The organism is Alteribacillus sp. YIM 98480 (assembly GCF_009765375.1).
Classification (GTDB): domain Bacteria; phylum Bacillota; class Bacilli; order Bacillales; family Marinococcaceae; genus Alteribacillus.
Map to the genome: position 1 here is coordinate 1 of NZ_VTOK01000012.1, position 115,343 is coordinate 115,343.

Below are 115,343 nucleotides of genomic sequence, written 5' to 3' on the forward strand. Positions count from 1 at the left end.
CGATTATCAAAAAACGATAATCGGAATCTTTTTTACTATTTCGGGCTAGTTATGTCCCAGCCCCTTTTCAATTTATTCACACGATACTTCTAATGGATGGCTGAGTGCTTGTTCTATCTCTAGAAGGCGGTCGTTTTGTAAAGTCACTCGGATAGCACCTTGTGTATCCGTACGAAACGTTTCTATTCCAAATTTACCCAATGTTTCCAGTGTTTCTTTATGAGGATGACCAAATTGATTACACCTGCCAGCAGAAATAAATGCCATTTTGCTTTGTAATTGGTTAATAAAAGGTTCAGTTGTCGACGTATTACTGCCGTGATGTCCAATTTTAAGTATATCTGCTTGAAGGCGTGGATATTTTTTTAACAATACCTGCTCTCCATTCTCTTCTAAATCACCCGTAAACAACCAATTAACTCCTCCAATAACCGCCCTTAATACGATGGAACGTTCATTTCCTGTCTCTTCATTTCCTTCGGGCAACAGCACTTGAAACTGAGCTTTTCCCTCTTTCCAATAGTTTCCGTTTTTCACAAAATTTATAGGAATTCGCTTATGTTGCATAAATGTTAAAAAGTCTAATTCCTCTTGTTTAAAATCATTGCCTTTTCCATACAAAATCTGTCGTATTTTTAATTCTTCAGCTGCTGTAAAAGCTCCTCCATAATGATCGACGTGCCCGTGAGTTATAATCATTTTATCGATAGTACTAATACCTTTCGACTTTAAATAAGGAACAACTATACTTTCTCCAGGATCAAATGGTTTATTACTTTTTTCCCAATCATTTTTAGGAAATTGAAGCACACCGCCTGCATCAATTAAATAAACACCTTTTCTATAAGGCAGTTCAATTAAAATGCTATCACCTTGTCCAACATCCAAAATGGTCACATATCCATTTTTATTAACGTATGGGTAAAAGCATTGCATGCATAATACGATAATAACTACCGAAACCTGCCATAATACTTTCTTATGAAACCCTAACGTATCTAGCTTATAAAACATCCAGAATAAAGAAAGAGAAAGGCAGCTCAATATAAAGATTGAAGGTTTCCCAAAAATAATTTGTAATCCATTCCAAGAATTCACTGCTAATAGTAATTGGTGAGCCAAATGGACTGTAAATTCTAAAGGAAAAGATATAAAAGAGGTGTACGTTGGGAAAAAAATAGAGCTTGCAAAAATAAGGAAATTAGAAGGTAAAACAAAAAACGAAATGAAGGGGATAAAAAAGAAGTTTAACACAAAACTCAATAAAGAAAATTCATGAAAATGAAATAATATTACTGGTAATGCAGCCATTTGTGCCACAAAAGTTACAATCAAGCTCATAAAAAAAGTACTTGTTTTTTTAATAATAGATGCGGATAGAAGCAGAGCTCCACTTACTACAAAAGATAACTGAAATCCAATATGTAATAAATAGTACGGATTCAAAAAAATATAACCTAATACTAAATAAACAAGCAAATCGAGTGCTTTACCCTGCTGGTTGATTTTTTTTAATAGAATAAAGAGCACTACCATAGATGCTGCTCTTATTACAGAAGGAGAAGCGCCTGCTGCAATCATATAAACAGGGAGGAAAAAAAGTAAAAGAAATTCTGTCATTTGTTTAGATACGCCCATCCGAAGCAATCCATAATACAAAACACCTGAAATCAAACCGACGTGTAAACCTGACACTGCGAGCAAATGAATAAGGCCAAGCTTCTGATATGCTTGTTCTATGTTGGGGTCTAACATATGACGATCCCCAAAAATTAAGGCCCCTGCAATTCCTTTTAAATCCGAAGGAAAATAATCATTGATCCATTGAATCCCAGCATGACGCCACTTTTTCATTAAATAAATAGGATTGAAAACAGGTTTTCCACATGTTATATCGGATATAGTTGTTTCAAATAACCAGTGAATTCGCTTGGTTTTTAGATACTTAGAATAGTCAAAAGCTTGAAAATTAACAGAGGAGGTGGGAGAGACAAGTTTTCCTTTTACTGAGCAGTTTATTCCAGGAGAAATTGTACGAAGCAAACGAACTTCTGCATGCTGCTGAAGGGTTACACGGACAAGAAGTTTCTCTTTATTATTTACTTTCAATTGAAATTGAGCTCGATTTCCGTTGCGATGCGGCCCTTCTGTTACCATTCCATTTAAAACTATTTCATCACCTGTCAGCGTAGAGACATTTGAAAAAACAACGCTTTCCGTCCTTAGAAAAATAAATATACTTAACATCGCTAACATTGTTATCCATTTCATGCTTAACAGTCTTATGTATAATATCAATACAAAAACCGTAAAAACAAAAGCTCCTGCTGAGAATTCGGTTAAGGAGAGGCTTGCTGCAGCAAGTGGGCCTGCTAAAATCATTATTTTATTTTTTACCAAGGCATCACTTCCAACTAGATTCATTACAAAAGAGGACGGGAGAAGACAAAAATTTTCATCCCGTCATTTGAATGATTGTTGCTCATTATTTTTGACTGTTTTGAAGAGCCTGCTCAATGTCAGCAATTATATCATCTGCATGTTCAATACCAACAGAAAGCCGGATTAATTCAGGATAAACTCCTGCCGACGCTTGAGCCTCTTCTGTTAACTGCTGATGAGTTGTGCTTGCAGGATGTATCACTAAAGACTTTGCGTCTCCAACGTTTGCTACATGAGAATGTAAACGGCATGAATTAATAAAGGCTTTCCCTTCTTTTGTACCGCCTTTAATACCAAACGTCAATATAGCTCCTTTTCCATGAGGAAGATACTTTTGTGCTTTGTTATATGTTCGATGTGATGGAAGTCCCGGATAGTTGACCCAATCTACAAGTGGATGACTTTCTAAATACTCAGCTACCTTTACAGCATTTTCACAATGCCTTTCCATACGAAGATGAAGAGTTTCTAATCCTTGAAGTAACAAAAATGAATTCATCGGAGCGATCGCTGGCCCCAGATCTCTTAATAACTGAACTCTTGCTTTGATAATATAAGCAAGTTCACCGACAGCTTCGGTATAAACAACTCCATGGTAACTAGGATCAGGTTCTGTAAGCGAATGGAACTTTCCGTTATTCCAATTAAATTTACCGGCATCTACGATTACTCCGCCAATGGAAGTACCATGGCCGCCGATAAATTTAGTAGCTGAGTGTACAACAATATCTGCTCCATATTCAATAGGCCGGCACAATGCAGGGGTAACCAAGGTAGCGTCAACCATAAGTGGGAGATCATTTGTATGAGCTATGTTTGCGATTTCTTCAATATCGAAAACATCGCCATTTGGGTTTCCTATCATTTCTCCAAATATAAGTTTTGTTTTATTATTTATTTTTTCCTTAAAAGCTTCTGGATTTCTCCCATCCACTAAGTGCACCTTTATTCCTAATTTAGGAAACGTATGTACAAACAAATTGTAGGTGCCTCCGTATAAACCGCTTGAAGCTATAATTTCATCACCTGTTTCACAAATGTTTAATATTGCAAGATGAATAGCAGAGCTTCCGCTAGCCGTTGCTAAAGCACCGACCCCTCCATCTAGATCAGCCATTCGTTTTTCAAACACATCTTGCGTAGGGTTCATAATTCTTGTGTAAATATTTCCAAATTCGGACAATGAAAACAAATTCGCAGCGTGATCTGTATCTTTAAAACCATAAGAAGTTGTTTGATAAATCGGAACAGCTCTAGCTTGTGTTGCAGGATCTATCTCTTGGCCGCCGTGAACGGCTAATGTTTCTAATTTCCATTGATTTTCTGACATCTTTCTCTCCTCCTTCATTTACACTCTCCTCTTTACATTATCAAAAAATTCATATATTTAAAACTATTTTATATGTTAATTTATTTTATTCAATAGTTGCTACTTCCATTAATTGTTCCACTGATTTGTCTCCTATTCCAGATACTTTCGTTAAATCTTCTATCTCCTTAAATTCTCCATATTCTTCCCGGTAAGAAATAATCGCTTCTGCTTTGGCCGGGCCAATTCCTGGCAGGTACTCTAATTCACTAGCATCAGCATAGTTTATTCGAACCATATCATTTTTTTCCGCAGACTGTATATTTGTTGTGCTTGCTTCACCTTGCACCGGCACGTATATAACCATTTCGTCATATATACGTTCTGCAAAATTAACATTAGTCGAATCACCTTCTTCCGTTAACCCTCCGGCAGCATCAATAGCATCAATCACACGGCTATTTTCTCTCAATTCATAAACGCCTGGGTGATGAACCTGCCCTTTTACATCAACGAGAACAATTATTTCATCTAGAGTGCTTTTTTGATTGGCTTCTTTAGGATCAGTCTCCACGTCTTCTGCAAACTCTTGAAAAAAATCCTCATTCTCTGCACTGCTGTTCTCTATCCCTGTTTCTTGTTTTGGCACAGAGATATAAATGATAAACATTAATGATGATAAAACAATAAAACCTGTAAAAATAAGTGCTGGATTTTTCCAACTCATGATTCTTTCTCCTTTCATGATTTGTTAAATTGACATGATTTATTGGATTTTTGCATAAAGTGAATGGGGAGATCATTTTTTGAACGGAGAACCCAGGGAGGGAGCCAAATTTGAAAAACATAGGAATAGTTGGTATCGGAAATATGGGCGGGATGCTGACAGAGGTAATGATTGAACGTGGAGGTATATCAGAAAAAAATTTGTTTATTTTTAACCGATCGTTAGAAAAAAGCCTTCATTTTGAAAAAAGCTTTCCTGATCTAAATATAGCAAACGATTTACCAGAATTATTACAACACACAGATATTGTTTTCGTATGTGTAAGACCAGCTCAGTACAAAGACGTCCTTAGTGATTTAAAAAAACATTTAACGTATGACCACATCTTAGCTACTATTACAAGCCCCGTTCTGCTTGAAGACCTTGAATATCTTCCGGCTAGAAGAGTTGTGAGAACTGTACCAAGCATAGTAAATAAAACGGGTAAAGGACCGTTATTGTTAACTTTTGGAGAAAATTGGACGACAGCTGAGAAAAATTCTTTTCAAGAGTGGTTAAGTACATTTTCTCAGCCAATTTCAATCTCTGATGACATTTTACGGGTTTCAAGTGACATTGTAAGCTGCGGGCCTGCATTTATCAGCTTCTTAATCGAACGATTTATTTATTCTGCTGTTGCTGAAACAGAGATTACTCTAGACGACGCAGAAAAGCTCGCAGAAAAGATGATGATATCTTATGGATACTTGCTGCAGCAAGGGCATTACGATCTCAGAAGCCTAAGAGAAAAAGTAAACGTTCCAGGCGGGATTACAGGGGAAGGGTTAAAAGTTTTGGATAAGTACAGCGAAGGAATGTTCGAGGAAGTATTTCAACGAACACATCAAAAATTTAGAGAAGATAAACAAGAGATGCAGAAAACATTTAAAAATCTAAAATAAACCTTAGTTAAGAAAAGCGCAAACGCCCTGATCAGCCGCGACAGGTCTGGAGTTTTCGCGCAGGGTCGCCTGCGGCCCGGAGTCGAAAGGGAAGACATAAGACGTTTAGCTCATTTTAATGAACTTCTGCTAAGATCGCACACGTCGACGCATAGGATGTGCTATTGTCGCCAATGCCACAGGACGTGGCGTTTTTGGCGACGAGTGTGCGCCTGAGCGGCTGGGCGCCGAAGCTAGACATCAAAAACGCCAAATGTTTATAATTTCATAACTTTTATAAAAGACGGAATCACCGTCTTTTTCATTTTACTCTTTTATCTCGTTATTGTAAAACCTTTTTTGCTATAAAAAAAATTCTGTCGCTATTGTCTTGAGGTAGATCAAACGAAAAGTCTGGATGTATTCCTATTATTTCAAATTGCGCGTTTCTTAATAAATACTCATATTTTTTAATAGAAAATGTTCGCTGCAGGTGAAATTCATCATACCGTTCATATAACGAATCATTCCGCTCGATAAAAAAAGTAAGTTCATGCTCCACTTCTCCAATTTTATCGGTAGGAAAAGTATTCCATATAAAAGATACATCTTCAGAAGCATCGGCAAACGATACACCTTGTAGTACTTTTTCTATATAGTATAAAGAGTGAACATCAAAAATAAGAAGGCCATTATTATTTAAATGACGATAAAAAGATTGAAAAGCCGATTGGACGTCCGTTTCTTTCGTGAGGTAATTTAACGAATCACAAAGAACTAAAATAACATCAAAGCTCTCTGGTATATTTAAGTTTCTCATATCTTGACAAAACAGCATTGGATGAAATCCTTTACTATTTAATTTATATTTTGCTGCCGCGAGCATTTCTTCAGAAAGGTCAGTGCCGGATGCTAAATAGCCTTTTTTTAACAATCTGTTCAATATTGTGCCGGTACCGCAGCCAACATCCAATATTGCTGGTGAAGATGATGTTTCTTTATCTAATACTGTCTGGAGCCAATGTTCCCATTTTTCATAAGGTGTTTCTTCCATTAAGCAATCATAAACACTTGCAAAACTGCTGTAAGCTTTCATATTACGACAAAACTGTATCCAGTTCGACGTGAGAGGCATCGCCCCATAATTTTTCAAGATTATAGTAATGCCGTTCATCCTTATGGAAAATATGAACAATAACATCACCTAAGTCTATCAAAATCCATTTTGCTTCATCAAAACCTTCTAGCCGTTTTACTTCCTGTTCCTCTTCTTGAGCTTTCTTTTTTATTTCCCGGGCAATGGCCTGTACTTGTTTATAAGAATTCCCATGAGCTATTAAGAAATAATCAGCAATAAGTGAAATACCCCTCATGTCAAGAGCTGCTATGTGCTCCGCTTTTTTTTCATCTGCAGCTCTTGCTGCAAGCTCTAATAAAGCTTCTCCTTGCATTATTTTCATCATCCTCCTAAATTGGACTGATTTTTTATTTGTTCAACCATGTCATTATAAGCATAAAGAGTTTGAGGAAATACACGCTGGTTTTTTTTCATAAGAAATACTATCGTATTGCGAAGAGCCATAACAATAGCATGATCAATGTTTTTTTCCGCAGCTTCTCTTACTTCATCTACTCCAGGAAAAATTCGATTAGGTTCTATATAATCTGCCAAAAAAAGAATTTTTTCGAGTGTATTCATCTTTGCTTTCCCTGTAGTATGCCAAAAAATAGCGGATAATATCTCTTCATCTTCGATTCCAATTTCTTTATTTACTAAGTAAGCGCCTGCAGGAGCATGCAATAATTCGTCGCCATAGTTAATAAAATTCTCATCCCATTTTTGTTTGCGTATGATACTTCTCATTTCCTCTTTAGAACGAAATTTTGCATAGTCGTGGAAGATCGCAGCAAACTCCGCTTGTCCCCTCTCAATACCGGTTTTATCAGCAAGCTCTACTGCTTTTTCTGTTACACCTAATGTATGAATATAACGATGTTCTGTTAAATGTGGTTTTACCTTATCTAATGCTTTTTTTTTATCCATAGAGATTTCTCTCCTCAATATATTCCCAAACTTCCTCTGGTACATAATAGCGAATGCTTTTACCTTGGTAACGTCTTTCTCTAATTAACGTTGAAGAAATTTCCATTTGAGGTACTTTTATATGCATTATACTAGCATTTTCATTTTGCGGAGTCTCATAACCAGGGCGTTGTGCAACTACAAAGGTGACCATCCTCTTTAGTTCTTCGATTCTCTTCCAATTTTCTAGTTGTTCTGCCATATCACCGCCGATAATAAAATAAAACTCCGTATCTTCTGTCATTTCTTTTAAAGTTTTTACCGTTTCGACTGTATATGAAGGTCCTTTTCTTTCTAATTCAATGGCCGAAGCTTGAAAGCATTTATTGCCTTTAATTGCTTTATTCGTCATATCAAACCTTTCATAAGGATCAGCCATTTTTTCTCTTGTTTTATGCGGCGGAGTGTGTACTGGTATAAACCACACTTCATCCAGCCGCAATGCGGTAAGAGCTTCTTGAGCAATAATGAGATGAGCAGTATGAGGAGGATCAAATGTGCCGCCTAAGAGGCCTATTTTAGTCTTCATTTTACTACTCCTTCTATTATGGCAATTCTATTTTTTTATTTTCCACAGATTCTTTATATAAAACTATAGTGTTCCCAATAATTTGCACCACTTCAGCGTCAGCACCGCCAGAAAGTTCATTGGCTATAGAATCTTTGTCTTCTGCGCAATTTTGAAGGATATTTATTTTAATTAACTCTCTAGCCTCTAATACGTCCTCTGTTTGTTTAATTAAATTTTCATTTACTCCTGCTTTTCCTACTTGAAAAACCGGTTTCAATGAGTGTGCTTTGCTTCGTAAATAACGTTTCTGTTTTCCAGTTAACATTTTATTTCCTCCCAAGCTGTTCATATACAACCTCAGACATACGTTCTATATCGGGCCAAATACCAGTCCATAATTCAAATGCAACAGCTCCTTGACCAACAAACATGCCAACTCCGTTCAACGTATCAGCACCTTGTCCTTCCGCTTCTTTTAACCATGTTGTTTTTAATGGATTGTATATTAAGTCACTGCATAAACATCCCTGCTTTAAAGCATCTGTTTTCCAAGGAATGGTGGCTACATGTGGAGACATTCCCATTGAAGTTGTGTTGATAATTAGGTCATACTCTCCCGTTTTACTTTCTGCTTTTTCTTTATCTAGAATTTCGATTTCCTCACCTAGATTTTTGCGTATATTTTCTGCTTTTGAATTGGTTCTATTGGTTATAGCTAAACTTTTTACTCCATACTTGTAAAGAGAAGTTACAACTGCTCTGCTAGCTCCTCCTGCCCCAATAACGAGTATATTATAATCATGTAATGCTTTGCCTGTTTTAGCAAGAAGGGACTGAACGTAGCCTTTACCATCCGTATTATATCCTATCCATTTGCCGTTTTCATTGACAACAGTATTAACTGCTCCTATGATTCGGGCTTCTTCATCAATTTCATCTAAATAGGTCATTACTTCTACTTTATGAGGCACTGTTACATTAAAACCTGAGATACCAAGAGCTCTCATACCCTCTACCGCTTTCTTGAGATCTCCGCGTGCAACATCAAATGCATGATAAAAATAAGGAAGCCCCTGTTTTTCAAATTGATCGTTGTGCATTACCGGGGACATAGAATGTCCAACAGGGTGTCCTAACAATCCAAAAAGTTTTTCTGCTTTTAACTCGTTCCCCATTAAATAACCGCCTCTCTTAACGATACTCCAACTCCTTTAGGAGCATATACTTCTATTTCTGCTTTAGGTTCTGTGACAGTAATCCAGCCTAATCCTGATATAACTATATCTGTTTTCCCTTTTTTTACAGTAAATGAGTGTTTTACAAACGCAGGCATATCCTTTAATGATTCTTTTCCAGGAGGATTTAAAAATTCACCGGCATGCTCTCTATAAATTTGCTCCGCTTTTTCCTGTTTTGTCCGGTGAATAAGCAGATCATTTGCAAAATAAGCGACAAATGAATTTGGGCTTCCTTGTGAAAAATCTATTCTTGCTAAACCTGCAATAAATAAAGTCTGTTTTTCATTTAATTGATAAATCCGCGGTTTTATTTCTTTTGCAGGCATTAATTGCTTCAATTCTTTATTCGTTACATAATGAGCCATCTGTTTATTGTTTATGATTCCTGGTGTATCATATAGTCTGCTTCCATCATCTAATGGTAAATCGATCATATCTAAAGTCGTTCCTGGAAAATAGGAAGTGGTGATTAATTGTTCATCATCTCCGCCAAATTCTTTAATCAAGCTATTTATAAAGGTTGATTTTCCAACATTTGTAGAGCCTGTTATATAAACATCTTTGCCGTTACGCAATTCATCCATCAGCGAAGCTGCTTCTTTTATACCGCTGTTTTTTTCTGCACTAATAAATAGAGCCTCTTTTGCTCTTAGGCCATGTTCTTTCGCCGTTCTTTTGATCCAATCTTTTAACTTGTTTTTATTTATCGATTTTGGAAGTAAATCCGTTTTGTTAACGAGCAGCAATACATCATTTTTTCCGATATAACGTTGAAAACCTGGAATCCAACTGCCTTCAAAATCAAACACATCCACAATTTTCACAATAAGGGCATCTCTTTTCCCCAGTTCATGCAACTTGTTTGTAAAGTCCTTATTTTCAAGAGGAACATCTTCCACTTCATTGTAATGTTTTAACCGAAAACAACGTTGACATATAATGGTGTTTCGTTCAAGTGCAGATAATGGTACATAACCGGTCTTTGCAGGGTCTTCTGTTTGAATATCTGCTCCACAGCCTGCACATATTAGCGTATCTTCTTCGTTCAATTTGATTCCTCCCATTGTATAAGCCCTTTTTCTTTTAATCTTTTCAGCACTCTTCTTTCTACTTTTCGATTTATTTTAGTAAAAGCACCATCAGATTCAGCTACAGGTACAACGAGAATAGTATAAAATCCTGCGCGATTGCCTCCAAATACATCCGTCATCACTTGGTCTCCTATAACGACCACTTCGCTCTTTTTTAATCCCATTTGTTTACAGGCTTTTCTAAATGCCTTACCCATAGGTTTTTTGGCAGAATGGATAAATTTAATACCAGTTGGTTCTGAAAAAGTGCTCACTCTTGCCTTATTATTATTAGATACGATAGTTACTTGAAATCCTTGCTGCTTCACAAAGTACATCCAGTCGAGCAGTTCGGGAGTCGCTTCTGGTCGATCCCATTCAACTAAAGTATTATCTAAATCAGTAATAATTCCTTTTATTTTCCGTTTATGGAGATCTTCAAGGTTTAAGTCAAAAACAGAAGGTATATATTCATTCGGCATAAAATACTTCAGCACAATCGACACCCTTTATTTCTTTATTCCGTACAGATACTGCTAAACTGAAAGTATATCGTTAAAATCATATTTTTTCAAATGATGGAAGATTCTCTTTTTTATACAAGTGAATGGAATATAACTAAAACTTTTCGACATTTTCTTCCTTCTCAAAACCTGTGGATAACTTTCTCAACATTCGAAACCCTTAAGCGACTGCCTATAAAGATTAAAGCTTGAATCTTATAAACAGTTTATCCACCATCGATTGTGGACAAACGAACGGTTGTTCTCTCTCCTTTGAAATGATAAACTGAATTTACATTCAATTGGAAATGTTTGTTTATGGAATAAGAGATTTGGAAACGAAATACAAAGTTAACGTTATGTTCGGAAGCAGCAAATTGGTTAAGGAGGTGCTCAGTCTTTTTATGAGACAACTATCGGATGAGTTGTTAATTGAAGCTTATGAAAAAGCCATTGGTTTAGATTTAAATAAAGATTTTATTTCTCTAATAGAGGAAGAAATGAAAAGACGTTCCTTATTAGAACAAATAAAGCACCAAATATCTATTTCACAATAGATCGTTCATCCTTTTAGGTTAACTGACGTTTCCACTTATTATAGATACAAACCTTTAATATCACTTGTTTTCCTGTATTATGAAAACAAGCCTTTCCGACTTTTAACCGGAAAGGCTTTTTATTTTCACGTATTCTCTCGGTTCAAACACGTCTCTTTCAATTTCTTCATCATTAGATAATGGAAGAAGATCAGGTCTTGAATAGAATTTTTCAAGCCGTTTTTGTTCAACATAATCATTAGCAAGAGCACCTCCTGCTATAAACAAAATGAAAATAAATAAAAAAATGAATGTATTTCTTATTGTCATAACCTACGCTTCCTTTTTCGTTTTTGATGCTTAGTGTTGGTTTTCGACAAAATATTTATTCAACAAATTTTCTAAATTCGTTTTTCTTCCTATATATAATATCTTTGTATTGCCTGAAAAATCAGGTTTTTAAAGATGCATACCCTTTTAATATGAGTTATAATGTGAAAAGAATTTGTGCGAGAATACGACAAGGAGGTTCTATATGTTAACTGCATTACATTTTGCAATTATTGCTCCATTCATTGCGGCTGTATTCGTTCCATTTCTTTATAAAAAATTCTCTTATATACATACTGGTTGGTTTGTGTTAGCAGTACCTACACTGTTATTCCTTTATTTTCTTCAATATTTACCGATCACGGCAAACAAGCAAACAGTTACTGCCGTTCTAGATTGGGTTCCGTCACTAGGTATCCATTTTTCTGCTCACGTTGACGGCCTGGGACTGTTATTTGCTCTTTTAATTACGGGAATTGGAATGCTCGTTGTTTTATATTCCATCTATTACCTTTCTAAAGAAAAAGAAGCATTGTACAACTTCTATACTTTTTTATTAATGTTTATGGGGGCGATGTTAGGAGTTGTACTATCAGACAATTTGATTGTTCTTTACACCTTTTGGGAAATCACAAGCTTATCGTCCTTTTTACTTATCTCTTATTGGTATGAAAGAGAAAAATCACGGTATGGCGCTTTAAAATCTATGCTCATAACGGTAATGGGCGGTTTTGCTATGCTTGTTGGATTTGTTATGTTGTATAGTATGACAGGTACGTTCAGTATTCAGGAAATCATTGCTTCTGCTGACGATATCACCTCTCATAACTTATTTATTCCAGCAATGCTTGTAATATTGTTAGGAGCATTCACTAAATCGGCCCAGTTTCCTTTTCATATATGGCTTCCCGATGCAATGGAAGCACCTACACCTGTTAGTGCTTATTTGCACTCCGCTACGATGGTAAAAGCAGGGATTTATTTAGTTGCACGTCTAAGTCCAGTTTTTGCAATTAGTGGAGAATGGCTGTGGCTGGTAGCAGGATTTGGGTTGACGACCCTGTTTTGGGGCTCCTTTTCTGCTGTCAGACAAACCGATTTAAAAGGAATTCTCGCTTTTTCTACTGTTAGTCAGCTAGGAATGATTCTGTCTATGTTAGGGGTTGGTGCAGCAGCTATTCATTTCGACAGTATGGAAGATAACTTGTATGTCGGAGCGACGACTGCAGCTCTTTTTCATTTAATTAACCACGCCACTTTTAAAGGCAGTCTTTTTATGATGGTTGGTATTGTCGATCATGAAACTGGGACAAGAGACATACGACGCTTAGGCGGGCTTATGACAGTCATGCCGATTACATTTACTATTGCAGTAATCGGAAGCTTTTCCATGGCCGGACTCCCTCCGTTTAATGGCTTTTTGAGTAAAGAAATGTTTTTCACAGCTATGGTAGATATTACGTCTTTTCATTTATTCAACATTGATAATATAGGCATTGTATTTCCAGTTGTTGCCTGGATAGCAAGCATATTTACATTTATTTATAGTATGATGCTCGTTTTCAAAACATTCACTGGCAAGATGCAGCCGGAAAAACTTGATGTCAAGCCACATGAAGCACCTTTTGGGATGTTGTTATCCCCCATTGTGTTAATTTCTTTGGTGATTGTTTTCGGCTTTTTTCCAAACATTTTATCCTATTCCGTCATTGAACCTGCAATGGCGTCTATCCTTCCGTCCCTATTAGGAGAAGGAGAGCAGTTCTATGTAGACATATATTTCTGGCACGGCTGGACCATTGAATTGTTCATGACTATGGGGGTAATAGGCATTGGTACACTCCTTTATTTAAGCTTAAGAAAATGGGTAGCAATGTACCAAGTTTTTCCTGATACTCTTACATTAAATCATGTTTACGATCAAACAATTGTCGGTGTGGAAAGAATGTCCAGCCGTTTAACAGGTTCTTATATGACCGGTTTTATACGAGACTACTTACTGTACATTTTTTCATTCTTTGCTGCCGCGCTCATTTTCGTTTTGTTTAACAAAAACGCATTTTCAATAGAAGCAGATTTAGCTCCAATCAGCTTATATGAAGTAATATTAGCCATCGTGCTTGTAAGTACAGCTTTTGTTGTTATGTTTACGAAATCCCGTTTAAAAGCAATTATCGGTTTAGGGGTTTTAGGATATACAATTGCGCTGTTTTTCGTTATTTTCCGTGCGCCGGACCTTGCTTTAACTCAGCTGATCATCGAAACAGTATCAGTAGCATTGTTCTTGCTTTGTTTTTATCATCTGCCTCATATTTCAAAAGAATTGGAAAAAGTTCGATTTCGTCTAGGAAACCTGATCATCTCAATAGCTGTAGGGGTGACAGTCACACTAATCGGTATAACGGCCAATAGCAGCCGGTTGTTTGAATCGATTTCCGGCTTTTTTCCGGAAGCAAGTTATGATGAAGCAGGCGGGAAGAATATGGTTAATGTCATTCTTGTAGATTTTCGAGGGTTTGATACGCTGCTTGAAATTTTAGTACTTGGCATAGCAGCTTTCGGTATTTATACGATGATTAAATTACGATTAGCGGGGAGGAATGAGCTGTGAAATCTAACGACGTTATCTTACAAACAGCAACAAAAGTAGTGTTATTTATCATCCTCGCTTTTTCAGTGTTTATATTTTTTAATGGACACCATGAACCAGGCGGCGGCTTTATAGGCGGGTTGATGACTGCCTCTGCGATCGTTTTATTGATGCTGGCTTATGATTTGGAGATGGTTAAAAGAATACTTCCATTTGACTTCAAAGTCGTCACAGCAGCTGGCCTTCTTGTAGCTATTGGGACAGGTTTAGGATCGTTTTTATTCGGTGTTCCTTTTTTGTCCCAAACGTTTGACTATTTTACTTTCCCAGTGCTGGGGGAGCTTGAACTTGCTACCGCTCTATTATTTGATATTGGTGTCTACCTTGTAGTAGTTGGCGTAACCCTCACTATTATTCAAACAATAGGAGAGGATCAATAATGGAAATCTTAATGTCAATTCTAGCCGGCATTTTGTTTATGGCCGGTACATATATGGTATTGTCGAAAAACATGATCCGCATTATTATCGGAACAGCCATTATCAGTCATGGAGCGCATGTTCTCCTTTTAACAATGGCCGGTCTAAAAACAGGGGCGCCTCCTCTTCTAGGCCTCAAAGCTTCAACTTATACGGACCCGCTCCCTCAAGCATTGATTTTAACGGCCATTGTAATAAGCTTTGGTGTAACATCTTTTTTTATTGTTCTTGGTTACAGAGCTTATAAGGAAACAGGAACAGATGACACCAAAAAATTGAGAGGAACTGATTCGTATGACTAATTTAGTTATTTTGCCAATATTAATCCCTTTATTAACGGGAGTAATTCTTTTATTTATTCCAAAAAAAATACCATTTCAAAAAATATTGAGTCTTATCTCTGGATTTTTATTAATTGGCGTCAATATTTTCCTTATATTAAATATTTTAAATAACGGTATACAATCTCTTGAATTAGGCGGCTGGCAGCCTCCATTTGGCATTGTTTTAGTTGGAGACATGCTGGCTGTATTATTGGTTACTACCACCTCCATTGTAAGCTTGGCAGTGCTGCTTTTTTCTTTTTACTCTATTGGTGCCGAAAGGGAAAAGTTTTACTATTATCCCTTTTATCAATTTCTAATCACTGGTGTAATCGGCGCCTTCTTAACAGGCGACATATTTAACTTGTTTGTATTTTTTGAAGTTATGCTGATTGCATCTTATATTCTGATTGTACATGGTGGTACAAAAGTACAACTAAGAGAATCATTTAAATATGTACTTGTCAATATCATTTCATCGGCGCTATTTGTTATTGGAGTAGCTTATCTTTATGCAGTTACCGGCACCTTAAACATGGCTCATTTATCAGAAAGAATAGGGAGCCTTGAAACAGGAGCACCTATTCTCACTGTTATTGCCATATTATTTTTAATTGTGTTCGGTTTAAAAGGGGCCTTGTTCCCTTTATATTTTTGGCTTCCTGCTTCATATGCTGCACCCCCTTCAGCAATCGCTGCAATATTTGGTGCACTGCTGACAAAAGTAGGGATATACTCTATTTTTAGAACATATTCCATTGTTTTTATACATGACACAGGTTATACACACCAAATCCTTGCCGTATTAGCAGCTATAACTATGCTCGGTGGAGTAATAGGTGCCATTGCTCATCAAGATGTTAAAAAAATTCTTGTCTACAACGTCATTGTGGCGGTTGGATTTGTTTTATTTGGGGTAGCTACCCTAACCGAAGCAGGGTTCATGGGGGCGATTTATTATCTTATCCATGATATGGTTATTAAAGGGGCCTTATTTCTAATGATAGGTGCCATGGTCGTCGTTGCAGGGACAAGTCACCTCAAAGAAATGAGCGGGTTAATTAAACACCATCCAAAACTAGGTTGGATGTTTTTTACAGCTACGATGGCGCTAGTAGGTGTACCTCCGTTGAGCGGATTTATTGGAAAGCTGTTATTGGTGCAAGGCGGGATTGATTCAGGTCAGTATTGGATTGTAGCAGTAATGATGTTAACAAGCTTACTGGTTATGTACTCGATGATCCGTATATTTTTAAATGGATTTTATGGAAAGATTATATTAAAAGAAGCAGACCAATATGGTACTACAAAAGGTTTACTGTTTCCTTGTGCTATTCTAGTGGCTGTATCCGTCTTTCTTGGATTAGGGGCTCAGGCTTTATATCCTTTGGTTGCCACAGCAGCAGAGACTTTATTGCAGCCTGAAATTTATATTGATGCCGTGTTAAAGGAGTAATGAAAAATGTCATTTCAATTAATTATCAACCTTATTATAGCGGTTATCTGGATGTTCTTGAATAATGCGTGGACAGTGTCAGGATTGGTTAGCGGCTATGTGATCGGATTAGGTATACTATTTTTATTACGAAATTTCTTCCCGTCCAGATTTTATTTTATTGGAGTTATGGCGATCTTGAAATTGATAGTCATCTTTTTAAAAGAACTTATTCTTTCAAGTTTTGAAGTGATGGGACAAATTATGCAGCCGAAATTAAATATACAACCTGGGATTTTTGCAATGGATATTGAGCTTAAGCAAGAATGGGAAGTTACCGTGTTGTCATGTCTTATTACTTTAACGCCAGGAACACTCGTAGTCAATGTTTCTCCTGACAACAAAACTTTATATATTCACGCTATGCACTTACCCGATGTAGAAAAAGCCAAAAGGGATATTAAAAATACGTTTGAAAAAGCAATTCAGGGGGTGAGCCGGTAATGATGAATATATTGCTGCATATTTCTGCTGTTATTATCGCTGTTTCGATATTAATAGCATTGTACCGGGTCGCTAAAGGCCCTTCTATGCCTGATCGTGTTATTGCTCTGGATATGATAGGTATTAATTTAATAAGCTTAGTAGCCGTTGTCTCCCTTATTTTAGAAACGACAGCATTTTTCGAAGTTATGCTTCTGCTTGGTATTTTAGCATTTATTGGTACGGTTGCATTCTCAAAATTTATAGAAAAGGGTGTTGTCATTGAGCGTAAACGAGATTAGCGGCTTAATTGTTGGCGTTATCGTATTTTTGGGTTCAGTATTAAGCTTGATTAGTGCGATTGGCTTGGTGCGCCTCCCTGACATTTATACTAGGTCCCATGCTGCTACAAAATCTGCAACATTAAGTGTGTTATGTATCCTATTCGGTTTATTCCTTTTTTTCACAGTAATAAAAGGTTACGTTAGCGCTCGTATTTTACTTGGTATCGTATTTGTCTTTATTACTGCCCCTGTGGGAGGTCATTTAATATCACGGGCTGCTTATCATTCGGGAGTTTCATTATGGGAATCAAGTATACAAGATGAGTTAAATGGAAAGAAAGACAAGCACCACACTTCTTCCTGATTTCCACAGTCATTAGTGCTGATCGAGAAGGCTCATTTCATTGATTTAACCTACTTCTAGTTGTCGATTCAAGGCATCAAAATGGAGGATTTTGTAAAACACTTTCATATCAAGGGGTTTGAAATGTTTCATTTTTGGATAAAATAATGCCAAATCACCATCGATTTTGCCTAAATTCCCCGTCAATACTTGACATATCAAGGATTTCATGAGTAAATTTGTATTGTACAGGCTCTATATTATTAGGAATGAAAGGGAGTTTTTTTCATGAACAAAACAGATTTAATTAACGCTGTAGCAGAACAAGCAGACATTTCAAAAAAAGATGCTTCAAAAGCAGTTGATGCTGTATTCGACAGCATTACAGACACTTTGAAAAAAGGTGACAAAATTCAACTTGTCGGCTTTGGAAGCTTTGAAGTTCGTGAGCGTGCAGCTCGCAAAGGACGCAATCCGCAAACTGGAGAAGAAATTAAAATTCCTGCAACAAAAAATCCTGCCTTCCGTCCAGGAAAACAGCTTAAGGATGCTGTAAACTAATAAAACATTGAGCTTTTTGCTTTCCATTGTTAAAAAAGTAGAAAGTATTAACGAAGAAGCTTTTCCTCAATGATGGAAAAGCTTCTTTTTCATTTTATACTTTAGGAATGTTAACGTTGTTAAAGGATCAAAGCATAAGCAAATCTATTACTTCCGCCATATAGAATTGGCGGAAAGCCAAGTTTTTCTAATCTAATTATTAAAATTTCTAAAAGAAAGATGGTTTCCATCGGTTAAACCTTGTTTCTGCTGTTTATAAAACTCTTGAAATAATTTAAGGAGTGCTCTTTTCTCAATTCTAGAAACATAGCTTCGTGAGATACCTAGCTCTTTTGCTATTTCCCGCTGTGTTTTTTCTTTTTCTTTCTCTAGCCCAAATCGGTATATAATAACTTCTTTTTCGCGTTCATCTAATACATTCATAAAACCATAAACTTGCTTTTTCTCCATTTTCAGTTGAATAAGGTCAGCTATATCCGGACCATCCTCTTGAAGAACATCCAACAAAGAGATTTCATTTCCTTCTTTATCACTTCCAATCGGATCATACAGTGATATATCCTTCTTCACTTTCTTTAACGCTCTTAGATGCATAAGTATCTCATTTTCGACACACCTTGCAGCATATGTTGCAAGTTTGGTTCCTTTTTCAGGAGAGTAGCTCTCAATTCCTTTAATTAACCCTATGGTTCCTATAGAGATTAAATCTTCCGTATCCTCACGAGTGTTTTCAAATTTTTTAACAATGTGTGCGACTAATCTCAAATTATGTTCAATTAATAAATTTCTTGAGACTTGATCTCCTTGCTGCATTCGCTCAAGATGTTTTTTTTCTTCTTCTTTAGACAAAGGCTGCGGAAAAGCATTATTTTTTACATAGGAGACAAAAAGAGCAAGCTCTTTAATCAAATAAATGGCGGCAGTCAATATACCTGACACAACCAACCCGCCTCCTTCCACTGCACATTCTCTACTCATTATATGCGGAAGGTTAATTTATTTGTTTGTCCATTTTGAATTCTTAAAAAATTATCACTTGTTTTTCATATTTTCTTTCCATTGTTTCCTGACCATATCATCAACCAACTCTTTTTCTTTTGGTTTTAAAGGTCTTCCTAATTCTTTTTCAAATTTTTTTTTAAGGGATAAAAAATATGTAGTATTTTGTCCCAAATGGACCCCCTCCACTATTTCCTTTTATTTCTTTATTATATATATATTATCTTATCATATTTAATTTTACTTAAAAATGTTTCCATAAGCTTAACTATTATTTAATTTTTTGTGCTTTTATGTTGTTTCCTATATACTTTAACTATAGTGGAGTTATTTAATTTTTATTTAGGAGTGTAAACCATGAAAATTACTCTAACTCAACCAGCAGTAAAGTGGTTTCAAGAAGAAATGGAAGCCAAAAGCGGGGATTATATTCGATTTTTTGCAAGATATGGAGGATACTCTTCTATTCAGCCAGGTTTCTCATTAGGCGTTTCTAAATCTAATTTTGACCAAAAAGCAGCTGCTTTAGCTGAATATGATGGTATCGTGTTTTTTATTGACGAAAAAGATAATTGGTATTTTAAAGATCATCACTTACATGTAAAATACAGCAGAAAATATAACGAAATTGAATATGAGTATGTTAAAAATTAAAAAACTTTGCTTGCTTCCATGTCAAAACGGATAAAAGCTTCAGCAAAGTTAAACTTTCTTAACTTATAAAAAAGATTCGTCATTTGGCATACCTGAAGGTAAAGACAGAGCGCTTTATACTTTCTACAGAATGAACGTTTACATAAGAAAAGCGCAAGCGCCTTAAAAGAAGGAAGTTCGGCTACGAGCGTCACGTCCTGTGACAACGCCGAACTGACTCCCATCCTGGGAGCCCGCGACAGGTTCTGGAGCTTTCGCGCAGGGTCGCCTGCGGCCCGGAGTCGAAAGGGAAAACATAAGACGTTCAGCTCATTTTAATGAACTTCTACTAAGATCGCACACGTCGACGCATAGGATGTGCTAATGTCGCCAATGCCACAGGACGTGGTGTTTTTGGCGACGAGTTTGCAACGTAGAAGTCACCACATCGTGTGGAAGTACGTCCTGTGACAACGCTGAACTGGCTTGCACAGGAGGTGTTGAGTTTTGCGTTGCGACAGGACGTCGCGGTTTTAGCAAAAGTTCCTCTCTATCGTGTGCGCCTGAGCGGCTGGGCGCTGTAGCTAGACATGTAAAACCCAAAATATTTATAATTTCTTACCTTTTAAAAAAAGAGCTGCCTGCTTTATTTCGTTTACAGGCAGCTTCAAGTGGAGAGAGAGATGCCAACAAAGAAAATGTACAGTCGGCAAAGACTTCCTACAACATTAGTATATGTAATTCTAGTTATTATATCATTGATTTTGTTAGGTTATCTGACTTTAAAGTTTCAAGGGAATGAAACCGTTTGAGTTTTTTTCTTATTTTTACTATACTGATTTCACATATTCACCATCTATATTTCTACTAATTTTTATTTTATTCGCTATGGTAGCATGTATGAATAATTAAATAGAGCAATAATAAGGGTGCTAATTTTACTTAAAAGGGGGAATTGTTTTTGACCGTCAATAAACGACCAATTACAGCTGAGGATCTTAAAAAAATTAATATTGTCAAAGAACCGCAAATTGCCGCAGATGGGGAAAAATATGTTTTTGTTCAAACAATAGTCGGTGATGATTTGGAATACTATTCACATTTGTTTGTTCATAACCTTGCCGATGACCTGCCAGTTCAGTGGACTTTTGGAAAAGTGAGAGATCACTCTCCCCGTTGGTCTCCCGATGGTTCGGAACTAGCTTTTGTTTCAAACCGTTCAGGTGGAAACCAATTATGGATGATGTCTACAGCAGGAGGAGAACCTCGTCAAATTACTGAATTAAAAAACGGAGCTGCGGAACCTATTTGGTCGCCTGATGGACGATTTTTACTTTTCTCCACACCATTAGCAGCAAATGAAATGCTGTCTTCAGAAAGTGACGAAGAACATAACAATAACGAACAAAACAAACCAGTAAAAGTTGAAAAACTTAAATACAAATCAGATGAAAAAGGAATTCATAAAGAAAAGCGAACGCAGCTAGTGTTATATGATATAAAAAAAGAACATATGGAAGTACTGACAGATGGTGATTTTGACCACCACTCGGCTGACTGGTCACCAGACAGCCGTCAAATTGTATTCAGCGCTAACCGAGATGAAGACGAAGATCGTTCCAATACGTTGGATCTTTTTATTATTGACACGGAAACAAAAGACATCGTAAAACTTACTAATTCTACAGGCGTCTTTTCCATGGCAAAATGGTCCAAAAATGGCAAAAAAATTGCCTGTTTCGGTCATGAATTAGAGTACAAAGGTGCTACTCTAAATCAAGTGTGGATTATAGATCCTTTATCAAAAGAACGAACGTGTATGACGTTGAAATGGGATGTCCAAATTGGCGATGCCACTGTAGGAGATATTCGTTCAAGTAACTCTAATCCAGGACCAATGTGGTCGAGTGATGAAAGGCACATATTTTTCACAGCAAGTGACCATGGGAATACTGGCCTCTATCAAATGGATATGCAAGGGGAAATCACGTCAATACACGAAGAAGAGAACCATTTATTCGGATGTTCTTACCATGCTGACCTCGACTTGTTTGTTGCTGGAATTAGCGACCCCTCTAATCCTGGGGATTTATTCAAAATAACGCGTAAAGAAAAAGGCAAAGTTCGATTAACTGATGTCAACGCATCGTTTTTAAAAGAGGTTCATCTTTCCATACCTGAGCCTATTGTAGCAAAGGCCGAGGATGGCTGGGAAATACATGGCTGGATAATGAGACCTGCAAATTTTGAAGAAGGACAGCGTTATCCAATGATACTTGAAATTCATGGCGGACCGCATGCCATGTATGCAAATACATTTTTTCATGAGTTTCAGCTACTAGCAGCTAATGGATATGTTGTACTTTATACCAATCCCCGGGGAAGCCACGGTTATGGTCAAACTTTTGTAAACGCTTGCCGCCATGATTACGGCGGGAAAGATTACCATGATTTGATAAGCGCTGTAGATCATGTCCTCGAACACTATGACTTTATTGATGAAGATCGTCTAGGTGTTACAGGAGGCAGTTACGGCGGATTTATGACTAACTGGATTATCGGTCATACGAACCGTTTTAAAGCTGCTGTAACCCAAAGATCTATTTCTAATTGGACCAGTTTCTATGGTGTAAGTGATATTGGCTACTTTTTTACTGAATGGGAACTTGGCGCACATGTTTTTGACGATCCTGAAAAGCTATGGCATCATTCTCCGATTAAATATGCCCAAGATATAAACACGCCTTTACTTATCATGCACGGGGAAAAAGATTATCGTTGTCCAATAGAACAAGGTGAACAACTTTTTACAACGTTAAAATATCTTCAAAAACCTGTTGCGTTTTTATGGTTCCCTGAAGCTAATCATGAGTTAAGTCGCAGTGGTCCCCCATCTCTTCGTCTAGAACGTCTAAACCACATGGTTGAATGGTTCCAAGAACATCTTCATTCTTAAATACAGTTGTTGGGCTTACAACGGGCGATTATCATTTCTAGCAAAATAAGAAGCCAGAAGTCTACATGTCTGGCTTCTTATTTTGTCTCTTTTCTCTCGGTTGAGGATGAATCTTTCGTTTTTTCTTTTTTCTTCATTTCCTTTTCTTCTATTTTTAAGTCTTCTAATGGGACTGGGTCTTCATGGACGGTGGGCGGCATGTCCTTTGTCGTCTTAATTGATTTATTCTTATTTTGCCTTTTAGACTCAGGCATTAAAAATCCTCCTTCATTAGCTTCTTATTACTGTATATACCACAATGATAAAATGAACAAACGTAAGGCCATAATGATGAGTTAAACTGCATTCTCTGCTATCATAATAAGAAAAGAAGGAAAAGGGGAAATAATATAAGTGAATGTAAATAAAAAAACAATTCTAAAAAGATTTGCAAATAGGAAACAAGGAATTATTGATGAGTATGAAATGCGCCGCTATGCCGTATTAATACCTTTAATAGAGATAGAAGAAGAAATGCACTTATTATTTGAAGTGAGAGCTAAACATATGAACCGCCAACCTGGTGAAATATGCTTTCCAGGAGGGATGGTAGATTCTTCTGATCATACTCCTGGTGATGCTGCAGTTCGTGAGTTGTGCGAAGAAGTAGGCGTTAGGGAAGAATACGTTTCCTTAACGGGAAGCCTAGATAGGATGGTATCCCCTTTCAACCAAATCATCTATCCTTATGTAGGCTTTTTAAACCGTTCTGCTCCAATGTCACCCAATCAAGAAGAAGTAGATGAGCTTTTTACTGTACCTTTATCTTTTTTTCTCGATATGGAACCTGAACGCCATGATGTATATCTAAACGTAGAAGCAGGCTCTTCATTTCCTTATGAATACCTTCCAGGAGGCAAGAATTATCAGTGGAAAAAAGGAGTAATACCAGAATATTTTTATTTTTATAAGGATTATGTTATATGGGGGTTGACCGCTAGAATTATTAAACACTTTATTGAAGAATTGGACTTGAATGTTAAGTAAATAGCAGCATGCTTTAAAAACTTGGCTTAAATAAAGGAAACCACCAACAAAGGTACTTTTACTCATAAAGCACCCGTCAACTCACAGGATGTACTAATGTCGTCATTGTCACTGGACGTGACTTTTGACGACGGACGCACACGACGTGCTAGCTGCCGATAAAAGGCAATTTGCTAGCTGCCTTCAGTCATTTTAAGAGACTCAGCATCTATATTCATTTTTCATTCCTCTGTTTATACAGCTTGGCATGCATGTTGCCCTAACGTGTAAAAAACCACATTCTCAAAAAAGAGAATATGGTTCAAAACCGTATTACCTTATCTTTTATGATGAACCGATAAACCTGGCTTGCCGCCATGCAAGGAAAACACCTAACAGCAGGTTAATGACTTCTGTTAAGACGAAAACATCCTGTGCCTGTGTAGAACTCAACTCATCCTTTGTACGTAACGAAGTGTGTGGAAATACGTCTTGTTTGCAACGGGGTCTTTAATACGTCTTGTACGTTAAATGGCGTTGTTATTCTTGTACATTTACCAATAAATTTTCTAGTTTCCTAACAATGAAAAACACTCAATCAATCTATTCATCAACTTTTTCCTCTGCTCTTTTTCCTATAATATGGAGAAAAATGGAAACCATTAAAAGAACATTAATGATAATGAGAGCAGTCGTTTCCTGTTGTTTAGAAAAAGTATCTGGTAAAAAATACCCCAAACTGAGAAACGCAGCCAGCGTTAACAATATTCTGCTGAAAGCAGAGAAATCCCGAGCCAATTTTTGCTGTTCTTCTGTCTCCTTTTCCATCTTCTCTCCCCTCCCTATGCCTACTATTATAATTGATTATATCACAGGGGATGAGAGGGATAATTAGGAGACTTTAACCAAAAATAGAAGATGTTTAGTTGTTGTGTATATTTATATTTGCTTTTTTTTTAACTCGTCAATCATAGAAAGAACTAAATTTGCAGAATGAACGGATGCCTTTTTTAGAAATTGATCATATGATTGTTTAGCATCCTGTCCCGCTATATCACTTAGTGAACGAATAATTACAAATGGAACGTTAAATCGATAACAAACTTGAGCTATAGCCCCTGCTTCCATTTCAGCACACTGTGGTTCTACAAATGTATTTTTTAAAAAGGCCACTCTCGAATCATCACTCATAAAAGAATCACCGGAGACAACCAAACCTTCCAACGTCGTTAATTTTTCGTTTATAGCACATTTTTTTGCTATTTGAACTAGCGTATCATCTGCTTCATATTTTGCTGGCATTTGAGGTACCTGACCAAATTCATATCCAAATACAGTGGCGTCCACATCATTATAGCGAACCTCTTTAGAAATCACCAAATCTCCTACGTTCAAAGCTGGGTTAAACCCGCCAGCCGAACCTGTATTTATAACTGCATCAGGCTGGAATTTTTCCAGCAGGATCGATGTACTAATTGCTGCATTTACTTTACCTATCCCGGATTTAACTAGTATAATTTCGTGTCCTTGTATGTACCCACTATAAAAAAAACTTCCGCCAATTTCTTCCTCGATCCTATTTCCCAGATGATCTATTAACAATTCCACCTCTTCATCCATTGCTCCGATTACTGCTATTTTCATCCTAACAATCCCTTTCTTATTATCATTTCTTCACATGCTCATTTCCCTATATTATAATACTATCACGGTTAGTTAAAGGTTACATAAAGGAGGTGCCATTTTTGAGTATACAATTACAGCCAATAGGAGATAAAATAGAATTTTTTGAAGCGCCCTCTCTTCATCATTTAGAAGAAAAAATTAATAAACAAGTAGAACATAACGAAGCTATTCTATTGTATGTACATCATGTTCAGCATCACGTTCATTATGATCCGGCTACCTCTAGGCCTATTTATACTGCTGTCGTTCATTTTAAGGGAAAACAAAATTGATGAATTTTAGCAATTTCCCGGGTCTTGTAAAAATTGTAATTTACCTTTAAATGCAATCCTTTTTTTGGCCCGGGTATTTCTCTTATTATGTTTACGGCCCTTTAACATGAATGTATTAGCAAAACTCTGCTTGTTCGGCATGTAAAGGAAGCAGAGAGTTTCCAGAACATCGTGTGGAAGTACGTCTTCGGCAAAGGGGCATCTTAGTTCATCCTTGAATCAGTCATTTTGCTTATATTGTTTTCCTATAAACTTATACTTTCAGAACAGTAGGCCCTGCCTTCTTATTTTGTGTAATATAGTTAAATTGGAGGATGAGCCTCCTTTAAACGAGATTTATTTAGAAAAAGAGCCGTCCCTGGGTTTGAACTTGCTTTGGGACAGCTCTGCTCTTACCATACATTTAGTTATGAGGATTTGAATCTAATACTTTCACTTCAATCGGTTTCCAGCCTTCGTTTTCAATAAACTCCATCGTCACATGATAAGGATTGTTTTCATTATTTTTGTCACTAATTACTCCTACAACAGTGTGGCTGTCACCGCCGTTTTCAATTCTCCAATATCTTAAATCATCTTCATCGGTCTCATCGAGATTCGTTGCATACCTCAAAGCCATTTTCATTTCTTTCCAGTTTTGACTGCCTTTATTAAAATCATGGCTAAATGATCCAGACTGTTCTGTACCAATCGGTTCCCAATCCCCGTTTTCACCATCTCCCTCAGGAATTTGGGGGCCATCGAGCTCTTCTTCTGATTCTTCGGAGTTCTCTACTGTTTCATCCGGATTATCATTTTCTTTACTTTCTTCTGCTTCCGTTTCAGGAGCCTCTTCAGGAACGTTTTCCGATTCTTCTTCTGTTTCTTCTACAGGTTCCGTTTCCGCTTCTTTCGCTATATTATCTGTTTCGTTCTCTTCGACTGCTTGGTCATTCCCTGAAAAAAATAGTTGCACTGCAAAGAATATAATAAGAGCACCTACCGCAACAATCGAAGCGTTAAGGATACGATTCATTCGTTTTCTTTTCCGCATTTCATACCGAGTATCTTCTCCGAAACCACGGTTGTTATCATTATTCACCTTTCAACACCTGCCATTCCTTTCAGCACATAATAATAACTATCCTCTTCTTCATAATATAAGATTTTATAAGTTTAATCGAGAGGGTTTTACGTTTTTTTCAGTATTTTACACAAATCCATAGATTTTTTTATGCTTTATGTTTTGACAATAGAAATATTTAACTAGCGCCAGCCCTTTAGGTGAAGGTGGCTGCTAGTTGCACTTATACTGATTTCCTCAATATTTTGACGACGTCCATGATTCATTCTTGCTAAAATTTATATTCCCTCATGAAAGCAAACTTATCTAGCGTCCGAGAGTCCTTATAGTGAGTATCCAAGCAATGAAAAAGAAAAGCAGCGATAGTAACTCGCTGCTAATAAAATCAATTAATTTACTTCAATAATTTCTACTTCAATGTCTCCTCCTGGTGTACTCACTGTTACTTCTTCTCCTACTTTTCTTCCAAGTAAGCTTTTTGCCATAGGAGAATCATTTGAAATCTTGCCTTCTAACGGATCTGATTCTGCACTCCCTACGATTGTATATACTTCTTCTTCACCATTTGGGAGTTCTTTAAACTTCACTGATTTCCCAAGTGCCACTTCTGTATTATTGGAAGCATCTTCTTCAATAATCACAGCATTTTTCAGCATCTTTTCAATTTGGTTGATTCTGCCCTCAACAAATGCTTGTTCATCTTTAGCTGCATCATATTCGGAGTTTTCAGAGAGGTCTCCAAAACTTCTAGCTATTTTAATACGTTCAACAACTTCTTGTCGACGCTCTGTTTTGAGATAATTTAATTCTTCCTCTAATTTGTGCTTTCCTTCTTCTGTCATATAATGCTGTTTTTCTTCTGCCATTTTAATTAGTCACTCCTCTAACTGATAATTACCATATATTTAAATTGTTATACACACGAAATAAATATGAGAAAGGCTGTTCCACAGATTTTAAGGAACAGGCCTTCCTTTGGTTAAATATAACAAACAATTCTTTCTGCCATTATCATACGCATCGTTTAGAAAAAATACAAATAATTTTACTCTTTATTTTTCCTCATCATATCCCAAGGCTTTACTGGCTGATCAAGTTGAAAACAAACGACTTGGAGAGGGTGTCTGGCAGCATCCATTTTATTTCCTTTATCATCAAAAAGAATAGGAACGGTTTGTTTAAAACTATTACTGTTTGGTCCAAAAAATTCCACTTCATCCCCAGGTTTAAAATAATTTCTTTGTTGAAGGGTGACCATTTTTGTCTTCTTGTCATAATAAAGGACCATGCCAGCAAATTCATATGGGGCATTCTTTTTACTTTCTCCCCACAATTGTTCCTTATAAGTTGGTACATTTTCAAAAAAAGCCGGTGCAGTATCACGGTTGGCACATTTTCCTAACTCCTCTAACCATTCTCTTTTTATTTGAAAATGTTCAGGGTTGGTGTAATACTCATCAATTACTTTTCGGTATACAGATGCAACTGTTGCTACATAATGAATAGACTTCATTCTGCCTTCGACCTTTAAACTGTCAATCCCTGCATCCATTAATTTAGGTATAGATTGAATTAAATTCAAATCTTTTGGGCTCATCGTAAAAGGTTCATCATTTATAGAATGGAGAGGTTTTACTTCTTTTCCGTCTGATTCTAATAAATCATAGTTCCAGCGGCAAGATTGGCAGCAGCCGCCTCTGTTAGAATCTCTTGCTGTCATATGGTTGCTCAATACACATCTGCCTGAGTACGATATGCACATCGCTCCGTGTATAAATGTTTCGATTTCTATGTCAACGTGTTTCTTTATTTCAAGCATTTCCTCAAGGCTGACTTCTCTAGCCAGCACGACTCTTTCTAATCCTTGTTCCTTCCAAAATTTCACAGCCAGCCAATTAGTCAAAGATTGTTGAGTAGATAAATGAATTTCTAAAGAAGGTGCAGCTTTTTTGGCCGTTTCTATAATAAGCGGATCTGCAGCAATAATTCCCGCAACACCAGCTGCCTCAATTGATTCTAAATATTCAGCAAGCCCATCCATGTTTTCATTATGAGCAAATATATTCGTTGTCACATACACTTTTGCACTATATTTTTGTGCAAACGTTACACCTTCTTTCATTTGCTCAATTGAAAAATTTGCAGCATTCGATCGAAGTCCATACTCTTGCCCGCCTATATACACTGCGTCTGCCCCATAATGAACAGCGATTTTCAATTTTTCGAGGTTCCCAGCAGGTAACAGCAGTTCGGGCTTTTTTAATTCTTTGGTTGTTCTGTTGTCTTTCTTTTTTTGTACAGCTGCCTTCACATCTACCCCCCCTAATACACTGTTTCTTTAAAGAAAAAGCCTGTATCTATATCTCGTGTGCGAGGTTGAAGACTTTTTGCTTTATCTAACATGATTTCTCTTTTATTGTTATATAGTGATTGGTCTTGATAATACAAGTCTATCGCTTGTTTATAAAGAGCAGTCACTTCTGTAAGGTATGCTTTATCCTTTAAAATACCTTCTATTTTAAAGGCGTCTACTCCTACATCAAGCAGTTCGTCTAACTCATCAATAATGCACATATCTCTAGGGCTCATGATGTGGGTACCGTTTCTATCTTCAAAAACGGGGTATTTCACATCACGTTCTGAATCATATAAATGCAGACTGCGTTCTTTATCTCTGCGCTCTATTTGTAAATTGCGCCCTTGGTATTCCATATAATTTCCAACTAATTTTCGTTTAGATTGAAACATACACGCCATACCGTGAACTTGAATTTCGATATCTACCGTTGCATTTTCCTTTATCTCCGTAATAGCATCCATATTTAATTCACGGGCTAGAACAGCTCGCTCGGCTCCTTGTTTCCCCCAATAATTGACGGTTTGCCAATTCGTTGCTGTCGTTTCTGTATTCCAATGAAGGGGAATAGATGGAGCAGTCTCTTTGGCTATTAAAAGAACAGCAGGATCTCCATAAACGATCGCATCTACTCCTATACGATTTAAGAACCGAATATATTCCTTAAGGTTTTTTAATTGATTATTATGAAATATAGCATTTACTGCTGCATAAACATTGGCTCCCGTTTTATGGGCTAATTCGACAGCTTTTTCCATTTCTTCTCTATCAAAATTCCCCGCAAGCCTTAAACCAAAAGCTTCTTCACCAACTAAAAATGCATCAGCTCCTGCAGAAATCAGATCAGGAATGTCATTTGCTTGATGAGGAGTGACAAGCAATTCGGGTTTGTCAGTCATGCATCTCACCTGCTTTTTTTACATTTTTTGACTTACAGCCAGCCCATCACCAACAGAAAGAAACTTTGTAGAAAAACAGGGATGATCTGCCAGCCATTTATTATACGAATGAATTTTTCTTACCATCGATCGAATACGTTTAGGAGCGTCCTCGGGCTTAGCAACTAGACCTTTGAAAAGGACGTTGTCTGTTATGACAAGGCCTTTATGCTTCAAGAAAGGGGTGTACTTTATAAAAAATTCTTCATATTTTCCTTTCGAAGCATCAATAAATAATACATCAAATGGTGAGCTTTCTTCAAGAGAAAAAGTCTCATCAAGTGCGTCCACGTGAATAAACGTAGTTTGAGACTTTAATTTACTTTTGTTTCTAAAGTTAAGAGCTGTTTCATAACGTCCTTTATCTTTTTCGAGAGAAATCACTTTTCTCTCTGGTACATCATTTGCTATTCGAAGCGCTGAGTATCCTATTGCAGTTCCAATCTCAAGGATACGTTTGCTATTATGTATTTGTAATATTTGCAGCATAACCTCTAACGCTTCTGCTTCTATGATGGGGACATTGTTATTTTGTGCGAAATTCTCCATTTCAAGAAATAATTGATTAGGCTCATTGTTTAGATCACGTATATATTTTATCATTTCTGGCTGCATACATTGTGTCTCTCCTGTACATTAATAAATGTTTTTCTTTTTTCATAGATGTATCTTTAAAAGGCGGCTTCCCATAACTTAGGAAAGCCGCTCGAGCTTTTTCTAAATGTATAGACCAAAAATTATCCTAAATTACTTTTATTTATTCCATTTCTTCCGCATCTTCCCACTCACTTCTATATGTTTCTTGTGTATTTCTATGTTCTTCGTAATTATCATTATAAATGACCTCACCATTCGGCCTTGCGTAGAAATAAAGATACTCACTGTCTTCTGGCAGCATAACTGCTCTTATGGAATTAGCTCCAGGACTGGCTATTGGTCCTGGTGGTAATCCGGCATAACGATAGGTGTTATATGGTGAGTCAGTTTCTGTATCCTCTAAAGAAGTCATATAACGATGTTCGCCTATCGCATAAGCAACTGTAGGATCTACCTCAAGTCTCATGCCTTTTTCTAATCGATTAAAAAGCACTCCGGCAATGATTGGCCGATCTTCCTCATGCTGAGCTTCCCTTTCGACAATAGAAGCTAATGTTAATAGTTCATGTATCGAATAATCACTTGCTTCTAGTTGTTCTGAAAATTCTACCACATTCTCCTCCATACGTTCAATCATCTGTTCTATTATGTAAGTAAGCTCAGGTTTTTCTTCCATAAAGTCATATCTTGCCGGGAACAAATAGCCTTCTAGCGTATAACGAATATCTGCCTCAAGTACTTCTTCGTCTAAAATAGAAAAGCGTTCTATTAAATCTTTTACATACTCTTCATCTTCAAGTTGTGCCTCAATTTCTTCTTCTTCATAAGGTACTGCATCTGCAATTTGGGATATAATATCCTCATACCAAGTACCTTCTGGTATCGTAAATGTCAATTCTGGTTCTTTTATGACTGTTCCGTCTTTTAAAGAATGAATAATTTCATCTATATCCATTGAAGGAGATAGTTCATACGTTCCAGCTTGAAAACCCTTTTCATTTTTGTACGTAACATAGTACCGGAATATCGTTCCATTTTTAATAACGTCTTTTTCTTCTAGTATTTGTCCTATGGACGAACTACTTGAGCCAATGGGTATCTCTATTTCTACTGTTTCTTCGCTTTTTTCATCTAATGGTTTTAAAGCTGATGTTATGTATATATACCCGCCTAAACTGACTCCAATAATGACAAGCAATATGACAGCAATCACAATTAACACAATCCGTCTCACAATTTTGGCTTGTCCAGCTAGTTCTGTAAATTGATCTTTTGAATGTTTCTCACTCATAAAGCCTCCCCCTTTTCCAACGCTTTCATTATACAACATTTGTCAATATTCGACTTTCACAAAATCATAATGCTGATAGTAACAAAGCGGTTACAGCTGGTTTTTAAGGAAGGCATTTATTCATTAATTATCGTAACCGTAGAGTTTTTCTTGTGGTCTACTAGATAAATCTTAAGAAAAAAAAGCAATTGCTTGTCGTCTAAACTACACTTTCCCAACCGTGTAATAAAAACTGCCTTATAAAGAGAAATTTCACTCTTTTAAGGCAGCTTATTTTATCATTCATTTAAATATTTCTTTACTCCATCTCACCAGCACTGAATGTTTCTACCATTTCCTCTACGATATCCCATTCCTCGTCTGTTTCAATTGGAAATAACGAGATATCTGAGTCTTTTTCTCCCTCATCCTCAAAACGGAACGCAAACACTTCCACTTCTTCTTCCGTTTCATTTTCTCCAGCATCCGTTAATACCATATAAGATTTTCCTGTATCATCTACATCAAATGTAAACAATACATCAAAAAGATGTTCATTACCTTCATCGTCAGGGATTACAATGCGTTCGTTTTCCTCTTGTGCCATTCGCTACACCTCCGCTGTCATTCTATTGATTTTGATCAAGATATCCTTGTAGTATCATCACGGCTGCCATTTTATCAACGACTTTTTTTCTTTTCTTTCTGCTCATATCAGCTTCAATTAATGTACGTTCTGCAGCCTGTGTTGTTAAACGTTCATCATACATATAGACTGGAACTTGTAATTCTTTCTCTAGGTGCCTGGCAAATTCTTGGCATTGTTCCCCACGTGGACCTATTGTCCCATTCATATTTTTAGGAAGACCAACCACTACTTCAGAAGCTTCATGTTCATTCATTAATTCCGATATTCTTCCAAATGCTTCTTGTGGATTATCCCCTTTAACATGAATAGTTTCAAGCCCTTGGGCTGTCCATCTCAAAGCATCAGAAACAGCAACCCCTATCCTTTTCATGCCAACATCTAAGGCTAGTACTTTCATTCCTTCTCCTTCCCGTGTTCATGTAAATAAGACCTCACTAATTCTTCGATCAGCTCATCTCTTTCAATCTTCCGGATGAGAGTACGGGCATCTTTGTACCTAGGAATGTATGCAGGATCACCGGACAACAAATAACCTACAATTTGATTAATTGGATTATATCCTTTTTCTTCAAGAGCCTGGTAAACCGTAAACAATACTTCACTGGCATCTACGTCTATGGAATCATCCTGGACATTAAATTTCATGGTGTTGTCGTTTGAACCCATCCCATACACCTCCTCAATAAGTACTGCATTTATTTAAAGGGACAATTATTATATATAACAGTCCAATGCTTTCAACATCTTGCCCTTATTGTACACCAATTATTCCCTTTTAGGAAATGGATTTCACAATTTCAGTGACTGCATCCAATGCCTCTGAAAGTTTATCTGGATTTTTTCCGCCAGCCTGGGCCATATCCGGACGGCCTCCTCCGCCGCCTCCACATATAGAAGCTGTTTCCTTAACAATATTTCCTGCTTTATATCCCTTTTCGGTTAAATCTTTTGTCACCCCAGCGACAAGATTTACTTTACCATTATTTACTGCACCTAATACTACAATACCAGACTCTATTTTTTGTTTTAATTCGTCCACTGTGTTGCGCAGGCCATCCATATCTGCAGTTGATACTTCTTGTGCGATAACATTAACACCGTTTACTTCTTTTACATTATCAAGCAGATTTCCTGCCTCCATGTTTCCAATTTTCGCATTCAGAGATTCATTTTCTCGTTGCAAATCACGAATTTGCTGTTGAAGTACCTCAGCCCGCTGCGGAACATCTTGCAGGGATCTCGCTTTAAGCTTATCACGTGCATCTTTTAAAATGTTCAATTGGTCGTTCATAAACTCGTATGCTTTTTGTCCGGTTACTGCTTCAATTCTTCGCACTCCTGCTCCGATACCTGCTTCTGAAACAATCTTAAACATTCCTACCTCAGCTGTATTATTTACATGACAGCCGCCGCATAATTCAATACTATAATCTCCTACTTGAACTACTCTTACTTCGTCACCATATTTTTCTCCGAATAAAGCCATAGCTCCCATTTCTTTAGCTTCTTCAAGTTTTTTCTGTTCGATAATGACAGGAATAGCTTTCCACACTTTTCCATTTACAATTTCTTCAATTTGATCTAACTCGTGTTGTTTCACTTGACCAAAATGGGAAAAATCAAAACGTAGGCGATCTTCAGAAACCAAAGAACCAGCTTGGTTCACATGATCGCCCAGTACATCTTTTAACGCCTGATGAAGCAAATGTGTCGCCGTATGGTTTTTCACAACCTCCACTCGTTCTCTTTCTTCTACGACAGCTTTAACGTCAGCGCCTGTTCTAAGCGAACCGCTTACTATTTCAACCGTGTGTAAATGCTGGCCATTGGGTGCTTTTTGAACATCAACAACGTTTGCTTTCATTTTTTCGTTAACGATTATTCCTTTATCGGCGACCTGACCACCGCTTTCAGCATAGAAAGGTGTTTGATCAAGAATGAGCTGAGCTGTCTTATTAGCAGAAACGGTATCAACTTTCTCTTTTTCGTGAACGATTACTTGTACCACTGCCTCGGCTTGAAGAACGTCGTAACCAATAAATTGGCTGTTTTCTTTTATATCAGCTAATACCGCATCTTGTGATCGCATAGAAGCGTCTTCTTTGCGAGCTGCTCTTGCCCTCTCGCGCTGCGCTCGCATCTCTTTTTCAAACCCTTCTAAGTCAATAGCAAAACCTTTTTCTGTAACATACTCCTCTGTGAGATCGACAGGAAAACCATACGTATCGTATAAACGAAAGACATCTTCTCCAGATATAACAGAAGTATCAGCTTGTTCTGCTTTTTTCATTATATCTGATAAAATAGCAAGCCCTTCACTTAACGTTTCATGGAAACGTTCCTCTTCATTTTTTATCACTTTTTGAATGAACGCTTCTTTCTTCTTTACTTCAGGATAGTAATCTTCCATAATTTCACCGACTACAGGTACTAGTTCATACATAAAAGGCCGTTCAATGCCAATAAGCTTAGCATAACGCACCGCTCTTCTTAACAATCGTCTTAAAACATATCCTCTTCCTTCATTAGAAGGCAAAGCTCCATCACCAACAGCAAAGCTTACTGTACGAATATGGTCAGCAATTACTTTAAAGGCTACATCATTTTCATCAGAAGAACCATAGATAAGGTCAGTAATGCTTTCTACTGTCCTCATAATCGGTAGAAACAAATCGGTGTCATAATTCGTTTTAGCATCTTGTATAACAGATACGATTCTTTCCAACCCCATACCTGTATCAATATTTTTCTTTGGCAGCGGGGTGTACGTATCATCTGGGTTGTGATTGAATTGTGAAAATACCAAATTCCAGATTTCTAAGTACCGTTCGTTTTCGCCTCCTGGGTAAAGTTCTGGGTCAGTTGGATCATTCCCGTACTCAGGCCCGCGGTCGTAAAATATTTCTGTATTTGGTCCGCTCGGTCCCTCTCCGATGTCCCAGAAATTTTCTTCTAAACGAATAATCCGTTCTTCAGGCAGACCTATATCTTTTTTCCAATAATTATAAGCTTCATCATCTTCTGGATGAACCGTCACTGATAGTCTTTCTTTTTCAAACCCTATCCACTTTTCACTCGTTAAAAATTCCCACGCCCATTCAATAGCTTCTTTTTTAAAATAGTCTCCAATGGAAAAGTTCCCAAGCATTTCAAAAAATGTATGGTGTCTGGCTGTTTTTCCGACATTTTCAATATCATTTGTACGTATTGATTTTTGGGCGTTGACAATACGTGGATTTTCCGGGACAACTCTGCCGTCAAAGTACTTTTTTAAAGTTGCAACACCGCTGTTAATCCATAAAAGAGTTGGATCTTCATGCGGGACTAATGAAGCACTAGGCTCTATGGAATGTCCTTTTTCTTTAAAAAAATCTAAAAATCTCTGTCTTACTTCCGCAGCAGTATAAGCTTTCATTTTTTACTCCTCCTAGTTGTAATGATATTTTCATTATGCTCTCATTGCCATTACATTTGTTTTTATCAAAACATCCCCTCTTAACAAGGGGCATTTTTTATGAAGACGCAGATCCAATAATATGGAAATAGTTAACCACAATAGAAAATATAATTCTCTTGACAGTAAAAAAACTCCGCCCCCATGGTCAGGGACGAAGTTTGTTTCGCGGTACCACCCTGTTTACAGACTAAAGTCTGTCAACTTATACCATTAACGCAGGTTCACGTCAGCAATTAACTGCACTCCGGGACAGCTTTCTGCTACTCTTCTCTGCCGTTTTATTCCAGCCAAGTAAAACGGTCTCTGTGCAGAGGGCTTTAGCATACTTTCCCCATCTTCATGTTATCACTATGTTTTCTGAATTTTTATTGAGAAAAAATTCGCTTTTCGCCAAGTCTTAAATGAAAAATTTTATGCTTTCTTAACAGTATAAAAAATGAAGTAATCTGTCAAATCCCATATTTTTCAGCTAAGGAAGAAAAAGATGAATAATTTAAATACAGACCGAACAGAAATTGATTTTTTAATCCATTTTCAAATTCATAGATATAATTATAATACACTTGCAGTAAACAAATAAACAAAAAAGCTGTTATAAACCTCCTCAAAATAGTTTTATGATCGAATGAAATTTCTCCCTAAAAGAAAACCTTTCTGATTTTCTAAAATGTGCATATGCTTTTATAAATTTACGCTTCTTTTATGTTTTTGCGAAAAAATTTAATAGGAAAGGAAGATATGTATTGAAAAATATTTACCGGAATTTCTTCCTGTTTCTTTCACAAAATCAAACATTAAATAAAAGTGCTAAACGGTGGGGGTTGAAATTAGGAGCTTCAAGAGTAGTTGCTGGAGAAGATATTGATAGTGCAATGCAGGCTGTACACCAATTAAACGAGGATGGGATTATGTGTACGGTCGATCACCTTGGTGAATTTGTCACCGATGAAAAGGAAGCATTGAAGTCAGCAGAGTACTGTATAAAAACGTTGGATGCTATAGTTAGTGAAAACGTAGATTGCAATCTTTCTTTAAAACTTACTCAGTTAGGTCTTGATATTGACCAAAACATCTGCATGTATAACATGGAAAAGATTCTTTCTGCCGCCAAAAAAAACGGAATATTTGTAAGAATTGATATGGAAGATTTCAGCCGCTATCCTATGACCATTGACATTTTAAAAAAACTGCGAATGAAGTATGACAATACAGGCACCGTCATTCAAGCATATTTGCACCGGGCTTCTGCAGATGTAGAAGCATTAAAAGGCATCCCTTTGCGGCTTGTTAAAGGAGCTTATAAGGAACCGTCTGAAGTCGCTTTACAGAAGAAGTCCGACATTGATAACAATTTCATCAATATAATTAAACAGCACCTTAGCAATGGCAGTTACACAGCGATAGCGACTCATGATCATCATATCATTGAAAAAGTAAAAAGGTTCGTGCAAGAAAATAACATTCCAAGAGACTTGTTTGAATTTCAAATGCTTTATGGATTTCGTGTGGAAATGCAAAAAGCCTTAGTAGACGAAGGATACCGTTTCCGAACCTACGTACCCTTTGGAAAAGATTGGTATGGGTATTTTATGAGACGGTTAGCAGAAAGGCCGCAAAATGTAGCTTTTGCTTTTAAAGGGTTTTTCTCAAAGTGACCTTTTGCTTTTTAAACGTATGAAAAATATTATTTACGACTACAAATATCGGCACAGCGATCAAAAGACCAAGAAAACCAGCTACTTCAAACCCTAATAAAAGAGCAAACACAATGACTAAAGGATGCAGATGAACATTTCGTCCAACGACGTAAGGAGACAAAAAGTTCCCCTCAATTTGCTGAATAAGAAATAACAGAATAATTGTTATAATTAGTTTACTCGTAGAAATCGAAGCCGCTGCCATTAACGCAGGAGCAGCTCCTAAAATTGGGCCAAAATATGGTATTATATCAGTGATGGCGATAAAGAGCCCAAGTATTATAGCGTTTGGTATGTTTATTAGCCATAATCCAAAAACTGCCAGAAGCCCGACTGCACCTGCCACCATGAACTGCCCTCTAATATAGTCGCCAAGCGCTTCATCTACAGCACCTGCAAGCAGTTCTCCTTCATCTCGCCATTTATTGGGAACAAAACGTTTTATCGTTCTTTCTATCGCCTTTAGATCTTTTAAAAGGTAAAAAACTAAAAATGGCAGCAATAGAAGAAGGATAATAATATCTACTATATTTCTCCATTGATGAATTAGCCCGTTCAAGCTCTCTTTTACCTTTAATTCTGTTTGTTCAAAAGCTGATTCAATACTATCATGAATTGCTGGCGGCAGTGTATCAATGCGATGATGTAGATTAGAAAAAATGGTATATAATTGCTCAAAATATTCCGGAAGATAGCGTGTGAACTTTTCAACCTGGATGTACATTACTGGACTAAAATACCATATCGTCCATGCTCCTCCTCCAAAAAAAACAACATACACAATTAAGATAGAAATAGATCTAGGTAAATGGCGTTTTTGTAAGAAATCAATAATAGGATGAAGTAAATAAGCAATAAATGCAGCAATAATAAAAGGAAGCAGTACTTTCCCAGCAGTATTAAATAAGAAAGACCATATCGGTTTCAGCAAACTTAATAAAAAGATAATCAATAGAGATACAGCTAATAGTAAAAGACGCTGAAGCCAGATCCATTCCTTTTCCTTAAACATAATGATACCCCTCCTCCTCATTATAGGATGGGGTTTATAATAATTATTTATGAAAAGAAAACATGCAAATTTACATTGCGCCTACAACAAAATGTATGATTTCTTTCCTATTAATAAAAAGCTGCACTTATAAGATCACTTATAAATGCAGCTTTTTATTATTTTCTTCCCCAGGTTTTCGCCCAGTGCTGGGTTTGATCCCAGATGTTTTCAGCTGAAAAATTAGCACGGCCACGGCGTCTTGTCATTCCTACTGCTGCTGATGTAATACCAGCTACAGCAAGAGAAGTCCAAATATTTCTTCTCTTTGTCATTTTGCCATCATCCTCCGTGTTCAGTGTACCAATTTTTCCCAAACAAATCATCCAAACAACAAAGCGTTCCGTCTTCTTCGACTTGATATAGAGTATATTCTCCGTTTTCAATTGTCCATTCTACAAAACATTCCCAGCAATAATAATGTTCTGTACCTATTTTACCTGTATTTTTTGCTTTGCAATAGGGACATTCCATATAGATAACCTTCCCTTTTTTCGTAAATTGTTTCGTATACACGAAAATTTGTTATCCATTATGTCCCAACTTTCTGAAGAATATACCTTTTTACGGATCTGCTTTTTTGTCTGGATAATAATAATATTGCCTTTTTAAGCTTTATTCATGAAATGAAACATTATCCTTACCAAGTAGTTTTTCTTTCAACGTTGTATATCTTTTCTCTCTATGTTTATTGTCAACTGCAAATTCAACAGCACTGTTTTCTCCACATAAAATCAAATAATCTCTAGCTCTTGTAATTGCTGTATACAGCAAATTCCGCTGCAACATTCTTTTATAAGCCATAAGCATGGGAACTACTACAATTGGAAATTCACTTCCTTGGGCTTTATGAATGGTAGTACAGTATGCAAGAGTTATTTGGTTAAGGTCTTGTCTTGTATACGTGACCTCTTTTCCTTCAAAAGACAGAACGATCTGCATCTGCTTTTCAGCCGTTTCATTTGCCTCAAAAATAGCTTCTACTACGCCGCGGTCACCATTAAATACTCCTTCCTCAGGATTGTTAATGAGTTGAAGGATAACATCGCCCTTGGAATACGTCGTTTCTCCAAATAAGACTTTCCGTTTCTTATCTTCATGAGGGTTATAAAGCCGTTGAAGTGTTTTATTTAACACATCTACTCCTGCCGGACCTTTATACATAGGGGCGAGCACTTGTATGTCTAAAGGTGAATAGCCTTTTTTAATAGCTCCTTCACAGACTTTTTCAATAACATCGGCTGTTTGAATTTTATTACATGAAAAAAAGCGGCGGTCTTTACAAGGACTCATTAAATCATGGGGGAGCACGCCTTTTTTTATCGAGTGAGCAAGATTAATAATAGATGAGCCTTCTGCTTGTCTATACACAACAGACAAGGAAACAATGGGAACAATGTTTGTTTCAATTAGATCCCCTAACACTTGTCCTGGACCAACGGAAGGAAGCTGATCTTCGTCACCTACTAAAATTACTTGCATGTCTTCAGGTACAGATCGAAATAATTGGTTGGCAAGCCACATGTCTACCATGGATACTTCATCAATAATTAGAAGTTTTCCTTCTAGAGGTTCTTCTTCATCTTTTTCAAAAGCTTCATCACCATCCACTCCATTATATCCTAATAATTTATGGATAGTGCTTGCTTTTAGACCTGTAGACTCCTTCATACGCTTTGCAGCACGTCCGGTTGGAGCTGCCAGCAGCACTGGAAATGGTTCTTCTTTTTTATAAGCTGAACGGTCGAGCGAAAACCCATGCAGCTTGGAGAATATTTCTACAATGGCCCGTATGACAGTGGTTTTCCCAGTTCCAGGGCCCCCTGTCAGTATCATTAAAGGGGAGTGAACCGCTTTTTGAATGGCTTCTTTTTGATGGTCGGCGTACTCAATACCAAATTGCTCCTCTGTTTCACCAAGCGCTTTTAAAAATTCCGCTTCAGAAAAAGCCGCATCTTCTTCTCGCTCAAGCAATTTTTTAACTTTAGTAACAAACCCTTTTTCTGCAAAATAAAGAGACGCCATATAAACCCTATCGTCTTCTTGAATTAATTTATCTTCTTCGGCAAGTTCAATCAGTGCTAATTCTAATAATTCATTACTTATTTTATTTTGAGAATCGTTTAATAAGTACTTTGATTCTTGGGTGAGAAGAGACCACGGTACATACACATGTCCGTCCTGCATTGTTTTTTCATACAAAATATATAACATTCCAGCTTTAACACGTTCGGGATCATTGCGTTTAATGCCAAGACTTTTTCCTAATTTGTCTGCTTTGTAAAATCCCACTCCTTCTATATCCCAAACTAACTGATATGGTGTATCCTGTATGACATCAAAGGTACGCTCTCGGTACGCATTATATATTTTTACAGCCAGCTCCATTCCAAATCCATATTGGGTCAGCATTGTCATCGCTTGTTCCATTCCCTGGTTCTCAAGCATGGCCTGGTAAATATTCTGCCTTCTTTTTTGATTTAATCCAGATAATTTTTTGAGTTTATCCGGATCATCAAGAATTTTTCCGATCACGTTTTCCCCGAATTTTTCAACTAGTAGAGAGGCCGTTTTTTCACCTATCCCTGGAAAGCGCTCACTTGAAAGATATGCAACAAGTGCTTCTTTTTCAGTCGGTATTTCTTTTTTATATGATTGAACGTGATATTGTTTTCCAAAACGCGGATGCTCTTTAAAGACTCCTTCAAAATAATACCGTTCATCCGTTTCCACTGATGGGAAGTAACCAACAACAGTTACTTTTTTCTCGTCTGCCTTGGGATAAGATTTTCTCACTTTTACAATGAGAACGGTATACCCATTTTCTTCATTTCTAAAAATGACATGGACGACTGTGCCGCTTATAAACGATTCGGAAGGTGAATCGTTTTCGTAAGGAACACTTGACATAAGAAACCTCCGGATTATTTATCCAGCAGCTTTTTTGCTTGTTCTTTCCCATTCTGGGCTAACAAATGGTCAGGCTGCTGTTCAATTGCTTGATCAAAATAAAAAATAGCTTCTTTTAATTCGTCTTGATACATGCTGGCAACACCTAAATTATAATAAGCATCCGCGTGTGTTTGATCTTCTTTGATTACTCTTTTAAAATGGGGAACAGCTTCATCAATTTGGTGAGATTGAGCTAAACATAGTCCATAGTAAAATCGTGCATCCGTGTCACTTGGGTTACACTCCAATGCTCTTTGTAACGAGGCTAGTGCATGAGGAAGTCTTCCAGATTGCATATAAGACATTCCCATCATGTAATGTAAACTGTCGTCGTCTAACCCTGCCTTGTGGGCTTGCTGGTACATCGTAACAGCTTCTGCGTATTTTTCTGCGTTGTATAAAACATTCCCTGCCCCGTAGTAAGCAGCAGCTGCCTCATTATTTAATTCTAATGCTTTTTGAAAAAAGTTAAGTGCTTTGTCGCTCTCTCCCATTTCAGCGAGAAGGTTTCCAAAATTGATATAGGCCAACGGATCTTCGGGTTCTTCTTCAATAGCCTTATTTAATAACTCCAGTGCTTTTTCCAACTCGCCATTTTGTATAGCTTTCATCGCTTGTTCGTTGGAACTCATATCTTCATCACTCTCCACTTGAATCCTGATGTTTGAAGAATTTTCCATATGTATGAAAGGGAAGACGTCTTACGCCCCTACGCCTTCCCTTATTTTTATTGCTTGTTCAATTGTTCCGCCTCCAAGACAGATGTCTCCATCATATAACACGACAGACTGACCAGGAGTGATTGCCCGTTGTGAAGTTTTAAACATGATTTTTCTTGTACCTTTTTCACTTGGATAAACAACGACCTCTTGATCGGATTGACGATAGCGGAATTTTGCAGTACAAGAAAAAGGTTCGTTTCTTTCTTTACCATTTATCCAGTTCATATCAGACGCATAAAGTCCTTCTGAATAAAGACCAGGATGATGAAAACCTTGTCCTACAATGAGTGTATTATCTTCTAAATTTTTATCTATAACAAACCACGGTTCCCCGGAGCCGCCAATGCCTAACCCTTGTCTTTGACCTAGTGTGTAATACATAAGGCCCTCATGTGTTCCCTTTTCTTCTCCATCCGGTGTAACCATGCTGCCTGGCTGTGCTGGCAAATATGATTTCAAAAAATCTTTAAAATTACGTTCACCAATAAAACAAATACCAGTGCTGTCCTTTTTGCCAGCTGTAGCAAGCCCTTTTTCTTCAGCGATCGCCCTGACTTCTTTTTTTGTTAAGTGTCCGAGCGGAAACATTACTTTTTGAAGCTGATCTTGATTTAATTGGTTCAAAAAGTACGTTTGATCTTTGTTGTTATCTATTCCGCGCAGCATAGAAACCGTGCCGTTTTCTTCTCTTTGCACTCTTGCATAGTGACCAGTAGCAAGATAATCAGCCCCCAGAGACATAGCATGGTCAAGAAAGGCTTTAAACTTAATTTCTTTGTTGCACATCACATCGGGGTTTGGCGTTCTTCCCGCTTTATATTCGTCTAGAAAATAGGTGAACACATGGTCCCAATACTTCTGCTCAAAGTTCACTGCATAATAAGGGATTTCAAGCTGATTGCATACTTTTATAACGTCATCATAATCTTCAGTAGCCGTGCAGACACCGTTTTCGTCCGTATCATCCCAATTCTTCATAAAAATACCGATTACTTCATATCCTTCATCTTTTAAAAGAGCGGCTGTTACCGAAGAATCCACACCGCCTGACATTCCTACAATTACTCTTGTATCTTCTGGTTTTTTTTGTGAATTAGACATATCAGTTTCCTCCTTTCTTAAATAGATTTGATTCGATCTAATATTTTTCGTATCTCAGCAGCTATATATTCCATGTCGTCGGCTGTATTTCCCTTTCCAAAGCTGAACCTTACAGAGGAAGACGCCCTATTTTTATCATCAAACATTGCGCTTAATACGTGAGATGGTTCTACGGAACCAGCCGTGCAAGCAGAACCGCTTGATGCTGCAACTCCTGCAAGATCTAACTGCACGAGAAAAGACTCCAATTGTATATTTGGAAAATAAATATTTGTAATATGAGGGAGCTTACCTTTATCCGGCCCGTTCATTTCAAATGGTATTTTTTCAGCCTGCAATGCTTTTAAAAACTGATCGCTTAATGTTTTGTAAGTGTCAAATCTCTTTTGTCGTTCTTGCATTGCAATCTCTGCTGCTTTTGCAAACCCTGCAGCTGCAGCTAAATTTTCCGTACCTGCTCTACGTTTTTTCTCCTGTTCTCCACCAGTTAAAAAAGGGGTCAGCTTTGTACCTTTTTTAACATACAAAAATCCGGCTCCTTTTGGGCCGTTGATTTTATGTGAAGAAACAGTCATCATCGTTAGAGGTATATCATTTATATCGATATCTGCCAGTCCATAAGATTGTACGGCATCACTATGAAAAGCAATATTACATGTAGATGCTAATTCTGCAATTTGTGAAATGGGCTGCAGCGTACCTACTTCATTATTGCCATGCATTATAGTTATTAAAATTGTACGATCTGTTATTGCCTCATTTAGCTTGTCTAGTTGGACAAAACCTTCATTGTCTACAGGAAGATAAGTGATCTCAAACCCATACTTTTCAAGTTTCTCACAAGTATGAAGCACTGCATGATGTTCTATTTTTGTCGTAATAATGTGATTGCCCCGGTCTTTATTTGCTTGTGCATAACCAATAATAGCAATATTATCAGCTTCTGTTCCTCCGCTCGTTAAAACAATTTCATCAGGGGAAGCTCCAACTGTTTGAGCTAACTGATCTCGGGCTTTATCTAACTCTTGTCTAGCCTTTCGTCCATAGCTATGGATACTAGAAGGATTTCCAAAACTCTCTTGCATTACTTCCATCATTACTTTTGCTGCCTTTGAATCAATTGGAGTAGTTGCAGCGTGGTCTGCATAAATATTTTTCACGTTTTCACCGTCCTACAGTGCTTACAATCAAATATAAAACATATAATATTCGTGATCATCTTTTCCTTCATAGGAAGCAAGATCTTCTAATGTTGTGCTGTCAAGAACATCTTTAACCGCATCCCTTATTTTTATCCACAAATCCCGCTTGGCGGGTTCTTCATCATCTAAAACTTCTACAGGGCTGATTGGTCCTTCAAGTACACGAATAATATCTCCGGCAGTTATCTCTGACGGGGCTTTTGAAAGCATATAACCTCCATATGCGCCGCGGACACTTTTTACTAAAATCGCGTTTCTTAAAGGAGCAATCAATTGCTCAAGGTAATGTTCGGATAAAGAATGTTCTTTTGCAATTGATTTTAAAGATACAGGACCTTCACCGTATTTTTTTGCTAAAGCCATCATTATAGTTAGTCCGTATCGTCCCTTGGTTGATATTTTCACATTTCACACCTCTTTCAATAAGTCGATGAACAAGTATTCTGCATTGCGGTAAGGCAAAACCAACGACATGGCCTATACCGACACAAAATAAAATAGTCCCTATAAATACAGGGCCTCCTAAAAACCATCCTGCCGATAAAACGGTTATTTCCATTATCCCCCGAACTCTGGATACTTTCCAGCCTGTTTTTTCTTGAAGTGCAATCATAAGGCTGTCTCTTGGACCAGCACCGCATTCTGGGGCAATATAAATTCCTATTCCATATCCAATAATCAAGATTCCTAATAAAAGCATCAAAAGCTTAAACAAAAATGCATCAGGTGTCGTTAATAAAAACAAAAAAATATCTATAAAAACGCCAACTAAAACCATGTTGACTATGCCGCCAGCCTGCGGCCATTCTTTTTGCAAAAGGGAGGTAAACCCAATAATAAAAATACCCATTATAATGCTCCATGTACCAACCGTCAATCCCAGCTGTTTTTGAAGCCCAATGTGCAGGACATCCCACGGGGCGCTTCCTAAATCTGCTGTAATCATCATGGCAATTCCAAATGACATAATGATTAATCCTGTCATAAAAATAAGCCACCTTGATAAGAGGCGTTCCCCTTTTACGAATGTTCTCTCCATTTTTTCCCTTCTCTCTATTTTAGCAAAATCTAATGATTTATTAGAAAAACTGGCTTGTCACTTTATAAAGAAACCCCCAATTAGTGAGCCTGATAGGCGGTGACAGAAGCATAGTTACCCTTTTACTATTTTCCAAATAGTTTTATGCACATTCTATAGCATAATAATGCCAGTCTTGTGGCGATGACTGCGTTCGTACGTCTTATGCATTGAATACCCTAGCGTTTTCTTATACTGTTAACCAATAAAATGACATGTTCCTATAAGTGTAAAAATACAAATTTATTTACAATCAAGTGCCATTATAGCATGAATGTAAATGTTTTTACATGACGCATGCTTACAGGAAGCTGACATGTTTCTCAGCAGTTCATATTATCTAAAAAATAATTAATTATTTTTATTTAATTGCCGGAGCTGTTCTTCTTTTAATTTTTCATATACTTTTTTGAATTTTTCTTCTTGTCCTGCTTCGCCAGGGTTATAAAATCCAATATTTTCCATCCCGCTTGGAAGATACTGCTGTGCCACCCAGCCGCCGAATTTACCTATCGGATAGTGGTGTGGATATTTATACTCAATGCCATGCCCCAATTTTTCAGCACCCTTGTAATGAGCGTCTTTTAAATGATCTGGAATCGTTATTTTTTTTCCTTCCTGAACATAAGACATGGCCTCATTTATAGCCATATAAGCACGGTTTGATTTTGGAGAAAGGCATAGTTCAATAACAATATTGGCAAGTGGTATTCTTGCTTCTGGAAAACCTAATCGTTCAGCAGCTTGAATTGCCGCTAATGCCCGTTCTCCCATTTCAGGTTTTGCTAATCCTACATCTTCATAAGCAGCACATAATATTCTTCTAGAAATGCCTACCAAATCTCCTGCCTCTATTAAGAGAGCAAGCATTAAACATGCTGCGTCCGCATCTCCTCCTCTAATAGATTTATGAAAGCCACTTAAAACATCATAATGTCCATCCCCTGATTTATCTATATTAAGATCGTTTTTTTGCACAGAATTTTTCACTGTTTCCACAGTAATAGAGATACGGTTTTTACTATCAACTTCACTGCTCAAAAAGGAAATTTCAAGTTTATTAAATGCAGCCCTCAAGTCACCGCCGCTGATGTCTGCTATCACTTGCAGCGTATTTTCTTCCACATCTACCCCGTATTGTCCAAGCCCTTTTTCTTCATCCTCAACCGCTCTTTTTAAACCTTCAACAATTTCACTTCTCGTTAACGGTTGCAGCTCAAAAATTAAACACCTAGATCTTATGGCTAGATTTATATTATGGTATGGATTTTCACTTGTTAATCCTATTAATATTAGTATTCCCTTCTCTATATGTGGGAGCAAGAACTCAATTTGTGTCTTAGAAAAACGATGAATTTCATCCACACAAAGTACGATTGTCTCGTTATACATTTTCGCTTCATTTACCACAATCTCCAAGTCTTTTTTGTTACTTGATGTGGCGTTAAGTTTTCGAAATCGAAGGCCGGTAGAACCAGCAAAAGCATTGGCAATAGATGTCTTGCCTACTCCGGGTCTGCCGTAAAGGATCATAGAGGATAATTGTTCTTTTTTAATCATTTGAAACAAAGGTTTTTCTTCAGAAAGCAAATGTTTTTGTCCAATAACTTCTTCTATTACATTCGGTCTCATTTTATATGCTAGAGGTTCATGTTTCATACTTTTCACTCCAAGTTATAGACATTAAAGGCACTAAAAGATATCTTCTCTTTGCTTCTTTCATTATAAAAGTAACAATACATACTACACATTACCAAATGTTAATCGATCTTTTCTATCTTTTTGCTTCACATATAGTAGAGTTGGTAAATGCTGTTCCTAATCGTTTCACTACCCAGAATTTGATAAATTTTCATTAAATCTATGTAATAGATGATGCTTAAACTATAAGCCACACCAGTATTTTCATAAATTCTTATTCCTCACATTACCACGTATAAAAAATTATTTTAGCGTCTAGACTGATTAACGGTAAATCTAGTTTTTGCTTTAAAGACAGGATTCCCTTATGACCTTATGACTTGAAGTAAAGATACGCAAATGAATTAAAGGAGAGAATAATTATGAATTTGAGACAGGATGCATGGTCAGAAAAAGACGACCGCCTTTTGGCCAATACTGTTTTAAAACATATTCGTGAAGGTAGCACACAACTAAAAGCGTTTGATGAAACAGGGGATATGTTGGAAAGAACCTCAGCTGCCTGCGGATTCCGCTGGAATGCAATTGTTCGCCAAAAATTTGAGCACAAAGTGAAAGAAGCAAAACGAGAACGCAAAATGAGAATGCGTGCTACTGCAAATCAAGCTGCAAACCAAATTAACCCTTCACGTCATAGCAGTTCACTTACAATAGACCATATTATCACTCATCTAGATGGAGTAGCAAATGAATTAGATCAACATGGTCCTGCTCCACTAGAAGATATTGAAAAAGAGATTACATCTCTAGAACACGCAAAAAAGACATTACAGCAAGAAATTAATGAAATGAAAAATGAGTATAATACAATGAAACGTGATTATGATACTATTGTTCATATGATGAATCGAGCAAGAGAAATGGCTATGACAGAAGAAAGTCTTCCTGCCTCTAATGTTTTTCGAATGGACCGTAACGGCAATTTAGAAAAGCTTTCCATCTAATTGCATTCAAAAAAGTGTTAATTTAAACTGTCTCCGTGTAATCAGAGACAGTTTTTTTGTTACTGATGCATTCGTTGAATGTCGATTCCTTGTAGCAGATTATTAATCACATGACCTGCTGCTATTAGTCCAGCAACTGAGGGTACGAATGCATTAGAAGAAGGCGGCATTTTTGACTTACGTATGTTACTCTTTTCAGCTGTATCTGGAACAATTCGATTTCGTACATCCTCTTTTATTTTGATTGGTGTTTCATCTGAAAACACTACGTCTATCCCTTCATATATACCGCTTTTTCTTAGTTCTCTTCGCATCACTCTGGCCATTGGGTCATTTTCTGTTTCAAACAAATCTACAATGGATAATCGGGAAGGGTCCATTTTATTTGCTGCTCCCATACTTGAAATTACTGGAATCCCCCGCTCGTGGCACTCTTTAATTAAGTGGATCTTGTAAGAAATTGTATCTGAGGCGTCTATGATGTAATCGGGTTTGTATGCAAAAAATTCTTCACATGTTTCTTCTGTATAAAACATTTTTACATCTTCAATCTCACACTCAGGATTAATATCCAAAAGTCTTTCTTTCATCACATCTACTTTAGGTTTTCCAACTGTAGACATGAGAGCATGCAACTGTCTGTTAACATTTGTAATGTCAATATCATCTTTGTCAACAAGGATAACACGTCCAACTCCAGATCGAACAAGCGCTTCAGCAGAAAAAGAACCAACTCCTCCAACACCGAGAACAGCCACTGATTTACTTTTCAGCTGCTCCAATCCTGCTTGCCCTATGGCTAATTCATTTCGAGAAAACTGATGAAGCAAGATAATCTCTCCTTTATATTGTCGTTTCACATAAAAAACCCCGGGGATAATTCCCCAGGGGGTTGTTTTTTCAAAGTTGGAAGAGTCCCGATGTGCCGTCAAACGAACTTAGTTTTGAAGCCTGCTCTTGGCAGGTGGGTGCCCTGTTCAATCCTTCAAACGTCCACATCATTAGAGGCTTGTTATCCAGATTGAAACTGCAGGCTCCCAATGTGAAAATGTTGGCTCAAAACGATGAGTGTCCCACGTACACCTCAGGACTCTTCAAATTGATTTGATTATATAATAGCACGGAGAGGCAATCAGGTCAAGGTGTTTCCAAGTGCTTGTTGCCTTTGTTATAACAAAATAGGATAAATTTCCTGATTCTTGTTAAATTTCCCTTAAATGTTTGGACTTGATGTAATCTGGGTATAGTAAGTGTTCGTTAACATTGTATAACATGCATACACAATAAAACAAACTTCTGTTGATTCCCAACCCCCACGTTTTTTGCCATACAATTAGATTCTAGGAGATGATTTAACATGGCAGAAGAAGACCTTGCTGCTGATCAACCACTTGCAAGCCAAGAAATAATTGTTATCGAACAAAAAATTGAATGGCTGCAAAAAACACAATCAGAATACCGAGACTTTATTCACCTTTATTCTCATTTGATCAAAGCAGGCGAGCACACCTATTCTCTAAAGGAAGTGTTTGATATATCTTATAGGTGGTCGCCTGGACAAATTGGTTTTTTGTACCTTCATACTACGGGAGGGGTAAGAACATTTCACATTCAGTCAGACCCTTCCTATTTTGTTCAACAGTTTAGAGGAACGGAACATTTATAGATCTGTTCCCTATTCTTCTTCTTCAAACGCCACTATTTCTAAATTCAATTCATCAAGCTGACTGCTGCTTACTTCCCCAGGTGCCTTAGTTAACAGGCAGCTTGCACTGGCCGTTTTTGGAAAAGCAATCGTATCCCGAAGATTATTGCGGCCAGCAAGCAGCATTATTAATCTATCAAGTCCTAGAGCAATCCCGCCGTGAGGAGGTGTTCCATACTCAAATGCATCTAATAAAAATCCAAACTGCTCATGAGCTTCTTCCTCACTGAAACCAAGAGCGTTAAACATTTTTTCTTGAAGCTCTCTTTCATAAATACGTTGAGAACCTCCTCCCAATTCGTAGCCGTTTAACACAAGGTCATATGCTTCTGCACGAACTTCTTCTGGATTTTCCTCTAACTTAGGAATATCTTCTCGAATTGGACTTGTAAACGGATGATGCATTGCTGTATAGCGCTCAGCGTCTTCATCATATTCCATAAGCGGGAATTCTGTTACCCACAAGAAGTTAAATTTGCTGTGATCAATTAAGCCAAGATCTTTTCCAAATTTCAGACGAAGTGCTCCCATTGCATCAAAAACAATTTGCTTTTTGTCTGCGCCAAAGAACAATAAGTCACCTGCTTGTGCATCAAGTGCTTTTCGAATGTCTGCTGTTTCTTCTTCGCTGAAGAATTTTGCAATCGGTCCTTTCAGGCTTTCTTCTTCCACTTTTAACCATGCAAGTCCTTTAGCTCCGTACACCGCAACAAAATCAGCCAAGTCATCAATTTCTTTTCTTGACATCTTATCGGCTACGCCCTTAACATTCAGGCCTTTTACAATACCGCCGTTTTTAACTGCATTAGTAAATACTTTAAAATCACTGTCTTTTACAATGTCTGAAAGTTCTACTAGTTCCATGCCAAAGCGAGTATCCGGCTTATCTGAACCGTATCGGTTCATCGCCTCTTCATACGTAAGACGAGGAAACGGCGCAGGTATATCAAGACCATGAACTTCTTTCATAATCTTTTTCATCATCTCTTCCATCATAGACAGAAAATCTTCCTTATCCATAAAGGAGGCTTCGATATCTACCTGTGTAAATTCTGGCTGCCGATCGGCTCTTAAATCCTCATCACGGAAGCAGCGCACAATCTGAAAATATCTTTCAAAACCAGATACCATTAATAGTTGTTTGAATAGCTGCGGCGATTGGGGAAGCGCATAAAATTCACCACGATGCACACGGCTTGGTACTAAATAGTCTCTAGCCCCTTCTGGTGTACTCTTTGTGAGCATAGGAGTTTCTATATCCAAAAAGTCATTCTCGTCAAGAAAATCGCGAATTAATTTTGTCGTTTTATGACGAAGTTTAAATGTTTCCCTCATTTCAGGACGACGTAAATCAAGATAACGGTATCTCAAACGAACATCTTCTGATACATCTGTTTCTCCATCCACTTGAAATGGAAGCGGTTTTGAATTGTTTAATATCGTCATTTCATCAACTTGAACTTCAACGGTTCCGGTTGGAATTTTTTCATTATATGTTTCCTCATCTCTTTTAACGACCGTACCTTTCACATCAAGTACATATTCACTTCTAACGGTATCCATTTTTTCCAACGCTTCCGCTGAAATTTCGGGATTGGCTACAATTTGTACAATGCCAGTTCGGTCTCTTAAATCGACAAAAATAACTTGTCCTAAGTCCCTTCTCGTTTGAGCCCAGCCTTTTAATTCTACTCTTTTTCCGATTAGCTTTTCTGAAATCTCTCCACAATAATGAGTACGTCCAATCATTACTTTTCTTCCTCCGTTTTCTTTCTAATGTAATGTGTAAATTCTTTAAGCGGGACTTCTGTTTGTTCTCCAGTTGCCATCGATTTAACATTAATAATTTCTTTTTGCAGCTCGTCTTCTCCTAATACAGCTGTATAAGAAGCTTGCATGCGGTCTGCCGCCTTAAACTGCCCTTTAATTTTTTTATTTACATAATCTTTGTCAGCAGAAATACCAGACCTTCGCAATTCAGTTAATAAAACTGCTGCTTCTTCTGATGGCTGTTCTCCTATAGCAACAAGATAACAGTCCAATCCCTTATTGACGGGAAGCTCCACATTTTGTGCTTCTAAGGCCATTAATAACCTCTCAATACTTAATGCAAATCCAATGCCTGGAGATTCCGGTCCTCCCATTTCTTCAACAAGACCGTTATAGCGGCCGCCGCCCATTAACGTTGTAATTGCCCCAAAACCTTCACCTTCAATCATAATTTCAAAAGCGGTATTGTTGTAATAATCTAAACCACGAACAAGGCCAGGGTCTACTTCATAGGGAATATTCATGTCATCTAGTAAACGCTGTACAGCAGCAAAATACTGACGGGATTCCTCATTTAAATAATCTAAAATAGACGGAGCATTATCCATCAATGGGTGGTTTCTGTCTTTTTTGCAATCAAGAATGCGAAGCGGGTTTTTTTCAAGTCTGTCTTGACAATCACTGCAAAACTCATGAATATGAGGTTTGAAATGAGCGATTAACGCATCTCTATGAGCTTTTCTGCTGTCTTGATCACCCAGACTGTTAAGTACAAGTTTTAATCCTTTTAAACCTAATTCTTTATAAAATTCCATAGCCATAGCAATGACTTCTGCATCAATAGCCGGATCATCACTTCCAATAGCCTCTACACCAAACTGAAAAAACTGACGCATTCTGCCTGATTGCGGCCTTTCATAACGAAACATCGGACCAATATAGTACAACTTCTCAGGCTGAATCGCACTTCCATAAAGTTTATTTTCAACATAGGAACGGACAACAGATGCCGTACCCTCTGGTCTCAACGTTAAGCTTCGGCCGCCTCTATCTGTAAATGTATACATTTCCTTTTGCACAATATCTGTTGTATCTCCTACACCACGCTGAAATAATTCTGTTTGTTCAAAAATCGGAGTTCGAATTTCAGCATAGTTGAATCTTCGGCAAATATCATGAACTTTGCCTTCAATCCATTGCCATTTTTCAGAGGTTCCCGGTAAAATATCCTGCGTTCCTCTAGGTATGCGAATGTCCATATGTAATGCTCCTTTCTAGGCTCCTTTTAGCTTCAATAGAAAACGTCTTATTACCAGCATTTTATGGAAAGGTTCTAAACAAAAAAGATGTACAAAAAAACTGAAAACCCCTGCTCTCATAACTTCTACATTTTTTAATAACACACAAAAAACTCGTCTCTCGTAAACAACGAGGGACGAGTTTTCACCCGTGGTACCACCCTGGTTGAAGCAGCATTTTGTGCTTCCACTTGCTACAGTTAACGCCTGGTTTACGTCTGTTCCTACTAACTATTGCTTTCGAAACAGAGCCTAAAGAGTGTCTTTCAGCAGGAAGTATATAGAACTGTTTTCAGCCCTTGCAGTTCCTCTCTGTCTATACTTGTCTCCTGCCTACTTTCTCCTTCATCAGCATAACTTTTATCAACTGATATCTATCATACGAATGTAGGTGATTGTTGTCAACCTGCTATTTTTTTGGAGGGCTTTCTAAAATAAGAGTGACAGGACCATCATTTGTCAAGCTGATATTCATCATTGCTCCAAATTTTCCAGTTTCTACTTCAACACCTTTTTCTTTAAGAATTTCATTAAATTGATTATATAGTGCTTCTGCCTTTTCAGGCTTTGCAGCTTCCATAAAATTAGGACGTCTTCCCTTTTTGCAATCACCATATAGAGTGAATTGAGAAATCGATAGTATTTTACCATTCGTATCGATAAGTCCTTTATTCATTTTGCCCGTTTCATCTTCAAAAATTCTTAAGTGAATGAGTTTTTCTGCCATCCATTTTAGATCTTGTTCCGTATCGTTGTGAGTGAACCCAACTAATACCACAATTCCGTGATTAATAGATCCTGTGATTTCTCCTTCTACCACACACTCCCCATTCTGTGAACGCTGAACAACTACTTTCATACGTACAACTTATCCTTTCTGATGCTATCTTTATATATTTTAATGAATTACTCTTCGAACAGAATAAATATCAGGTAATTTTTTTATTTTCTCTACTACTCGGTGCAAGTGATCAATATTGTGGATCGAGATGGTAATATCGATAACAGCCATTTTATTTTTATCAGAACGGCCGCTGACAGCACTAATGTTAGTCCGTGATTCCGTAACAGACTGCAGCACTTCATTTAATAATCCGCGCCGATCATACCCTGTGATTTCAATATCAACACTGTAATTTTTTCGTTTTTCATTAGAACCTTCCCACTCTACTGGGAGTAATCGTTTTTTAGCTTCTTCATTATTTACATTTGGGCAATCTACACGGTGAATGGAAACCCCCCGGCCTTTAGTAATAAAACCTATAATCTCATCCCCGGGTACAGGGTTGCAGCACTTAGAAAGGCGTATGAGAAGGTTATCTACCCCTTTTACTTTAACTCCCGTATTCGTCTTTTTAGATATAGTTTGTGTAGAAACATCTTTTACTGCTTCTGCAACAGATTTATCTTCTTCTTCTCTTTCTTGCTGCTGACGCAGCTTCTCTGTAAGGCGGGTAACAATTTGTTTTGGGCTGACTCCGTTGTATCCTACAGCCGCAAACATATCTTCTTCCCCGTTAAAACTGAATTTATCAGCTGCTTCTTGTATATTTTCCTCTGTTAAAATGTTTTTTGCCTCGAAGTCTTGAGACTTTAACTCTTTTTCAATCATTTCTTTGCCTTTTTGAATATTCTCTTCACGGCGTTCTTTTTTGAAAAATTGTTTGATTTTATTTTTGGCATGAGAACTTTGTGTTAACTTTAACCAATCTTTACTTGGTCCATACGAATGCTTAGATGTTAACATTTCAACAATGTCCCCTGTGTGTAAGCGATGATCAAGGGGAACCATCTTACCATTTACTTTTGCTCCTATAGTCCGGTTTCCTATTTCTGTATGAATGCGGTAAGCAAAATCAAGGGGAACGGAACCCCTTGGCAGCTCGATAACATCTCCTTTTGGAGTAAATACAAAAACCATATCGGAGAAGAGATCGATTTTAAGGGATTCCATGAATTCCTGTGCATCTGATGCGTCATTTTGCCATTCGATAATCTCACGAAACCATGTTAATTTATCTTCTAACGATTTTTTTCCTGATACATTTTTGCCTTCTTTATAGGCCCAATGCGCAGCTACCCCAAATTCAGCAACACGGTGCATCTCTTCTGAACGAATTTGTACTTCAAGCGGTTCCCCTTTTGGTCCGATAACTGTTGTGTGCAGAGATTGATACATATTGGCTTTGGGCATAGCGATATAATCTTTAAAACGTCCCGGCATAGGCTTCCAGCAAGTGTGTATAATGCCGAGAACAGCATAACAGTCTTTAATGCTTTTTACTATAATGCGAACTGCCAACAGATCATAAATCTCATTAAATTGTTTTTTTTGTTTGACCATCTTTCTGTAAATGCTGTAAATGTGTTTAGGACGGCCGTAAATCTCAATTGGGTCTACATTAATATCTCCCATACTATCTTTTATATTATCAATAACTTCTTCAATGTATTGTTCCCGTTCTGCTCTTTTTTGCTTCATTAAGTTGACAATACGATAATATTGCTGAGGATCTAGATATCTTAATGCAGTATCTTCAAGCTCCCATTTTATAGTCGAGATCCCTAAACGATGAGCTAAAGGAGCAAAAATTTCTAATGTTTCGTTTGAAATACGACGCTGCTTTTCCGGCGGCAGATGTTTTAAAGTACGCATATTGTGAAGACGGTCAGCCAGCTTAATTAAAATAACTCTAATATCCTTGGCCATTGCTACTACCATTTTGCGGTGGTTTTCTGCTTGTTGCTCTTCTTTTGATTTATATTTAATTTTTTTCAGCTTCGTTACGCCGTCAACAAGCATTGCGACCTCTTCATTAAAAGCCTCTTGCAGCTCCTCAACAGTTACTTCAGTATCTTCTACGACATCATGCAAAAATGCTCCAGCTATCGTATCAGTATCCATTTCAAGTTCGATAAGTATACCTGCCACTTGAATAGGATGCAGTATATAAGGCTCACCTGACTTACGATACTGTTCTCTATGAGATTGTTCTGCATATTTATATGCACGTTCCAGAAAAGAAACGTCTTCATTCGACAAATAATTTCGAGCTTTTTCCAACACTTCATCGATGGTCATGGAATCACCCTGCATGCCTTTCTAAAATCATTTATTTCCTTATATTATCATTAAGTTTCATCATTCTGTAAAGTATTATGAAGCTTGACGCGCTTAAGAAAAGCATAGCTTTCCGTCGATTTTCTATGACGAATACCGTCGTTTTATTTTATACCATTGATCAGCCCTATTCCTTAACAGCAGAAGAACAAATCCCCGCCCGCAATATAAATAATTTCAGTTGATGGTAAGGACTGCTCCTATCTTCGAAAATAACATAAGCTGACGCCGTCGATCAGCAGAACGGAAGTTATTTTAAAAGATCATATATACCTTCTAACATTTCAAACGTTTCTATTAACAGTTAGAAAAGGCCAATATACCTGCTGCTAAAATAATAAGCGCTGTAGAAGATACCGGTCTTTTATAAGAAAAGCGCAAGCGCCTTGCTCACGAGCGACAAGTCCTGGAGGGTCGGCATATGGAAAGCTGATCTTTGCTTTCCATTGACGAACCGAAGGAATCTCGAGCGAGTAGGCGCTGGAGCTAGACATGTAAAACGCCAAATATTTATAATTTCTTACCTTTTTAGAAAAACTCGCCGAATGGCGAGCTTAATCAAACTAAGGGTGAATAACTCTTTCCATTCGAAAGAATTACTGTTTTTTTGGGGACTATTATAATTAAGCTTACTAAACAGTATAGCAAACAGCATCCCTACAGAGTACAATTCCCTTAATCAAATTCAACAAGAGAGTATATATCATACTGGGCAAGATTTTTTCGGCCGTTTAAGTATTTTAATTCTATCATAAATGCCAGGCCAGCAACTTTACCGCCTAGTTCTTCAACTAACTTTACTGTAGCATTTACCGTACCGCCTGTCGCAAGAAGGTCATCTGTAATCAAAATATTCTGCCCGGGAAGGATAGCGTCTTTGTGGATTGAAAGACTATCTTTTCCATATTCAAGTCCATAATCCACATCAACTGTTTCTCTAGGAAGTTTTCCTTTTTTACGAACAGGAACAAAGCCTTTACCAAGAGAGTATGCAATCGGGCAGCCTACTACAAATCCTCTGGCTTCCGGTCCCACAACGACATCTATATTTTGATTGGAAGCAAAAGCGGTCATATCGTTTATTGCTTTTTTATATACTTTTCCATTTTGCATTAAAGTTGTTATGTCTTTAAATCTAATACCCTCTTTAGGGTAATTTTCTACTACAGTGATATAATCTTTAAAATCCATTGCCAACCTTCTCCTTCGATTCATTTTTCAATGAGCCATCTGAAATATACGGCTCCAATTTCTCTTTCAATTCATTATAGCTAGAATATAACAATTCTTGTTCAGCTTGTTTTTTTTGAATATGTTTTTGATAATATAAAGAATTGGTAAGGTCTTTTTTAGATGGCGTTTTATTAATAGTGACAACACCATTGTTCATTGTAACAAAATCAAGTTCAAAAAACACTTCTGTCATGAAAGTAACCGATTCGGAAAGCCATCCTTTTCTTCTTGCTAATTCATCCCCGTGCTTTTGCACATCAAATGTTTCCCGTTTTTTTAAAAATGCATAATACCATTTAAAATCATCACGTGTTGGAGTAGGTTGAAAATAAAGTTCATTTTTTTCTTCAAAGAAAGCGTAAAGCCGTTTTACATTATTAACACATACTAAGTGATCAGCTAATTCAGACATACACGAAGGCATGTCAGCAATCACCACGTTAGCTGCTGAAAGTTTCTCTTCTTTTTCCTTAGTATTGTATAGTACCTGCTTATTTTGCAAAACTGGCAATAATGTGGAATATGTACTATCTTGGAAGATTAATACAGCTGTTTCATCATCTGGCAATAGGTTTATGTGCTCTTCTAGACTTTTTCTATTTTTTCTTTTATCAAATAACTGCCAACTGTCTACAGCCACATCCTTTAAAAACAATTGAGGTTTTCGAAAGCCATTCCATTCATTAATAGACAACTCTCCAACAGCAGAAGCTGTCGCTTTTTCTGTTAATTCATCTTCTAAATGTCCTAGTCGAAAACCTATACAATCCAAACGAATAGTTTCCGAGCCAAGTTCCAGTTTCAAATGGTTTTTTTCACTTCCTATTTTTCGTTTAGAAGTAATTTCAACATCTTTGATAATAAAAATTGGTTTAGGATTGCCTACCCCAAATGGTGCAAGTTTGCTCATTTCTTCTAAAGATGAAACAGATACTTCTTGTAAAGATATCGGCAGATCTATTTTGGTCATTGGAATAAAAGCACTTTCCTCTACATCCTCTTCTGCTTGCTTACATAACCTGCTTCTTAATTCTTCTATATCGTGCATGCTCATCGTAAGGCCTGCTGCCATTGGATGACCTCCAAAATGCGGCAGCAGTTCTCGGTTTTTAGATAATTGTTTAAACATATCAAAACCTTCAATACTGCGGGCAGACCCTTTTGCCTCTCCTGTTTCTTCATCGATTGCTAACACAATGACCGGGCGATAAAACCTTTCTGTTAACCTTGAAGCGGTAATGCCAATAACCCCCGGACTCCATCCTTTTTTCCCAACAACAATTACTTTATTTTCGTCAAGTGGAAAATTTGTTTCTACTTCTTCTATCGCTTCTTTTGTCATTTCATTAACTATCTGTTGGCGTTCTTTGTTTAACTCATCTATCACATGAGCCCACTCCTGGGCTTCTTCTAGGTTTTGAGCAGTAAGTAAATGAACGGCTGGATCTGCAGCTTCCATTCTTCCTGCTGCATTTATTCGCGGGCCCATTGCAAATCCAACATGGTCTTCTTGAATGTCTTCCCCGTCAATACCACAAATATTTTTTAATGCTTGTATTCCCGGCTTTTGAGAAAGAGTAAGTTCTTTTAAACCGGTTTTTACCATTGCTCTGTTTTCATCTAGTAAAGGTACTAGATCACTGATGGTGCCTAAAGTAAAGATATCAAGCATATGTTTTGGGAAATAACCCAATACAGCATGTGCTACCTTTAAAGCAATTCCTGCTCCTGCAAGTTCTTTAAATGGATATTGACATCCCGGTTTTTTAGGATTGACAATGCAATATGCTTTAGGCAGTTCTGGCGGCGGTTCGTGATGGTCCGTGACAATTACTTCAAGTCCCATTTCAGCCGCTGCTTCTATTTCTGACACAGCTGCTATTCCAGTGTCTACGGTTATAACTAGTGAAGCTCCCTCTTCACTTGCTGTTTTCAATGCTGGAATGTTCGGTCCATATCCTTCTGTAAATCTATTTGGTATGTACCAGCCAAAATCAGCTTTTAATTCTTTTAACAACATGATCATAATGGTCGTGCTTGAAACACCATCTGCATCATAGTCACCGAATACAAGGATTTTCTCTTCGTTTTGTACAGCCTGTCTTATTCTATCAACAGCTTGCTGCATTCCATCCATTAAAAACGGGTCATGCGTTTGAGATATATCTGTATTTAAAAACTGTTTTGCTTCAACTATACTTTTATATCCTCTTGTCCATAAAATTTTTGAAGTTAAAGAAGATAGATTCATTTCTTGTTGTAATTCTTCATTTCCGTTTAATTCCTCTTTTGTCCATTCCCATCTCGTTTTAGGTCTCAACATAAAACCACCCCTGACCCACCCATTATACTAAAGGGGGTCAGGGGTTACAATCAGTCACATACCTTTCACATAAACTTCTTATTTTGGTTTGGAAACAGCACCTTTTTTCATGGAGTCGGAATTTTCTTCACCTGATCCTCTAATATTTTCCTGCGCCCCTGAAGAATGTCCTGCTCTTTTCTTCCAGAGTTTTAATTCCTGCTGCAATCGATATACTCGAATCATACCTAGAGAACCAACTATAACAGCCCCCATCACTACAGAACCAAGTATCACTAATATTAAGGGCCATTCAGCGGAACCAAACAAATAATTTACTTCTACACCATCGACATTAATTACTGCAAAAACAGCGATAACCAGAGCAGCAATAAATCCCAATATCAACGCAGATTGTCCCCTCATTTTTTCTTCCCCCTTTCCGAAGACTTAGCCTTCATATGGATTTATGTGAATAAAAACATCTTTTATGTGTTCATTTTGTAATAGTTTTTCTTTCACTTTTTTTCCGATAGCGTGTCCTTCTTCCACAGTGATACCCGGATCCACCGCAATTTTTATATCTACTATGACATAGTGACCATGTTCTCTTGCAAAAAATTCATCAATTTGTATTACACCATTTATTTGTTCCGCTTGTTCTCGCATTTTAACAGTATCTTCTGGGTGTAATACATGATCAAGTGCATTGTGAATAGATTCTTTTCCTAATTTCCAGGCCATTTTCATAATTAGTACAGCTACAAATAATCCAGCTGCCAAATCTCCGTATAATAACCAAGAAATTTCTAGTTGATCCCCTATAATAGAGGCGCCAATACCTAACAGTGCAGCTAATGATGAAAACACATCTGAGCGGTGGTGCCATGCATCTGTTAAAAGAGCTTCACTTCTATATTTTTTTCCCAAGAAATGCTTGTAACGAAACATTATTTCTTTTAATAGAATAGAAAAAACTACAGCATACAATGCTGCCGGTTTTGGTATAACAATAGCATTACCTGCATCCTTTACCGCATCTAAACCAATTTCGAATCCAACAATAAAAAGTAACACAGCAACAATAATAGCTGTTACGGTTTCTGCTTTCCCATGTCCATATGGATGATCTTTATCGGGCGGGAGTTTAGCTGCACGTACTCCTATTAACACAGCAACTGAACCTACTACATCTGAAGCAGAATGAACGGCGTCTGCAATTAATGCCCGGCTTTCTGCTGCCCATCCAACGATTCCCTTTAGTAATGCTAGGAAAATGTTACCGAAAATACCGATCAGGGCTCCGACTCTTACCATTTTATAACGATGTTCCTCATAGTTTTCCATTTTCCCACCACCAGTTGAGACGTACCTGCGCGAAAGATGTCTTTTAAATTATACCAATTAAAAAGCCATGGTATGTACCATGACCTTTTAAAAGATTATACTTCAGGCTCTAAATCCTCTGGATCTTCTTTCTTTGGCTTGTTCTTCTCACGTTCCAAACTTTTCCATTTCCAAACGAGCCATAACTGGGATGCTAAAAACAACGAAGAATAGGTACCTGCTATCAATCCTATAACTAAAGCAAAAGAAAAGGATCGAATAGCTTCACCGCCAAGAAGAAATATACAAACAGCTGCAAACACAACGGTTAACACCGTGTTGATAGACCTTGTTAATGTTTGATTCAAACTCACATCTACGACTTCGGCCAAATCATCAAAGGTTCTTATTTCTTCTTTTTCGTTCATATTTTCTCTAATGCGGTCAAACGTAACAATTGTATCATTGATAGAATAACCTACAATCGTTAACACCGCTGCAATAAATGGGACGTTCACTTCAAACTGCACAATCGAAAACACGACAATGATAAAAAAGGCGTCATGCAGTAAAGCAACGATTGACGCTACGCCATATAAAAATTGGAAACGAATACTCACATAAATAATGATCCCTATTGAAGCTATAAGCACAGATATGAGAGCATTTTTAGCTAATTCTTGACCAACCTGCGGAGAAACCGTACTCACACTTGGTTCGTTGTCATATTGATCAACAAAATAATTTTGAATTTCCGCTATTTCCGCTTGATCTAACGTTCCAATAAAACTTGCATAAGCCATTTCATTATTGTCTCCTGCAAGCGTTACATCATCCGGCTCATATCCACTTCCAGCTTCAGCAAACTGTTCATATACTTCTTCCTCTGTTAATGTTTCATTTGCCAATACCTCTACTTTTGAGCCGCTCTCAAAATCAATACCGAGATTTAATCCTGCTGTTGATAATAAAATAATTCCAGCCAGCGTAAAGACGAGAGAAAACAAAAAGAACTTTTTACGGTGTTTAACAAAACGAACACGTTTATTTGTCTTAAAGTTCATTGATTTCACTCTCCTTTACTCCAAAAACACGCGGCTTCTTGTTAAATATTCTGCTTTTCACCCATAATCCCAACAGCAGCCTCGATCCATAAACAGCCGTTAGAAAACTTGTTAATATACTAACGATAAGCATAACCGCAAAACCTTGTACAGAACTGGTTCCGTAATAGAACAGGACTCCTGCGGCAAGAATCGTTGTAATGTTAGCATCTAGAATAGTTGAAAGCGACCTTCTAGAACCTGATTTAAATGCTGACATAATAGACCTTCCAGACCTGATCTCTTCTTTTATTCTTTCATATGTAATGATATTAGCATCCACTGCCATACCTACCCCTAAAATGAGAGCAGCAATACCAGGGAGCGTCAGCACGCCTTCCATCCAATTAAATATCGTCAGGACAATATAAATATAAGCACTAAGGGTGATTGCTGCAACCACTCCCATAAAACGATAGTATACCATCATATATGCCAATATAAGGCCTATACCAATAAAACCAGCAAATATTGTTTTTTCCATCGCATCTTCCCCAAGAGAAGCACCAACAGCATTAGAGTAAATTTCTTCAAGCTCTACTGGAAGAGAACCGGAATTAAGGACTTCTGCTAAAAACTCTGCTTCTTCTAATTCAAAATTACCTTCTATTTGTATATTTTTATGATAAAGAGGCTGATTCACAGTCGGGGCTGATAAGTATTTAGGTTCCTCTTGTTGGGATTCTTCTACAAAAGAGTCTCCTTTTTCATAATCCAGCCAAATGACAAGACGGTTGTTAGGCGGACTATAATCATTAATAATGTCTTCCGTTACTTCCCCAAAAGCATTGCCATCTCTTAACGTTACCGTTACCACCGGTTGATTAGATTGATCAAAGCCTACACTTGCTCCATTCTCTTCAAGATCTTCACCAGAAAGACGTTCATTGTCATCTACATCCCTAAAGCTTAAGTCAGCTTCTGTAGCCAGAAGTTCACGAGCTGTCTGCTGATCTTCTACACCGGCAAGCTGTACTCTAATCCGGTCTTCTCCCTCAATGGAAATATTCGGTTCTGAAACTCCGAGCACGTTAACTCTTTGATTTAAGGCGCTTACTGTTGACTGTAACGTTTCTTCTGTAATTTCTGCTCCATCTTCCGCTGGATTCACCTCATATAAAATCTCAAAACCACCTTGTAAATCCAGTCCTAAATTAATTCCTTTTGCGGTGTTCATGACTGTTTGTGAAATGATTCCACCCAAAAGGGCAATAATCACAAAAAAAGCCACAATTCTCGATTTTTTCACCATTAATGCTTTCATCCTCCTTCGGCCAGTTCCCTGATGCTGTTTAAAAACAGGGAAAAGGCTGACTAAAACCGGGTGTGTTACAACTAAATTAGACCACCTATAAAAAGCACAAACACCCTGGGAATAGGGAAGTTCAGTTAAAACCAAAGAACTCCTGCTGCATTTGCAAACGTCCTGTCCGCCCACAGCACCCACTTCACCTGCAGACATAAGCCTTGTGGCAACACTAAACGACCCCATCTCGTGTGGGGCCGAGCGGCTGGGCATTTCTGTTCTTTATAAACTTCTTTTTATTAAAAAAACTATGTAAAAGATTGCCTATGAAGCAGCATTTTAATTATACTGATGCCTGGTTTTTCATGTCAAATGACGTTTATTTGAAGTATGGTTTTCAATTTCATCCATTACGTTATTTAAATTTGAGGTGCGGCTCTCCTTATATGCAGAAATTGTTAATCTGTTCATGTATTCACTAAGTCTTAACGTTAATATTGCATTGATTAGTACATGAAAGCGCACGTAATCTTTTTTCTTTTTCAATTTTTCAATAACACACTTCCACACTTCCTCTTTATCTGCATGATTATATCCCATTAGTTGAAACTCCTCAACTTTACTTCTTAACGCCGGTTCAGCGTCTGACTTCCAAACTTCAAATTGCTGCTCACACATAATAGTTCCTCCCAAGTTTTTCTTCATTAAAAAAATGTCATGCCTGTCCGGACTTTTTGCATATACATTTCTAGAAGCAGAGGTTAATGACCATAGATCACAATTTCCACGATGAGCATTTTCCATAGTACAGGCCCGCAAATACGATAAGTGGATTGATAACATCCCTCTTAATTATGGTTTGAAATGTAATAGAGGTACTGGCTTCGGTGCTTCTTTACTTACAGATACAGTAGCCTTAAGAAAGGTTGCACTGTGAAAAAAGACGGGGGCGAAAGGATGAAACAAACCTTTATTCAAGGAACGATAATATTAATTATTGCTGGTTTAGTTACTCGCATTCTTGGCTTTTTAAATAGAATTATTACTGCTAAGATATTAGGCGCTGAAGGTGTAGGCCTGTATATGATGGCTTTTCCGTCTCTTTTACTTATTATTACCTTAACACAATTAGGCCTTCCTGTTGCGATATCTAAACTAATTGCCGAAGCAGAAATTCAAAATGACACCCGGAAAATGAAAAAAGTACTTGTAGTGTCGCTTTGTGTTACAGGGACGTTAAGTGTTCTCTTCACTATTGCTTTACTAACAGCAGCGCCTTTCTTTGCAAAATATTTTTTAACAGACGATCGTGCCCTTTATCCTTTAATTGCTATTACTCCTATCATCCCGATTGTAGCTGTTTCTGCAGTATTGAGAGGATACTTTCAAGGAAGACAGAATATGAAACCAACAGCCATTTCACAAGTATTAGAACAAACGGTGCGTATTTCCCTGGTAGCCGTATGTACAAAAGCATTACTCCCCTATGGACTGGAATATGCTGCAGCTGGCGCAATGCTTTCTGTTGTGGCAGGAGAACTTGTTTCGTTACTGTATATGATGAAATGTTTTAAAAGCAATAAACCATTAAAAGTAAGAAATCAATTTCTAGAGGCAGTTAAAGAAAGCAAGACTACTTTTCAAAATTTAATGGCTATTGCTTTGCCAGCTACTGGAAGCCGTATGATTGGTTCTATATCATTGTTTTTCGAACCGATTATCATTGCTCAAAGCCTTGCCCTCGCCGGGGTAGCTACAGCTGCAGCGACAGCTCAATACGGTGAACTAAGCGGGTTTGTGATACCTCTTTTGTTTTTACCTACATTTATTACCTATTCTTTTTCTGTCACATTAGTCCCTGCTGTCAGCGAAGCTGCAGCTAATAAAAATTACGCAGTTATTCAAAATAGACTCCGCCAAACGCTTAGGACTGCGTTATTAGCTGGGGTGTTTTCATCTCTCTTTTTATATGTCTTTGCAGAATTAGTAATGACAGTCATGTATGATGCCCCGCATACAGCATATTATATTAAGATCCTGGCTCCATTCAGTATTTTTCTATACTTGCAAGGCCCTCTACAAGCTGTATTACAAGGGCTTAACCTTGCAAGATCTGCGATGATAAATACGTTTGTCGGTGCTGTTATTAAAATGGCTGCTCTCTTTGTTCTTACATCACAGCCTGAACTGGGCATTAAGGGTGCTGCTTTAGCTGTTGCTATCAATATGATGCTCGTTACACTGCTTCATCTTTATGTGGTCTCTAAAACTGTAGGATTTATTTTTGAAGCTGGATATTGTTTTTTGGTTATTCTAACAGCTCTTTCATCTGTAATCGGTACACAAATAATTGTTAACCATTTTTTAGAAGAACAAACGGCTTTTATACAAACCGCAGCTGCAGGATCGCTGTCTGCAGGTCTGTATTTTATTCTTTTAATCTCAGCCGGAATAATAAAATGGAACCAGCTTAAAAAGCTCGTTCCTAAACTGTAGGCGGTTGATCTACTCTTCTTTTAAATCTATATATAATATCCCATTTTCCTGCAATACGCAGTAAGAGACAGCCTTTAAATTGTCAATTCCAGCCTTTCGTAATTCTCTGCGAAGCCATAATTCGTCTTTATTTGCCATTCCCAGCTGCTCAATTTGAATTTCACCGTCAATGACTAAGGGGATCGGATAGGAGTATTCCTGTTCATCCTCTTCGTTTGGTTTTTCAAACACAGACAAATCACCAGAAGGCTCTAGTATAGCAAATTCTACGTCTGACACATCTTTAATATCTTTTTCTCTAATTTGCATGAGCAAATCATCAAAATTGTATCGTTGCTTTTTCATTTCTTTTTCATTTATTTTTCCGTCTTTAATTAAAACGGCAGGTTTTCCATCAATAAGGTGCCGCAGTTTTGGACTTTTTAAAGATAAATACGCCAATACTATTTGAATGATAGAGAGCACAATAATTGGAGTAAACGCTTCAAAAACTGGGATAGTGACATTATCTATTGATACGACAGCTAGTTCAGCAATCATAATAGATACCACAAAATCTAAAACAGACAGCTCCCCGATTTCTCTTTTCCCCATCACTCGCAAAATGATCAATAAGAACAAATATACGAGGATGGTACGCAGCACAATAGTCAAGACCTCCACATTCTACACCTTCTTGTCTCAATTCGTCTCCGTTATTGTTACCTATCATCCTGATATACATGTATTGTTTAGTAAAGCAATAGATAACGTAAATAAACGTAAAGGGTGGAAACAATCAGTGAAACAAGAGCAGTAGGTGCGCCGATCTTAAAGAAATCAAGGTAACTGAAACCCTTTCCTTGTTTGGAAGCCAAACCTGCAACAATAACATTAGCCGTTGCCCCAATGAGAGTAGCATTCCCTCCAAGGCACGCTCCAAGCGCTAATGCCCACCACACTGGCTCAAGATCTCCCATTCCATAACCTTCTAATTCCTGTATTACAGGTATCATTGCTGCTACAAACGGAATATTATCTACAAAACCAGATACGATTCCAGAAATCCATAACAATGATAAAGATGTCTTTGTCATATTTCCTTCTGTCATAAATATTATGCCTCTAGCCAATTCTTCTAATAAACCAGTTTCTTCAAGACCTCCTACGAGCATAAACAGCCCTGCAAAAAAGAAAATGGTCGTCCATTCTATTTGTTTAAAGATAGCTTCAGGGTTTGCTTCTTTTTGTGTTAAAAACATTAAAAAGAGGGCTCCTCCCATCGCTATCGCTGTTAATTCCACTTTAAGCAAAGGCTGAAGCAAAAAAGCTGATATCGTCAAAAACAGTACCCATACTGATTTTTTTAAGAGCGATTTGCTCGTAATAAAATCGGCTGCTATAAGATCCATTAAATTCTGTCTTGCTTCCTGACTGTTTTTTCGTTTCAACACATTTTTGTAATATAGGGCAAGTCCTGTCATAGCAAGTACAAAAATGATGACCGAAGGAGGTCCTAGATGCACTAGAAAATCATTAAATGATAAATCTTTCGCTGCCTGTCCAATCATTAAATTTGGCGGGTCTCCAATTAATGTAGCCGTTCCGCCTATGTTTGATGAAATAATAATAGCCATAAGAAAAGGAAGTGTTTTTAAACGCAGCATGTTCGTTAATGTGAATACCACAGGTGTAATAAGCAGGACGGTTGTAACATTATTAAGAAATGCAGAGCCCACTGCTGTTAGGAAAGATAGTAATACAAGGAGCGGCAAAGGCCTTCCTTTTACTAGTTGAGCTGTCCTTATAGCCGCAAATTGAAACAATCCACTCTGACTGCTTATAGATACAATGATCATCATAGATAACAATAAGGCAATCGTATGCCAATCTATGTACCGAAAGAAAACATGAGCTAGATCAAGCACTCCGGAAATAACCATAAGCAAACCGCCTGCACAAGCTACTAAAGCACGGTCGCCTCTTTCGGTAATAAGAAAAAAATAACTAATCATGAATATGAAAAGAGCAAGTGCTACTTCTTCCACTTAAGCTACCACCTTTTTACGGGTTTGTACTAGCTTATGTATAGAGAGCACTCTTTTGAACTGATAATTTGTTTTTATGAAAAACTTGGTTTGACTCCTTTGTAAAGTATAAAGGAAACACTGCAATGTCTTATACGTTGAGATGCCGTCGTTTGCTTATACACTTTACCACTTTTTCTTACGATGTATGAAAAAATGGCTGCTGCCAAAACAAACTTCTTCTATTTTCGTCTCCTTGTCCATATATCTTAATTAACAGGAAATAAAGGGGGAGAATTATGGAGCGTTCTAGCCGTTTTAATGCAATAGGGGCAGGTATGGTTGTCATTATCGGACTGCTCATTGGCTGCAGCATTATCTTTTCTGTAATGCTTCGATTCACAGCTATATCTGAAGGATCCATCCAATGGTTATTATTTATATTGGCTCTCATTAGTTTTGGAATAGGGGGATTTATTTCAGGTCTAAGGGCAAAGGAAAAGGGAATGTTCACTGGTATGTTAACAGCTGCGGGAGTCCTATGTATTGTCATATTATTTCAATATCTTGGGTATGACAGTTCCTTATCAGGTATGCAAGCCGTTTTTTTCTCTAGTTTTCTCGCTTCATCCGCAATCGGAGGGGCAATTGGAGTAAACGCTGTTTCCCTTTAATAATTATGTAGTGAAGAGGCTGTCCCAAAAGTCAGTTTCTCGGCACGCGCAACTGGAATATATTCACTATCTGCGAGCCGCAAATAACTGCGAGATCTTTACACTTCCCTATTTCCCGCAGAGTAGTATCACATATTCCAGTTGCTAGATAACATACCCTAAACTAACCTTTTGAGACAGTCCTATTGAAGCTAATCTTTTCATTTCTGAGACATTGTCAAAAAGAGACTTGTTTGCACCTTACTTATGTAAATGAAGACCTATTAGTCCTCATTAACGACATCGCGTACAGAATTGCGGTCAAAAGTCAGCTTTTGATTATTCTCTACAAGAAGAACAATTTTGTTTTCATCTAACGCATCAATCGTCCCATGCAAACCGCCGATGGTGACAATGCGGTCTCCCTTTTGCAAGTTGGAATGCATTTCCCGAACCTGTTTTTGTCGTTTTTGCTGCGGACGGATCAGCAAGAAATAAAAAATAGCAAACATGAGCACCAGCATAATAATTGCTTCCATTATTTTCCCTCCCTTCATAGCCTTCCATTAGTGAAGCTGAAATACAGCGCTTCTTCCTTTAAAAATTTTTAGCATTCTGGCTGTAAAATCCGTATTGTTCAAAAAACTCCTCTTTAAAATCAAGCAGCCTGTCATTTTCAATAGCTTCACGTACCTGTTGCATTAATTTTAACAGGAAATAAAGATTATGGTAAGAAGTAAGTCTGAAACCAAATGTTTCATTGCACTTAACTAGATGTCTAATATAAGCTCGCGAATAATTTTTACATGTATAACAATCACACTGCTCATCAAGCGGACGAAAATCCCGTGTATATTTTGCATTACGTACTACAAGCCGTCCTCTGCTAGTCATGCATGTACCATTTCTAGCAATTCGAGTTGGCAAGACGCAATCAAACATGTCTATTCCTCTAATTGCCCCATCAATTAGAGAATCTGCTGAACCTACCCCCATTAAGTACCGGGGCTTGTTTACTGGTAAAAGCGGAGTAGTAAAGTCCAATACTTCATTCATGACATCTTTAGGTTCCCCTACAGATAATCCGCCTACAGCATAACCCGGAAAGTCTAAAGAAATCAAATCATTTGCAGATTGTTTCCTTAAATCTTCATATTCTCCACCTTGAACAATACCAAATAAAGCTTGATCATTTGGTCTTTGATGAGCTTCTAAACAACGTTTTGCCCACCTTGTAGTACGTTCAACAGAAGCTTTCATATAATCCCTATCAGCAGGATATGGCGGACATTCATCAAATGCCATCATAATATCAGGCCCAAGCGCATTTTGAATGTTCATTGCTTTCTCAGGAGATAGAAATAGTTTTTCGCCGCTAATATGATTTCTAAAATGTACCCCTTCTTCTTTAATATCTCGAAGTTTACTTAAGCTGAAAACCTGATAACCGCCTGAGTCTGTAAGTATTGGCTTATCCCAATTCATAAAAGAATGAAGGCCGCCGGCTTCAGCAATGATATCTTCTCCAGGACGAAGCCATAAGTGATATGTATTACTTAAAATAATCTGTGCTGCCATATCATCTAATTCTTCGGGACTTAACGTCTTAACCGTAGCCAATGTACCTACGGGCATGAAGATAGGAGTGTCAATTGCACCGTGAGGAGTGTGGATTTTCCCTAATCTTGCTCCTGATTGTTTACATGTTTTAATCAGTTCGTATGTCACTGCCGCCATGTTTTGTGACTTCCTTTCATAATAAGCATAGCATCGCCAAAACTAAAGAACCGATAACGTTCTTTAACTGCTTCTTCATATGAAGATAATAAAAACTCTCTTCCTGCCATAGCGCTAACAAGCATTACAAGTGTAGACTTTGGCAGGTGGAAATTGGTAAGAAGCGCATCTATTCCTTGAAAGCAGTAGCCAGGATAAATAAAAATATCTGTCCAGCCTGAATCTTTTTTAAATCTTCCCTGTTCCTTTTGGGCAACTGTCTCTAATGTTCGCGCAGAAGTTGTGCCGACTGCTATAATGTTATTTCCATTGTCTTTTGTTTCATTTAATAGCTTAGCTGTACCTTCACTTATTTGATAAAACTCTGCATGCATATGATGATCTTCTATAGTTTCAGCAGCCACCGGACGAAACGTACCTAATCCGACATGGAGTGTTACTGTAGTAACGTGAACGCCCATTTTTTTTATACGATGCAATAGATCTTCTGTAAAATGCAAGCCGGCCGTAGGAGCCGCAGCAGAGCCATCATGTTTTGCATAAACCGTCTGATATCTATCATTATCAGAAAGCTTTTCCTTTATGTAAGGAGGAAGCGGCATCTCCCCCAATTCATCGAGTATTTCTAAAAATACACCTTCATATTCAAACCGGAGCGTTCTTCCGCCATGTTCTAAAGCCCCTGTACACTCTGCTGTTAATTTACCATTTCCAAAGGAAAGTTTCGTACCAGGTTTCACTCGCTTAGCTGGTTTGATTAACGTTTCCCATTCATCTTCTTGCTCTTGATTTAAGAGGAGTACTTCTACTTGTCCGCCTGTTTCTTTTTCTCCGAACAAACGGGCAGGGAGGACTCTTGTATCATTAAGAACAAGACAATCCCCTTCTTTAAGATAATTTAATAAATCAGGAAACATTTCATGTTTATAATTGGCCGTTTCCGGGTCTAGTACCATTAACCGGGAGGCATCTCTTTTTTTTAGGGGGGTTTGAGCTATTAATTCTTCTGGCAGCGCGAAATTAAAATCTTCCACATTCATTTATTTTCAACCTCTTTCTCCTGTTTCCTCTCTAATACCTGAGATTAAGGAAACAAACCTGCATCTGTGTAATAGAATAACTTGGTTTGCCCGAGCCCAAACAAAAGATGACTTAGACTTTTTTACCAATATAACTTACCTTCCTAACAGTACAAAAAAAACGAAACGATGGCAAGCAGTTAACGGAAGCGGCCTATAATATAAAATACAAGAGAAAGTACGATGCTAATAACGATGGACGTAACGATCGGAAAATAAAACGTAGAGTTTTCCTTCTTTATAATGATATCACCTGGCAATTTACCAAGGGATATAAATTTTCCTCCTGCCTGCCAAATGAGGCCAAACAGGATGAGAGCAATACCAAGACCGATCAACATTTTTGGTATATCAGCCACGATCTGGCACCTCCATTTGCAAATACTCGTAGACTTGTGCTGTTACCATGCGGCCTCGAGGTGTTCTTACCAAAAAACCTATCTGCATTAAGTACGGTTCATAAACGTCTTCTAATGTGTTTGCTTCTTCCCCAATCGTTGCCGCAAGTGCTTCTACACCGACAGGGCCTCCTCTAAATTTTTCTATAATGCTGACAAGCAGTTTATGATCAACCTCATCTAACCCAAGTCGATCAACTTGTAATCTTTCAAGGGCTGTGCCAGCAAGCGTTAAAGAGACTTTGCTGCTTCCTTTTACTTGAGCAAAATCCCTGACTCTTCTTAATAAACGGTTCGCAATTCTTGGTGTACCTCTTGACCGCCTTGCCAGTTCTAGAGCTGCATCTTCTTCTATTTGAACACCCAATAATTCACCACTGCGATTAACTATTTTTGCAAGTTCTGTTTCGTTGTAATATTCGAGTCTAGAATGCACCCCAAAACGGTCTCTTAAAGGGGAAGACAGCATACCGGCCCGCGTCGTCGCTCCTACAAGCGTAAAAGGAGGAAGGTCTAAGCGAACAGATCTTGCTGTTGATTCTTTCCCAATAATTATGTCTATACAAAAATCTTCCATGGCTGGATATAATACTTCTTCAACAGAACGAGGCAAACGGTGGATTTCATCTATAAATAGGACATCGCCCGGTTCTAGTGCAGTTAACACGGCGGCTAAATCACCAGGACGTTCTACAGCAGGGCCTGAGGTTGTCCTAATGTTTACTCCCATTTCATTTGCAATAATCATTGCAAGGGTTGTTTTCCCAAGTCCCGGGGGGCCATACAAAAGGACATGATCAAGGCACTCTTCACGAATTTTTGCCGCTTCTATGAAGACTTCAAGATTTTCTTTTACTTTTTCCTGACCGATGTATTGAGAAAAATCTATCGGCCTAATGCTGCTTTCTGCGATATCTTCTTCTCCATGAGCTTCCTGTGAAACCACGCGTTCTTCCATATTAACACCACCTGCTGCTTGCTTTAACTCATCAAACTAATATGTTATGCCAAGCCTTCTTAATGAGCACTTCTTAAAAATGGCAAACATTCTCAACTAATTTTCAAAAAACAAACCGGTTTTTCCACATAAATGTGTTGAAAATTATTTTAAGCAAGCATCCATTGTAATGCTTTTCTTACATATTCATCCGCACTCAAATTTTCCTTTTTTAATTTAGGTTTTACTTTTGCAATTTCTTTTTCTCCATAGCCTAAGGCTCTTAGTGCTTCTAAAGCTTCTTCTAATTCATCATCTTCTTCGATGGAGTGTATTGGCTCATCCTTTAAATCTAAAGTGGAACCAGCAGAGTTTCCAATGATATCCTGAAGCTTTCCTTTTAAGTCGAGTATCATTTGTCTAGCTGTTTTTTTACCGACTCCGGGAAACTTGACCAGAAATTTATCATTTTCTTCTTCAATTGCCTGCATCACTTGAGCTGGTGCTCCCGCTGCAAGAATTGCAAGCGCTCCTTTAGGTCCAATTCCTGATACTTGTAATAGAAGTTCAAATAATCCTCTTTCTTTTCTAGATGCAAACCCGTACAATCGCAAAACATCTTCTCGAACATATTGATATGTATAAATGATGATCTCTTGGTCTTTTTTATCAAAAACAAACGGGTTTGCACAATAAATAAGATACCCAATGTTATTTACTTCTAATGTTAATGTTTCTCTTTCTGTGTGAACAACCGATCCTCTAAGAAATTCATACAAAACAAGTTACTTCCTTTCCTCATAAACGCGAACATGCTTTCTTTAATAATAGCAAACTGCAGTCATAATGAAAATCATATTAATGCTTTTCATATGGTTTTCTTAAAATTATTTGATCTTGTTTTTGATCGATTAATTCCCAATTTTGATACTTACTCCAGAAATCTTCCACTGCCCATACCGTCTCGTATTTTTTTTCTGTTACGACCAAACCATTTGATGTTTCTTTTTCTAATATCACTTCATAGATTGCAGGATAACGAGCGTGATAATTATCCGTTTCAGCTCCTGCTTGAGATGATAAAAGGATTGTTCCAGTCAAAAGTATCGTTATAATATATCGAGTTACTGAAATTAACATATACTATCTCCTTTTTCTTTTCTTTCTATTGAAGGATAAAAATTATTGATGGACAGTGATGTCATAAAAGTTTTCTTAAGAAAAGCGCAAGCGCCCTGGTCAGCCGCGACAGGTTCTGGAGCTTTCGCGCAGGGTCGCCTGCAGCCCGGAGTCGAAAGGGAAGACATAAGACGTTCAGCTCATTTTAATAAACTTCTCCTAAGATCGCACACGTCGACGCATAGGATGTGCTAATGTCGCCAATGCCACAGGACGTGGCGTTTTTGGCGACGAGTGTGCAACGTAGAAGTCACCACATCGTGTGGAAGTACGTCCAGTGACAACGCTGAACTGGCTTGTACAAGAGGTGTTGACTTTTGCGTTGCGACAGGACGTTCGCGGTCTAGCAAAAGTTCCTCTTTATCGTGTGCGCCTGAGCGGCTGGGCGCTGAAGCTAGACATCAAAAACGCCAAATGTTTATAATTTCTTACCTTTTTAGAAAAACCTTTTTTATGGAAAGGATCCCCCATAAAAAAGGTTTTTATGCCGCCATTATTCATAAGCCACTCTAGAAAGCTGTTCTTCATTTATTTCAAAATTATGATACACGCTTTGCACATCATCGTTATCTTCTAATGCATCAATCATTTTTAACATTTTTTCTGCATGTTCATCAGTAACTTCAGCGTAGGTCTGCGGTATCATTGTTACTTCTGCTTTTGAAAAACGAAAGTTATTTTCTTCTAATTTTTGTTTTACGTTTTCAAATTCTTCTGGAGCTGTTTGAATGAAGAAATTTTCTTTGTCTGATTCAAACTCTTCGGCTCCTGCCTCAATCGCTTCAAGCATAAGTTCATCTTCATCAATATCTTCTGTACGACTAATAAATAATTGGCCCTTTTTATCAAAAAGAAAGGAAACACAGCCATTTTCACCCAAGTTCCCTCCATGCTTTGTAAATGCATGACGAATATCTGCCGCTGAGCGGTTTTTGTTATCGGTAAGAGCTTGAACCATGACTGCAGCCCCTCCTGGACCGTAGCCTTCATATGTTATCTCTTCGTATTGCACACTGCCTGATTCGCCTGCTGCTTTTTTTATCGTTCTTTCAATATTATCATTTGGAATATTTTCCGCTTTCGCTTTTGTCAAAGCCATGCGCAGCCTTAAATTTGTATTTGGATCCGTTCCACTTTCTCTAACTGCAGCAAAAATTTCTTTTGAAAGCTTAGTAAAAATTTTGGCGCGTTTAGCATCCTGACTCTCTTTTCTTCTCTTAATATTATGCCACTTGGAATGTCCCGCCATTGTTCATTCCTCCTCCAATTATTAAATATAGCACATAAATCCAGAACAATGAAAGGTTTCCAAAATTATAAAGGATTAAATAAAAGCGTTTCACAGAGGGGTTTCCTGCTGTGAAACGCTTTTTCTTGTTAACTGTCCTCAAAAGGTCTCTGTGCTGCGTTACTTAAATCTTCAATCATAGCGTTAATGGTATCTCCTGCTTCATCTAAGCCCATACCATTTTGCAAGTTATCATCGATCTCTTGAATGTTTCCATATTGTTCTTCATCGGTAGTAACATAAACATTTTTATTTTCATCTAAATCTTCTTCAACTTCAGCTTTAATTTTTTCAGCTAATTTATCTGCTTTTTCTTCATCTTCATAGGTGTCAATACCAATAAGAACATCCTGGTCACGCACGATGACTCGGGCATCATCTACACCATTTAATTCTTCTACTTCACTAGAAATTTCTTCAGCTGTTTGTTGGTTATTGCCTTGACCTCCAGCTTGGCCTCCACCTTGACCATTGTTTATATTTCTAGTGTTTAGATTTCCGCGGTCACCAATCATTCCACCTCTATCACCTATTTGACCACGGCCATCTCCTACGCCTCGATAATTACCACCTTGCTGGCGATCATCTACTGTCATCATGTCAGTAACTGGTCCTTCACCGCGATAATTATCACGTCTGAAATTCCCGCCAGTGTTTCGACCATCCATGTTATTATCATATCCACTATAGCGTGCGGGAGATGCTCCCATTTCATTATCGTCAGCAGCTCCACAACCTGTTAATCCACTTGCAATAATTGTAAATGCTGTCATCGTTAATGCAGCTTTCTTCATTAAAAAACCTCCTTTCATCATTTAGCTTGACTCAAGGAGGCTTTTTTTAAGCTGTTAGTTGAAGGTAATAAAGGTAAATGTATTTATTTTTTATTCTTCGTCTCTGTTATAATTATTCATCCATGGAGAATACATACCACCGAAATCATTGCCATTATTATCGTTACTGTAATTATTGTTATAATTATTGTTGCTGTTATAATTATTGTCGTTATTATAGTTATTATTATAATTACTGTAACCTCCATAATTACCATTGTAATTGTGATATGGATTCATCATGTGGCTTGGTGAATATTGATTATAGCCATTCATACTCTCAGAAATGTACGGCATAGGCGCATGCTGCATCATGTTTCCATCACAAGGTCCTCCACTCATAGGAGAGTGCATCGGCTGCATCGGCGGGTGCATAGGCATCATAGGAGAAGGACCGCAAGGAGAACAACATGGCATCATTGGCGGCATTGGAGCGCAAGGACTATGTCCTGGTCCTGGCATCATATAAGGCATTGTATGATGCATAGGGGATTGATGCATTGGCATAGTTTGCATTTTTGGTGTTTTTGGCATTTTAGGCATTTTAGGCATTTTAGGCATTTTTTGTTGTTCCATTGGCTTAACCATTGGTTTTTCATCTTTTTTCTTAGGTGCATATTTTTCTTTTACAGGCTGCTGCTTGGGCTTTTCTTTTTTAGGTGCTTCGGTTGGCGGCTTTGACGGGTATGGTTTGTATAAATTAACATTCATATTAAAATGCTGTTCTTGTGACGGACTGACTACTGGTGGTTTTGGAGGCATTTTAGGTTTAGGTGCTTGAGGCTGTTTTGGTGCTGGTTTTTTCTGAATTGGTTGTTTAGGTTCAGGCTTTTTTGGTACTTGCTGCTCTTTTTTTTGTTCTTTAGGTTTATACTGTTGATTAACGTTTGGTTTTTGTTGTTCTTTTTTTACCGGCACACTTTTGGTCGGGATTTTTATCTTCATACCTGGCATTATTTTATCCGGATCTGACAGATGAGTATTCGCCTTTTTTACTGATTCAAAATCAACATTATACTGCTGGGCAAGTTTCCATAATGTATCTCCTTTTTGAACAATATGAATTTGCATTATATTTCCTCCTCCTAGAAATGATCGAAGCCGGTTTGAAGAAGTTATAAACGGCTTACTTCTTCCGTTCCGTTCCCATCGTCTATGGCAAGCATATGCTAGAGGAAATATATATATGACTTCCCTTCAAAACGCTAAGAGCCTATACTATGCGTAAAAATCAGGATCTTGTAAGATTAAACTAATCATTATTTTTGTATTGGAGGGTTTTACATTGGTAAAACAATCAGATAAAATGCCGGGAAAAAAACGAAGAGAATTGATTTTAGACTGGCTCTCAGAAAGTGATGATCCCATTACAGGAAGTGAACTTGCTATAAAAACAAATGTAAGCAGACAAGTTATTGTTCAAGACATTTCTTTACTTAAAGCAAAAAACCACCCAATTATTGCAACGTCTCAAGGTTATTTACTTATTGCTAATGAAGAAAGTACATCCGTAAGAAAGCAGATAGCGTGTTTTCATTCTTCTGATCGAGCTGTAACGGAAGAGGAATTAAATTTAATGGTAGATCATGGGGCCAAAGTGGTGGATGTTACGATCGAACACCCTTTATATGGTGATTTAACAGCTTCTCTAATGGTTTCAAGCCGAAAAGACGTGCAGCAATTTATTAAAGAGTTAGATAAGACGAATGCGCCTCTTCTCTCTGAACTGACTGATGGTACTCATTTACATACAATCGAAGCCTCTTCTGAAAAAATTATTCAGGACGTAGAAGAAGCACTAAAAAATAAAGGTTTTCTTTTGAATTCATTTACAAAAGAATAGTGTCATTTAGTATGTAAGTATTTTTCTTATTATGCGTTTTTCATTCTTATTTTATAATAAATTAAGCCTTCCCCTTATTCGAGGATAGGCTTAACTTCTAAACTGTGAGAGAGAAAACAGGGATAGCTCCCAAGAATACGTACTCCGCATCCAAGTGCTTCTAATTCTGCAATAACACCTGGAATTAGCACATCATCCATATCTTGGTCCACATCAATTATAAAGAAATAATTGCCGATACCTGTCTTCATGGGCCTTGATTCAATTTTTGTTAAATTTAATTTACGCCAGGCGAAAGCTGAAAGTACTTGATGTAATGCGCCTGAATAATCTGAAGGAAGGGTAATCATTAAAGTAGTTTTTCCGCTTTGATTTTCTTTACTTTCGAAAGAGTCCTTATTGTCTTTATTAGAAAGTAATACAAACCGAGTATGGTTGTTATCATAATCATGAATATTTTGTTTTACTATTTTTAAACCATATTTTTCTGCAGCTAAATAATTTGCAATAGCAGCTCCATTAAATCCCGGGTGCTCAGAAATATCTTTTGCTGCGGAACTCGTGGAATTGGTGTAATGAATTTTTGCATTTGGCAAGTTATTATTTATAAAGTCATCACATTGAGCAATCGCTTGCGGATGAGAATAAATATTACTTATATCCTCCCAGTCCTTTTCTCTAGCTGGATGTACCATGAGATGCTGTTCAATCGGAACGGTGATCTCTCCGATAATTGGAAGGTCATGTTTATGGATTAAGTAATCGAGGGTCATATTAACCGAACCTTCAATGGCATTTTCCAATGGTACAACAGCAATATCAATGTCACTTTTAGCTGCAGCAGCCATGCAAGAAGGTATCGTAGAATAAGGATAGCGATCATTACCTGGCAATACAGCTTTTGCAGCCGCTTCTGTAAATGATCCTTCTGGCCCTAAGTACCCGACTTTTTTTGTCATTTACTCCACTCCTTTTCATTTAAACCGTCATGGATATCAACTATTTATCTAAAGGGAACCTGAACCAACAATTTCTGCTTTATCCACTGCTTCCATTGCTTGAATCCTTTTTACCAACTCCATTACTTCAACTTTTAAAGCAGAAGTATCCACAGTCAAAGTTACATTTGCGTGTCCTTGTAAAGGAATGGATTGATTAATGGTTAAGACATTCGAGTTCGCCTTGGCTACTTCCTTTAATAATGCAGATAATGAACCTGACTTATCAGCGAGTTGTATAGATAAAGTGATAATTTGTTCTTGAATCATTTGATGAAACGGGAAAACAGCGTCCCTGTATTTATAAAAAGCGCTTCTGCTCAAATCTACTGTTTGTACAGCTTCTGCTACTTTATGAACTTTACCGCTTTCTAAAAGTGCTTTAGCATCTAATGTTTTTTGCATGGCTTCTGTTAACATATCCTGTCTCACCAAATAAAAGTTATCGATTTTTTCTGCCATATTTACACCACCGCCGGTACTGGTTGTGTCCAGTGATTGTACCGCACTGATTACTTATTATAAAGTTGCAAAAACTTTTTGACAACGTTCCTGAATGAATTTCATAATTCATTTCTATATCATTATAAACGAACGTTAAATAAAATTCCCTCATTATTGTTCGATTTTCGCTTCAGACGGACTCATTCACCCTCGGGGCACAAGTGCGACATCTACTCCAACTCCCTTTGTTCGTTCTCGTAGTGTCTTCTTTGCCGCGGGCTTGGCTTCAGCCTCCTCGGCAGCAAGCTGCCTGGGGTCGTCAGCTCAAGCTTATCCCGCAGGAATCGCCGCCTTCCGCTACAATCGATATAATGTTCGTTTTTGATAATCAAAATAGTACTTATGAAATTGATTCTCCTATAATAATTATTAAAAAACGTACTTTGACATACTCATACCGTCTATCCCGGTGAGCATTTATTTAATCAGTATATTTTCAACCGTATACTGAGCATCGCTTGAAAGTACTTGGAATGGCAACTCAGCGTCTTAGAATGGAGCATTCTCAATTAATCACGAAAACGCTGAATATTTTTAGATCCCCAAATTTTTTGTTATACCCATTATTCAATAAACTCGAATTCAAAATCAAGCAGCCTAACCGTATCACCATTTTGGGCTCCTTTTTTCCTTAATGCCTCATCAATACCCATATGACGCATTTTCCTAGAAAAGCGCCTTACAGACTCATCACGTGTCATATCAGTCATTTTAAATGCTTTTTCAATTTCTGGTCCAGAAAGGACAAATGCCCCATCACCATCACGGGAAATAGAAAATGGGTCTTCTTTTTTCTCAAATCGATAAACTACTCTTTCTTTGTTTTCCTCTTCATCATATAACGGAAATTCAGAAGTATTGTCTACGAGGTCAGCCACTTCTCGAATCATTTCTTTTAAGCCTTTTTTGGTCAAAGTAGATACAGGAAAGACTTTATAATTATCCGGCACTTTTTCTTTAAATTGCTCTAAGTTTTTTTCTGCATCAGGCATATCCATTTTATTAGCCATTATTACTTGGGGACGTTCAAGCAGCCTTAAATTATATTGTTTCAGTTCATCGTTAATTTTCTCGAAATCTTCTAAAGGATCCCGGCCTTCTAAACCTGACATATCAATAACATGTATAATCACTTTTGTACGTTCAATGTGTCTTAAAAATTGATGTCCTAAACCGACGCCTTCATGGGCCCCTTCTATTAAGCCAGGTAAATCCGCTAACACAAAACTGCGGCCGTCTTCTACTGCTACCACTCCAAGATTGGGATTTAATGTCGTAAAATGATAATCGGCAATTTTAGGTTTAGCTGCAGAAACAACGGATAACAAGGTTGATTTACCCACACTTGGAAATCCAACTAACCCAACATCCGCTAATACTTTTAATTCAAGATTAATGTATCGTTCTTCTGCCGGTTCTCCCTTTTCGCTTAATTCAGGAGCGGGGTTTGCCGGAGTCGCAAAACGTGTATTGCCTCTTCCACCTCTACCTCCTTTTGCAACAATGGCGCGTTCTCCATGTTCTGTGAGATCTGCAATGACTTCTTTCGTATCATCATCTGTAATCGTCGTGCCGGGAGGGACTTTTATAACAAGGTCTTCGGCATTTTTACCGTGCTGATTTTTAGGACGGCCATTTTCTCCGGCTTTTGCTTTAAAATGCTTTTGATATCGAAAATCCATTAAAGTGCGAAGTCCTTCATCCACTTCAAGAATTATATCCGCACCTTTCCCACCATCTCCGCCTGCCGGACCGCCTTCGGGAACAAATTTTTCACGCCTGAAAGCGACCATTCCATTACCGCCGTCACCAGCCTTTATATAAACTTTTACTTTATCCACAAACAATGTTTTCACCTCATTTATTATTCCATGCTGTAAAAAATATTTCTTTTTCATTACAAACAACATTCGTTACGAAGCAATGATTAGAAGAAGAGGAGAAAGTGTAAAACCAATTACTTATTTCTTCTAGCTTTTCAATTTCTCCTAGAAAATCAAACTCTAGAAAAGGTTTCTCCAAAGCATCAATCGTAATAAGTAACTTATTGTCAGCCCCTGGAATGAGTGATTGATCTAGAATATGAAGGAAGTTCGTTATTAAATCATACCATTCATTATCATAAACAGAGCAGCTTGTTGCATTATCTGTGACTTCTATATCTAAATTAAACATGCGGGAATACCAATTAAATGTTAGTAAATATGCCGCTGTTTTAGGTATTTCCAAACGTGTTAATCTGCTTTCGTGCTCTTTTTTCTGTATCGTTTTCTCCACTATTTCTTCTACTTTTCCATATCGTTCTAAAGTGATATTTCCCTTTATTATTTGTAAAACATTCATCCAATCATGCCTAGAATGATTTAATAATTCTAATTCCTTTTTTGCATCCACTGCTTAGCACTCCTCATTATTTTGGCGTTTGAGGATAAACCATATTGTACCATAACCAAAAAAACGGGCATAGACGTAATACATTTCTTATCCATTGCCAAGCTTTTTACGGTTTGTGCATATTATTTTGCACAACGGAAACGATAAATACCGTTAAACTCTACACCATTAAAATGGAGGGTTATTATGCCACAACAAAATCAGCAAGTCCAACAAGCTCAGCAAGCTATTCAACAAGCTCAACAAAACATGCAAAATGCAGCTAATGATCCACAAAAACTTCAACAATCACAACAACAGCTTCAGCAAGCACAACAGCAGCTTCAACAAGCTCAGCAGCAGGTACAGCAGCAAGGCAACACACAAAACCAGCAGCAAATTCAACAAGCCCAGCAAGAATTGCAACAAGCACAACAACAACTTCAGCAAGCACAGCAGCAGGGTTAATCGACGTAAACAGTCAATACAAGTGATTAGGGTTCCCCAATTAAGCGGGGGACCCTTTTTATGGTAAGCTACCAGTTTTTAAAGAAAGGAGGTTGACATCAACCCTGCTGCCACATATACTAACAACATAAAACCTACTAAGTTTATATGAATTATAGAATCGGGCGGTGAAGACCCAATGGCTGATGTCATTATAGATAATGTAGAAAAAACATTTTTCGATAAAGAAAACAAGTCATCATTTTCAGTTTTTAAGGATATTACAACTGAAATTAAATCAGGAGAATTTGTCTCCTTGTTAGGACCTTCAGGGTGCGGCAAGTCTACTCTTTTAAACATTATTGCCGGACTGGAACAACCGACAAACGGAAAAGTTAATGTAGGTACTAAAAAAGTAACAGAACCCGGACCTGATCGCGGGGTTGTTTTTCAAGAATCTGCCCTAATGCCATGGCTGACGGTTTTAGATAACGTAATGTTTGGTCTCCGAAAGAAAATGAAAAAAGAAGAAGCAAAAGAAAGAGCCAAATACTTCTTAAAATTAGTTCATTTAAGTAAATTCATTGACTCTTACCCCCACGAACTTTCAGGTGGCATGAAACAACGCGTATCCATCGCAAGAACGCTTGCCTTGGATCCTGACATTCTTCTTATGGATGAACCTTTTGGAGCTTTAGATGAACAAACCCGTTCAATGCTTCATAAAGAAGTACAATACATCTGGGAGGAAACGCAGAAAACGGTAGTGTTCGTCACTCATAACATTCGCGAATCTATCCTCCTTTCTGATCGAATTGTATTAATGGGAACCCGCCCGGGCAGGATTGTTGAAATATTTGATGTACCACTAGATAGACCAAGAAAACCGTCATCTAAACAATTTGGTGAGCTAGAAGAAAGAATTCAGCAAAAACTAGCAGGAGAAATTGAGAAAGTGATGAGAGAGGAGATGGGTGATGATTACAACAGTAAGAAGGGTGCTCTTCTTTATCATTCTGATCGCAACATGGGAAATAATATATAGGATTAATTTATCGCTTCAATTTTTTCCAGGTACAGGATTTCCATCACCCTTTAATTCAGTAAACGAACTTTACATTGGCTTTTTCGAGACAGGTATATTAACAGAAGCACTTACCACAAGCATTCAAAGATTAATAATCGGATTTATCATTGCGGTTATTATAGGCACAGCTCTTGGTCTTTTGTTAGCTCGGTCCAAAATTGCTGATGAAACGCTTGGTTCCCTTGTGATTGCTCTTCAATCCATTCCTAGTATTGTTTGGCTGCCAATCATGTTAATGTTATTTGGTACCGGTACGCTTTCTATTGTCATGATCGTCACTTTAGGAGGAACATGGGTTATGACCTCTAATATGAGGCTTGGCATTAAATCCGTTCAGCCTATTTTGATTAGAGCTGCCAGAACATTAGGATATAAAGGATCTGAACTTGTGTGGCGTGTTATGATTCCAGCAGCTGTTCCATCTTTTTTATCAGGAACGAGACTAGCTTGGGCTTTTGCTTGGAGAGCATTGATGGCAGCCGAATTGATAGGAACAGGCGGTTTAGGGCGCACCTTAATGGACGCTAGAGATTTCTATAATATGGATTTAGTTATCGCTATTATGATTATCATCGCAACAATCGGTCTCATTATGGAGTATGTTATTTTTGATCGTATAGAAAGAAAAGTATTTTCACGCTGGGGATTGTCTTCTTAAAACATAATTATTAAAAGGGAGAGGTTAACATGAAAAAATGGGTTCTTACTACCCTCATATCCATAGCCGTGTTAGGACTAACTGCTTGCGGCGGCGGGGATTCTGTTTCAGGTGACGGAGAAAACAATGGCGGGGAGATTAATATAGGTTACTTTCCTAACTTGGACCATGCTGCAGGTATCATTGGAAAACAAGAAGGTATTTTCGAAGAAGAACTAGAAGGAACAGACGTAGAATTTACTAACTTTCCAAATGGCAACGATTTTATTGAAGCTCTTGACGCTGGTGATTTAGATATTGGTTATGTTGGTCCGGGACCTGCTATTAATTATCATTTAAGCGGTGGAGATATCAAAATACTAAGCGGTGCCGCAAACGGCGCTACTCTGATTGTTTCAAGTGAGGAATCTGGAATTGAGTCCTTAGATGATTTTGATGGAAAGTCTTTTTGCACCCCCGGAAACGGCTGTACCCATAACGTCCAGTTAGAAATTATGCTTCAAGAACTTGGTATGGAATCAAATCGAGTAGGCGGAACAGTCGAACACCAATCACGTGTGGATCCAGCTTCTATGATGGTTCGCTTTGAACAAGGGGAAGTCGATGCTGCTGCTGCTCCTGAACCATGGGGAACCTATCTTGTCGAGGAATTAAATGCAAATGTTGTTACAGAGTGGAATGAAGTGTTTCTTGGAGAAACGCTACCAAGCGTTGTCCTAGTAACATCTGAAGAATTTATGGAAGAAAATCCTGAGAAAGTTAGAAGTGTTCTAGCTGCTCATGAAAAAGCGGTGGCTTTTACAGGAGATAACGAAGAAGAAACGCTCGATTCTGTTAACGATCTTGTATATGAACTTTCCCAAACTCAATTTTCAGACGATGTACTGCAAAACGCATGGGAGCGTATGAATATTACCACAGAAGTTTCTGCAGATGCTCTTCAATCTTGGGCCGATGCATCTTATGACCTTGGCTTTATTGAAGAAGAACCAGACTTAGAGGGACTTGTTGATACTTCATTATTAGAAGAAGTAGAAGAGGAAGAATAAAAGAATCGAATAAGAAAAGCGTAAGCGCCTTGCTCACGAGCGACAAGTCCTGGAGGGTCGGCATATGGAAAGCTGATCTTTGCTTTCCATTGACGAACCGAAGGAATCTCAAGCGAGTAGGCGCTTGCGCTAGACATGTAAAACGCCTAATATTTATAATTTCTTACCTTTTTAAAAAAACCACCTACCCTGCTTCAAAAGCAGGGTTGGGTGGTTTTATTTTTCATTTATGGATGTTAACAAGTGATGGATAACATCTTCTCCCTGGTTGATACAATCCGGTAAGCCAACACCTTCATAGGCTGCTCCAGCAACAAACACACCAGGGTATGAAGATTGAATTGTTTTTTTTATTTTATCCATTCGGTTTGCATGGTCTACTTCATATTGAGGCATTGAATTGCGCCAGCGTGTAATCTTGTAATATTCAGGGCGTCCGCTCACTTCCATTACTTTATTTAAATCTTTTAGTACGGCTTCAATGATACGCTCATCATCTTCTTCCACAATACTTTCTCCTCCTGGTTTCCCTACGTAACAGCGAAGAAGAGCTTTCCCATTTGGCGCAGTATGCTCCCATTTTAAATGAGTCCATGTACAAGCAGTTATCGTATAATTACTTTTTTTAGATACAACAAATCCTGTTCCATTAAAACCCTCTGGAATTTGGTTCTCGTCAAAAGCCATTGCTACAGTAGCCACTGATGTAGAAGGAATCGAAGAAAATAAATGCTGGATGTCCTTATCATTAAAGAGCTTCGCATTGACATAAGGCGGGGTTGCCAAAATTACTCTATCGTAAATTTTTGAACGACCGTCTTTAAATAACAGTTTATATCGACTCTCTTCTGGTACAATTTGCTCCAATGTTTTGTTTTTATAAACAGCATCTTCGTCTAAATGGTTTTCTAGCCCATCCACCAGCGATTGAAGACCATTCCTTAATGTTTGAAATGCTCCTGTCTTCTTTTCTTGCGGATTTTCCAGAGGCCTGGATGCCTTCATCCCGAGAATTAAGCTGCGATGTTTTTGCTCGACTTGGTGAAACTGAGGAAAGGTTGATTGCAAGCTTAAACGGTCAATATCCCCGGCATAAATACCTGAGAGAAGCGGCTCAATGAGATTATCGACAACTTCACTGCCCAGACGGCGTCGAAAAAAACTGCCCAAAGATTGATCAATATTAGTACTGCTTTTTGGCAAAAAGAGGTCTAAGGCTGCTCTTGTCTTACCAGCAGGCGAAAAAAGACTTGTTGTCAAAAATGGACCAAGCTTTGTCGGAATTCCCATTATAGCTCCACCAGGAATAGGATGGAGCGTTTGGCCTTTCAACACATACGCTTTCCCTGCATTATTATAGATGAGTTCATGCTCAAGTCCTACTTCTTTAGCTAATTTTGCAGCGCTCTCTTTTCTTGCTAAAAAAGAATCTGGTCCTTGCTCAATGATAAAACCATTATGATAATCTGTTTTTATTTTTCCGCCAAGTTTACTAGAACTTTCATATAAATGATACTCTATATTGATGTTTTGACTCATCGTTTCTTTTTGTAAATAATAAGCAGCGGTCAGCCCAGTTATCCCACCGCCAATGATTGCTACTTTCATAATATATTCCCCGTTTGCTTAAACAGTCTTTTCATTCATCTTTTTTGTAATAACATCAGCAAGAGCTTCAATAAAATCAGGATGTGCATTTGGCATGTCAGGTCGGTAATAAGAAGCCCCTACTTCATCACAAGCCTCTTTGCATTCCACGTCATTATCAAACAATACTTCCAAGTGATCTGCCACAAATCCTACAGGACAGTAGACAAAAGAAGTGTATCCATATTTACTATGAAGTTCTTTTGTTAAATCTTGTACATCAGGTCCAAGCCATGGATCTGGTGTATTCCCTTCACTTTGCCAGCCAATGGCATAATGTGGCACATGAGCTTTTTCAGCAATCCATTTAGCTGTATTTTCTAACTGTTCAGGGTAAGGGTCCCCCGCCTGAATAATTTTCTCTGGCAGGCTGTGTGCTGAAAAAATCACACATGATTTTTCCTCGTTTTCTGTTTTTTCCATTGTATCTTTCAACTGCTTTACCCAAAAGTCAATAAACTTTGGTTCATCATACCAGCTTTCTACAGAATGAATAACAGGTCCGTTTATTTTTTTCGTCTCTTCTTTAGCTCGTCCATTATAAGATTTAATGCTGAACGTAGAGAAATGCGGGGCTAGTACAATGCTGTATGCTTCTTCAATACCGTCTTCTTTCATTTTTTGGACTGCGTCCTCAATAAATGGATCAATATGCTTTAAACCTAAATACCAATGAAACTCTAGATCATCGTAACGTTCATTCAAACGGTCTTTTAAGCTTTCTCCTTGATTGTTAGTTATTTTAGCTAGAGGAGAAATTCCTCCTATAGCTTCATACCGAGAAATTAAATCCTGTAATGCTTCTTCAGACGGCTTTCTTCCTCTTCTTATATGTGTATAGTAAGGCTCCACTTCATCTAAATTTCTGGGAGTACCGTAAGCCATTACTAGTAATCCTATTTTTTTCACGTTTTTACCTCCCAATTTTATTAGTGTACTCATGAACAAATGCAGTTAGCCGCTTCAATGTATCTGGATCTACTTCTGGGAAGACGCCGTGACCGAGGTTAAAAACAAAACCCTTTTCTTGCATGCCTGCATCAAGGATAGGCTTCACTTTATTTTCTATAACATCCCAAGGTGCCAATAGAATCGATGGATCTAAATTCCCTTGTAAAGATTTTGTAACTCCGATCTGTCTAGCTTCAGAAATAGAAGTTCGCCAATCCAGGCCGATAATTTGTAATGAAAAATCGTTCCAATCCTGCAGAAGGTGACCAGCCCCAACTCCAAACATACTTAATGGAACTTCTTCTTTTTGTATTGTTTCAAAGATTCGCTTCATAACCGGCTTTACATAAAACCGATAATCTTCCGCATTTAAAGCCCCTACCCATGAGTCAAATATTTGAATAGCTTGAGCTCCTGCTTTTATTTGAGAGGAGACGTAGCGAATCGTCATATCTCCTAATTTATCCATAAGAGCAAACCAGGCATTGGGTTTTGAATACATAAAAGCTTTGGTTTTATGATAATTTTTAGAAGGCCCGCCTTCAATCATATAGCTTGCCAATGTGAATGGTGCTCCGCTAAAACTAATTAATGGTACATTCAGTTGTTCTCTCAACAGTTTAATTGTATCTAGTACGTAGGGCACTTCTTTTTCAGGATCAATATTTCCCAGCTTTTCAACATCTTTTGGTTGTGTTATTGGATTATTAATAACTGGCCCGACGCCCGGTTTTATATCTACATCTACTCCAATAGACGGAAGTGGCGTCATGATGTCTTTGTACAGAATCGCAGCATCATTATCATATTGATCCACTGGTAGTTTTGTCACATAAGCACAAAGTTCAGGATCATGGGTAATGTCAAATAAAGAATATTTCTCTTTTAGTTTTCTATATTCAGGCTGAGAACGACCTGCTTGTCTCATATACCACACAGGAATGTGATCTGTATTTTGTCCATAAGCAGCCCTCAAAAAATTATCGTTAAATGCTTCTTCACCCATAGCCAAGCACTCCTTTAATCTAATACGCTTGCAAACGTTATATAAATTATATCTTTATTATTTCCATACCCTTTTTACCATACTCTTCTCTTATTGTCATGTACAGTACTCACAGACTTTGTTCATAAAATAGAAAGAAAAAAAGGACTGTGCCTTAACACAGCCCCATTCATCTTATGAACCAGCTCCAAATAAAGAACCTACACTTACTTCTGCAACGTTTGATGGCTCACCTTCTTGTTCTGTTTGTGGATTAAAAGGCACGACCATATAATCTTGTAAATTAAAAACATTGACTCCTTCAATCGTAAACTCGCTTTCTCCTTCAACTTCTTCAATAACCTCACCTTCTCCATCGTTCACTTCATACACTCGATATATTACGCGTTCATCTGCGGCCGCAGACCATTTTAAGTGAACATTGAAAAGCCCGCCTCCTTTTAAGCTGAGTGAAGCAGACAAATCGTTCACCCGGGCCATTTCTATAGGTTCTTCTAAGTCTTTCACATCTTCTGGTTGTTGAAATGCAGTTTGCACACTATCATCAGCAGGAACGTCGTTAAGAATTTCTTTAAATAAACGTGTTGGATACGAGCTGCCTGCTTGAAGATGCTGATCTTCTGTAGTTTTGTCATATCCCATCCAAAGAGCGCCGGTCCATTGTGGAGTGAACCCGGCAAACCATGCATCCCGCGTTCCTCCTTCTATTTCTAAAAAAGATGTTGTCCCCGTTTTTCCCGCCAAAGGATAAACCGTGTCTCCGGCAGTTCCAGTGCCTTCTTGCACTACATTTTCCAGAAGTCTTGTCATATACCATGCATTTTGAGGACTCATTACTTCTTTTGTTTCGGGCTCTGCTTTTCCAATTTCCTCCCCATTTCTATCGGTTATCTCTTCGATAAAATAAGGTTTAACTTTTGTTCCTTGATTCGAAAATGCAGTATACGCAGATGCCAGTTCCATTGGAGAAAGTCCTTCAGTAAGTCCTCCAAGTGCTACAGCCAAGCCGTTATCCTCTATTTGAAGTCCTAACTCTTCCATCCATGTACTGCTTTCTTTTCCTCCTATCTGATCATACAACCAAACTGCAGCCGTATTGGTAGATTCAGTGATTGCATCAGCCATCGATATTTCACCACGATACTCGCCATTATAATTTTTAGGAGAGTAACCATCAAAGTCCATCTGTTCGTCTTTTAGTAACGAATATGGATGGTATTTTCCCGATTCTAAGGCCGGAGCATACACAGCAAGTGGTTTCATTACAGACCCTGGCTGTCGTTTCACTTTTACTCTGTTTAAACCTCTGCGAACATACTCTCTGCCGCCTTGCACAGCTGCAACTCCGCCGCTATGGTGATCCATCATGAAAAAAGCCCCTTCGGCATCCTTTGCTTGTTCAGGGAAGTAGGCTTCTTCTTGAAATAAGTCATAGGAGGCTTGCTGCATCTCTTTGTTCATTGGCACAACAATATCGTATCCGCCTCGATATATTTCTTCTGGGGTAAGGTGGTACTTGTTTTCAGCTTCTTCTAACATCATATCGATATATGTGTAAAAAGCTGTCGATTCTTTTGATCGGTTAAGTGACTCCGGTACTGTTTTTCCTTGATATGTTGTTGCTTCCTCTGCTGTAATAAATCCGTGCCGTTCCATAAGAGCTAAAACAGTGTTTCGTCTTTCTTTCGCACGTTCAGAATCTTCAACAGGCGAGTAATTCCCCGGCGCTTTAGGTATACCTGCAAGTAAAGCCGCTTCTTCTGTTGTCAAATCTTCGACTGCTTTGTCAAAATAAAGTTCTGCCGCTGACTTTATTCCATAAGCACCATGACCAAAATATACCTGATTTAAATAATAACCTAATATTTCATTTTTACTGAATTTGCGTTCAAGTCCCATGGCGATGAGTACTTCTTTTGTTTTACGAAGCAAAGTTTTATCACTCGATAGAAAAGCATTTTTTGCTAATTGCTGGGTAATCGTACTTCCGCCTTCTACTTTAGACCCTGCTAAAATATCACGATATAAGGCTCTAAGTATGGCGCGAGGATCAATTCCCTGGTGATCATAAAATCGAATATCTTCTATAGCCACAAAAGGCTGTTTAACATGGTCAGGTATGTCTTCTATATTAATCAAGTCTCTGTCCTCGATATAGAGTTCCGCCAATTTTTCTCCATTATTATCAATGATTTCAGTAGTTTCGTTCATTACTAATTTTTTCTCATCTATCGCAGCCGCACCAATCACGACAGAAGAAAGATAAATCCCGGTGCTCAATATAATAAAAGCAAAAATCGCAAGCCCCCAGATTATCCATTTATTCCTCATGCTATTACTCCTTCATTATACGTGCATATTTAAGCGCCAGACTCAATAGGTATTTGGCTCGAATCTATTATAAATCAGTTTGCACTGTTTCGATATATTTTTACATATCCTTTTATATTATCTGTTATTTTTTAATATTTATTTGAAAAATTACGGAAAGACCGATTGAAAAATTTAAACACTCTTATTTTACTAATCCATGTCGATGAGCATAAACCGCAATTTGTGTTCTGTCATCTACCTCTAACTTAGATAATATATGACTCACATGGGTTTTCACGGTTTTAATTCCAATATACAAATCATCTGCAATTTCTTGATTGGTTTTCCCTTCTCCAATTAAAGCCAGCACTTCTAGCTCTCTTGTTGTTAACGTTTCATGCAGCATTTGATCAGGGTACCGCATTTTTTTCATCATCTTCTTCGTAACTTCTGCTTCTACTTTAGATTCCCCGTTCATCGCTGCACGTATTGCTTCTGCAATCGTATGGGCTTTTGACGTTTTTAATAAATAACTGAAAGCCCCAGCTTCAATTGCAGGATAAACCTGTTCATCATCATAAAAGCTAGTAAGCACAATGACTTTTGTATTCGGAAACTCAGATGTAATCAATCGCGTTGCTTCAATACCATCCATTTCATCCATAATAAGATCCATTAAAACGACATCAGGTTTATGTTCTCGTACTAAATTTACGCCTTCTTTTCCATCGGCAGCTTCTCCCGCAATATCTATATCTTCTTCCGTTGATAAGTAAGCTGATACTCCCATACGTACCATTTCATGATCATCAATCAACACTACTTTTATCAATCGGCTTCTCCTCCTCTTTATCATTCACCATTGGAACATTTACTTCGATCTGTGTCCCTTTTTTTGGATAAGATAAAATATGAATAACTCCCCCAAGTTCGTTTACTCTTTCTTTCATCATAGAAAGCCCATAAGAAGATTGTTTTTGGTCTCTTTCTAAGTGAAACCCGACTCCGTCGTCGATAATTTTCATTCGCAGCTGACCAGAATAGCACTTAAGTTGAAAATCTACTTGAGCAGCTTGAGCGTGTCTTAATACATTCGAAAGTGCTTCTTGTGCAATTCGGAAAAGATGGTTTTCAATCCCCTTCCCTGTGTCTGGAACTTCTTGAATATTCCACTTTATTTTCAATTTTGTCTTCTCTGAAAGCTCTTGCAGCAGATTTTTCAAACCATCCTCTAGTAATTTACCTTCTAAACTTGCCGGTCGTAAATGCATAAGCAATGCTCTCATTTCCCCTTGCGCATTTCCTGCCATTTTTTCAATAAGAGATACTTGTTTTATTCCTTTTTCAATATCGTTAGGTATCGTTTTCTGCAGCGCTGCCGTCGTCATCGATATAGCAAATAACTGTTGACTTACCGCGTCATGCAGCTCTCTGGCCAGCCTTTGTCTTTCAGCAGCTGCTGCAGATTGTTTAATGGAGGCCTGCCATTCAGCTCGTTCTGCCGAAAGTTTTTGAACAGACCTTGCTTGTTCTTCCATCCTGCTTGCCACAGCATTCAAGTGATTTCCCATTACTGCAAACTCATCTTCTCCGTCTATGTGTATATTTTTTGAAAAATCTCCTTTTTCCAATGCCAATGTTCCAGCTAATAATTTGTTTATACGCAGTTTTTGCCTTTTTCCGCCTCGCCATCCTATCAATAAGGCTAAAAGAAAGGACACGACACCCCATATTAGAAATGTAGGTAAACCAAACCAACTTTTAAAAGTGAGTAATAATAATAAATCTTCCGTGCTAGATAACAAAATCAAAAATAACAGCACAGCTGTAATACATGCTGTTCCAAAAGCATATCGGATATAGTCCCATTGGATGTTTACCATTTTTCGCATTACACATACCTCACGTCAATATCACCGATAATCACTGATATAATAACCTTTATTTTTCGATCAGCTTCTTTATAATAATCGGTATTAATAGAAATCTGCTTATTAAACCCTTCTTCACGCTGACCTAAAATATTCATATCCCCAATGGTTGCACTCGCTTGAACCGATAAATCCAATTCATAAGGAACATATAAATCTACATCTCCAATTCCTCCATGTAAAACAATTACCGTTTCTCCTTCATCAATAATGGCTTTTGAAAAATCAATCGAAATATCACCAATTCCGTATTTCACATTCATATCCTGCAGAGCAAACCTTCTTTTCATTAATTTATAATCACCGATAAACATATTTTTGTAAGAAGGTGTTACAATCGGTTCCTTTCTTTTATCTGCTTGAGAGACTTTTGTTTTGTTCGCATGACCGCTTTTCAGAAACTCTTCTGCTTCTGCGGTGGATTTATATTTTTGTTCTTCTCTGTTAGTAATCGACTGCGCTAAGTCTGGAGTTTGATCAACAGTATATTGGGAGGATGTGTGTGAATTCTCCCCTTCATCTATAGACGGCAAATCCTTATCAATATCAATTTCTTTTGCAGTATCATTTCGCTTTATAAGTTTTAGCCCTAAATATAGAAAAACAGCTGCAATAATAAAACCTGTTAAATCAAAATGAAAAATTTCATTACTAATTGAAATAACAGCTAGAGCTGTAAATAACAACATCAACCATTTTCGACCTTTCTTATAAAAATGGTATGCTAATGAAAAAGCTATAATGGGCCAAATGAGTGAACCTAAGTCTATATTGATATACAACTGATCAAATAAAATGTTTAGTCCTAATATAATAATTATTAATCCTAATACTATATTGCCTGAGCTACGCATGAGCGCATCTATCCTTCCTTGATGCTAAAATATTTGGAATATTAACCCGTATAAATTTGGTATATATTTAGTGTAATATGAAATTTCTTATCATGCGACCAGCCAGAGTTTATTTTTTTATCCGTCTATAGACGGATGCTTTTGAAAAACTCGGCTTGCCGCTGAGTCCTGTGGCGGAAGGCGTAGTTTTACTTATACTTTTATCTTTTATCAAAGTTAAACTTCCTAAAGTACAAGTTAACGTTTGTCAGTTCACGCAATTTTCATATTTCCAGTGTATAATAAATACGGCTTGTGTATATAAAATGAAAGAATAGCAATAGGAGGTAACTCTTTTGAATGAAGTAAGCATATGGCTCGCGTTCGGCGCGGGAATAGTTTCTTTTCTTTCTCCCTGTATTTTTCCGCTTGTGCCAGCTTATTTAGCTCAATTAACCGGTACAACAGTTTCTAACAATCAAGTTAATGCCCAAAGGCGTTTAATTTTAACACGAAGTATTGGATTCATTCTTGGTTTTACGATCATCTTCATGCTGTTAGGTGCTTCGTCAACCTATTTAGGACAGCAATTTGCAAGGTGGAATAACCTCATAGAACAACTTGGAGGTATTATAATCGTCATTTTCGGACTCCAAATGGCTGGTATTATTTCTATCCGCTCTCTATTAACTGATAAAAAAGTTCATTATGAACCTAAAAAATCAACTAGTTTTACAAGTTCCGTTCTGCTTGGATTATTGTTTGCAGCCGGCTGGTCTCCTTGTATAGGACTAGTGCTTGGAGCTATACTTACACTAGCAAGTCAGGCCGAGACAATGTATTCAGGAATATTTATGCTGTTCATTTATTCCATTGGCTTGGGCATCCCTTTTCTGTTAGTAGCATTGATTTACTCTAAATCACTAAATAAATTAAAAAAATTAAACAAATGGGTCCCTATCATTCAAAAGACTAGCGGCTGTATTATGATCGTGCTTGGTATTATGCTATTTACTGGGTACTTTCAAATGCTTTCAAGCTATCTAGCCCGATTCGTTCCTTTTGGACTTTAATATTACTGCCTAGCCCCAACAAAGTCGTAGTTTTTTATACTTTATTTTTTCAGCAAAGTTAAACCTTTCTAAAGTACAATAAAAGGAATTCAGCTATAAAAAATAGAAAACCATCATTAAATTAGAGGGGGGTTGTTTTTTGGAAACGAAACTTTATGATTTACTAGATCGTTTTTATAATGAAATGGTTGAAATCAGGAGATATCTCCATCAGTACCCAGAGCTTTCCTTTAAAGAAGAACATACACCGGCATATATTGCGGACTTTCATAAAAAGCTAGGTCATAATGTGAAAACAAATGTTGGAGGAAGAGGCGTTACTGCCGTCTTGCAAGGTGGTAGACCCGGTCCTGTCATCGCCTTAAGAGCTGACTTTGATGCACTTCCTATTCACGAACAAACAGATCTTCCTTTTCGATCAAGAGTAGATGGAGTGATGCACGCATGCGGTCATGACGGCCATACAGCAACTTTACTCATTTTGGCAAAAGCAATAAATGCTTTAAAAGAGAAATGGAGAGGTACGATTGTTTTTATTCACCAGCATGCAGAAGAATATGCGCCAGGTGGAGCTATTGATATGATTAAAGATGGCTGTCTCGATGGAGTTGATGTCATATTTGGCACCCATTTATGGGCTACCGTTCCATACGGAAAAATTCAATATAAACATGGACCGATGATGGCAGCAGTTGACCGATTTGAGATAGAGATCATTGGTCAAGGAGGGCACGGTGCCATGCCCCATCTTACCAAAGACGCTGTCGTTATTGGTTCACAGCTTGTTACAAATATGCAGCAGCTCGTCAGCCGCCGGGTTGATCCACTAGATCCTGCGGTTGTTTCGGTCGGTTCATTTGTGGCACAAAACGCTTTTAATGTTATTGCAGACCGAGCAAAACTTACAGGTACGGTAAGAACTTTTAGTGAGGACGTACGCAGTTTATTAGAAAAAGAATTGGAAACCATTACACATGCCACATGTCAAAGTGCGAACGCAGAAGCTGATTTTACTTTTTCACGTGGATATCCTGCTGTTGTTAATCATGAAGGAGAAACAGCTTTTCTTGCAGATTGTGCCTATCAGGTACCTGGCGTTTCAGAAACGGAAGAAATGAAACCGCAAATGGGCGGAGAAGATTTTGCTTATTATTTAAAACATGCGAAAGGGACTTTCTTCTTTACCGGCGCCCAACATCCAAACTGGGAAAAAACCTATCCACACCACCATCCAAAATTTGATATTGATGAACGTTCGATGCTTCTAGCTGCTAAAGTAATGGGAAAAGCAGCCCTAGAGTATGACAATTAAAAAAGTAAAAGTCCGGACGTCCCAGACTTTGTTTATGAAAAAATCCCCTGTTTTTAAAATTAATTCTTTAGAAACAGGGGGCCTTTGATTTTTTTCCTTTTTCAGTTCCTCGGATAATCCCGCATTTTTTCTTATTCTTTTGATTGAAACCATTTTAATCGATAACCTTCTTTTGCAGCTTCCCCAAGCTGCCCAAGCAGCCGATAATTTGCAGCCGCGCCGACAACTGCTCCAAAACCAGGCATGAGTTGAAGTAATTTGACTAAATCAATATGATCTCTATATTGCTGCTGAAAAGACGTCCAATCCCATTCCGTTGCCATCGATATTTTTCTTGGTTTGTCACTAATATATTCTTCCCAATTTTCCAGCCTATCTGCTGTTTCATACTTTTTTTCTGGGCTTGAAAATGCTGCTTGGAAAAGATGAAGCATATACAATCTGTCTCTAAAATCGTGTACATCTAATCCGTATATTTGTGCAGCAGAGAATAAAAATCGCATTTTAAAACCGAGAAGAAGCGGAAAATCAGCCGCTCCTAAAAAGATGCCGCCAGCGCCAGTGCCTGCTCCTTCCGCTGCGGCCCCTTTTTGAAAAACAGGAATAAGTTCTTGAAGCTTCTCATCGGCTTCTCTTAGAGTTTGTGCTTTCTCATAGTCTCCTTTTGGTAAATACTCGGAGCCATTTATTACACCTTCTACCATCTGTTTAACAGCCTGCCCCATTAAATGATGAAACTTTTTAGGAACTAAATTATTCATTCTGCTTTGGATGTTTTTTGTAAAAGTTTGCGTCATACTGGATGGTTTTTTTAGCTTTCTAAGCCACACTTGAACATCTTCATAAGCCTGTTGTTCATACGTATCCATTAATCCCCCTCCTAATTCGTTTGGAGTACGCTCCTTTTTCCTTTATACACTGGGTACGTTAGACTGAATGTGAATCCTGCCGCTAAAATCAAGAGGCCAGGTAACACACTCACACTTACAATCCAGTAAACAACGGTCAGCAATATAGTCTGGAATATTAATAATTTTTTCATTAACTGTTTGAAAGCCGATTCTTTTTCATGATAAGAAACAGGATACAAATCAGGCCACATGATAGTATCCAAATGATGCCATAGTGTCTTTAACTGAACACTCGTCATATATAAAAACAACAAAGCAGCTCCCAATCGAACCCATTCAGACGGAAAAGCATACATTACTAAAGCACTTGTTAACAAAAGCCTTACATACATTCCGAAATATTCCCCCGAACGTATGAATGCTTTTCCAAACAATACCGAGTATATAGAGCCTGAATTCCATAAGTAACGGTCTGCAGCTGCTGATAACCATCGTCTGCGCCTCACCGCCATTTTTATATGAGGCACATCTGTAAAGGACTGCACAAATCGATAGAATGCTGATAAACGTTTTTCCTCTAGACGAAGCAGCAATTCCCATTTTAATGGATGATTTCTTAAAAGTTTTATATGATAAAAACCGTAAAGAAATACCATGATCAGTAAAACAGTCAATACAAACCACAACGGTGCTGCCACGAATAGAAAATAACAATAAATCGCATTAATCAGCGCTCTTCCCCCGATGTGTGCTTTTCGTTTATCATCATCTTGTATTCGAATTTCTGCCCAGCGCACAGCATAATTCCATATATTTCCTGCCAGCAGGAGAAATAACACGATATAAAGATAGCTGGTATTTGATGATACTCTATCTTGAAATAGGGGCCCAGTCAGCAGTAATAAAATAGCTAACGGAACAGATTGCATCACAATAGAATAGATAACAGACTTACGAAAATAAGATTTTAATTGTTGTTCTAAAGGCAATAAAAAAACTAAATCCCCTTCTTTAAGAAATGTACGAAGAGGGCAGACAGTTAGTAAATAGGTGAATAACGCCGTAAGCACGAAAGGAACTGGAAAAGTTTCAGGAAGCCATTCGATAAATGAAGGATAAAAATAGCCGCCTGCTAAGAACAAGGCATATAAACTGAACATAAAACCGCTGTTTCCTAACAGACGAAGGTAACGGATCGCCTCATTCCAAAAACGTTTTGATCGTTCTTCCCATAAATCAGTAACATCCATTATATTTCTCCTTTAGTTACTTCTATGTATAAATCATCCAAGTTAGCATCTGCCATACCAGCCTGCTCCCTCAATTCTTTCAACGTCCCGCTTAGACGGATTTGACCCTCGTGCAAAAGAATAAATCGATCACAATAACGTTCGGCAGTAGACAGGATATGAGTAGACATTAAAATGCCTGCTCCTTCTTCTTTCATTTGTACCATCATATCAAGCAGTGATTTTATAGCTACAGGATCTAGTCCTACAAATGGTTCATCCACTATATATAATTCAGGTTTGACTAAGAATGCACACATAATCATTACTTTTTGGCGCATCCCTTTAGAAAAATGACTTGGAAACCAATCTTTCATTTTTTCCATTCTATATTCTTCTAAAAGTGCAGTTACTCTTTCTTTAAAAACCTTACCTTCTAATCCATATGCCATAGCAGTTAATTTTAAGTGTTCCCATAACGTTAGTTCATCATATAATACTGGAGTTTCGGGGATATATGTAAACGTTTTTCGATATGTTTCAGGTTGTTCTTGAAAACGTTGTCCATTTATTCGGATTTCACCTTGGACTGGTTCCATTAATCCCAGCACATGTTTTATGGTCGTACTTTTGCCGGCACCATTTAAACCTATTAAACCCACCATTTCTCCTTTATTTAAACTGAAATTAAGTTCGTGTAATACAGGCTTATGAATATTGTAGCCTCCACTAACGTTATCTAATTCTAACAAATCTGTCATATCTTTACTCCTTTAATTAGCTTTTTACCTGTTTGCAACGGCACAATCTTTATTTTACCCTCTCGGAATGCAGAGGAAAAGAAGCTGTTAAAAAACCTTCGAAACGGAAAATACTCCATTTTCAAAGGTTTTTTCTATTTCATACTTGCGGCTTTGGCGTCGGAGTAGGTTCCATATCACTGTCATTATAAGTTTCATCAATGGTTTCTCGTATTTCTCTATCTGAATAGCCTTTATTTTTCATTTCCACAGCTGCTGCAGCTATCTCAAGGCACACACCGCATTTCATGCCATGATTGTTCCATACAACAGTATTATCTTCATTTACATGATCTATAAAACAGTCAAATGCATGTTCATGACCAGCAGACTCTCCGCATCCGCAATAACATGGAATGTGTGTTAAAAGTTCTTGATGGTCGGCAGTTTCTTCATAAATGGATGGAATAGAGCCGTTGGCGTGTTCTAAAAATTGCGGACTCTCTTCAGCGGAAGCTGTCGTTTCCAATATATCATATCCTTTTTCTTCTTGTTCTCCTACAGCCGGTCCGGCATTTTCAGGTTCAGAACATGCAGCAAGAGTAACAGCTATACCAAGAAGTAAAACTACATTTTTAACTTTTTTCATACCTTCACCTTTTCATATTTTTTTCATTATTTATTGTATCATAGTCTCTGATCTGTATTTCCTGACAATTATATGGCATAACGGTCCTTCTGACTTTAAAAAGTTCGGTCCAAATATATTAGAAAAACTTTGCTTACCGTCAAATCCAAATAGCAATATGCTTTGATTTTTTAGCAAAGTGAAACTTCCTAAAGCGCAAGCGCCTTGCTCACGAGCGAAAAGTCCTGGAGGGGCGGCATATGGAAAACTGATCTTTGCTTTTCATTGACGAACTGAAGGAATCTCGAGCGAGTAGGCGCTGAAGCTAGACATGTAAAATGCCAAATATTTATGATTTTTTACCTTTTAAAAAAAGAGAGAACACTCCCCTAACGCGAAGCATTCTCCCTTGGTTACTTTTCTTGACGCACTAATTAACTTTTCGTTCTTTTTCACCCCAAAACTCTTTACGAAGCTGTACTTTCTGAATTTTGCCGGACGCAGTTTTGGGGAGAGCATCAATAAATGATATGCTTTTTGGTGCTTTAAAATGAGCCATTTTATTTCTAGCGAAGCTTATTAGCTCTTGAACCGAAACGTTAGACCCTTCTCTTTTAACGACAACGGCATGAGGAACTTCTCCCCATTTTTCATGAGGAATAGCAACCACTGCTGCTTCTACTACATCTGGGTGATCATATAAATGCCCTTCTACTTCGATCGAAGAAATATTTTCTCCACCGCTTATGATGACATCTTTCTTTCTGTCTACAATTTCAATGTAACCATTTGTATCGACTACTGCCATGTCTCCGGTATGCAGCCAGCCGTTTTTTATCGTGTCTGATGTTGCTTCCGGATTTTTTAAATACCCTTCCATCGCATTATTTGAACGAACAATTACTTCCCCTATTGTAATGCCATTTGCTGGCACCTGGTTACCTTCATCATCTGCCACTCTTACTTCTGAACCTATCATAGCGTATCCCGTTTTGGCTTTCGTATAATGTTTTTCTTCTACAGACAAATGAGAATGCTGTGGACGAATTTGTGAAATAGTGACGAGCGGAGAAATCTCGGTCATTCCATAAACTTGTATAAATTCCCAGCCAAGATCTTTTTCTACTTTTGTTACAAAAGCAGGAGGCGGTGCAGAACCAGCAATTACAATGCGCATGTCTTGGTGTGTATTTAATTGTTCTTTATTTAAACCGTAATATTCTAACAATATATTTAAGACTGTTGGGGCCATATGAGCTACTGTCGCTTTATGTTTTTGTATATTCTCGAAAATGGAAGCAGGTTCTATCTTCCTTTGCATAACCTGCGTAGCTCCATTTGCAGTATAATAAAAAGGAGAGCCCCACCCATTTACATGAAACATTGGCAAAACGTGTAAAAGCGTGTCTTGATCGGAAACACGAAGGTGATGCATTGCTGACATAGCGTGCAAGTAATTGCTGCGATGTGTCAGCAATACTCCTTTAGGGTTGCCCGTAGTGCCGCTTGTATAAAGCAGACTTGCAATGTCATGTTCATCGAGTTCAACCCGTTCAAAAGTATCCTTAGAAAATTGTTCACGCCAAATGTCATAACTTTTATATTCTTCCGTATTCGACTCAGCTCCGTGAACAATAATCGTTTCTACCGTCTCAAGTTTCGGAATAATCGGCTGGATCAATGGAAATAATTCGTTTTCTACAAACAAAACTTTACTTTCACTATGGTTTAAAATAAATTGATAGTCATCTGGTTTCAACCTAGTGTTAAGGGGTGTCATAACAGCTCCCAGCTGGAACACACCATAAAACCCTTCTAGCATTTCAAGTGTGTTAGGAGCAAGATAAGCGACTTTATCGCCTTTTTTTATATTAAGCGCTTTCAAACCGTGCGATAATTTATTTACCCTATCGTTTAATTCCGAATACGTTACTTTTTTGTTTTCATCAATAACTGCAATTTTTTCACCATATAGATCAACTGCTCGGTCAAGAAACTGTGTTAGTACAAGAGGGACATACATTATAATTCCTCCTTTGCCTTCATGACTAGTAAGATAATAGTATTATATCATTCTCCATATTTAATTGTAAGAATTTTATTAATTATTCAGTTGTACTACAGATATGCTCTTATTGTTTTCACTTACATTGGCTGATAAGATAATGGAAAATAATACTTTCACCAGAAAGGAGAGAAAAAGATGAAAAGAGACGAAAATTGTATTTTTTGTAAAATAGTTGCCGGCGACATTCCTGCTTCTATTGTATATGAAGACGAGAATGTTATAGCTTTTGCAGATATTGGACAAGTTACAAAAGGTCATACGTTGTTAATACCTAAAGATCATCAGTCAAATGTATATGAATTGCAAGAAGACACGGCTTCTCAATTATTCAGAGTTGTCCCTAAGATCGCTAGCGCCATCAAAAAAGAATTCAATCCTGCGGGATTAAATCTTGTTAACAATAACGGCGAAGCTGCTTCTCAATCTGTTTTTCATTATCACCTGCACTTTATCCCCCGCTATGGAACAGAAGATGGTTTTCAGCCGACTTGGCAGGATAACAGCAGTAAATATTCAGCAGAAGACCTTCAGCAAATTGCACAAGGGATTAACCAGCACCTTTAAACAATGATATAAATATTATTTCCTGTTGGATGATCCAGCAGGTTTTTTTACTAAACGACAAAGAACAATAAAATTTCTACTTTTCTGCTACCTTTTCAAAAAAATATTAGCACTTCTAAGGCAGTTTTGTTAGGATATTCACAAAAGCAATTTATTAATTTTGTTAGTTATTAAAGGAGTGGAAAATATGGCCAGAGCCCATAATTTTAATGCAGGTCCTGCAGCTCTTCCTGTCGAGGTCCTGGAAGAAGCGCAAAAAGAACTCGTAAATTTTAATAATACTGGGATGTCTGTAATGGAATTAAGTCATCGCAGCAAAGATTATGAAGCAGTACATAATGAAGCAATCTCTTTAGTAAAAGATCTGCTAAACGTACCAGATGATTATGAAGTCCTGTTAATACAGGGCGGAGCCAGTCTTCAATTTTCAATGATCCCAATGAATTTTCTTACCAATGGAAAAACAGCAAACTATATACTTACAGGGTCCTGGTCTGAAAAAGCTTTAAAAGAGGCAAAAGCGTTAGGAGAAACAAAAATAGGCGCAGCATCTAAAGACAGTAACTATACGTATATTCCCGATAGAAACAGCATAGAAACAAGCAGTAATGATGCCTATGTTCATATTACATCTAATAATACGATTTTTGGAACGCAGTACCATGATTTCGATTTAAACACGACCGCCCCCCTCTTTGCAGATATGTCAAGTGATATCTTAAGCAAACCAATTCCTGTAGACCGTTTCTCCTTCATCTACGCGGGTGCGCAAAAAAACCTCGGGCCTTCAGGAGTTACGTTAGTAATAATGAAAAAAGAACTTCTTGAACAATCAAAAGAAAATATCCCTACATTATTAAAATACAACACACATGTTGAAAAAAATTCTTTGTATCATACCCCGCCGACATTTGCCATTTATATGCTTAATAAAGTACTGCATTGGATCAAGGATAACGGCGGTGCAGCTGGTATGCAAATACGTAATAAAGAAAAAGCAGAACTGCTTTACGACGTAATTGACAACAGCGGCGGCTTTTATAATGGACATGCTCAAGAAGAGAGCCGTTCCTATATGAATGTAACCTTTAACCTTGAAAATGAAGATTTAAACCAAAAATTTCTTATGGAAGCAAAACAGGCAGGTTTTGTTGGCTTAAACGGCCACCGGTCTGTTGGAGGATGCAGAGCTTCTATATATAATGCTGTTTCTGTCGAATCCTGTAAAGCCTTAAAAGATTTTATGATCGATTTTCAACAAAAAAATCAATAACTTTTAACGTATACCGATTTCATTTCTTGCTGTTTTCAGATGATAAATCTGTGGACAGCTTTTTTCTTTTCATTTTCCCTTTTTAACGCTAAATACCCTAGAATGCTTTTCATTGTCAAAATTTTTCTCTATACTGTTATAAAAGAATAATATTTTAATAAATATTGTTAGAGAAACCTCGGCTTGTTGACAAACCTTAATACGAATGCCGTAGTTTTCTTATACTTTCCTAACAGGGTAAAAAGAGAGAAAGGATAGGTGGTAGAGTGGATTCGAAATCATTATTTACTGGCATGTTTACCGGTTTTGTTATTGGAGGGCTTTCTGCCTTGCTTACTGCTCCCGCTTCTGGAGACAAGACTAGAGATTCTTTTAAGAACTTTAATTGGAGATCTCTTAACCAAAGAGCTGCAAGCAAAGGAAGAGGTGCAGTTCAAGATTGGCGCTATGCGGCTACTGAAGGTTTCGAAGCTGTTGATGGCTTAACACAAGAGATGAAAAGAACATACAGCCGCTATAAAGAGGAAGTAGAACCAGAAGTAGAAGCCATCCAACATCAAGTGAAAGAAATTTCAGATGCAATTGCTGAATTAAACGAACAAATTCGTAAAGAGTCTGAATAATTGTCGTTTGGCCTCTTTAATTTTCGGAAAAATAAATTAATTATTCTTTTTATTACAATAATACCAGAGAGAGGAGGGAGAAGATGGACCAGTCTTCTTTTTCTACAAAACAGTCTATACTGTTCAGCCATAAATTTGCCCAGATTACAAAAGCATTATGGAAATCTATTGAAAAAGATTGGCAGCAATGGATTAAACCATATAATTTAAACATTAATGAACACCAAATTTTATGGATTGCATATCATATGGAGGGAGCTTCCATTTCTGATATAGCAAAATTTGGCGTAATGCATGTTTCCACAGCATTCAACTTCTCAAAAAAACTTGAGGAAAGAGAATTGCTGACATTTTCTAAAAAAACAAATGACAAAAGAAACACGTATGTTGAATTAACTCCAGAAGGAGATAAGCTATTATTAGCAACAATTGAAGCATATAATCCAGATACGTATAGTGTATATAACGGCGCATTGCCAATTAAAGAACTGTACGGGAAATTCCCTGATTTTTCAGAGCTTACAACTATTCTTCGTCACATTTACGGCGAGGATTTCATGGAGATATTCGAAAAGTCCTTGTTTACGTTTAATGAAGAGTTTACAGAAGAAAATGGCACCCTCACCCCTGTAAAACCTTCCGAGTAAACATAATATTTTTATACGTTTTTTATTGTCTGGTTCCGTTTGCGAATCAGACATTTATTTATACTTTAAAGTTTTACTAAGAATCAAAGTATATTGCCATTTGGACCATAAGCCAATTTTTTTCCATTGGGAACCCCTCTCTTGTCCAGAATTGTCGAAAAGGTTTTTCTTTTGACTATTTTTCATTATTCTATTGATTTTTGACGCTTTAGGCTTTAAATTATTCAATTAGGTAGTAGAGAGAGGGGGAATCCTCATGAATTGTTGGAAATCCATAAACTTAAGAAAAGAATACAACCCTTCAAGACTAAAGCTCATCTCATTAACTTTTATTATTATAACTTTTATATTCAGTTTTTTAGTGTTTAGTCTTTATTATAATGAAGTAACCTATGCAGAGTTAAGCATGCTAAAAACATTTGGCTTCTTAATGTTATTGTATCCAGTGCACACGCTGCTTCATTTCATTCCATTATGGTTTGTAGGTGTACGAATCAAAACAGACTTCAAATTTAACAGAAAACAAAAGTTCCCTACTATTATGATGAAATTTACAAAACCGGTGGGACGGAACTTTTATGTAGCTGCCATGTTGTTTCCAACCTTGTTTATTAACTTTGCTTCCTTTTTAGGGGCTATTACATTTCCACCATATATGTATTACTTTTTATTGGTATTTTCATTTAATACAGGCCTTGCCGTCTATGATTTTATTTATCTTAAGCAACTGTATGGCGCTCCTCGAGAATGTTTTATTGAACAAAACAAAAATGGTATAGATATATTACTAAAGCAGCCGATTTGACGGCTGCTTTTATATACCGGTTCATTTTCCAACTTTTATTGTTATAGCATCTTGCTCTAAGTCGAAGGTTTCGGCTCTTAAGTAATATTGATCAGCTATCTCTATTTCATTCAACTTGACCACAATTTGATTATTACCAGGCTGTACTTCCACATAATCTGGTACATCAGCTTGTGAGCTTAATATAGATAAAACCTCTGAACCTGGTAAGGATAGTCCTCCTATATTGAAAGACTGTTGGTGCAAAACAATGTTTCCATTTTCTAAAACTGCTGGTTCAAAATCCATGCTTGCGTTAATTGTTCTCCCCAATATGGATACAGAAGAAGAAATTCTAGCCTTCTTGTCAATGATTTCTGCGCTTACTTTTTCCTCTTCTAGTTGTTCTTGCAGCAAATGATTGAGCTGTGATTGGGTTAAATGCACCGAAAAGTATTCGGTATATTCATCAGATGAGAAATCATCATGTGGTTCAGATTCGGGCTTGGGATTAGTTGTAACCAATAAAAATACGCTGAACACAAATAAAACATTAAGGGTCAGCAATAAAAAGAATAACCATTTCCAACTGTTTTTTTTGTTTCGGCTCATTGTTAACACCTGCTTTCTACAATTAAACTATTACTATTATGCTTGTCCATTTCCATTCCAGCCACCTAAAAAACTATCATTTGGTAAAAAGTTTTGTTAAAGTAAAGTAGATATAAGGTATTGGGGGTAAAATTATGCTCGTTGTATTTTTCTTATTATTTTCTTTAGTTTATTTATTTGTTATTAATTCCATGACAAATGCCCTCTGTGTCCAAAAAGAGATTCCAGCAGAACGTCAGCCTAAAATTTTTCGAACCATTAATATTTTACTAACCATTTTACTCACATCTACGTTTGTAGAATTATGGTTTGTATAGATATTTAGGTATATCAGGAGACTAAGTCTTACGGTATTTACATTTTTCTAAGCCGTCGGATTGTCTTTGAATTATCCAATAAAATTTTTAACCAACGGAGTATTTAAACTTTCCTGAAGGACTTTTCCTTCAGGAAAGTTTTTACATTAATACATCCATGCTGCCCCAATTATAATAAGCAAAATAAACAGCACGACAATCAGAGCAAAATTGGAGTTGTAATCATATCCCATTTTTCTCCCTCCCTTATTCACGGCGTTATATTTAACACCAAGCCGCACCTACAATAACAAGCAGTATGAAAAGGACTACAATTAAGGCAAATCCACCGTAATAACCTTTAGACATATTCACACCTCCTATTTCTCTTGCTGAATTATGATATGTAAAAAGAGACGTCTTGGTTTAGGTTATTGCCTAAATTTTTTTCTTTTTTTGGGAGAGTGTGATATGATATAGTTTGTCTGATAAATGTTAAGGGGATGGAAGTTTTATGAAAAAATATTATTTCTTGGCAGCTGTTTTAAGCGGAACGCTTTTATTAACAGCCTGCAGCAATGACCAAGGATCCGGAGAAGAGAAAACAATTGTAGAGGTTAATGATACTTCTCTTACAGAAGAAGAATTTGTGGGAGAATTAAAAAATAATGTTGGCGAACAAGTTTTAAATGAAATGGTACAAAATATTATTATTCAAGATAAAGCCGAACAGCTAAATATTGATAGCGAACAAGTGGATGCAGAGCTCGAACAATTTAAAGAGGATTACGGTGTGGAAAAAGATGAGGAACTTTTGACCATGCTTCAAACTCAATTTCAGCTACCTATTGACTCAATGGACGACTTCAAAAATGATTTTTTAAAACCACAGCTCGTTTTAGAAGAGCTTGCTGCAGCTGATGTAGAGATTACCGAAGAAGAAAAAGAAACATATTTTGAAGAAAACAAAGAAGACTTAGTAAGCATTTCTGCTCGTCATATTTTAGTAGAGGATGAAGATCAAGCAAATGAAATTCGTGAAGAACTCGAAAATGGCGCAGATTTTGCAGAACTGGCTGAAGAACATTCAACCGATCCTGGATCTGCTTCTGAAGGTGGAGACCTAAATACCTTTACTAGAGGAGAAATGGTTGAAGCATTTGATGAAGCAGCCTTTTCAATGGAACCTGGAGAAATCAGTGAACCTATTGAAAGTGAATTTGGTTATCATATTATCGAAGTGCTCAACAAAAATGAATCATATGAAGAACTTGAAGAAGAAATCGAAGAAAAAGTACGAGAAAAACAGTCAAAATCTCCAGAAGAAGTGATGCAGGAATTAATGGAAGAAGCAAACATTGATGTAAAAGAATCTTCTTATGAAGATTGGATTCAGTCATAACTTACTTTTTCATATAATCAGCCTGGCCGGGTTTAAACCTCAGCCAGGCTGATTGTTACAGCAGCTTAGGAAGAAGCCCGTCTTTTTTCTCTTTCTTCCTCCATCCTGCGTATAAAAATACGACCTTCTTGTTCAATCCACCGTTCATCCTCTTTTTTTTCCGTCCTACTTGTCTGCCAATACATATATCCGCTAAATATAACCCCTAACCCTGTTAACAGCACCCATGATGGAACTTGAACTGGACCTGATTGTGCAAAACGCTGCCATACTACCAGAACGAAAAACAGTACGATAAGCGTCATTAAGAATTTTTTTGAGCGGTTATTCATAAGCCCCTCCTTTGTAAAACCTTGTCCTTGCTTCCATCATATGCGCCTATGAAAAAGATATTCTATTCTCCAGCAGAATCTTACTTCTTCGGCAAGGTAATCTTAAACGTGACCCCATCGTCTTCATTGACCACTTCGTGATGCCCTTGATGCAGCTCCGCAATTCTTTTAACAATAGCTAGCCCAAGACCAAATTGACCTTTGTTGCCTTTGCGAAAAGGAGCAAACAAATGAGGAATGTCTTCTTTGTTAATTTGTGCACCATTATTTTTAACAAGGATTTCGACTGTATCTTTTTTCTGTTCTGCTTTCATCCATATTGTATCTTCTGCATACCTCAACGCATTTTCTACTAAATTTTCTAATAATACCTGCATATGCTCAGGGTCCGCGTTTATTCTCACATCAGCCCCCTGAATAATGAACTTCAAATCTTCACGCTGCATACGAAATCTTTCTTCAATTTGAAAAGCTAAGTTCCCAAACATGATTTCTTCTACATTAATGGTGTCTTTTTTCAATGCATCTAATTTAGTAAAATAGAGCATATCTTTTACCCTTTTATCCATGCGGTCTGCTTCATCTAATATGACATCCATTGTCTGCTCGATATTATCTTTTGGAAGAATTCCATCTTTAACCGATTGAGCATATGTTTTTACTACCATAATAGGTGTTTTTAGTTCATGGGAAGCATGCTGAATAAACGTCTTTTGCGAACGATCATAACGTATAAGATTTTGTCTCATGCTTTCAAATTGGTCAGAAAGCTTCTGAAAATCATCGTCTCCTTCCCATCGAAAAGGCTCTTTCCAATTTCGTTTTGCTATTTGTTCAAAATGGTTCCCTAACACTCTTAACGGCTGGCGTAGATAGCGTTTTAACCATATTGCCGGCAGCAAACTAAGAGCACTTGTAATCAATAGCAAGTATATAAGTCTTTCCCACAACCTATTTACCATAAGATCCCTGTAAGTGTCCCACATATATGAAATTTGGAATGCTTCCTCCCCATCGGATTCAATCCTTGTGATTACATAAAATAAAGTAGCATCATTATACGTTAATTCATACCGTTCTCGTTCGTTATCTTGATTAACTGCGTTTGAAACCATTTCTTTTAAAACATTATCGGGCGGCACCGGCTCACCACGTAATGTTCCTAAATCATTGAATAAAAACAGATGACCGACAGAACGTTCTGCTTCCCTTCTTTCAATAAAGTCAAGTTCTGACTGTGGAGGTGTAAAATAATCACTAAATGGATTAGCCATTCTTGCCTGTTCTTGTTCAATAATACGGTACGTTTCATCTGTCAAAGTTCCTTTGATGGATATCGGATAAACGATTATCATCGTTAAACCAACCAATACAACTAAAGCAATAAATGATAACCAGATCCGCTGTGTTAAATTAACTTTCATCATGACGACAATACACGGTACCCATAACCATATAACGTTTCCAGATGAATACGCGGCATTTTTTTACGAACTCGTCGTACGACATCATCTACTGCCCGTTCGGAACCAAAATAATTTTCTCCCCATACCTTCTCAATAATCTCTTCACGTGAAAGAGCTTTTCCAATATCTTCAGTCAACAGCAATATTAGATCCATTTCTTTTGTTGTCAGTTCAACATGCTGGTTACTATTTTCTTGATCTGTAACCGTTCTTGCTTCTGGATCAATAACATATTCATTTAATTCGACCTTTTTATGTTCATTAGTCTGTTCACCGTATACGCGTGATAACAGCTTTTTCGCTCTGATAATGAGTTCTTGAGGTAAAAACGGCTTAGCTAAATAATCGTCGCTTCCCATTTCAAGACCCAGCACCCGATCTAAATCCTGATCTCTTGCTGATATAAAAATAACAGGAACATCCCCTTCATTTTCTCGAATTCCTTTTAAAATTTGATAGCCGTCGGTACCAGGGAGCATAATATCAAGCACCCATAAATGAGGAGGTTCTTTTACTGCAGCAAGGGCATCATCCCCATTGTCAAACACGTTGACTGTCCAGCCTTCTTTTTCCATATATGCTTTTAATACTTCTGATAAGTTATTTTCATCTTCGACGAGATAAATTTTATACGTACTCATATTCTATTATCCTTTCTGAGCCTGAATATTATAGTGGTTCAAGGTTTATCGTAGCAGGCTTTTAATTATAGTTCCACCTTCCTTATGATCAACTGCTAGAAAGCTTTGTTACAGCACACTCGGATATGACACTGCTAGATGGTATTTGGCAGGTAAAATAAATGACTTGTCTATTGGCAGCAGCTTTATGTAATAATGAAAAAGCTGATTGCTGCCGGACTTGATCAAAATTCACAAAAGGGTCATCCATAATAAGCGGAAAAACTTCTGCTTGACTATACGCCTCTGCAAGGGCAAAACGCAAACAGAGATATAACTGCTCAGCTGTTCCGCGACTTAATTCCTCGGGTGAAAATCTTAATCCCGATGAATCTTCTACGATGAATTTTTCTTGCCCAGCCGGTGCATACAGTCGTTCATATTTTTCTCTTGTGATATAAGAAAAATATGATGATGCTTTTTGTATCACTTGAGGCTGTCTTTCCTTTTCGTACACAGCTTTTGCTTGTTCAATTAATTGTTTAGATGTTTTTAAGACAAGCCATTTATGAATTTTCTTCTGTAAACTTTCTTTTTCTTCTCCAAATTGTTGTAATTTTTCTTCGTAAGTTCCCCCTTCTTCTATTCTTTTTATATCTTGTGTCACTTCTGCAATCGTTTGAAAAAGGTCTTGTTCTCTTTGCTCTAAGCTGACTAAATCATCATTAAGCAGCTCTTTTTTTTCTTCTGGCTGAGTAAAAGGGGAATGCAGTTCTTTTACCCAATTCTCTATTGTTTCTTCTGGCAAGAGTTGACCAGCTATTTGCTGTTCAAGCCATTGTTTTTGCTTTTTCCATTCTACATACTGCTTCTTTTGGCTGATAGCATGAAAAAATGCATCTTGGTTGTCAGCCTCAGCTGTTTTATAGATTTTATCGATAAATATTACAGCATTTGTTCTCATTGTGATCCAAAACTGTTTCTGTTGAAACGCTGCATCTATTTTTTCTGCTTCTTTTAAATATATATTATTTTCTTGTTCTTCTCTTTTATATCGTTCCCATAGTCCCATTACAATGTGTTCTAAAGTATTATCTAATGGAAAATCGATCGGCTTAGCAATATCGTTTACTTCTGTTTTTATTTCTTCTAATTCTTTACTAATCACTTTTTGTTCTTTCTTCATTGCTGATATTTCTTCGTTTAAGTCTTTCCATTCTCTCACAGCTTGAAAAAAACTTTCAGCAATATGAATGCTATTAATAAAAGGAAACTGATAACGGCTGCACCATTTTTGTAATTCATTTTCTAGTCCATTCCACTTAACAGCTGCCTCTTTTAAACGATCCACAAAGGATTGGTACATGTTTTCTTCTCTGTCAAACTGCCATTTCATTTCTCTTACAGCAGCTTCTGTCCTTTGATCTTGTTCAAGCAGCCGCTTGTGCTCTGAATAATTTAGATTATCAAATGCTTCAAAAGAGTTTTTTTGGCTTTGTTTTCGGTAAAATAAGAAAACAAAAGCAGCTGTTCCTATTGCGAACACAGCCCCTCCCAAAAACAAGCTGCCGGTTAGTATTTCCCAACATCCCAAGGTTAAAAAAATAACTGCTGCGATTTGAAGGATAACTTCGGTCGTATTTCCTGCACGGCGAAAGCCTTTTTCCAAAAATTCTTGGTCACACACTATTCTCTCACTATTTTTGCACTCAGAGACAGGTCTTCGTTGTTGTTCAAGTTCGGAGAGATCCGTTTTTAATAAATCGAGTTTTCGTTGCTGCTCTATATGCTGTTCCTCAAGCAGTCGTTGTCTTTCTTTTAACTCTTTGCCTTTTTCTATAATTTGATGAAGCTCTTTCTCAGCCAAAATGGTTGTTACGCTTGAATCCAATTGTCCTGCATCTAATATTCCTAAACGTTCTAATCGATCTGCTGCTTTTTCTTTTTTTTTCTGAATAGATAAACCCAGACTTTCTTTGTCCTTCACATATTTTTTATAAAGTGGGACTTTTTCTTTTAACGCATGAATTTTATCTATTGCTTTAATAATAGTCCAATCAACGAAAGCTCCAGTATGTTTAGAAGAAAGCTGTTGAATACGTATTTTGCTTTCTTCTATTCCTTTCTCCGCTTCCGTTCTCTCATTACTATAATGTTTCCATTGTTCCTCTGCTTCTAGAGCTACCTTATCAAATGGCTCCAATACTTTCATTTTTCGGTCTAATTCTATTTTTTCCTGCACGGAATGAAGTAAGGTCTCTTTTCGCTGCAGGTTTTCTTTTTCATTCATTAACTGTTTTTTTTCTGCTTGAAGTGCATCCAGTTCTTGTTTAAACTGCTTTTTTTGTTTTAGAAGCATACTATACCGATCAAATTCTCTTTCCCATTTTCTCAGCTCCATTAACTGACTGTTTAGATCTTTAATACTTTTATTAATTACTGGCTTTTTCCCTTTTGGCTTAAAAAGAGCGCTCAACTCACTTTCTATTTCTTTGTCCATTTGAAAAACTCGTTTTGTTCCTGTCATGCCAGCTTCATAAATATATCTGTTTAAGGCATCTCCTTTTAATTGGTCGATTTCACTTAGGCCTTCTAAACCAAAACAAAAAATCCCTTGGAAAACCGTTCGATCCATGTTCCCTAAAAAGGAAAGCAGCCACTCTTCTCCTAATACTTCCCCATTTTCTAAGTACACCGCAACATCACCAGCTGCTTTGGTCCTCATTACACGTTCAATGATAATTACTTTTTCACTTTGTAACCGCAGAGTTAAGCTCCCTCCATAAGCACTGCTTTTTTTTGGTTCATATCGAAGCCTTTTTTCTTTTTTAGAAGGGAATCCAAAGAGAACAGCTGCAATAAAAGCACGAAGAGTAGATTTCCCTGCTTCATTTTCTCCCTGTATAATATGAAAAGTGTGTTGAATATTAATGGAGCAATCTATAAATTTTCCAAAACCATAAATATGTATTTTTTCAATGTTCAACTGGACTCCCCCTTTCCCCACTTATTCCATACTAACCGCTCTGCTTCTTCTATAATAAAATCGATTTCCGGTTTTGAGATAAACTTTTTCACAGATGGATGGCCAAGCAGTTCCTCCCATTCCTTTTCAAGAATGTTTGGAGATGTTTTGTAATAAATCGCTGCTTGCTCCACATCGCCAAGAAAATGATCACCTTCGTTGATTTGTTTTGATATAGAAAGTGGAAGTGTTTTATTGATTATTTCATAAATATAAAAAAAAGGCCTTTCTGAGGAACCAATTTCATTCAAAGTTTCTTTCCATTCTTCAATGTTTGTTTCACCTTGAATATATTCACTTAAATCTCCATTCCCGGTTAACTCTACTTCAAGCCATAAACCAGCTGCACTATTCTGTGACATTTCTTTAATTTGACTTAACAGCGTGTTTGATAAACTATCAAATGTTTCGTGCCCATCTATCATCACGTCAACTTTCTCAAACACCACTGTGGAAACGGCTTGAAAAGAAACATCAATAGTTTCCTTTTCCAATTCCACTAACAAATAGCCTTTCTCTCCTTGTTCCTTGCGATGTCTTGCTTGAATATTCCCTGGATAACAAATATGAGGTCTTAAATATTGTCTTGTATGAATATGTCCAAGTGCCCAATAATCCATATTTTTTTCCTCAAGATCCTTCAAGGAAAAAGGAGCATAATGAGCGGATCCTGTCATATTTTTTTCTTGGCCGTGAACAACACCTATGTGAAATGGAACTCCTTCTTTTTTCTCGTACGTCTTAGCAATGTTCGTTTTAAGTGATCGTTCACTATAGCTGCACCCATAGAGATGGGCTGCTGGTCTATTGTTTTTAAAATAAGTTTTTGTCTCCGGCTCTGTTGAAAAAACTTCAACGTGATCTGGCCATCCAATCGGTGCATATTTTTTGTCCATCGGATCATGGTTGCCAAATAGAATGTAAACGGTAATATCATATGGTTGTAACAACTCTAACTTTTGTTTGAGAAAAAGCTGGCTTTTTATACTTCTGTTTTCTTGATCGAATAAATCGCCTGCTAAAATAACAAAATCCACTTGTAATTGAATAGCATCTTCAACCATTTTATGTACAGCAGTATATATACTATCTTCCAATTGATTTTTCAATAAGGAAGAAGCTCCAGCAGCGGACGGCATGGGAGAACCCAAATGCAGATCAGCAGCATGAATAAATCGCAATGCTTCCATATAAAGCCAACCTTTCTTATTTGTTATTATTTCATTATATCAAAATCATGTGAACATATGCTCGTATGAATTCCTGGTTGTTTTATTAGAAGAATATAAAATTCGGCTTGTCTCTTTTTAGAACATTCGCGGTTTTAGAATAACGTCCTCTAAAACTGTTAGGTTAGGTACCAAAAGCTAGACAATAATAAGAATACGTTACTAGACATTTAAAAACCCCCTCTTCAAAGAGGGAGTTGAATGTTTAATAATATGGAAGTGCAGATAATGCAACGAGCGCCGCTAATGGCAAAATTAACCTTCTGTAACGAGGGAAATATGGGAAATAGTAAGGGTAATAGTAAGCAGGATATCCGCCAAATCCGTAAAATTGCCGGTTACCTCTATTATTGCAGCCGCATTTTTTTTGTTTCGATGGAGAAGTGTAAGGCATCACATTTTCCATATGGTTATTGTTCATATGTTGTGGCATCATATGCTGCATATTGTTATTGTTCATATGCTGCGGCATCATGTGCTGCATATCGTTTCCATTCATATGCTGCGGCATCATGTGCTGCATATCGTTTCCGTTCATATGCTGAGGCATTATGTGCTGCATATCGTTTCCGTTCATGTGCTGCGGCATTACCTCATGCATATTATTTCCATTCATGTTTTGGTACACATGATTGTTATTATTGTTATCATAATCTGGAATCATCATATAAACATTGTTTTCGTCTACGTCTTCAACATAACCATTAAAATATTCATTGTTTT

At 37.5% G+C, this 115,343-nt stretch carries 121 protein-coding genes, 1 other RNA gene and 2 other annotated features (1 of these 124 running past the window's edge); of the genes, 33 read left to right on the plus strand and 89 right to left on the minus strand.

Annotation, left to right across the window (positions count from 1 at the left end):
* Positions 1-72 precede the first annotated feature (72 nt).
* The 3 genes from FZF09_RS15285 to FZF09_RS15295 form a co-directional block, all read right to left on the minus strand.
* A complete protein-coding gene (locus FZF09_RS15285) occupies positions 73-2,400 on the minus strand; it encodes a DNA internalization-related competence protein ComEC/Rec2 (RefSeq protein ID WP_158737484.1) in 2,328 nt (775 codons plus the stop codon).
* Positions 2,401-2,485: 85 nt separating this feature from the next.
* Positions 2,486-3,790 carry a homocysteine synthase gene (locus FZF09_RS15290; protein ID WP_158737485.1) on the minus strand — a complete coding sequence of 435 codons (1,305 nt, stop codon included), beginning with the start codon at positions 3,788-3,790 and terminating at the stop codon, positions 2,486-2,488.
* 67 nt (positions 3,791-3,857) lie between these two features.
* Positions 3,858-4,478: a helix-hairpin-helix domain-containing protein gene (locus FZF09_RS15295; protein WP_158737486.1), complete on the minus strand. Its 621-nt coding sequence runs from the start codon at positions 4,476-4,478 to the stop codon at positions 3,858-3,860.
* Positions 4,479-4,588: 110 nt separating this feature from the next.
* Here FZF09_RS15295 and comER point away from each other — a divergent pair, with 110 nt between their 5' ends.
* Positions 4,589-5,419, plus strand: coding sequence for a late competence protein ComER (gene comER / locus FZF09_RS15300; protein ID WP_158737487.1), 831 nt, complete (start codon positions 4,589-4,591; stop codon positions 5,417-5,419).
* A 322-nt stretch (positions 5,420-5,741) separates the two neighbouring features.
* Here comER and FZF09_RS15305 read toward each other — a convergent pair whose 3' ends face one another.
* Genes FZF09_RS15305 through FZF09_RS15340 form a run of 8 tightly spaced genes read right to left on the minus strand, consistent with a single transcriptional unit; the run spans position 5,742 to position 10,794 of the window.
* On the minus strand, positions 5,742-6,494 hold the full coding sequence (locus tag FZF09_RS15305) for a class I SAM-dependent DNA methyltransferase (RefSeq protein WP_158737488.1): 753 nt from the start codon (positions 6,492-6,494) through the stop codon (positions 5,742-5,744).
* A gap of 1 nt (position 6,495) precedes the next feature.
* Positions 6,496-6,849, minus strand: coding sequence for a ribosome silencing factor (rsfS, locus tag FZF09_RS15310; protein WP_091587218.1), 354 nt, complete (start codon positions 6,847-6,849; stop codon positions 6,496-6,498).
* 8 nt (positions 6,850-6,857) lie between these two features.
* Complete coding sequence (yqeK, locus tag FZF09_RS15315) at positions 6,858-7,442, minus strand: bis(5'-nucleosyl)-tetraphosphatase (symmetrical) YqeK (RefSeq protein WP_158737489.1); 585 nt, start codon at positions 7,440-7,442, stop codon at positions 6,858-6,860.
* A complete protein-coding gene (locus tag FZF09_RS15320) occupies positions 7,435-8,010 on the minus strand; it encodes a nicotinate-nucleotide adenylyltransferase (protein ID WP_158737490.1) in 576 nt (191 codons plus the stop codon). Before FZF09_RS15320 ends, yqeK begins: the two co-directional genes overlap by 8 nt.
* 16 nt (positions 8,011-8,026) lie before the next feature.
* Positions 8,027-8,317, minus strand: coding sequence for a ribosome assembly RNA-binding protein YhbY (gene yhbY, locus FZF09_RS15325; protein WP_091587128.1), 291 nt, complete (start codon positions 8,315-8,317; stop codon positions 8,027-8,029).
* Between the two features lies 1 nt (position 8,318).
* Positions 8,319-9,167, minus strand: a complete 849-nt coding sequence (gene aroE / locus FZF09_RS15330; RefSeq protein WP_158737491.1) for a shikimate dehydrogenase — start codon at positions 9,165-9,167, stop codon at positions 8,319-8,321.
* On the minus strand, positions 9,167-10,294 hold the full coding sequence (gene yqeH, locus FZF09_RS15335; RefSeq protein WP_158737492.1) for a ribosome biogenesis GTPase YqeH: 1,128 nt from the start codon (positions 10,292-10,294) through the stop codon (positions 9,167-9,169). The genes aroE and yqeH overlap by 1 nt, the downstream gene beginning before the upstream one ends.
* Positions 10,276-10,794: a YqeG family HAD IIIA-type phosphatase gene (locus tag FZF09_RS15340; protein WP_158737619.1), complete on the minus strand. Its 519-nt coding sequence runs from the start codon at positions 10,792-10,794 to the stop codon at positions 10,276-10,278. The genes yqeH and FZF09_RS15340 overlap by 19 nt, the downstream gene beginning before the upstream one ends.
* Before the next feature lie 413 nt (positions 10,795-11,207).
* Here FZF09_RS15340 and FZF09_RS15345 point away from each other — a divergent pair, with 413 nt between their 5' ends.
* Complete coding sequence (locus FZF09_RS15345; RefSeq protein WP_158737493.1) at positions 11,208-11,360, plus strand: sporulation histidine kinase inhibitor Sda; 153 nt, start codon at positions 11,208-11,210, stop codon at positions 11,358-11,360.
* Between the two features lie 102 nt (positions 11,361-11,462).
* Here FZF09_RS15345 and FZF09_RS15350 read toward each other — a convergent pair whose 3' ends face one another.
* The gene (locus tag FZF09_RS15350) at positions 11,463-11,669 is read right to left on the minus strand and encodes a hypothetical protein (protein WP_091587124.1); all 207 of its coding nucleotides are present in this window, start codon (positions 11,667-11,669) and stop codon (positions 11,463-11,465) included.
* Positions 11,670-11,874: 205 nt separating this feature from the next.
* Here FZF09_RS15350 and FZF09_RS15355 point away from each other — a divergent pair, with 205 nt between their 5' ends.
* The 8 genes from FZF09_RS15355 (at position 11,875) to FZF09_RS15390 (ending at position 18,167) form a co-directional block, all read left to right on the plus strand.
* Positions 11,875-14,280, plus strand: a complete 2,406-nt coding sequence (locus FZF09_RS15355; RefSeq protein WP_158737494.1) for a Na+/H+ antiporter subunit A — start codon at positions 11,875-11,877, stop codon at positions 14,278-14,280.
* Positions 14,277-14,699, plus strand: coding sequence for a Na(+)/H(+) antiporter subunit B (locus FZF09_RS15360; RefSeq protein ID WP_158737495.1), 423 nt, complete (start codon positions 14,277-14,279; stop codon positions 14,697-14,699). The genes FZF09_RS15355 and FZF09_RS15360 overlap by 4 nt, the downstream gene beginning before the upstream one ends.
* A complete protein-coding gene (locus FZF09_RS15365) occupies positions 14,699-15,040 on the plus strand; it encodes a Na(+)/H(+) antiporter subunit C (RefSeq protein ID WP_158737496.1) in 342 nt (113 codons plus the stop codon). Before FZF09_RS15360 ends, FZF09_RS15365 begins: the two co-directional genes overlap by 1 nt.
* The gene (locus FZF09_RS15370; protein ID WP_158737497.1) at positions 15,033-16,517 is read left to right on the plus strand and encodes a Na+/H+ antiporter subunit D; all 1,485 of its coding nucleotides are present in this window, start codon (positions 15,033-15,035) and stop codon (positions 16,515-16,517) included. The genes FZF09_RS15365 and FZF09_RS15370 overlap by 8 nt, the downstream gene beginning before the upstream one ends.
* 6 nt (positions 16,518-16,523) lie before the next feature.
* Positions 16,524-17,000, plus strand: a complete 477-nt coding sequence (locus FZF09_RS15375; protein ID WP_158737498.1) for a Na+/H+ antiporter subunit E — start codon at positions 16,524-16,526, stop codon at positions 16,998-17,000.
* A complete protein-coding gene (locus FZF09_RS15380; protein WP_158737499.1) occupies positions 17,000-17,281 on the plus strand; it encodes a Na(+)/H(+) antiporter subunit F1 in 282 nt (93 codons plus the stop codon). Before FZF09_RS15375 ends, FZF09_RS15380 begins: the two co-directional genes overlap by 1 nt.
* A complete protein-coding gene (mnhG, locus tag FZF09_RS15385) occupies positions 17,262-17,627 on the plus strand; it encodes a monovalent cation/H(+) antiporter subunit G (RefSeq protein WP_158737500.1) in 366 nt (121 codons plus the stop codon). Before FZF09_RS15380 ends, mnhG begins: the two co-directional genes overlap by 20 nt.
* A 267-nt stretch (positions 17,628-17,894) precedes the next feature.
* Positions 17,895-18,167 carry an HU family DNA-binding protein gene (locus tag FZF09_RS15390; RefSeq protein WP_091587116.1) on the plus strand — a complete coding sequence of 91 codons (273 nt, stop codon included), beginning with the start codon at positions 17,895-17,897 and terminating at the stop codon, positions 18,165-18,167.
* Between the two features lie 192 nt (positions 18,168-18,359).
* On the opposite strand, the gene sigK is transcribed toward FZF09_RS15390, so the two are convergent.
* Positions 18,360-19,106, minus strand: a complete 747-nt coding sequence (sigK, locus tag FZF09_RS15395) for an RNA polymerase sporulation sigma factor SigK (RefSeq protein ID WP_158737501.1) — start codon at positions 19,104-19,106, stop codon at positions 18,360-18,362.
* Between the two features lie 93 nt (positions 19,107-19,199).
* A complete protein-coding gene (locus tag FZF09_RS15400; protein ID WP_158737502.1) occupies positions 19,200-19,340 on the minus strand; it encodes a hypothetical protein in 141 nt (46 codons plus the stop codon).
* Positions 19,341-19,523: 183 nt separating this feature from the next.
* Between FZF09_RS15400 and FZF09_RS15405 the strand changes: the two genes are divergently transcribed.
* Positions 19,524-19,820 (plus strand): HesB/YadR/YfhF family protein, encoded by a 297-nt coding sequence (locus FZF09_RS15405; protein ID WP_158737503.1) that lies wholly within the window; start codon positions 19,524-19,526, stop codon positions 19,818-19,820.
* Positions 19,821-20,760: 940 nt separating this feature from the next.
* Entirely contained in the window at positions 20,761-22,755 is a 1,995-nt protein-coding gene (locus FZF09_RS15410; protein ID WP_158737504.1) for a S9 family peptidase, read from the plus strand.
* Between the two features lie 77 nt (positions 22,756-22,832).
* On the opposite strand, the gene FZF09_RS15415 is transcribed toward FZF09_RS15410, so the two are convergent.
* Positions 22,833-23,009: a hypothetical protein gene (locus tag FZF09_RS15415; protein ID WP_158737505.1), complete on the minus strand. Its 177-nt coding sequence runs from the start codon at positions 23,007-23,009 to the stop codon at positions 22,833-22,835.
* Between the two features lie 139 nt (positions 23,010-23,148).
* Between FZF09_RS15415 and FZF09_RS15420 the strand changes: the two genes are divergently transcribed.
* Entirely contained in the window at positions 23,149-23,781 is a 633-nt protein-coding gene (locus FZF09_RS15420; protein ID WP_158737506.1) for an NUDIX hydrolase, read from the plus strand.
* 582 nt (positions 23,782-24,363) lie between these two features.
* Here the strand turns inward: FZF09_RS15420 and FZF09_RS15425 are convergent.
* Together FZF09_RS15425 and mtnN are read right to left on the minus strand one after the other, a co-directional pair.
* Positions 24,364-24,588 carry a YrhC family protein gene (locus tag FZF09_RS15425; RefSeq protein ID WP_158737507.1) on the minus strand — a complete coding sequence of 75 codons (225 nt, stop codon included), beginning with the start codon at positions 24,586-24,588 and terminating at the stop codon, positions 24,364-24,366.
* Positions 24,589-24,699: 111 nt separating this feature from the next.
* Positions 24,700-25,404 (minus strand): 5'-methylthioadenosine/S-adenosylhomocysteine nucleosidase, encoded by a 705-nt coding sequence (gene mtnN, locus FZF09_RS15430; RefSeq protein WP_158737508.1) that lies wholly within the window; start codon positions 25,402-25,404, stop codon positions 24,700-24,702.
* A gap of 101 nt (positions 25,405-25,505) precedes the next feature.
* On the opposite strand from mtnN, the gene FZF09_RS15435 reads away from it, so the two are divergent.
* A complete protein-coding gene (locus FZF09_RS15435) occupies positions 25,506-25,718 on the plus strand; it encodes a DUF2536 family protein (protein ID WP_158737509.1) in 213 nt (70 codons plus the stop codon).
* Positions 25,719-26,121: 403 nt separating this feature from the next.
* Here FZF09_RS15435 and FZF09_RS15440 read toward each other — a convergent pair whose 3' ends face one another.
* From FZF09_RS15440 to alaS, 10 genes are all read right to left on the minus strand, one after another.
* Positions 26,122-26,799, minus strand: a complete 678-nt coding sequence (locus FZF09_RS15440; RefSeq protein WP_233269521.1) for a YrrS family protein — start codon at positions 26,797-26,799, stop codon at positions 26,122-26,124.
* 371 nt (positions 26,800-27,170) lie between these two features.
* Positions 27,171-27,647 carry a transcription elongation factor GreA gene (greA, locus tag FZF09_RS15445; protein WP_158737510.1) on the minus strand — a complete coding sequence of 159 codons (477 nt, stop codon included), beginning with the start codon at positions 27,645-27,647 and terminating at the stop codon, positions 27,171-27,173.
* 179 nt (positions 27,648-27,826) lie between these two features.
* Positions 27,827-29,092 carry a peptidase U32 family protein gene (locus tag FZF09_RS15450; RefSeq protein WP_158737511.1) on the minus strand — a complete coding sequence of 422 codons (1,266 nt, stop codon included), beginning with the start codon at positions 29,090-29,092 and terminating at the stop codon, positions 27,827-27,829.
* 11 nt (positions 29,093-29,103) lie between these two features.
* Positions 29,104-30,036 (minus strand): peptidase U32 family protein, encoded by a 933-nt coding sequence (locus tag FZF09_RS15455; RefSeq protein ID WP_158737512.1) that lies wholly within the window; start codon positions 30,034-30,036, stop codon positions 29,104-29,106.
* Positions 30,037-30,054: 18 nt separating this feature from the next.
* Positions 30,055-30,690, minus strand: coding sequence for an O-methyltransferase (locus FZF09_RS15460; protein WP_158737513.1), 636 nt, complete (start codon positions 30,688-30,690; stop codon positions 30,055-30,057).
* A gap of 142 nt (positions 30,691-30,832) precedes the next feature.
* Positions 30,833-31,963 (minus strand): endolytic transglycosylase MltG, encoded by a 1,131-nt coding sequence (mltG, locus tag FZF09_RS15465; RefSeq protein WP_158737514.1) that lies wholly within the window; start codon positions 31,961-31,963, stop codon positions 30,833-30,835.
* Between the two features lie 298 nt (positions 31,964-32,261).
* Positions 32,262-32,549 (minus strand): DUF1292 domain-containing protein, encoded by a 288-nt coding sequence (locus tag FZF09_RS15470; protein ID WP_158737515.1) that lies wholly within the window; start codon positions 32,547-32,549, stop codon positions 32,262-32,264.
* A gap of 22 nt (positions 32,550-32,571) precedes the next feature.
* Positions 32,572-32,988 (minus strand): Holliday junction resolvase RuvX, encoded by a 417-nt coding sequence (ruvX, locus tag FZF09_RS15475; RefSeq protein ID WP_158737516.1) that lies wholly within the window; start codon positions 32,986-32,988, stop codon positions 32,572-32,574.
* The gene (locus tag FZF09_RS15480; RefSeq protein WP_091586988.1) at positions 32,985-33,257 is read right to left on the minus strand and encodes an IreB family regulatory phosphoprotein; all 273 of its coding nucleotides are present in this window, start codon (positions 33,255-33,257) and stop codon (positions 32,985-32,987) included. Before FZF09_RS15480 ends, ruvX begins: the two co-directional genes overlap by 4 nt.
* Positions 33,258-33,366: 109 nt before the next feature.
* Entirely contained in the window at positions 33,367-36,006 is a 2,640-nt protein-coding gene (gene alaS, locus FZF09_RS15485; RefSeq protein ID WP_158737517.1) for an alanine--tRNA ligase, read from the minus strand.
* A 186-nt stretch (positions 36,007-36,192) separates the two neighbouring features.
* Positions 36,193-36,395, minus strand: a binding site (T-box leader).
* Positions 36,396-36,791: 396 nt separating this feature from the next.
* On the opposite strand from alaS, the gene FZF09_RS15490 reads away from it, so the two are divergent.
* A complete protein-coding gene (locus tag FZF09_RS15490) occupies positions 36,792-37,703 on the plus strand; it encodes a proline dehydrogenase family protein (RefSeq protein WP_158737518.1) in 912 nt (303 codons plus the stop codon).
* Here the strand turns inward: FZF09_RS15490 and FZF09_RS15495 are convergent.
* The 10 genes from FZF09_RS15495 to FZF09_RS15540 form a co-directional block, all read right to left on the minus strand.
* Entirely contained in the window at positions 37,681-38,757 is a 1,077-nt protein-coding gene (locus FZF09_RS15495) for an AI-2E family transporter (protein ID WP_158737519.1), read from the minus strand. The two genes, FZF09_RS15490 and FZF09_RS15495, sit on opposite strands and share 23 nt — an antisense overlap.
* A gap of 158 nt (positions 38,758-38,915) precedes the next feature.
* Positions 38,916-39,071 (minus strand): hypothetical protein, encoded by a 156-nt coding sequence (locus FZF09_RS15500; RefSeq protein WP_158737520.1) that lies wholly within the window; start codon positions 39,069-39,071, stop codon positions 38,916-38,918.
* Between the two features lie 7 nt (positions 39,072-39,078).
* Positions 39,079-39,270, minus strand: a complete 192-nt coding sequence (locus tag FZF09_RS15505; RefSeq protein WP_158737521.1) for a hypothetical protein — start codon at positions 39,268-39,270, stop codon at positions 39,079-39,081.
* Between the two features lie 141 nt (positions 39,271-39,411).
* Positions 39,412-41,706, minus strand: a complete 2,295-nt coding sequence (recD2, locus tag FZF09_RS15510) for an SF1B family DNA helicase RecD2 (RefSeq protein ID WP_158737522.1) — start codon at positions 41,704-41,706, stop codon at positions 39,412-39,414.
* 14 nt (positions 41,707-41,720) lie between these two features.
* Complete coding sequence (locus tag FZF09_RS15515; RefSeq protein ID WP_158737523.1) at positions 41,721-42,380, minus strand: tetratricopeptide repeat protein; 660 nt, start codon at positions 42,378-42,380, stop codon at positions 41,721-41,723.
* A 69-nt stretch (positions 42,381-42,449) separates the two neighbouring features.
* The gene (gene mnmA / locus FZF09_RS15520) at positions 42,450-43,571 is read right to left on the minus strand and encodes a tRNA 2-thiouridine(34) synthase MnmA (protein WP_158737524.1); all 1,122 of its coding nucleotides are present in this window, start codon (positions 43,569-43,571) and stop codon (positions 42,450-42,452) included.
* A 17-nt stretch (positions 43,572-43,588) separates the two neighbouring features.
* A complete protein-coding gene (locus FZF09_RS15525; RefSeq protein WP_158737525.1) occupies positions 43,589-44,731 on the minus strand; it encodes a cysteine desulfurase family protein in 1,143 nt (380 codons plus the stop codon).
* Between the two features lie 27 nt (positions 44,732-44,758).
* On the minus strand, positions 44,759-45,178 hold the full coding sequence (gene cymR / locus FZF09_RS15530) for a cysteine metabolism transcriptional regulator CymR (RefSeq protein ID WP_091586977.1): 420 nt from the start codon (positions 45,176-45,178) through the stop codon (positions 44,759-44,761).
* Entirely contained in the window at positions 45,111-45,812 is a 702-nt protein-coding gene (locus FZF09_RS15535; RefSeq protein WP_158737526.1) for a YczE/YyaS/YitT family protein, read from the minus strand. Before FZF09_RS15535 ends, cymR begins: the two co-directional genes overlap by 68 nt.
* A 390-nt stretch (positions 45,813-46,202) precedes the next feature.
* A complete protein-coding gene (locus FZF09_RS15540) occupies positions 46,203-47,510 on the minus strand; it encodes a replication-associated recombination protein A (RefSeq protein ID WP_158737527.1) in 1,308 nt (435 codons plus the stop codon).
* 404 nt (positions 47,511-47,914) lie between these two features.
* On the opposite strand from FZF09_RS15540, the gene FZF09_RS15545 reads away from it, so the two are divergent.
* Entirely contained in the window at positions 47,915-48,496 is a 582-nt protein-coding gene (locus tag FZF09_RS15545) for an RsfA family transcriptional regulator (protein WP_158737528.1), read from the plus strand.
* 59 nt (positions 48,497-48,555) lie between these two features.
* Here FZF09_RS15545 and FZF09_RS15550 read toward each other — a convergent pair whose 3' ends face one another.
* Together FZF09_RS15550 and ssrS are read right to left on the minus strand one after the other, a co-directional pair.
* The gene (locus FZF09_RS15550; RefSeq protein ID WP_158737621.1) at positions 48,556-49,326 is read right to left on the minus strand and encodes a tRNA threonylcarbamoyladenosine dehydratase; all 771 of its coding nucleotides are present in this window, start codon (positions 49,324-49,326) and stop codon (positions 48,556-48,558) included.
* Positions 49,327-49,406: 80 nt separating this feature from the next.
* Positions 49,407-49,590: non-coding RNA, 6S RNA (ssrS, locus tag FZF09_RS15555), on the minus strand.
* Between the two features lie 263 nt (positions 49,591-49,853).
* On the opposite strand from ssrS, the gene FZF09_RS15560 reads away from it, so the two are divergent.
* Positions 49,854-50,162 (plus strand): hypothetical protein, encoded by a 309-nt coding sequence (locus FZF09_RS15560; protein WP_158737529.1) that lies wholly within the window; start codon positions 49,854-49,856, stop codon positions 50,160-50,162.
* 9 nt (positions 50,163-50,171) lie between these two features.
* Here FZF09_RS15560 and aspS read toward each other — a convergent pair whose 3' ends face one another.
* The 12 genes from aspS to FZF09_RS15620 all read right to left on the minus strand — a co-directional run bounded on the left by aspS (position 50,172) and on the right by FZF09_RS15620 (position 64,404).
* Positions 50,172-51,950: an aspartate--tRNA ligase gene (gene aspS, locus FZF09_RS15565; RefSeq protein WP_158737530.1), complete on the minus strand. Its 1,779-nt coding sequence runs from the start codon at positions 51,948-51,950 to the stop codon at positions 50,172-50,174.
* The gene (gene hisS / locus FZF09_RS15570) at positions 51,950-53,230 is read right to left on the minus strand and encodes a histidine--tRNA ligase (protein ID WP_158737531.1); all 1,281 of its coding nucleotides are present in this window, start codon (positions 53,228-53,230) and stop codon (positions 51,950-51,952) included. Before hisS ends, aspS begins: the two co-directional genes overlap by 1 nt.
* A 169-nt stretch (positions 53,231-53,399) precedes the next feature.
* Positions 53,400-53,627 (minus strand) — a binding site (T-box leader).
* Positions 53,628-53,678: 51 nt separating this feature from the next.
* On the minus strand, positions 53,679-54,128 hold the full coding sequence (dtd, locus tag FZF09_RS15575; protein WP_158737532.1) for a D-aminoacyl-tRNA deacylase: 450 nt from the start codon (positions 54,126-54,128) through the stop codon (positions 53,679-53,681).
* Positions 54,129-54,167: 39 nt separating this feature from the next.
* Positions 54,168-56,366, minus strand: coding sequence for a RelA/SpoT family protein (locus FZF09_RS15580; RefSeq protein ID WP_233269523.1), 2,199 nt, complete (start codon positions 56,364-56,366; stop codon positions 54,168-54,170).
* Between the two features lie 353 nt (positions 56,367-56,719).
* The gene (locus FZF09_RS15585) at positions 56,720-56,884 is read right to left on the minus strand and encodes a hypothetical protein (protein ID WP_158737534.1); all 165 of its coding nucleotides are present in this window, start codon (positions 56,882-56,884) and stop codon (positions 56,720-56,722) included.
* Positions 56,885-57,065: 181 nt separating this feature from the next.
* A complete protein-coding gene (locus FZF09_RS15590) occupies positions 57,066-57,581 on the minus strand; it encodes an adenine phosphoribosyltransferase (protein WP_158737535.1) in 516 nt (171 codons plus the stop codon).
* Complete coding sequence (gene recJ, locus FZF09_RS15595; RefSeq protein ID WP_158737536.1) at positions 57,571-59,946, minus strand: single-stranded-DNA-specific exonuclease RecJ; 2,376 nt, start codon at positions 59,944-59,946, stop codon at positions 57,571-57,573. The genes FZF09_RS15590 and recJ overlap by 11 nt, the downstream gene beginning before the upstream one ends.
* A 78-nt stretch (positions 59,947-60,024) precedes the next feature.
* Positions 60,025-60,351, minus strand: coding sequence for a LapA family protein (locus FZF09_RS15600; protein ID WP_158737537.1), 327 nt, complete (start codon positions 60,349-60,351; stop codon positions 60,025-60,027).
* A 24-nt stretch (positions 60,352-60,375) separates the two neighbouring features.
* Entirely contained in the window at positions 60,376-61,272 is an 897-nt protein-coding gene (locus FZF09_RS15605; RefSeq protein ID WP_158737538.1) for a cation diffusion facilitator family transporter, read from the minus strand.
* Between the two features lie 95 nt (positions 61,273-61,367).
* On the minus strand, positions 61,368-62,315 hold the full coding sequence (gene secF, locus FZF09_RS15610) for a protein translocase subunit SecF (protein WP_158737539.1): 948 nt from the start codon (positions 62,313-62,315) through the stop codon (positions 61,368-61,370).
* Positions 62,305-63,606: a protein translocase subunit SecD gene (gene secD, locus FZF09_RS15615; RefSeq protein WP_158737622.1), complete on the minus strand. Its 1,302-nt coding sequence runs from the start codon at positions 63,604-63,606 to the stop codon at positions 62,305-62,307. The genes secF and secD overlap by 11 nt, the downstream gene beginning before the upstream one ends.
* Positions 63,607-63,963: 357 nt before the next feature.
* Positions 63,964-64,404 (minus strand): post-transcriptional regulator, encoded by a 441-nt coding sequence (locus FZF09_RS15620; RefSeq protein WP_233269524.1) that lies wholly within the window; start codon positions 64,402-64,404, stop codon positions 63,964-63,966.
* 153 nt (positions 64,405-64,557) lie between these two features.
* Here FZF09_RS15620 and spoVB point away from each other — a divergent pair, with 153 nt between their 5' ends.
* Entirely contained in the window at positions 64,558-66,096 is a 1,539-nt protein-coding gene (gene spoVB, locus FZF09_RS15625; RefSeq protein WP_158737540.1) for a stage V sporulation protein B, read from the plus strand.
* Positions 66,097-66,105: 9 nt separating this feature from the next.
* Here spoVB and FZF09_RS15630 read toward each other — a convergent pair whose 3' ends face one another.
* Entirely contained in the window at positions 66,106-66,759 is a 654-nt protein-coding gene (locus tag FZF09_RS15630) for a DUF421 domain-containing protein (RefSeq protein ID WP_158737541.1), read from the minus strand.
* Positions 66,760-66,827: 68 nt separating this feature from the next.
* Positions 66,828-68,123 (minus strand): ArsB/NhaD family transporter, encoded by a 1,296-nt coding sequence (locus FZF09_RS15635; protein ID WP_158737542.1) that lies wholly within the window; start codon positions 68,121-68,123, stop codon positions 66,828-66,830.
* A gap of 278 nt (positions 68,124-68,401) precedes the next feature.
* Between FZF09_RS15635 and FZF09_RS15640 the strand changes: the two genes are divergently transcribed.
* Complete coding sequence (locus FZF09_RS15640; RefSeq protein WP_158737543.1) at positions 68,402-68,776, plus strand: TIGR04086 family membrane protein; 375 nt, start codon at positions 68,402-68,404, stop codon at positions 68,774-68,776.
* Positions 68,777-69,039: 263 nt separating this feature from the next.
* Here FZF09_RS15640 and yajC read toward each other — a convergent pair whose 3' ends face one another.
* The 10 genes from yajC to safA all read right to left on the minus strand — a co-directional run bounded on the left by yajC (position 69,040) and on the right by safA (position 77,277).
* Entirely contained in the window at positions 69,040-69,294 is a 255-nt protein-coding gene (gene yajC, locus FZF09_RS15645) for a preprotein translocase subunit YajC (RefSeq protein WP_091586957.1), read from the minus strand.
* 58 nt (positions 69,295-69,352) lie between these two features.
* On the minus strand, positions 69,353-70,492 hold the full coding sequence (gene tgt / locus FZF09_RS15650) for a tRNA guanosine(34) transglycosylase Tgt (RefSeq protein ID WP_158737544.1): 1,140 nt from the start codon (positions 70,490-70,492) through the stop codon (positions 69,353-69,355).
* Positions 70,480-71,532: a tRNA preQ1(34) S-adenosylmethionine ribosyltransferase-isomerase QueA gene (queA, locus tag FZF09_RS15655; protein WP_158737545.1), complete on the minus strand. Its 1,053-nt coding sequence runs from the start codon at positions 71,530-71,532 to the stop codon at positions 70,480-70,482. The genes tgt and queA overlap by 13 nt, the downstream gene beginning before the upstream one ends.
* A 179-nt stretch (positions 71,533-71,711) precedes the next feature.
* Positions 71,712-71,930, minus strand: coding sequence for a DUF2905 domain-containing protein (locus FZF09_RS15660; protein ID WP_158737546.1), 219 nt, complete (start codon positions 71,928-71,930; stop codon positions 71,712-71,714).
* Positions 71,923-72,927, minus strand: a complete 1,005-nt coding sequence (ruvB, locus tag FZF09_RS15665) for a Holliday junction branch migration DNA helicase RuvB (protein ID WP_158737547.1) — start codon at positions 72,925-72,927, stop codon at positions 71,923-71,925. The genes FZF09_RS15660 and ruvB overlap by 8 nt, the downstream gene beginning before the upstream one ends.
* 149 nt (positions 72,928-73,076) lie before the next feature.
* Positions 73,077-73,685 carry a Holliday junction branch migration protein RuvA gene (gene ruvA / locus FZF09_RS15670; protein WP_158737548.1) on the minus strand — a complete coding sequence of 203 codons (609 nt, stop codon included), beginning with the start codon at positions 73,683-73,685 and terminating at the stop codon, positions 73,077-73,079.
* Between the two features lie 79 nt (positions 73,686-73,764).
* Entirely contained in the window at positions 73,765-74,046 is a 282-nt protein-coding gene (locus tag FZF09_RS15675; protein ID WP_158737549.1) for a BofC N-terminal domain-containing protein, read from the minus strand.
* Positions 74,047-74,578: 532 nt separating this feature from the next.
* Complete coding sequence (locus tag FZF09_RS15680) at positions 74,579-75,334, minus strand: YebC/PmpR family DNA-binding transcriptional regulator (RefSeq protein WP_158737550.1); 756 nt, start codon at positions 75,332-75,334, stop codon at positions 74,579-74,581.
* A 128-nt stretch (positions 75,335-75,462) separates the two neighbouring features.
* Complete coding sequence (locus FZF09_RS15685) at positions 75,463-76,188, minus strand: YhcN/YlaJ family sporulation lipoprotein (RefSeq protein WP_158737551.1); 726 nt, start codon at positions 76,186-76,188, stop codon at positions 75,463-75,465.
* Positions 76,189-76,257: 69 nt separating this feature from the next.
* The gene (gene safA, locus FZF09_RS23230) at positions 76,258-77,277 is read right to left on the minus strand and encodes a SafA/ExsA family spore coat assembly protein (RefSeq protein WP_158737552.1); all 1,020 of its coding nucleotides are present in this window, start codon (positions 77,275-77,277) and stop codon (positions 76,258-76,260) included.
* Positions 77,278-77,512: 235 nt separating this feature from the next.
* Between safA and FZF09_RS15695 the strand changes: the two genes are divergently transcribed.
* Positions 77,513-78,049: a transcription repressor NadR gene (locus tag FZF09_RS15695; protein WP_158737624.1), complete on the plus strand. Its 537-nt coding sequence runs from the start codon at positions 77,513-77,515 to the stop codon at positions 78,047-78,049.
* A 74-nt stretch (positions 78,050-78,123) separates the two neighbouring features.
* On the opposite strand, the gene pheA is transcribed toward FZF09_RS15695, so the two are convergent.
* The 4 genes from pheA to FZF09_RS15715 all read right to left on the minus strand — a co-directional run bounded on the left by pheA (position 78,124) and on the right by FZF09_RS15715 (position 81,945).
* A complete protein-coding gene (gene pheA / locus FZF09_RS15700) occupies positions 78,124-79,008 on the minus strand; it encodes a prephenate dehydratase (RefSeq protein WP_158737553.1) in 885 nt (294 codons plus the stop codon).
* Between the two features lie 48 nt (positions 79,009-79,056).
* Positions 79,057-79,509, minus strand: coding sequence for an ACT domain-containing protein (locus FZF09_RS15705; RefSeq protein ID WP_158737554.1), 453 nt, complete (start codon positions 79,507-79,509; stop codon positions 79,057-79,059).
* 605 nt (positions 79,510-80,114) lie between these two features.
* Positions 80,115-81,398 carry a GTPase ObgE gene (gene obgE / locus FZF09_RS15710; protein ID WP_158737555.1) on the minus strand — a complete coding sequence of 428 codons (1,284 nt, stop codon included), beginning with the start codon at positions 81,396-81,398 and terminating at the stop codon, positions 80,115-80,117.
* Between the two features lie 10 nt (positions 81,399-81,408).
* Positions 81,409-81,945, minus strand: a complete 537-nt coding sequence (locus tag FZF09_RS15715) for a Spo0B C-terminal domain-containing protein (RefSeq protein WP_158737556.1) — start codon at positions 81,943-81,945, stop codon at positions 81,409-81,411.
* A gap of 186 nt (positions 81,946-82,131) precedes the next feature.
* On the opposite strand from FZF09_RS15715, the gene FZF09_RS15720 reads away from it, so the two are divergent.
* The 4 genes from FZF09_RS15720 to FZF09_RS15735 all read left to right on the plus strand — a co-directional run bounded on the left by FZF09_RS15720 (position 82,132) and on the right by FZF09_RS15735 (position 85,165).
* The gene (locus tag FZF09_RS15720) at positions 82,132-82,392 is read left to right on the plus strand and encodes a hypothetical protein (RefSeq protein ID WP_091586943.1); all 261 of its coding nucleotides are present in this window, start codon (positions 82,132-82,134) and stop codon (positions 82,390-82,392) included.
* Positions 82,393-82,570: 178 nt separating this feature from the next.
* On the plus strand, positions 82,571-83,416 hold the full coding sequence (locus tag FZF09_RS15725; protein WP_158737557.1) for an ABC transporter ATP-binding protein: 846 nt from the start codon (positions 82,571-82,573) through the stop codon (positions 83,414-83,416).
* Entirely contained in the window at positions 83,349-84,116 is a 768-nt protein-coding gene (locus FZF09_RS15730; protein ID WP_158737558.1) for an ABC transporter permease, read from the plus strand. Before FZF09_RS15725 ends, FZF09_RS15730 begins: the two co-directional genes overlap by 68 nt.
* A 29-nt stretch (positions 84,117-84,145) precedes the next feature.
* On the plus strand, positions 84,146-85,165 hold the full coding sequence (locus tag FZF09_RS15735; RefSeq protein WP_158737559.1) for an aliphatic sulfonate ABC transporter substrate-binding protein: 1,020 nt from the start codon (positions 84,146-84,148) through the stop codon (positions 85,163-85,165).
* On the opposite strand, the gene FZF09_RS15740 is transcribed toward FZF09_RS15735, so the two are convergent.
* The 8 genes from FZF09_RS15740 to liaF all read right to left on the minus strand — a co-directional run bounded on the left by FZF09_RS15740 (position 85,078) and on the right by liaF (position 93,867).
* Positions 85,078-85,302, minus strand: coding sequence for a hypothetical protein (locus FZF09_RS15740; RefSeq protein WP_158737560.1), 225 nt, complete (start codon positions 85,300-85,302; stop codon positions 85,078-85,080). The genes FZF09_RS15735 and FZF09_RS15740 overlap by 88 nt on opposite strands.
* Positions 85,303-85,381: 79 nt before the next feature.
* Entirely contained in the window at positions 85,382-86,773 is a 1,392-nt protein-coding gene (gene hemY, locus FZF09_RS15745) for a protoporphyrinogen oxidase (protein WP_158737561.1), read from the minus strand.
* Positions 86,774-86,791: 18 nt separating this feature from the next.
* The gene (hemH, locus tag FZF09_RS15750; RefSeq protein WP_255450601.1) at positions 86,792-87,721 is read right to left on the minus strand and encodes a ferrochelatase; all 930 of its coding nucleotides are present in this window, start codon (positions 87,719-87,721) and stop codon (positions 86,792-86,794) included.
* 4 nt (positions 87,722-87,725) lie between these two features.
* The gene (gene hemE, locus FZF09_RS15755) at positions 87,726-88,769 is read right to left on the minus strand and encodes a uroporphyrinogen decarboxylase (RefSeq protein ID WP_158737563.1); all 1,044 of its coding nucleotides are present in this window, start codon (positions 88,767-88,769) and stop codon (positions 87,726-87,728) included.
* Positions 88,770-88,943: 174 nt separating this feature from the next.
* On the minus strand, positions 88,944-91,100 hold the full coding sequence (locus tag FZF09_RS15760) for a transglycosylase domain-containing protein (protein WP_158737564.1): 2,157 nt from the start codon (positions 91,098-91,100) through the stop codon (positions 88,944-88,946).
* 184 nt (positions 91,101-91,284) lie between these two features.
* Positions 91,285-91,914, minus strand: coding sequence for a response regulator transcription factor (locus tag FZF09_RS15765; RefSeq protein ID WP_158737565.1), 630 nt, complete (start codon positions 91,912-91,914; stop codon positions 91,285-91,287).
* Positions 91,892-92,974, minus strand: coding sequence for a HAMP domain-containing sensor histidine kinase (locus FZF09_RS15770; RefSeq protein ID WP_158737566.1), 1,083 nt, complete (start codon positions 92,972-92,974; stop codon positions 91,892-91,894). Before FZF09_RS15770 ends, FZF09_RS15765 begins: the two co-directional genes overlap by 23 nt.
* On the minus strand, positions 92,974-93,867 hold the full coding sequence (liaF, locus tag FZF09_RS15775) for a cell wall-active antibiotics response protein LiaF (protein WP_158737567.1): 894 nt from the start codon (positions 93,865-93,867) through the stop codon (positions 92,974-92,976). The genes FZF09_RS15770 and liaF overlap by 1 nt, the downstream gene beginning before the upstream one ends.
* A 335-nt stretch (positions 93,868-94,202) precedes the next feature.
* Here liaF and FZF09_RS15780 point away from each other — a divergent pair, with 335 nt between their 5' ends.
* Together FZF09_RS15780 and FZF09_RS15785 are read left to right on the plus strand one after the other, a co-directional pair.
* Positions 94,203-94,919, plus strand: coding sequence for a cytochrome c biogenesis CcdA family protein (locus FZF09_RS15780; RefSeq protein WP_158737568.1), 717 nt, complete (start codon positions 94,203-94,205; stop codon positions 94,917-94,919).
* Positions 94,920-95,058: 139 nt separating this feature from the next.
* Entirely contained in the window at positions 95,059-96,231 is a 1,173-nt protein-coding gene (locus FZF09_RS15785) for a M20 family metallopeptidase (RefSeq protein ID WP_304503070.1), read from the plus strand.
* A gap of 131 nt (positions 96,232-96,362) precedes the next feature.
* Here the strand turns inward: FZF09_RS15785 and FZF09_RS15790 are convergent, their stop codons facing one another.
* The 5 genes from FZF09_RS15790 to FZF09_RS15810 form a co-directional block, all read right to left on the minus strand.
* Positions 96,363-97,100 carry an EcsC family protein gene (locus FZF09_RS15790; RefSeq protein WP_158737569.1) on the minus strand — a complete coding sequence of 246 codons (738 nt, stop codon included), beginning with the start codon at positions 97,098-97,100 and terminating at the stop codon, positions 96,363-96,365.
* Positions 97,101-97,111: 11 nt separating this feature from the next.
* A complete protein-coding gene (locus FZF09_RS15795) occupies positions 97,112-98,332 on the minus strand; it encodes an ABC transporter permease (RefSeq protein WP_158737570.1) in 1,221 nt (406 codons plus the stop codon).
* Entirely contained in the window at positions 98,332-99,072 is a 741-nt protein-coding gene (locus FZF09_RS15800) for an ABC transporter ATP-binding protein (RefSeq protein WP_158737571.1), read from the minus strand. Before FZF09_RS15800 ends, FZF09_RS15795 begins: the two co-directional genes overlap by 1 nt.
* Before the next feature lie 139 nt (positions 99,073-99,211).
* The gene (locus FZF09_RS15805; protein ID WP_158737572.1) at positions 99,212-99,700 is read right to left on the minus strand and encodes a PCYCGC motif-containing (lipo)protein; all 489 of its coding nucleotides are present in this window, start codon (positions 99,698-99,700) and stop codon (positions 99,212-99,214) included.
* A gap of 409 nt (positions 99,701-100,109) precedes the next feature.
* Positions 100,110-101,702: a long-chain-fatty-acid--CoA ligase gene (locus FZF09_RS15810; protein ID WP_158737573.1), complete on the minus strand. Its 1,593-nt coding sequence runs from the start codon at positions 101,700-101,702 to the stop codon at positions 100,110-100,112.
* A gap of 180 nt (positions 101,703-101,882) precedes the next feature.
* On the opposite strand from FZF09_RS15810, the gene FZF09_RS15815 reads away from it, so the two are divergent.
* The 5 genes from FZF09_RS15815 to FZF09_RS15835 all read left to right on the plus strand — a co-directional run bounded on the left by FZF09_RS15815 (position 101,883) and on the right by FZF09_RS15835 (position 105,659).
* Positions 101,883-102,311 (plus strand): HIT family protein, encoded by a 429-nt coding sequence (locus FZF09_RS15815; RefSeq protein ID WP_158737574.1) that lies wholly within the window; start codon positions 101,883-101,885, stop codon positions 102,309-102,311.
* A gap of 187 nt (positions 102,312-102,498) precedes the next feature.
* Positions 102,499-103,584 carry a 3-phosphoserine/phosphohydroxythreonine transaminase gene (serC, locus tag FZF09_RS15820; protein ID WP_158737575.1) on the plus strand — a complete coding sequence of 362 codons (1,086 nt, stop codon included), beginning with the start codon at positions 102,499-102,501 and terminating at the stop codon, positions 103,582-103,584.
* A 266-nt stretch (positions 103,585-103,850) separates the two neighbouring features.
* Positions 103,851-104,207, plus strand: coding sequence for a YtxH domain-containing protein (locus tag FZF09_RS15825; RefSeq protein WP_158737576.1), 357 nt, complete (start codon positions 103,851-103,853; stop codon positions 104,205-104,207).
* 83 nt (positions 104,208-104,290) lie between these two features.
* Positions 104,291-104,854 carry an HTH-type transcriptional regulator Hpr gene (locus FZF09_RS15830; protein ID WP_158737577.1) on the plus strand — a complete coding sequence of 188 codons (564 nt, stop codon included), beginning with the start codon at positions 104,291-104,293 and terminating at the stop codon, positions 104,852-104,854.
* A gap of 256 nt (positions 104,855-105,110) precedes the next feature.
* Entirely contained in the window at positions 105,111-105,659 is a 549-nt protein-coding gene (locus FZF09_RS15835) for a DUF3267 domain-containing protein (protein ID WP_158737578.1), read from the plus strand.
* Positions 105,660-105,680: 21 nt separating this feature from the next.
* On the opposite strand, the gene FZF09_RS15840 is transcribed toward FZF09_RS15835, so the two are convergent.
* On the minus strand, positions 105,681-106,250 hold the full coding sequence (locus FZF09_RS15840; protein WP_158737579.1) for a YpmS family protein: 570 nt from the start codon (positions 106,248-106,250) through the stop codon (positions 105,681-105,683).
* Between the two features lie 134 nt (positions 106,251-106,384).
* On the opposite strand from FZF09_RS15840, the gene FZF09_RS15845 reads away from it, so the two are divergent.
* Positions 106,385-106,567: a hypothetical protein gene (locus FZF09_RS15845; protein ID WP_091586921.1), complete on the plus strand. Its 183-nt coding sequence runs from the start codon at positions 106,385-106,387 to the stop codon at positions 106,565-106,567.
* Between the two features lie 146 nt (positions 106,568-106,713).
* Here FZF09_RS15845 and FZF09_RS15850 read toward each other — a convergent pair whose 3' ends face one another.
* Together FZF09_RS15850 and FZF09_RS15855 are read right to left on the minus strand one after the other, a co-directional pair.
* A complete protein-coding gene (locus FZF09_RS15850; RefSeq protein ID WP_158737626.1) occupies positions 106,714-106,800 on the minus strand; it encodes a YjcZ family sporulation protein in 87 nt (28 codons plus the stop codon).
* 31 nt (positions 106,801-106,831) lie between these two features.
* The gene (locus FZF09_RS15855; RefSeq protein WP_091272676.1) at positions 106,832-106,915 is read right to left on the minus strand and encodes a YjcZ family sporulation protein; all 84 of its coding nucleotides are present in this window, start codon (positions 106,913-106,915) and stop codon (positions 106,832-106,834) included.
* Positions 106,916-107,060: 145 nt separating this feature from the next.
* Here FZF09_RS15855 and FZF09_RS15860 point away from each other — a divergent pair, with 145 nt between their 5' ends.
* Entirely contained in the window at positions 107,061-107,948 is an 888-nt protein-coding gene (locus FZF09_RS15860; RefSeq protein ID WP_158737580.1) for a peptidylprolyl isomerase, read from the plus strand.
* A 65-nt stretch (positions 107,949-108,013) separates the two neighbouring features.
* On the opposite strand, the gene FZF09_RS15865 is transcribed toward FZF09_RS15860, so the two are convergent.
* From FZF09_RS15865 to FZF09_RS15890, 6 genes are all read right to left on the minus strand, one after another.
* Positions 108,014-108,280 carry a sporulation YhaL family protein gene (locus tag FZF09_RS15865; RefSeq protein ID WP_233269525.1) on the minus strand — a complete coding sequence of 89 codons (267 nt, stop codon included), beginning with the start codon at positions 108,278-108,280 and terminating at the stop codon, positions 108,014-108,016.
* A gap of 80 nt (positions 108,281-108,360) precedes the next feature.
* Positions 108,361-109,707, minus strand: coding sequence for a sensor histidine kinase (locus FZF09_RS15870; protein ID WP_158737581.1), 1,347 nt, complete (start codon positions 109,705-109,707; stop codon positions 108,361-108,363).
* Entirely contained in the window at positions 109,704-110,387 is a 684-nt protein-coding gene (locus FZF09_RS15875; RefSeq protein ID WP_158737582.1) for a response regulator transcription factor, read from the minus strand. The genes FZF09_RS15870 and FZF09_RS15875 overlap by 4 nt, the downstream gene beginning before the upstream one ends.
* An 88-nt stretch (positions 110,388-110,475) precedes the next feature.
* Entirely contained in the window at positions 110,476-113,352 is a 2,877-nt protein-coding gene (locus FZF09_RS15880) for an ATP-binding protein (RefSeq protein WP_158737583.1), read from the minus strand.
* Positions 113,349-114,581, minus strand: a complete 1,233-nt coding sequence (locus FZF09_RS15885; RefSeq protein WP_158737584.1) for a metallophosphoesterase family protein — start codon at positions 114,579-114,581, stop codon at positions 113,349-113,351. Before FZF09_RS15885 ends, FZF09_RS15880 begins: the two co-directional genes overlap by 4 nt.
* Before the next feature lie 244 nt (positions 114,582-114,825).
* Positions 114,826-115,343, minus strand: the 3' portion of a protein-coding gene (locus tag FZF09_RS15890) for a hypothetical protein (RefSeq protein ID WP_158737585.1). The gene runs 70 nt beyond the window's last position; 518 of the gene's 588 nt are visible here — the last part of the coding sequence; the start codon falls outside the window, past its right edge; its stop codon occupies positions 114,826-114,828.

Bases quoted from the DNA above. Each gene is read 5' to 3' on its own strand.
- FZF09_RS15290 (WP_158737485.1), bottom strand. From the start codon at position 3,790: ATGAAGGAGGAGAGAAAGATGTCAGAAAATCAATGGAAATTAGAAACA.
- FZF09_RS15295 (WP_158737486.1), bottom strand. From the start codon at position 4,478: ATGAGTTGGAAAAATCCAGCACTTATTTTTACAGGTTTTATTGTTTTA.
- FZF09_RS15305 (WP_158737488.1), bottom strand. From the start codon at position 6,494: ATGAAAGCTTACAGCAGTTTTGCAAGTGTTTATGATTGCTTAATGGAA.
- rsfS (WP_091587218.1), bottom strand. From the start codon at position 6,849: ATGCAAGGAGAAGCTTTATTAGAGCTTGCAGCAAGAGCTGCAGATGAA.
- yqeK (WP_158737489.1), bottom strand. From the start codon at position 7,442: ATGGATAAAAAAAAAGCATTAGATAAGGTAAAACCACATTTAACAGAA.
- FZF09_RS15320 (WP_158737490.1), bottom strand. From the start codon at position 8,010: ATGAAGACTAAAATAGGCCTCTTAGGCGGCACATTTGATCCTCCTCAT.
- yhbY (WP_091587128.1), bottom strand. From the start codon at position 8,317: ATGTTAACTGGAAAACAGAAACGTTATTTACGAAGCAAAGCACACTCA.
- aroE (WP_158737491.1), bottom strand. From the start codon at position 9,167: ATGGGGAACGAGTTAAAAGCAGAAAAACTTTTTGGATTGTTAGGACAC.
- yqeH (WP_158737492.1), bottom strand. From the start codon at position 10,294: ATGGGAGGAATCAAATTGAACGAAGAAGATACGCTAATATGTGCAGGC.
- FZF09_RS15345 (WP_158737493.1), top strand. From the start codon at position 11,208: ATGAGACAACTATCGGATGAGTTGTTAATTGAAGCTTATGAAAAAGCC.
- FZF09_RS15350 (WP_091587124.1), bottom strand. From the start codon at position 11,669: ATGACAATAAGAAATACATTCATTTTTTTATTTATTTTCATTTTGTTT.
- FZF09_RS15355 (WP_158737494.1), top strand. From the start codon at position 11,875: ATGTTAACTGCATTACATTTTGCAATTATTGCTCCATTCATTGCGGCT.
- FZF09_RS15365 (WP_158737496.1), top strand. From the start codon at position 14,699: ATGGAAATCTTAATGTCAATTCTAGCCGGCATTTTGTTTATGGCCGGT.
- FZF09_RS15370 (WP_158737497.1), top strand. From the start codon at position 15,033: ATGACTAATTTAGTTATTTTGCCAATATTAATCCCTTTATTAACGGGA.
- FZF09_RS15375 (WP_158737498.1), top strand. From the start codon at position 16,524: ATGTCATTTCAATTAATTATCAACCTTATTATAGCGGTTATCTGGATG.
- FZF09_RS15380 (WP_158737499.1), top strand. From the start codon at position 17,000: ATGATGAATATATTGCTGCATATTTCTGCTGTTATTATCGCTGTTTCG.
- FZF09_RS15390 (WP_091587116.1), top strand. From the start codon at position 17,895: ATGAACAAAACAGATTTAATTAACGCTGTAGCAGAACAAGCAGACATT.
- FZF09_RS15405 (WP_158737503.1), top strand. From the start codon at position 19,524: ATGAAAATTACTCTAACTCAACCAGCAGTAAAGTGGTTTCAAGAAGAA.
- FZF09_RS15415 (WP_158737505.1), bottom strand. From the start codon at position 23,009: ATGCCTGAGTCTAAAAGGCAAAATAAGAATAAATCAATTAAGACGACA.
- FZF09_RS15425 (WP_158737507.1), bottom strand. From the start codon at position 24,588: ATGGAAAAGGAGACAGAAGAACAGCAAAAATTGGCTCGGGATTTCTCT.
- mtnN (WP_158737508.1), bottom strand. From the start codon at position 25,404: ATGAAAATAGCAGTAATCGGAGCAATGGATGAAGAGGTGGAATTGTTA.
- greA (WP_158737510.1), bottom strand. From the start codon at position 27,647: ATGGCAGAAGAAAAACAGCATTATATGACAGAAGAAGGAAAGCACAAA.
- FZF09_RS15455 (WP_158737512.1), bottom strand. From the start codon at position 30,036: ATGACTGACAAACCCGAATTGCTTGTCACTCCTCATCAAGCAAATGAC.
- FZF09_RS15460 (WP_158737513.1), bottom strand. From the start codon at position 30,690: ATGCAGCCAGAAATGATAAAATATATACGTGATCTAAACAATGAGCCT.
- mltG (WP_158737514.1), bottom strand. From the start codon at position 31,963: ATGAGTGAGAAACATTCAAAAGATCAATTTACAGAACTAGCTGGACAA.
- FZF09_RS15470 (WP_158737515.1), bottom strand. From the start codon at position 32,549: ATGGCACAAGAGGAAAACGAACGCATTGTAATCCCTGACGATGAAGGT.
- ruvX (WP_158737516.1), bottom strand. From the start codon at position 32,988: ATGAAAGTACTAGCCTTAGATGTTGGCATGAAAAGGATAGGGGTTGCT.
- FZF09_RS15480 (WP_091586988.1), bottom strand. From the start codon at position 33,257: ATGGGTTCAAACGACAACACCATGAAATTTAATGTCCAGGATGATTCC.
- alaS (WP_158737517.1), bottom strand. From the start codon at position 36,006: ATGAAAGCTTATACTGCTGCGGAAGTAAGACAGAGATTTTTAGATTTT.
- FZF09_RS15495 (WP_158737519.1), bottom strand. From the start codon at position 38,757: ATGTTTAAGGAAAAGGAATGGATCTGGCTTCAGCGTCTTTTACTATTA.
- FZF09_RS15500 (WP_158737520.1), bottom strand. From the start codon at position 39,071: ATGACAAAGAGAAGAAATATTTGGACTTCTCTTGCTGTAGCTGGTATT.
- FZF09_RS15505 (WP_158737521.1), bottom strand. From the start codon at position 39,270: ATGGAATGTCCCTATTGCAAAGCAAAAAATACAGGTAAAATAGGTACA.
- recD2 (WP_158737522.1), bottom strand. From the start codon at position 41,706: ATGTCAAGTGTTCCTTACGAAAACGATTCACCTTCCGAATCGTTTATA.
- FZF09_RS15515 (WP_158737523.1), bottom strand. From the start codon at position 42,380: ATGAGTTCCAACGAACAAGCGATGAAAGCTATACAAAATGGCGAGTTG.
- mnmA (WP_158737524.1), bottom strand. From the start codon at position 43,571: ATGTCTAATTCACAAAAAAAACCAGAAGATACAAGAGTAATTGTAGGA.
- FZF09_RS15535 (WP_158737526.1), bottom strand. From the start codon at position 45,812: ATGGAGAGAACATTCGTAAAAGGGGAACGCCTCTTATCAAGGTGGCTT.
- FZF09_RS15540 (WP_158737527.1), bottom strand. From the start codon at position 47,510: ATGAAACATGAACCTCTAGCATATAAAATGAGACCGAATGTAATAGAA.
- FZF09_RS15545 (WP_158737528.1), top strand. From the start codon at position 47,915: ATGAATTTGAGACAGGATGCATGGTCAGAAAAAGACGACCGCCTTTTG.
- FZF09_RS15560 (WP_158737529.1), top strand. From the start codon at position 49,854: ATGGCAGAAGAAGACCTTGCTGCTGATCAACCACTTGCAAGCCAAGAA.
- aspS (WP_158737530.1), bottom strand. From the start codon at position 51,950: ATGATTGGACGTACTCATTATTGTGGAGAGATTTCAGAAAAGCTAATC.
- hisS (WP_158737531.1), bottom strand. From the start codon at position 53,230: ATGGACATTCGCATACCTAGAGGAACGCAGGATATTTTACCGGGAACC.
- dtd (WP_158737532.1), bottom strand. From the start codon at position 54,128: ATGAAAGTAGTTGTTCAGCGTTCACAGAATGGGGAGTGTGTGGTAGAA.
- FZF09_RS15580 (WP_233269523.1), bottom strand. From the start codon at position 56,366: ATGCAGGGTGATTCCATGACCATCGATGAAGTGTTGGAAAAAGCTCGA.
- FZF09_RS15585 (WP_158737534.1), bottom strand. From the start codon at position 56,884: ATGTCTAGCTCCAGCGCCTACTCGCTCGAGATTCCTTCGGTTCGTCAA.
- FZF09_RS15590 (WP_158737535.1), bottom strand. From the start codon at position 57,581: ATGGATTTTAAAGATTATATCACTGTAGTAGAAAATTACCCTAAAGAG.
- recJ (WP_158737536.1), bottom strand. From the start codon at position 59,946: ATGTTGAGACCTAAAACGAGATGGGAATGGACAAAAGAGGAATTAAAC.
- FZF09_RS15600 (WP_158737537.1), bottom strand. From the start codon at position 60,351: ATGAGGGGACAATCTGCGTTGATATTGGGATTTATTGCTGCTCTGGTT.
- FZF09_RS15605 (WP_158737538.1), bottom strand. From the start codon at position 61,272: ATGGAAAACTATGAGGAACATCGTTATAAAATGGTAAGAGTCGGAGCC.
- secF (WP_158737539.1), bottom strand. From the start codon at position 62,315: ATGAACTTTAAGACAAATAAACGTGTTCGTTTTGTTAAACACCGTAAA.
- secD (WP_158737622.1), bottom strand. From the start codon at position 63,606: ATGGTGAAAAAATCGAGAATTGTGGCTTTTTTTGTGATTATTGCCCTT.
- FZF09_RS15620 (WP_233269524.1), bottom strand. From the start codon at position 64,404: ATGGAAAATGCTCATCGTGGAAATTGTGATCTATGGTCATTAACCTCT.
- spoVB (WP_158737540.1), top strand. From the start codon at position 64,558: ATGAAACAAACCTTTATTCAAGGAACGATAATATTAATTATTGCTGGT.
- FZF09_RS15640 (WP_158737543.1), top strand. From the start codon at position 68,402: ATGGAGCGTTCTAGCCGTTTTAATGCAATAGGGGCAGGTATGGTTGTC.
- yajC (WP_091586957.1), bottom strand. From the start codon at position 69,294: ATGGAAGCAATTATTATGCTGGTGCTCATGTTTGCTATTTTTTATTTC.
- tgt (WP_158737544.1), bottom strand. From the start codon at position 70,492: ATGGCGGCAGTGACATACGAACTGATTAAAACATGTAAACAATCAGGA.
- queA (WP_158737545.1), bottom strand. From the start codon at position 71,532: ATGAATGTGGAAGATTTTAATTTCGCGCTGCCAGAAGAATTAATAGCT.
- ruvB (WP_158737547.1), bottom strand. From the start codon at position 72,927: ATGGAAGAACGCGTGGTTTCACAGGAAGCTCATGGAGAAGAAGATATC.
- FZF09_RS15675 (WP_158737549.1), bottom strand. From the start codon at position 74,046: ATGTTAATTTCAGTAACTCGATATATTATAACGATACTTTTGACTGGA.
- FZF09_RS15680 (WP_158737550.1), bottom strand. From the start codon at position 75,334: ATGGCGGGACATTCCAAGTGGCATAATATTAAGAGAAGAAAAGAGAGT.
- FZF09_RS15685 (WP_158737551.1), bottom strand. From the start codon at position 76,188: ATGATGAAAGGAGGTTTTTTAATGAAGAAAGCTGCATTAACGATGACA.
- safA (WP_158737552.1), bottom strand. From the start codon at position 77,277: ATGCAAATTCATATTGTTCAAAAAGGAGATACATTATGGAAACTTGCC.
- FZF09_RS15695 (WP_158737624.1), top strand. From the start codon at position 77,513: ATGCCGGGAAAAAAACGAAGAGAATTGATTTTAGACTGGCTCTCAGAA.
- pheA (WP_158737553.1), bottom strand. From the start codon at position 79,008: ATGACAAAAAAAGTCGGGTACTTAGGGCCAGAAGGATCATTTACAGAA.
- FZF09_RS15705 (WP_158737554.1), bottom strand. From the start codon at position 79,509: ATGGCAGAAAAAATCGATAACTTTTATTTGGTGAGACAGGATATGTTA.
- FZF09_RS15720 (WP_091586943.1), top strand. From the start codon at position 82,132: ATGCCACAACAAAATCAGCAAGTCCAACAAGCTCAGCAAGCTATTCAA.
- FZF09_RS15725 (WP_158737557.1), top strand. From the start codon at position 82,571: ATGGCTGATGTCATTATAGATAATGTAGAAAAAACATTTTTCGATAAA.
- FZF09_RS15730 (WP_158737558.1), top strand. From the start codon at position 83,349: ATGATTACAACAGTAAGAAGGGTGCTCTTCTTTATCATTCTGATCGCA.
- FZF09_RS15735 (WP_158737559.1), top strand. From the start codon at position 84,146: ATGAAAAAATGGGTTCTTACTACCCTCATATCCATAGCCGTGTTAGGA.
- FZF09_RS15740 (WP_158737560.1), bottom strand. From the start codon at position 85,302: ATGTCTAGCGCAAGCGCCTACTCGCTTGAGATTCCTTCGGTTCGTCAA.
- hemY (WP_158737561.1), bottom strand. From the start codon at position 86,773: ATGAAAGTAGCAATCATTGGCGGTGGGATAACTGGGCTGACCGCTGCT.
- hemE (WP_158737563.1), bottom strand. From the start codon at position 88,769: ATGGGTGAAGAAGCATTTAACGATAATTTTTTGAGGGCTGCTTATGGA.
- FZF09_RS15760 (WP_158737564.1), bottom strand. From the start codon at position 91,100: ATGAGGAATAAATGGATAATCTGGGGGCTTGCGATTTTTGCTTTTATT.
- FZF09_RS15770 (WP_158737566.1), bottom strand. From the start codon at position 92,974: ATGCGAAAAATGGTAAACATCCAATGGGACTATATCCGATATGCTTTT.
- liaF (WP_158737567.1), bottom strand. From the start codon at position 93,867: ATGCGTAGCTCAGGCAATATAGTATTAGGATTAATAATTATTATATTA.
- FZF09_RS15790 (WP_158737569.1), bottom strand. From the start codon at position 97,100: ATGGATACGTATGAACAACAGGCTTATGAAGATGTTCAAGTGTGGCTT.
- FZF09_RS15795 (WP_158737570.1), bottom strand. From the start codon at position 98,332: ATGGATGTTACTGATTTATGGGAAGAACGATCAAAACGTTTTTGGAAT.
- FZF09_RS15800 (WP_158737571.1), bottom strand. From the start codon at position 99,072: ATGACAGATTTGTTAGAATTAGATAACGTTAGTGGAGGCTACAATATT.
- FZF09_RS15805 (WP_158737572.1), bottom strand. From the start codon at position 99,700: ATGAAAAAAGTTAAAAATGTAGTTTTACTTCTTGGTATAGCTGTTACT.
- FZF09_RS15810 (WP_158737573.1), bottom strand. From the start codon at position 101,702: ATGTATGTCCCTCTTGTACTAACACAGTTTCTTGACCGAGCAGTTGAT.
- FZF09_RS15815 (WP_158737574.1), top strand. From the start codon at position 101,883: ATGAAAAGAGACGAAAATTGTATTTTTTGTAAAATAGTTGCCGGCGAC.
- serC (WP_158737575.1), top strand. From the start codon at position 102,499: ATGGCCAGAGCCCATAATTTTAATGCAGGTCCTGCAGCTCTTCCTGTC.
- FZF09_RS15830 (WP_158737577.1), top strand. From the start codon at position 104,291: ATGGACCAGTCTTCTTTTTCTACAAAACAGTCTATACTGTTCAGCCAT.
- FZF09_RS15835 (WP_158737578.1), top strand. From the start codon at position 105,111: ATGAATTGTTGGAAATCCATAAACTTAAGAAAAGAATACAACCCTTCA.
- FZF09_RS15840 (WP_158737579.1), bottom strand. From the start codon at position 106,250: ATGAGCCGAAACAAAAAAAACAGTTGGAAATGGTTATTCTTTTTATTG.
- FZF09_RS15845 (WP_091586921.1), top strand. From the start codon at position 106,385: ATGCTCGTTGTATTTTTCTTATTATTTTCTTTAGTTTATTTATTTGTT.
- FZF09_RS15850 (WP_158737626.1), bottom strand. From the start codon at position 106,800: ATGGGATATGATTACAACTCCAATTTTGCTCTGATTGTCGTGCTGTTT.
- FZF09_RS15855 (WP_091272676.1), bottom strand. From the start codon at position 106,915: ATGTCTAAAGGTTATTACGGTGGATTTGCCTTAATTGTAGTCCTTTTC.
- FZF09_RS15860 (WP_158737580.1), top strand. From the start codon at position 107,061: ATGAAAAAATATTATTTCTTGGCAGCTGTTTTAAGCGGAACGCTTTTA.
- FZF09_RS15865 (WP_233269525.1), bottom strand. From the start codon at position 108,280: ATGAATAACCGCTCAAAAAAATTCTTAATGACGCTTATCGTACTGTTT.
- FZF09_RS15870 (WP_158737581.1), bottom strand. From the start codon at position 109,707: ATGATGAAAGTTAATTTAACACAGCGGATCTGGTTATCATTTATTGCT.
- FZF09_RS15875 (WP_158737582.1), bottom strand. From the start codon at position 110,387: ATGAGTACGTATAAAATTTATCTCGTCGAAGATGAAAATAACTTATCA.
- FZF09_RS15885 (WP_158737584.1), bottom strand. From the start codon at position 114,581: ATGGAAGCATTGCGATTTATTCATGCTGCTGATCTGCATTTGGGTTCT.